The organism is Streptomyces sp. NPDC047061, from assembly GCF_040643955.1.
In the GTDB taxonomy this organism is placed as follows: domain Bacteria; phylum Actinomycetota; class Actinomycetes; order Streptomycetales; family Streptomycetaceae; genus Streptomyces.
Map to the genome: position 1 here is coordinate 240,015 of NZ_JBEYVI010000004.1, position 115,343 is coordinate 355,357.

The 115,343-nt window shown below is 70.5% G+C and carries 98 protein-coding genes and 3 tRNA genes (2 of these 101 cut by a window edge); 65 read left to right on the forward strand and 36 right to left on the reverse strand.

The window, feature by feature from the left end:
- On the forward strand, positions 1-147 hold the end of the coding sequence (locus tag ABZ887_RS09625) for an MFS transporter (RefSeq protein ID WP_361285233.1). The gene continues 1,149 nt to the left of window position 1, outside the view; 147 of the gene's 1,296 nt are visible here — the last part of the coding sequence; its start codon lies off the left edge, out of view; its stop codon occupies positions 145-147.
- 98 nt (positions 148-245) lie between these two features.
- Here ABZ887_RS09625 and ABZ887_RS09630 read toward each other — a convergent pair whose 3' ends face one another.
- Positions 246-1,712, reverse strand: a complete 1,467-nt coding sequence (locus ABZ887_RS09630; protein WP_361285236.1) for a CCA tRNA nucleotidyltransferase — start codon at positions 1,710-1,712, stop codon at positions 246-248.
- 285 nt (positions 1,713-1,997) lie between these two features.
- On the opposite strand from ABZ887_RS09630, the gene ABZ887_RS09635 reads away from it, so the two are divergent.
- The 7 genes from ABZ887_RS09635 (at position 1,998) to trxA (ending at position 11,846) form a co-directional block, all read left to right on the forward strand.
- Positions 1,998-4,433 (forward strand): DUF6049 family protein, encoded by a 2,436-nt coding sequence (locus ABZ887_RS09635; RefSeq protein WP_361285239.1) that lies wholly within the window; start codon positions 1,998-2,000, stop codon positions 4,431-4,433.
- A 46-nt stretch (positions 4,434-4,479) separates the two neighbouring features.
- Positions 4,480-6,807, forward strand: coding sequence for a murein biosynthesis integral membrane protein MurJ (murJ, locus tag ABZ887_RS09640; protein WP_361285242.1), 2,328 nt, complete (start codon positions 4,480-4,482; stop codon positions 6,805-6,807).
- Positions 6,808-6,926: 119 nt separating this feature from the next.
- Positions 6,927-8,651, forward strand: coding sequence for a protein kinase family protein (locus ABZ887_RS09645; RefSeq protein ID WP_361285245.1), 1,725 nt, complete (start codon positions 6,927-6,929; stop codon positions 8,649-8,651).
- A 35-nt stretch (positions 8,652-8,686) separates the two neighbouring features.
- The gene (gene sigM, locus ABZ887_RS09650) at positions 8,687-9,412 is read left to right on the forward strand and encodes an RNA polymerase sigma factor SigM (protein WP_361285248.1); all 726 of its coding nucleotides are present in this window, start codon (positions 8,687-8,689) and stop codon (positions 9,410-9,412) included.
- On the forward strand, positions 9,409-10,305 hold the full coding sequence (locus ABZ887_RS09655; RefSeq protein ID WP_361285251.1) for a hypothetical protein: 897 nt from the start codon (positions 9,409-9,411) through the stop codon (positions 10,303-10,305). The genes sigM and ABZ887_RS09655 overlap by 4 nt, the downstream gene beginning before the upstream one ends.
- A 193-nt stretch (positions 10,306-10,498) precedes the next feature.
- Complete coding sequence (trxB, locus tag ABZ887_RS09660) at positions 10,499-11,467, forward strand: thioredoxin-disulfide reductase (RefSeq protein WP_361285254.1); 969 nt, start codon at positions 10,499-10,501, stop codon at positions 11,465-11,467.
- Between the two features lie 46 nt (positions 11,468-11,513).
- Positions 11,514-11,846, forward strand: a complete 333-nt coding sequence (gene trxA, locus ABZ887_RS09665) for a thioredoxin (RefSeq protein ID WP_089100462.1) — start codon at positions 11,514-11,516, stop codon at positions 11,844-11,846.
- 61 nt (positions 11,847-11,907) lie between these two features.
- Here trxA and ABZ887_RS09670 read toward each other — a convergent pair whose 3' ends face one another.
- The 9 genes from ABZ887_RS09670 to rpmH all read right to left on the reverse strand — a co-directional run bounded on the left by ABZ887_RS09670 (position 11,908) and on the right by rpmH (position 18,930).
- Complete coding sequence (locus tag ABZ887_RS09670; protein WP_361285257.1) at positions 11,908-12,525, reverse strand: GNAT family N-acetyltransferase; 618 nt, start codon at positions 12,523-12,525, stop codon at positions 11,908-11,910.
- A 339-nt stretch (positions 12,526-12,864) separates the two neighbouring features.
- Positions 12,865-13,992 carry a ParB/RepB/Spo0J family partition protein gene (locus ABZ887_RS09675; RefSeq protein ID WP_361285260.1) on the reverse strand — a complete coding sequence of 376 codons (1,128 nt, stop codon included), beginning with the start codon at positions 13,990-13,992 and terminating at the stop codon, positions 12,865-12,867.
- Positions 13,989-15,062, reverse strand: coding sequence for a ParA family protein (locus tag ABZ887_RS09680; protein ID WP_361285776.1), 1,074 nt, complete (start codon positions 15,060-15,062; stop codon positions 13,989-13,991). Before ABZ887_RS09680 ends, ABZ887_RS09675 begins: the two co-directional genes overlap by 4 nt.
- 298 nt (positions 15,063-15,360) lie before the next feature.
- On the reverse strand, positions 15,361-16,077 hold the full coding sequence (gene rsmG / locus ABZ887_RS09685) for a 16S rRNA (guanine(527)-N(7))-methyltransferase RsmG (protein WP_361285263.1): 717 nt from the start codon (positions 16,075-16,077) through the stop codon (positions 15,361-15,363).
- 118 nt (positions 16,078-16,195) lie between these two features.
- Positions 16,196-16,708, reverse strand: a complete 513-nt coding sequence (locus ABZ887_RS09690) for a R3H domain-containing nucleic acid-binding protein (protein WP_294009301.1) — start codon at positions 16,706-16,708, stop codon at positions 16,196-16,198.
- A gap of 15 nt (positions 16,709-16,723) precedes the next feature.
- Positions 16,724-18,034: a membrane protein insertase YidC gene (gene yidC, locus ABZ887_RS09695; RefSeq protein ID WP_361285266.1), complete on the reverse strand. Its 1,311-nt coding sequence runs from the start codon at positions 18,032-18,034 to the stop codon at positions 16,724-16,726.
- A 3-nt stretch (positions 18,035-18,037) separates the two neighbouring features.
- On the reverse strand, positions 18,038-18,403 hold the full coding sequence (gene yidD / locus ABZ887_RS09700; RefSeq protein ID WP_361285269.1) for a membrane protein insertion efficiency factor YidD: 366 nt from the start codon (positions 18,401-18,403) through the stop codon (positions 18,038-18,040).
- Positions 18,400-18,771, reverse strand: coding sequence for a ribonuclease P protein component (gene rnpA, locus ABZ887_RS09705; protein ID WP_089100455.1), 372 nt, complete (start codon positions 18,769-18,771; stop codon positions 18,400-18,402). The genes yidD and rnpA overlap by 4 nt, the downstream gene beginning before the upstream one ends.
- Before the next feature lie 21 nt (positions 18,772-18,792).
- Positions 18,793-18,930 (reverse strand): 50S ribosomal protein L34, encoded by a 138-nt coding sequence (gene rpmH / locus ABZ887_RS09710; protein ID WP_015659252.1) that lies wholly within the window; start codon positions 18,928-18,930, stop codon positions 18,793-18,795.
- Between the two features lie 374 nt (positions 18,931-19,304).
- Between rpmH and dnaA the strand changes: the two genes are divergently transcribed.
- From dnaA to ABZ887_RS09755, 9 genes are all read left to right on the forward strand, one after another.
- A complete protein-coding gene (dnaA, locus tag ABZ887_RS09715) occupies positions 19,305-21,239 on the forward strand; it encodes a chromosomal replication initiator protein DnaA (protein ID WP_361285272.1) in 1,935 nt (644 codons plus the stop codon).
- Between the two features lie 1,000 nt (positions 21,240-22,239).
- The gene (gene dnaN, locus ABZ887_RS09720) at positions 22,240-23,370 is read left to right on the forward strand and encodes a DNA polymerase III subunit beta (protein WP_189262851.1); all 1,131 of its coding nucleotides are present in this window, start codon (positions 22,240-22,242) and stop codon (positions 23,368-23,370) included.
- Positions 23,371-23,582: 212 nt separating this feature from the next.
- Positions 23,583-24,458 (forward strand): phosphogluconate dehydrogenase (NAD(+)-dependent, decarboxylating), encoded by an 876-nt coding sequence (gnd, locus tag ABZ887_RS09725; RefSeq protein WP_361285277.1) that lies wholly within the window; start codon positions 23,583-23,585, stop codon positions 24,456-24,458.
- Between the two features lie 86 nt (positions 24,459-24,544).
- Positions 24,545-25,666, forward strand: a complete 1,122-nt coding sequence (gene recF, locus ABZ887_RS09730) for a DNA replication/repair protein RecF (RefSeq protein WP_361285280.1) — start codon at positions 24,545-24,547, stop codon at positions 25,664-25,666.
- Complete coding sequence (locus tag ABZ887_RS09735) at positions 25,663-26,190, forward strand: DciA family protein (protein ID WP_361285283.1); 528 nt, start codon at positions 25,663-25,665, stop codon at positions 26,188-26,190. Before recF ends, ABZ887_RS09735 begins: the two co-directional genes overlap by 4 nt.
- Positions 26,191-26,564: 374 nt before the next feature.
- Entirely contained in the window at positions 26,565-28,628 is a 2,064-nt protein-coding gene (gene gyrB / locus ABZ887_RS09740) for a DNA topoisomerase (ATP-hydrolyzing) subunit B (protein ID WP_361285286.1), read from the forward strand.
- A gap of 42 nt (positions 28,629-28,670) precedes the next feature.
- The gene (gyrA, locus tag ABZ887_RS09745) at positions 28,671-31,265 is read left to right on the forward strand and encodes a DNA gyrase subunit A (protein ID WP_361285289.1); all 2,595 of its coding nucleotides are present in this window, start codon (positions 28,671-28,673) and stop codon (positions 31,263-31,265) included.
- Positions 31,266-31,284: 19 nt separating this feature from the next.
- Positions 31,285-32,079 (forward strand): DUF3566 domain-containing protein, encoded by a 795-nt coding sequence (locus ABZ887_RS09750; RefSeq protein WP_361285292.1) that lies wholly within the window; start codon positions 31,285-31,287, stop codon positions 32,077-32,079.
- A 111-nt stretch (positions 32,080-32,190) separates the two neighbouring features.
- Positions 32,191-32,267 (forward strand) — tRNA-Ile (locus tag ABZ887_RS09755).
- 198 nt (positions 32,268-32,465) lie between these two features.
- Here the strand turns inward: ABZ887_RS09755 and ABZ887_RS09760 are convergent.
- The 3 genes from ABZ887_RS09760 to ABZ887_RS09770 all read right to left on the reverse strand — a co-directional run bounded on the left by ABZ887_RS09760 (position 32,466) and on the right by ABZ887_RS09770 (position 38,057).
- Positions 32,466-36,590, reverse strand: a complete 4,125-nt coding sequence (locus ABZ887_RS09760) for an AAA family ATPase (protein WP_361285779.1) — start codon at positions 36,588-36,590, stop codon at positions 32,466-32,468.
- Between the two features lie 349 nt (positions 36,591-36,939).
- Positions 36,940-37,455 (reverse strand): hypothetical protein, encoded by a 516-nt coding sequence (locus ABZ887_RS09765; protein ID WP_361285295.1) that lies wholly within the window; start codon positions 37,453-37,455, stop codon positions 36,940-36,942.
- A 152-nt stretch (positions 37,456-37,607) separates the two neighbouring features.
- The gene (locus tag ABZ887_RS09770; protein ID WP_361285298.1) at positions 37,608-38,057 is read right to left on the reverse strand and encodes a DoxX family membrane protein; all 450 of its coding nucleotides are present in this window, start codon (positions 38,055-38,057) and stop codon (positions 37,608-37,610) included.
- Between the two features lie 235 nt (positions 38,058-38,292).
- Here ABZ887_RS09770 and ABZ887_RS09775 point away from each other — a divergent pair, with 235 nt between their 5' ends.
- The 3 genes from ABZ887_RS09775 to ABZ887_RS09785 are packed head-to-tail and all read left to right on the forward strand — an operon-like array spanning position 38,293 to position 40,742.
- Positions 38,293-39,504 (forward strand): amidohydrolase family protein, encoded by a 1,212-nt coding sequence (locus ABZ887_RS09775; protein WP_361285301.1) that lies wholly within the window; start codon positions 38,293-38,295, stop codon positions 39,502-39,504.
- Between the two features lie 38 nt (positions 39,505-39,542).
- Positions 39,543-39,749 (forward strand): ferredoxin, encoded by a 207-nt coding sequence (locus ABZ887_RS09780; RefSeq protein WP_089100442.1) that lies wholly within the window; start codon positions 39,543-39,545, stop codon positions 39,747-39,749.
- Positions 39,750-39,752: 3 nt separating this feature from the next.
- Positions 39,753-40,742: an FkbM family methyltransferase gene (locus ABZ887_RS09785; RefSeq protein WP_361285304.1), complete on the forward strand. Its 990-nt coding sequence runs from the start codon at positions 39,753-39,755 to the stop codon at positions 40,740-40,742.
- Positions 40,743-40,750: 8 nt separating this feature from the next.
- On the opposite strand, the gene ABZ887_RS09790 is transcribed toward ABZ887_RS09785, so the two are convergent.
- The 3 genes from ABZ887_RS09790 to ABZ887_RS09800 form a co-directional block, all read right to left on the reverse strand.
- Positions 40,751-41,515 (reverse strand): glycosyltransferase, encoded by a 765-nt coding sequence (locus ABZ887_RS09790; protein ID WP_361285782.1) that lies wholly within the window; start codon positions 41,513-41,515, stop codon positions 40,751-40,753.
- 8 nt (positions 41,516-41,523) lie between these two features.
- Positions 41,524-42,312 carry a GntR family transcriptional regulator gene (locus tag ABZ887_RS09795; RefSeq protein WP_361285307.1) on the reverse strand — a complete coding sequence of 263 codons (789 nt, stop codon included), beginning with the start codon at positions 42,310-42,312 and terminating at the stop codon, positions 41,524-41,526.
- Positions 42,313-42,498: 186 nt separating this feature from the next.
- Positions 42,499-42,840, reverse strand: coding sequence for a DUF6344 domain-containing protein (locus ABZ887_RS09800; RefSeq protein ID WP_361285310.1), 342 nt, complete (start codon positions 42,838-42,840; stop codon positions 42,499-42,501).
- Between the two features lie 350 nt (positions 42,841-43,190).
- On the opposite strand from ABZ887_RS09800, the gene ABZ887_RS09805 reads away from it, so the two are divergent.
- Complete coding sequence (locus ABZ887_RS09805; protein ID WP_003999697.1) at positions 43,191-43,319, forward strand: DLW-39 family protein; 129 nt, start codon at positions 43,191-43,193, stop codon at positions 43,317-43,319.
- A gap of 253 nt (positions 43,320-43,572) precedes the next feature.
- Positions 43,573-44,877 (forward strand): hypothetical protein, encoded by a 1,305-nt coding sequence (locus ABZ887_RS09810; protein ID WP_361285313.1) that lies wholly within the window; start codon positions 43,573-43,575, stop codon positions 44,875-44,877.
- On the opposite strand, the gene ABZ887_RS09815 is transcribed toward ABZ887_RS09810, so the two are convergent.
- Together ABZ887_RS09815 and ABZ887_RS09820 are read right to left on the reverse strand one after the other, a co-directional pair.
- The gene (locus tag ABZ887_RS09815; RefSeq protein ID WP_361285316.1) at positions 44,841-46,472 is read right to left on the reverse strand and encodes a serine/threonine-protein kinase; all 1,632 of its coding nucleotides are present in this window, start codon (positions 46,470-46,472) and stop codon (positions 44,841-44,843) included. The genes ABZ887_RS09810 and ABZ887_RS09815 overlap by 37 nt on opposite strands.
- Before the next feature lie 162 nt (positions 46,473-46,634).
- Positions 46,635-47,183: a DNA-binding protein gene (locus tag ABZ887_RS09820; RefSeq protein WP_089100435.1), complete on the reverse strand. Its 549-nt coding sequence runs from the start codon at positions 47,181-47,183 to the stop codon at positions 46,635-46,637.
- Between the two features lie 185 nt (positions 47,184-47,368).
- Between ABZ887_RS09820 and ABZ887_RS09825 the strand changes: the two genes are divergently transcribed.
- A tRNA-Ala gene (locus ABZ887_RS09825) sits at positions 47,369-47,441 on the forward strand.
- A gap of 301 nt (positions 47,442-47,742) precedes the next feature.
- On the opposite strand, the gene ABZ887_RS09830 is transcribed toward ABZ887_RS09825, so the two are convergent.
- Positions 47,743-48,444: a DUF5324 family protein gene (locus tag ABZ887_RS09830; RefSeq protein ID WP_361285319.1), complete on the reverse strand. Its 702-nt coding sequence runs from the start codon at positions 48,442-48,444 to the stop codon at positions 47,743-47,745.
- Between the two features lie 290 nt (positions 48,445-48,734).
- On the opposite strand from ABZ887_RS09830, the gene ABZ887_RS09835 reads away from it, so the two are divergent.
- On the forward strand, positions 48,735-49,268 hold the full coding sequence (locus ABZ887_RS09835; protein ID WP_361285322.1) for a peptidylprolyl isomerase: 534 nt from the start codon (positions 48,735-48,737) through the stop codon (positions 49,266-49,268).
- A gap of 98 nt (positions 49,269-49,366) precedes the next feature.
- Positions 49,367-50,266, forward strand: a complete 900-nt coding sequence (locus ABZ887_RS09840) for a rhomboid family intramembrane serine protease (RefSeq protein WP_361285325.1) — start codon at positions 49,367-49,369, stop codon at positions 50,264-50,266.
- Between the two features lie 298 nt (positions 50,267-50,564).
- Here ABZ887_RS09840 and crgA read toward each other — a convergent pair whose 3' ends face one another.
- Positions 50,565-50,819, reverse strand: coding sequence for a cell division protein CrgA (crgA, locus tag ABZ887_RS09845; protein WP_361285328.1), 255 nt, complete (start codon positions 50,817-50,819; stop codon positions 50,565-50,567).
- Positions 50,820-50,971: 152 nt separating this feature from the next.
- Between crgA and ABZ887_RS09850 the strand changes: the two genes are divergently transcribed.
- From ABZ887_RS09850 to ABZ887_RS09875, 6 genes are read left to right on the forward strand one after another with little or no spacing between them, the layout of a single operon-like run.
- Positions 50,972-51,760, forward strand: coding sequence for a DUF881 domain-containing protein (locus ABZ887_RS09850; RefSeq protein ID WP_361285331.1), 789 nt, complete (start codon positions 50,972-50,974; stop codon positions 51,758-51,760).
- 27 nt (positions 51,761-51,787) lie between these two features.
- Positions 51,788-52,471 carry a class E sortase gene (locus ABZ887_RS09855; RefSeq protein ID WP_361285334.1) on the forward strand — a complete coding sequence of 228 codons (684 nt, stop codon included), beginning with the start codon at positions 51,788-51,790 and terminating at the stop codon, positions 52,469-52,471.
- A 52-nt stretch (positions 52,472-52,523) separates the two neighbouring features.
- Complete coding sequence (locus tag ABZ887_RS09860) at positions 52,524-52,685, forward strand: hypothetical protein (RefSeq protein ID WP_030939017.1); 162 nt, start codon at positions 52,524-52,526, stop codon at positions 52,683-52,685.
- On the forward strand, positions 52,682-53,320 hold the full coding sequence (locus ABZ887_RS09865) for an aminodeoxychorismate/anthranilate synthase component II (RefSeq protein WP_361285337.1): 639 nt from the start codon (positions 52,682-52,684) through the stop codon (positions 53,318-53,320). Before ABZ887_RS09860 ends, ABZ887_RS09865 begins: the two co-directional genes overlap by 4 nt.
- Positions 53,317-54,351, forward strand: a complete 1,035-nt coding sequence (locus ABZ887_RS09870) for a class E sortase (protein WP_361285340.1) — start codon at positions 53,317-53,319, stop codon at positions 54,349-54,351. The genes ABZ887_RS09865 and ABZ887_RS09870 overlap by 4 nt, the downstream gene beginning before the upstream one ends.
- Before the next feature lie 19 nt (positions 54,352-54,370).
- A complete protein-coding gene (locus ABZ887_RS09875; RefSeq protein WP_361285343.1) occupies positions 54,371-55,120 on the forward strand; it encodes a class E sortase in 750 nt (249 codons plus the stop codon).
- Positions 55,121-55,148: 28 nt separating this feature from the next.
- Here ABZ887_RS09875 and ABZ887_RS09880 read toward each other — a convergent pair whose 3' ends face one another.
- From ABZ887_RS09880 to ABZ887_RS09910, 7 genes are all read right to left on the reverse strand, one after another.
- Positions 55,149-56,192 (reverse strand): restriction endonuclease, encoded by a 1,044-nt coding sequence (locus ABZ887_RS09880; RefSeq protein WP_361285346.1) that lies wholly within the window; start codon positions 56,190-56,192, stop codon positions 55,149-55,151.
- Between the two features lie 297 nt (positions 56,193-56,489).
- Entirely contained in the window at positions 56,490-58,475 is a 1,986-nt protein-coding gene (gene pknB, locus ABZ887_RS09885; RefSeq protein WP_361285349.1) for a Stk1 family PASTA domain-containing Ser/Thr kinase, read from the reverse strand.
- 169 nt (positions 58,476-58,644) lie between these two features.
- Positions 58,645-60,129, reverse strand: coding sequence for a penicillin-binding protein 2 (locus ABZ887_RS09890; protein ID WP_361285352.1), 1,485 nt, complete (start codon positions 60,127-60,129; stop codon positions 58,645-58,647).
- Positions 60,126-61,565, reverse strand: a complete 1,440-nt coding sequence (locus ABZ887_RS09895) for an FtsW/RodA/SpoVE family cell cycle protein (RefSeq protein WP_361285355.1) — start codon at positions 61,563-61,565, stop codon at positions 60,126-60,128. Before ABZ887_RS09895 ends, ABZ887_RS09890 begins: the two co-directional genes overlap by 4 nt.
- A 27-nt stretch (positions 61,566-61,592) precedes the next feature.
- A complete protein-coding gene (locus tag ABZ887_RS09900; RefSeq protein ID WP_361285785.1) occupies positions 61,593-63,158 on the reverse strand; it encodes a Stp1/IreP family PP2C-type Ser/Thr phosphatase in 1,566 nt (521 codons plus the stop codon).
- Positions 63,159-63,256: 98 nt separating this feature from the next.
- The gene (locus tag ABZ887_RS09905) at positions 63,257-63,781 is read right to left on the reverse strand and encodes an FHA domain-containing protein (RefSeq protein WP_361285358.1); all 525 of its coding nucleotides are present in this window, start codon (positions 63,779-63,781) and stop codon (positions 63,257-63,259) included.
- 10 nt (positions 63,782-63,791) lie between these two features.
- Positions 63,792-64,667 (reverse strand): DUF3662 and FHA domain-containing protein, encoded by an 876-nt coding sequence (locus ABZ887_RS09910; protein WP_361285361.1) that lies wholly within the window; start codon positions 64,665-64,667, stop codon positions 63,792-63,794.
- 409 nt (positions 64,668-65,076) lie between these two features.
- Between ABZ887_RS09910 and ABZ887_RS09915 the strand changes: the two genes are divergently transcribed.
- Both ABZ887_RS09915 and ABZ887_RS09920 read left to right on the forward strand, forming a co-directional pair.
- Positions 65,077-65,160 (forward strand) — tRNA-Leu (locus tag ABZ887_RS09915).
- A gap of 285 nt (positions 65,161-65,445) precedes the next feature.
- Positions 65,446-66,375 (forward strand): NAD(P)H-binding protein, encoded by a 930-nt coding sequence (locus tag ABZ887_RS09920; RefSeq protein WP_361285364.1) that lies wholly within the window; start codon positions 65,446-65,448, stop codon positions 66,373-66,375.
- Positions 66,376-66,460: 85 nt separating this feature from the next.
- Here ABZ887_RS09920 and ABZ887_RS09925 read toward each other — a convergent pair whose 3' ends face one another.
- From ABZ887_RS09925 to ABZ887_RS09940, 4 genes are all read right to left on the reverse strand, one after another.
- Positions 66,461-67,042 carry a TetR/AcrR family transcriptional regulator gene (locus ABZ887_RS09925; protein WP_361285366.1) on the reverse strand — a complete coding sequence of 194 codons (582 nt, stop codon included), beginning with the start codon at positions 67,040-67,042 and terminating at the stop codon, positions 66,461-66,463.
- A gap of 234 nt (positions 67,043-67,276) precedes the next feature.
- Complete coding sequence (locus ABZ887_RS09930) at positions 67,277-67,888, reverse strand: isochorismatase family cysteine hydrolase (RefSeq protein ID WP_361285369.1); 612 nt, start codon at positions 67,886-67,888, stop codon at positions 67,277-67,279.
- Between the two features lie 101 nt (positions 67,889-67,989).
- Positions 67,990-68,721, reverse strand: coding sequence for a hypothetical protein (locus tag ABZ887_RS09935; RefSeq protein ID WP_361285372.1), 732 nt, complete (start codon positions 68,719-68,721; stop codon positions 67,990-67,992).
- A gap of 950 nt (positions 68,722-69,671) precedes the next feature.
- Positions 69,672-70,670: a LuxR C-terminal-related transcriptional regulator gene (locus ABZ887_RS09940; RefSeq protein WP_361285375.1), complete on the reverse strand. Its 999-nt coding sequence runs from the start codon at positions 70,668-70,670 to the stop codon at positions 69,672-69,674.
- A gap of 200 nt (positions 70,671-70,870) precedes the next feature.
- On the opposite strand from ABZ887_RS09940, the gene ABZ887_RS09945 reads away from it, so the two are divergent.
- The 3 genes from ABZ887_RS09945 to ABZ887_RS09955 all read left to right on the forward strand — a co-directional run bounded on the left by ABZ887_RS09945 (position 70,871) and on the right by ABZ887_RS09955 (position 72,773).
- Complete coding sequence (locus tag ABZ887_RS09945; RefSeq protein ID WP_361285378.1) at positions 70,871-71,170, forward strand: hypothetical protein; 300 nt, start codon at positions 70,871-70,873, stop codon at positions 71,168-71,170.
- A gap of 363 nt (positions 71,171-71,533) precedes the next feature.
- The gene (locus ABZ887_RS09950) at positions 71,534-71,695 is read left to right on the forward strand and encodes a hypothetical protein (protein WP_361285381.1); all 162 of its coding nucleotides are present in this window, start codon (positions 71,534-71,536) and stop codon (positions 71,693-71,695) included.
- Between the two features lie 40 nt (positions 71,696-71,735).
- Complete coding sequence (locus ABZ887_RS09955; RefSeq protein ID WP_361285384.1) at positions 71,736-72,773, forward strand: transcriptional regulator; 1,038 nt, start codon at positions 71,736-71,738, stop codon at positions 72,771-72,773.
- Between the two features lie 20 nt (positions 72,774-72,793).
- Here ABZ887_RS09955 and ABZ887_RS09960 read toward each other — a convergent pair whose 3' ends face one another.
- The gene (locus tag ABZ887_RS09960) at positions 72,794-72,964 is read right to left on the reverse strand and encodes a hypothetical protein (protein WP_361285387.1); all 171 of its coding nucleotides are present in this window, start codon (positions 72,962-72,964) and stop codon (positions 72,794-72,796) included.
- Positions 72,965-73,015: 51 nt separating this feature from the next.
- Between ABZ887_RS09960 and ABZ887_RS09965 the strand changes: the two genes are divergently transcribed.
- The 23 genes from ABZ887_RS09965 (at position 73,016) to ddaH (ending at position 104,876) form a co-directional block, all read left to right on the forward strand.
- On the forward strand, positions 73,016-73,234 hold the full coding sequence (locus tag ABZ887_RS09965; RefSeq protein WP_361285390.1) for a phosphopantetheine-binding protein: 219 nt from the start codon (positions 73,016-73,018) through the stop codon (positions 73,232-73,234).
- 2 nt (positions 73,235-73,236) lie between these two features.
- The gene (locus tag ABZ887_RS09970) at positions 73,237-73,980 is read left to right on the forward strand and encodes an alpha/beta fold hydrolase (protein ID WP_361285393.1); all 744 of its coding nucleotides are present in this window, start codon (positions 73,237-73,239) and stop codon (positions 73,978-73,980) included.
- Positions 73,977-74,747, forward strand: a complete 771-nt coding sequence (locus ABZ887_RS09975; RefSeq protein WP_361285396.1) for a hypothetical protein — start codon at positions 73,977-73,979, stop codon at positions 74,745-74,747. The genes ABZ887_RS09970 and ABZ887_RS09975 overlap by 4 nt, the downstream gene beginning before the upstream one ends.
- The gene (locus ABZ887_RS09980; protein ID WP_361285399.1) at positions 74,744-76,522 is read left to right on the forward strand and encodes a non-ribosomal peptide synthetase; all 1,779 of its coding nucleotides are present in this window, start codon (positions 74,744-74,746) and stop codon (positions 76,520-76,522) included. Before ABZ887_RS09975 ends, ABZ887_RS09980 begins: the two co-directional genes overlap by 4 nt.
- 2 nt (positions 76,523-76,524) lie before the next feature.
- Positions 76,525-77,745: a cytochrome P450 gene (locus ABZ887_RS09985; RefSeq protein WP_361285402.1), complete on the forward strand. Its 1,221-nt coding sequence runs from the start codon at positions 76,525-76,527 to the stop codon at positions 77,743-77,745.
- 64 nt (positions 77,746-77,809) lie between these two features.
- Entirely contained in the window at positions 77,810-81,499 is a 3,690-nt protein-coding gene (locus ABZ887_RS09990) for an amino acid adenylation domain-containing protein (protein WP_361285405.1), read from the forward strand.
- Positions 81,500-81,567: 68 nt separating this feature from the next.
- A complete protein-coding gene (locus ABZ887_RS09995; RefSeq protein ID WP_361285408.1) occupies positions 81,568-87,549 on the forward strand; it encodes an amino acid adenylation domain-containing protein in 5,982 nt (1,993 codons plus the stop codon).
- Positions 87,550-87,572: 23 nt separating this feature from the next.
- Positions 87,573-88,640, forward strand: a complete 1,068-nt coding sequence (gene proB, locus ABZ887_RS10000) for a glutamate 5-kinase (protein ID WP_361285411.1) — start codon at positions 87,573-87,575, stop codon at positions 88,638-88,640.
- Positions 88,640-89,890, forward strand: coding sequence for a glutamate-5-semialdehyde dehydrogenase (locus ABZ887_RS10005; RefSeq protein ID WP_361285414.1), 1,251 nt, complete (start codon positions 88,640-88,642; stop codon positions 89,888-89,890). The genes proB and ABZ887_RS10005 overlap by 1 nt, the downstream gene beginning before the upstream one ends.
- Positions 89,891-89,943: 53 nt before the next feature.
- A complete protein-coding gene (locus tag ABZ887_RS10010) occupies positions 89,944-91,113 on the forward strand; it encodes a pyridoxal phosphate-dependent aminotransferase (RefSeq protein WP_361285417.1) in 1,170 nt (389 codons plus the stop codon).
- Complete coding sequence (locus ABZ887_RS10015) at positions 91,110-91,970, forward strand: pyrroline-5-carboxylate reductase dimerization domain-containing protein (RefSeq protein WP_361285420.1); 861 nt, start codon at positions 91,110-91,112, stop codon at positions 91,968-91,970. Before ABZ887_RS10010 ends, ABZ887_RS10015 begins: the two co-directional genes overlap by 4 nt.
- Positions 91,971-92,074: 104 nt before the next feature.
- The gene (locus ABZ887_RS10020; RefSeq protein ID WP_361285423.1) at positions 92,075-93,382 is read left to right on the forward strand and encodes an MFS transporter; all 1,308 of its coding nucleotides are present in this window, start codon (positions 92,075-92,077) and stop codon (positions 93,380-93,382) included.
- A gap of 83 nt (positions 93,383-93,465) precedes the next feature.
- Positions 93,466-94,305 carry a methyltransferase domain-containing protein gene (locus ABZ887_RS10025; RefSeq protein WP_361285426.1) on the forward strand — a complete coding sequence of 280 codons (840 nt, stop codon included), beginning with the start codon at positions 93,466-93,468 and terminating at the stop codon, positions 94,303-94,305.
- A gap of 124 nt (positions 94,306-94,429) precedes the next feature.
- Complete coding sequence (locus tag ABZ887_RS10030) at positions 94,430-94,618, forward strand: MbtH family NRPS accessory protein (protein ID WP_361285429.1); 189 nt, start codon at positions 94,430-94,432, stop codon at positions 94,616-94,618.
- Positions 94,615-95,997: an amino acid adenylation domain-containing protein gene (locus ABZ887_RS10035; protein WP_361285432.1), complete on the forward strand. Its 1,383-nt coding sequence runs from the start codon at positions 94,615-94,617 to the stop codon at positions 95,995-95,997. Before ABZ887_RS10030 ends, ABZ887_RS10035 begins: the two co-directional genes overlap by 4 nt.
- 77 nt (positions 95,998-96,074) lie before the next feature.
- Positions 96,075-96,362, forward strand: coding sequence for an acyl carrier protein (locus ABZ887_RS10040; protein ID WP_361285435.1), 288 nt, complete (start codon positions 96,075-96,077; stop codon positions 96,360-96,362).
- A 21-nt stretch (positions 96,363-96,383) separates the two neighbouring features.
- A complete protein-coding gene (locus tag ABZ887_RS10045; RefSeq protein WP_361285438.1) occupies positions 96,384-97,748 on the forward strand; it encodes a TrpB-like pyridoxal phosphate-dependent enzyme in 1,365 nt (454 codons plus the stop codon).
- A gap of 10 nt (positions 97,749-97,758) precedes the next feature.
- Positions 97,759-98,871 (forward strand): acyl-CoA dehydrogenase family protein, encoded by a 1,113-nt coding sequence (locus ABZ887_RS10050; RefSeq protein ID WP_361285441.1) that lies wholly within the window; start codon positions 97,759-97,761, stop codon positions 98,869-98,871.
- 2 nt (positions 98,872-98,873) lie between these two features.
- Positions 98,874-100,484, forward strand: coding sequence for an amino acid adenylation domain-containing protein (locus tag ABZ887_RS10055; RefSeq protein WP_361285444.1), 1,611 nt, complete (start codon positions 98,874-98,876; stop codon positions 100,482-100,484).
- Positions 100,485-100,487: 3 nt separating this feature from the next.
- Positions 100,488-101,321, forward strand: coding sequence for an alpha/beta fold hydrolase (locus ABZ887_RS10060; protein ID WP_361285446.1), 834 nt, complete (start codon positions 100,488-100,490; stop codon positions 101,319-101,321).
- 2 nt (positions 101,322-101,323) lie between these two features.
- Positions 101,324-103,153 (forward strand): asparagine synthase (glutamine-hydrolyzing), encoded by a 1,830-nt coding sequence (asnB, locus tag ABZ887_RS10065; protein ID WP_361285449.1) that lies wholly within the window; start codon positions 101,324-101,326, stop codon positions 103,151-103,153.
- Positions 103,154-103,255: 102 nt separating this feature from the next.
- Positions 103,256-103,927 (forward strand): 4'-phosphopantetheinyl transferase superfamily protein, encoded by a 672-nt coding sequence (locus ABZ887_RS10070; RefSeq protein WP_361285452.1) that lies wholly within the window; start codon positions 103,256-103,258, stop codon positions 103,925-103,927.
- Positions 103,928-104,009: 82 nt separating this feature from the next.
- The gene (ddaH, locus tag ABZ887_RS10075) at positions 104,010-104,876 is read left to right on the forward strand and encodes a dimethylargininase (protein WP_361285455.1); all 867 of its coding nucleotides are present in this window, start codon (positions 104,010-104,012) and stop codon (positions 104,874-104,876) included.
- Positions 104,877-104,964: 88 nt separating this feature from the next.
- On the opposite strand, the gene ABZ887_RS10080 is transcribed toward ddaH, so the two are convergent.
- From ABZ887_RS10080 to ABZ887_RS10090, 3 genes are read right to left on the reverse strand one after another with little or no spacing between them, the layout of a single operon-like run.
- Positions 104,965-107,469 carry an ABC transporter permease gene (locus ABZ887_RS10080; protein ID WP_361285458.1) on the reverse strand — a complete coding sequence of 835 codons (2,505 nt, stop codon included), beginning with the start codon at positions 107,467-107,469 and terminating at the stop codon, positions 104,965-104,967.
- Positions 107,463-108,239, reverse strand: coding sequence for an ABC transporter ATP-binding protein (locus tag ABZ887_RS10085; protein ID WP_361285461.1), 777 nt, complete (start codon positions 108,237-108,239; stop codon positions 107,463-107,465). Before ABZ887_RS10085 ends, ABZ887_RS10080 begins: the two co-directional genes overlap by 7 nt.
- Entirely contained in the window at positions 108,236-108,421 is a 186-nt protein-coding gene (locus ABZ887_RS10090; protein WP_361285464.1) for a hypothetical protein, read from the reverse strand. The genes ABZ887_RS10085 and ABZ887_RS10090 overlap by 4 nt, the downstream gene beginning before the upstream one ends.
- Positions 108,422-108,516: 95 nt before the next feature.
- Here ABZ887_RS10090 and ABZ887_RS10095 point away from each other — a divergent pair, with 95 nt between their 5' ends.
- From ABZ887_RS10095 to ABZ887_RS10115, 5 genes are all read left to right on the forward strand, one after another.
- Complete coding sequence (locus ABZ887_RS10095; protein WP_361285788.1) at positions 108,517-109,779, forward strand: sensor domain-containing protein; 1,263 nt, start codon at positions 108,517-108,519, stop codon at positions 109,777-109,779.
- A complete protein-coding gene (locus ABZ887_RS10100) occupies positions 109,752-110,411 on the forward strand; it encodes a response regulator transcription factor (protein ID WP_361285467.1) in 660 nt (219 codons plus the stop codon). The genes ABZ887_RS10095 and ABZ887_RS10100 overlap by 28 nt, the downstream gene beginning before the upstream one ends.
- A 270-nt stretch (positions 110,412-110,681) precedes the next feature.
- Positions 110,682-112,145 carry a DUF2252 domain-containing protein gene (locus ABZ887_RS10105; RefSeq protein WP_361285470.1) on the forward strand — a complete coding sequence of 488 codons (1,464 nt, stop codon included), beginning with the start codon at positions 110,682-110,684 and terminating at the stop codon, positions 112,143-112,145.
- A 91-nt stretch (positions 112,146-112,236) separates the two neighbouring features.
- Positions 112,237-113,049 (forward strand): hypothetical protein, encoded by an 813-nt coding sequence (locus tag ABZ887_RS10110; RefSeq protein WP_361285473.1) that lies wholly within the window; start codon positions 112,237-112,239, stop codon positions 113,047-113,049.
- A gap of 49 nt (positions 113,050-113,098) precedes the next feature.
- A complete protein-coding gene (locus ABZ887_RS10115) occupies positions 113,099-113,428 on the forward strand; it encodes a rhodanese-like domain-containing protein (protein ID WP_361285791.1) in 330 nt (109 codons plus the stop codon).
- A gap of 183 nt (positions 113,429-113,611) precedes the next feature.
- On the opposite strand, the gene ABZ887_RS10120 is transcribed toward ABZ887_RS10115, so the two are convergent.
- Positions 113,612-114,802: an acyl-CoA dehydrogenase family protein gene (locus tag ABZ887_RS10120; protein ID WP_361285476.1), complete on the reverse strand. Its 1,191-nt coding sequence runs from the start codon at positions 114,800-114,802 to the stop codon at positions 113,612-113,614.
- 160 nt (positions 114,803-114,962) lie between these two features.
- Between ABZ887_RS10120 and pepN the strand changes: the two genes are divergently transcribed.
- Positions 114,963-115,343, forward strand: the 5' end (the start) of a protein-coding gene (gene pepN, locus ABZ887_RS10125) for an aminopeptidase N (RefSeq protein ID WP_361285479.1). The gene runs 2,055 nt beyond the window's last position; 381 of the gene's 2,436 nt are visible here — the first part of the coding sequence; the start codon lies at positions 114,963-114,965; its stop codon lies off the right edge, out of view.

Consider the following 115,343-nt stretch of genomic DNA (forward strand, 5'->3'; position numbering starts at 1 on the left):
GCCGTGGCCGCGCTGATGCTCCCGCCGGACGGCCGCTCAGCGACCCTCGTCATCACGGTCGCCTTCGTCTACGCGGCGGTCGCCGTGACCATGGCCCGCTTCGAACGCAGCCGACAGCCAGAGCAGAATCACGCACGCCCCCAGTGAGGTGATGGCGAGGGGCGATGTTTCACGTGAAACATCGCCCCTCGTTGGCGTCCCGGCAGGGTCATGTTTCACGTGAAACATGACCCTGCCGCGCATCCTCAGACCTGCTCGACCCACCACTCCTTGAGGGCGGCCACCGCTGCGTCGTGCTCCATCGGCCCGTTCTCCAGCCTCAGCTCCAGCATGTGCTTGTAGGCCTGGCCGACCTCCGGACCGGGGCGGATACCCAGAATCTCCATGATCTGGTTGCCGTCGAGGTCAGGGCGGATCGCATCAAGCTCCTCCTTCTCCTGAAGCTCGGCGATGCGCTGCTCCAGGCCGTCGTAGGCCCGGGAGAGCGCGGCGGCCTTCCGCTTGTTGCGGGTCGTGCAGTCGGACCGGGTCAGCTTGTGCAGTCGGTCGAGCAGCGGGCCCGCGTCGCGGACGTAGCGGCGGACCGCCGAGTCCGTCCACTCCCCGGTGCCGTAGCCATGGAAGCGCAGGTGGAGTTCGACCAGCTGCGAGACGTCCTTCACCAGTTCGTTGGAGTACTTCAGCGCCGTCATGCGCTTCTTGGTCATCTTCGCTCCGACCACCTCGTGGTGGTGGAACGAGACCCGGCCGTCCTTCTCGAAGCGGCGGGTACGCGGCTTGCCGATGTCGTGGAGCAGCGCGGCAAGACGGAGGGTGAGGTCGGGACCGTTCTCCTCCAGCGCCATGGCCTGTTCCAGGACGATCAGCGTGTGGTCGTAGACGTCCTTGTGCCGGTGGTGCTCGTCGCTCTCCAGCCGAAGGGCGGGCAGCTCGGGCAGAACATGGTCGGCGAGGCCGGTGTCGACGAGCAGGGTCAGCCCCTTGCGCGGGTGGGCCGAGAGGATCAGCTTGTTCAGCTCGTCCCGGACCCGCTCGGCCGAGACGATCTCCAGACGGCCGGCCATGTCCTTCATCGCAGCGACGACCTCGGGGGCCACCTCGAAGTCGAGCTGCGCCGCGAAACGGGCGGCGCGCATCATCCGCAGCGGATCGTCCGAGAAGGATTCCTCGGGCGTCCCCGGGGTGCGCAGCACGCGCTTCGCCAGGTCTTCTCGACCGCCGTACGGGTCGATGAACTCCTTCTCCGGCAGCGCCACCGCCATCGCGTTGACCGTGAAGTCGCGGCGGACGAGGTCCTCCTCGATGGAGTCGCCGTACGACACCTCGGGCTTGCGAGAGGTGCGGTCGTAGGCCTCGGACCGGTAGGTGGTCACCTCGATCTGAAAAGGCCTGACAGTGTCCCCGACGCGGGCATCCTTCTGTGCGCCGACGGTACCGAAGGCGATCCCGACCTCCCAGACGGCGTCCGCCCACGGCCGGACGATCTTCAGTACGTCCTCGGGGCGGGCGTCGGTCGTGAAGTCCAGGTCGTTGCCGAGCCGGCCCAGCAGCGCGTCCCGGACCGAGCCGCCCACCAGGGCAAGCGAGAACCCGGCTTCCTGGAATCGGCGGGCGAGGTCGTCGGCGACGGGCGCCACCCGCAGCAGTTCGCTCACCGCGCGCTGCTGCGCCTGGCTCAGGGCAGAGGGATTGTCTTCATTGGCGTTCGGCACAACAGAACAGACTACGTGCCCCAGACGGTCCGAAGCGCCTCCGTATTCCGGCAGCACCCCATGCAAAGCTTCCCTGTGGGGAGGGTGGGACATCTCACTCGATACCCCAATAAGCAGAGCGCTCGTCGCCTAACCGAGTATCCCGACGATACTGGATATAGGGGACAGCCCGATCTCATCTACCGATCTTGTAAAGCAGACCGCGGCACTTCCGTTCAGCGCACCTCGTTACCATGCGTGGACGCACATTCCGACGACCACTGACGACGAGGGACGGACGAGCGCGTGGCCGAGGCGGCAGACTTCCAGGGGACGCCCTCACCTGCCCGCCGCTGGCTGCGGCGCACCGGGGCACTACTTGCGGGTGCGCCCCTGCTGGCCGGACTGATGCAGCTGCCCACGGCGGCGCCGGCGCAGGCGGCCGGCTCGGACACCGTGTCCGTCGCCCTGGACTCGCTGAGCCCCAGCGCCCCCAGCGACGGGGACACGCTCACGGTCGCGGGCACGGTGACCAACAACGGCAAGCAAGCCGTCACGGACGCGCACGTGGACCTGCGCATGGGCTCCCTGCTCGGCACGCGCTCCGAGATCGACACGGCCGCCCAGCACTCCGACGACCTCCAGTCGAGCCTCGGCACCGAGGTCGGCAGCAAGTACACCGAGGACTTCGACTCGCTCGGCCCGGGGGTCGCCGAGCACTTCAGCATCTCCGTGCCGGTCGACAAGCTCGACCTCGGGCAGGACGGCGTGTACCAGTTCGGCGTCTCGCTGTCCGGCAAGACATCGGCTCAGCAGTGGGACCAGGTCCTCGGCATCCAGCGGACGTTCCTGCCGTGGCAGTCCTCCGAGGCCGACACGAAGACGAAGACGACGTATCTGTGGCCGCTGATCTCCACCGTCCACGTGACGGCGAAAACGGGTGCGGGCGAGCTCCAGACGCCCGTCTTCCAGAACGACGACCTCGCCAAGGAGATCTCGCCCGGCGGCCGGCTGGCCCAGATGCTGGCGCTCGGCAAGGATCTCGACGTCACCTGGGTGATCGACCCGGATCTGCTGGCCTCCGTGGACGCCATGACCCGCAGCTACCGGATCCAGGGCGCCGACGGCACCACCACGGCCGGCACCCATCAGGCGGTGGCCAAGCAGTTCCTGGTCGACCTGCAGGACGCGGTGACGGACCGGGAAGTGGTGGCCCTCCCCTTCGCCGACCCGGACCTGGCCTCCCTCGCCCACAACGGCACCAGCGTGACCGGCTCGCTGAGCCACCTCAAGGACGCCACCGACGTGGCCGCCACGACCGTGAAGACCGTGCTCCATGTCACGCCGAGCACCGACTTCGCATGGCCCGTGAACGGCGCCGTCGACCCCTCGATCATCAAGGTCGCCACCTCTGCGGGTGCCGACAAGGTGATCGCCCGTAGCGACAGCCTCCAGGAGACCGGCGGGCTGACCTACACGCCCTCGGCGGCACGTCCGATCGGCGGCGGCACGACGGCGGTGGTCGCCGACGCGCGGCTGTCCACGGCATTCGGGGGCGATCTGACGCATGCCGACTCGTCGACCCTCGCCGTGCAGCAGTTCCTCGCTCAGAGCCTGGCGCTGAACACCCAGACCGACAAGCAGCGCAGTATCGTCGTCGCCCCGCAGCGGATGCCGTCGGCAAGCCAGGCCCAGGCGATGGCGACGGCGATCACCGCACTGCAGAACAGCAACTGGTCGGAGTCCCAGGATCTCGCGGCGGCTGCCAAGGCCAAGCCCGACCCCGGCGCGACCACGAAGATCCCTTCGTCGTCCGCGTACCCGTCCTCGCTGCGCAAGCAGGAACTGCCCCGGACGGCCTTCGAGCAGATCGCCCGCACCCAGGACAAGCTCGACAACTTCCAGGTGATCCTCACCGACCAGTCCCGGGTGGTGACCCCCTTCGGGCGGGCCATAAACCGGGAGATGTCCACGTCCTGGCGGGGCAGCGGCAGTGAGGCGGACAGTTTCCGCACGAGCGTGGAGTCCTGGCTCGACGACCTCATCAGCCAGGTCAAGCTGATCGACAAGTCCGAGACCAAACTCTCGGGCCGCAGCGCCACCATCCCGGTCACGGTCCAGAACAACCTGGTCCAGGGCGTCAGCCACCTCGTCCTGCGGCTCACCTCGAGCATGCCCACCCGGCTGGAGATCGGCGGCAATCCCTACTACGAGCAGCCCGTCGAGGTCTCCGGCGGCCACAGCCAGTCCGTGAAGTTCTCCACCGCGGCCAACGCCAACGGCCGGGTGGAGGTCACCGCCCAGCTCTACACCGAGGACGGCCAGAAGTACGGCGCGCCCGTCAGTTTCGACGTGAAGGTCACCGAGGTCACACCGACGGTGATGCTGGTCATCGGCGGCGGTGTGCTGCTGCTGGTGCTCGCCGGCTTCCGGATGTACACCCAGCGCAAGCGGGCGGCCGCCCGGCGGGCCGACGAGGACGACGGCCCCGACGAGGCGGGCGAGGACACCTCGGACACTCCGGGTGCCCCGGAGACTCCCGACGGCTCGGCAGCCGAGAGCTCAGGGGGCACCGGGGACGCCGACGGGCCCGGGAACCCCGCCACGCATGGGGATCGTCTCCCGGAAGAATCCGTTGCACGGTCCGGGGCGGACGACCCGGAGCAGCCGAGTGACCCGACGCCGGACACCGCACCGGAAAGCGCCGACCCGTCCGAGACGGGTGAGAGAGTGGACCGTTGAGCGATGTCGTGGCCGGTGGGCCCGGGACGATGAGGTAGGGGTAACCATGAACGCGCCGTACGACGGTGAAAGCGGCCAGGGCGCGGCCGGTTCGGGCTACCCCGAGCCGCCGCCGGAGCCCGGCCAGGTCCCGCCGCAGCACGCGGCTGACATGTACCTCCAGGACGCCTACGACCAGGACCCCTATCGGGCCCGGGACCTCTCCGCCCAGGACCCGGTGGCCGAGGCGCTCTACGACCGTGCCGCTCACCCCCCGCCGGCTCCGGGCACCTACCCGCAGCAGCCGCTGTACGGGCAGCCCGCCCAGTCGCCGTACGCCCCCGACCCGCATGTGTGGGCCCAGACCCCGGCGCCGGAGCCAGACGGCGCGAGCCAGTACCTGCCGTACGGCGACGACCCGCGCACGACCCAGTTCGTGGGCGTGGACGACCTGGTCTCGCACTCCGGTGAGGAGCGCCACGAGCCGGACGCCTTCGCCCATCTCTTCCGCGACCAGCAGCAGAGCGGCTACCGGGATCCGCAGCAGGGCGGCGGTCGGCTGCCCTCGGAGCCTCCTTCGGTGCCCGGTCCGGCAGCCTCCCCGGGAGGGCCGGTGCAGGTGCCGCAGTACCAGGCACCGGCCGCACCGGCCGCACCGACCGCCCCGGCTCCTCCCGATCCCGCGGCCGACCAGACGCTGAACCTCGGTGCCGTGCCCGCCGCGGCCGCGGGACCCGCACCCGCACCCGCACCCGCGAAGAAGGGCGGGAAAGCCACAGGCCTGCTCAAGTCGAGCGCCGTGATGGCGGCGGGCACGATGGTCTCCCGCCTCACCGGCTTCGTCCGCTCCGCGCTGATCGTCTCCGCGCTGGGCGTGGGCCTGCTCGGCGACACCTTCCAGGTCGCCTACCAGCTGCCGACGATGATCTACATCCTGACCGTCGGCGGCGGCCTCAACTCGGTCTTCGTGCCGCAGCTGGTGCGCGCCATGAAGGAGGACGAGGACGGCGGCGAGGCCTTCGCCAACCGCCTGCTGACCCTCGTCATGGTGGCCCTGGGCCTCCTCACCGCGGCCACCATCGCGGCCGCGCCCTTCCTTATCCGCCTGCTGTCCGACTCGGTCGCCAGCGACCCGGCGGCCAACGAGGTCGGCATCACCTTCGTCCGCTACTTCCTGCCCTCGATCTTCTTCATGGGCATCCACGTGGTGATGGGCCAGATCCTCAACGCGCGGGGCAAGTTCGGCGCGATGATGTGGACCCCGGTCCTCAACAACATCGTCATCATCGTCACCCTCGGCCTCTTCATCTGGGTGTACGGCACCGCCGCCCACTCCGGCATGAAGGTCACCACCATCCCGCCGGAGGGCCAGCGACTGCTCGGCCTCGGCGTGCTGCTCGGCCTCGCGGTCCAGTCCCTGGCGATGATCCCCTACCTGCGCGAGACCGGGTTCCGGCTGCGGCTGCGCTTCGACTGGAAGGGCCACGGCCTCGGCAAGGCCGCCACGCTCGCCAAGTGGACCGTACTCTTCGTCCTCGCCAACCAGGCGGGCGCGCTCGTGGTCTCCCAGCTGTCGACCTCGGCCGGCAAGAGCTCCCCGGTCGACGGCACCGGCTTCGCCGCCTACGCCAACGCCCAGCTGATCTGGGGCCTGCCGCAGGCCATCATCACGGTCTCCCTGATGGCCGCCCTGCTGCCGCGGATCTCCCGCTCGGCCGCCGAGAACGACGCGGGTGCCGTCCGCGACGACATCTCCCAGGGCCTCAGGACGACCGCCGTCGCGATCGTTCCCATCGCCTTCGGGTTCCTGGCCCTCGGTATCCCGATGTGCACCCTGATCTTCGGTTCCTCGGGCACCAGCGAGGCCACCAACATGGGGTACATGCTGATGGCCTTCGCCCTCGGCCTGATCCCCTACTCGGTGCAGTACGTCGTCCTGCGCGCGTTCTACGCCTACGAGGACACGCGCACGCCGTTCTACAACACGGTCATCGTCGCCGCGGTCAACGCGGGTGCCTCGGTCGCCTGTTACATGCTGCTCCCGGCCCGCTGGGCGGTGGCCGGCATGGCCGCCTCCTACGGCCTCGCCTACGCGATCGGCGTGGGTGTCGCCTGGCGGCGGCTGCGCAAGCGGCTCGGCGGCGACCTGGACGGTTCCCGGGTCACCCGTACCTATGCCAGGCTCTGCATCGCCTCCGTACCGGCGGCACTGCTCAGTGGTGCGGCCTGCTACGGCATCGGCCACACTCTGGGGCAGGGCGTGATCGGTTCCTTCGCCGCACTGCTGGTCGGCGGGGCGGTCCTGCTCGGCGTCTTCTACGTCGCCGCGCGCCGCATGCGCATCGAGGAGCTCAACTCCCTCGTGGGTATGGTGCGCGGGCGCCTGGGTCGTTGAGGCAGGGGTAAGCGCACAACCATCGTTCGCCGCCGCGTGTCGTGCATAGCGGAGGACTGTGGGCACAATTGGTTTCGGCGTCGGACAGCGTGCAACGGATGGGGAGGCAGGGAACGACGGTGGCGGAACGGAGCACGGCTGCCGTCGACGTGGCAGACAACAGCGGTGACAAGCCGCTGACCGCCAAGGCGGAGCAGTCCACGGCCGACGGGGTGGCCCAGAACCCGGAGCGGGACACGGACAGCGACAAGGCACAGGAAAGCGGCCCAGCCGCGGATGCTGAGAAGAAGACCGCACCCCCGGAACTGCACAGCGGACACAAACTGGCCAGACGCTACCGCCTTGAGGAGTGCGTCACCCGTCTGGACGGATTCAGCAGTTGGCGTGCGGTCGACGAGAAACTCCGGCGTGCCGTCGGGGTGCACATCCTGCCCGCCGACCATGCGCGCACCCGGGCGGTGCTGGCCGCAGCCCGCTCCGCCGCGCTGCTCGGCGATCCCCGGTTCGTACAGGTGCTGGACGCCGTCGAGGAGAACGACCTCGTCTACGTCGTGCACGAGTGGCTCCCGGACGCCACCGAGCTGACCGCGCTGCTCGCGGCCGGACCGCTGGAACCCCACGACGCCTACCAGATGGTCAGTCAGATCGCCTCCGCCATGGCGGCCGCGCACCGTGAGGGGCTGGCGCATCTGCGCCTCAACCCGAACGCCGTGCTGCGCACCTCCACCGGCCAGTGGCGCATCCGCGGCCTCGCGGTGAACGCGGCGCTGCGCGGCATCAGTTCCGACACCCCGCAGCGCGCCGACACCGAGGCGATCGGCGCCCTGCTGTACGCGGCGCTGACCCAGCGCTGGCCGTACGAGAGCGACGCCTACGGTCTGGCCGGTCTACCCAAGGACGTCGGCCTGATCGCCCCGGACCAGGTACGTGCCGGGGTCCACCGCGGCCTCTCCGAGCTCACCATGCGCGCTCTGGTCAACGACGGCGCGACCGCCTCCCGCCACGAGTCCGCCTGCACCACGCCGGAGGAACTGGTGAAGGCGATCGGCGAGATGCCCCGCATCCGTCCGCCGGAGCCGGCGTTCACGGCACCGCCCGAGTACCAGCGCACCACGTACCAGCAGGGCACCTACGGCCGTCCCACGCCGCCCGGCGTGACACAGCCGCTCCAGGCTCCGCCGCCCCCGCTGCAGAGCCGCACCGGCAGGGCGCTGAAGTGGGCCGTCTCGGCCCTCCTCATCGCCGCCCTGGGCCTGGGCAGCTGGCAGCTCGCGGACGCCCTGATGGAACAGGGCGACAAGTCCGGCGGTGACACCACCACGCAGCCGACGGACGACGGCGACAAGAACAGCGCCAGCCCCACGACGGCCGCCGCCGCGATAAAGATCCAGGATGCCCAGGAGTACGTCACCGACGGCGGGTCCCAGCACCCCGGCGACGTCAAGCTGACCTACGACGGCAGCACCTCGACCTACTGGCGGACGAAGACCTTCAACGAGGGTCCCGAGCTGGCGCCGTACAAGGCCGGTGTGGGCATCGTGTACGACCTCGGCTCCGCCAGGGAACTGGCCACGGCGGACATCGGGCTTCGCTACGCTGGCGATCACACGACGGTCGAGCTGTACGCGGCCGACTCGCTGGCGCCCGCGTCGCTGAGTTCGATGACGCAGATCGGCAAGGTGACGACCACCGGGAACAGCGCCGCGGTGAAGGTCGGCAAGAAGGTGAAGAGCCAGTACGTGCTCGTGTGGATCACCGCCGTACCGAAGTCGGGGGCAGACCCAGCCGCGTACTCGGGAGCCGGCTACAAGCAGGCCATCACCGAAGTGAAGTTCACAGGCTGACGTCTCACCGGCGGCACCGAAGGCGGAGGGGGCAGATGGCGGAAGGCGCCGGATACGGCGGAGCGAGCGACCAGGATCTGCTCGCCCGCCACGTGGAGGGCGACCCCGATGCCTTCGGTGAGATCGTACGGCGACACCGGGACCGGCTCTGGGCGGTCGCCCTGCGGACCCTGGGGGACCGCGAGGAAGCCGCTGACGCCGTCCAGGACGCCCTGGTCTCCGCCTACCGGGCCGCCCACACCTTCCGGGGCCAGTCGGCCGTCACAACGTGGCTGCACCGGATCACGGTGAACGCCTGCCTCGACCGTGCCCGTAAGGCGGCCTCCCGCAAGACCGCCCCCGTCGATGACACAGAGCGGCTGGAGCAACTGCTGGAGCCGCATGAATCGGCCTCCGCTCCGGCCGAGCGGAACGACCTGCACCGCCAGCTCCTGGAAGCCCTCGGCACCCTGCCCCACGATCAGCGGGCCGCCCTCGTCCTGGTCGACATGCAGGGCTACCCGGTCGCCGAGGCGGCCCGGATCCTCGATGTGCCCACAGGGACGGTGAAGAGCCGCTGCGCTCGTGGCAGAGCCAGACTCCTCCCGCTGCTCACCCACCTACGGCCGGAAAACACCGGTGACGAAAATGACCCGGACCCGGCACGGAACCGGGCGGAGGGGACATCCGTCCCACCCGCAGCGGGGCCTCGGAGCAGGGGCCCACAGGACACCGGGCCGAGTGATTCAGCCGCAGTGAAGGGCGGAGGTGGGCGAGCGTGACTTCGACGACAGACACGACCGGGCACCCGGACGTCGCGGAGATCTCCGACCTCACCGAGGGCCTGCTCCCCCCTGCCCGGACCACGGAAGTACGACAGCACCTGGACACGTGCGAACTCTGTGCCGATGTCCATGCCTCGCTGGAGGAGATCCGGGGCCTGCTCGGCGCGGTGCCGGGCCCGGCACGTATGCCGGCCGATGTCGTGGGCCGGATCGACGCGACCCTCGCCGCAGAGGCACTCCTGAACGCCGTGGCACCCGAGGCGCATGTTTCACGTGAAACATCGCCCCGCCAAGCCTCCGTCCCGGAGGACCGTCCCGTCGGGCGGCCGAGCGCCTCGACCGGTCCGGGCCGCAAGGACCACAAGGACCGTGGACGCGGTCGCCGCCGGCGGACCGTCGTCCTGGGCACTGTCTTCACCGCCGCCGTCCTGGGTGCCGGTTCGTTCTTCCTCCAGTCGCTCGGAGGAGACGGAACGACGACCGCGCAGGGCAAGCCGACAAGCTCCGCCGGAACCTTCTCCAAGAGCACCCTGCAGAGCCAGGTGAAGGATCTCCTCGACACGAAGAAGAACCTGCAGCGAGGTTCTCAGAAGCCCTTCGGTGTCGAGTCGCAGCCCTCGGAAGCGGGCTCCACGGAAACCCCGTTCACCACCCGGATCTCGCCCTCGGCGTCGGTACCGACGTGTGTCCGCAGCGGCATCAGCCAGACCGGCGATGTCATCGGCGCGAAGGAGGGGACATACGAGGGGAAGGACGCCTTCCTGGTCGTCCTCCCCGACTCCTCCGACGCCTCCCGGGTGACGGCCTTCATCGTCGACGCCGCCTGTGACGGCAAGGCTTCCGCTGCTCCCGGCAAGGTCATGCTGTCGGAGTCCCTGGCCCGTCCCTGAGCGTCCTCCGGCACGGCTCAGGGACGGAGACGCATCTCTTGTCCCAGCGTGGAAATCCGTACGGTGTGGGATCCCCGTGTGCCCGGACACACCGGGAATGCGCGCCCCGTAGGATCCGTTGGGTGGGGTGAGAGGTTCCGAGGGGAAACTCCCACCGGTCGAATGACGTAGACCAGAGACGAGGAATCAAGCCGTGAGCGACGTCCGTAACGTGATCATCATCGGCTCCGGGCCCGCCGGCTACACGGCGGCGCTCTACACCGCGCGCGCGTCGCTGAAGCCTCTGGTGTTCGAGGGGGCCGTCACTGCGGGCGGTGCCCTGATGAACACCACCGAGGTGGAGAACTTCCCGGGTTTCCGGGACGGCATCATGGGCCCCGACCTCATGGACAACATGCGCGCCCAGGCCGAGCGCTTCGGTGCCGAGCTGGTTCCGGACGACGTCGTCTCCGTCGACCTGACCGGTGAGATCAAGACCGTCACCGACACCGCCGGCACGGTCCACAAGGCGAAGGCCGTCATCGTCACCACCGGCTCGCAGCACCGCAAGCTCGGTCTTCCGAACGAGGACGCCCTCTCCGGACGTGGCGTCTCCTGGTGTGCCACCTGTGACGGGTTCTTCTTCAAGGACCAGGACATCGCCGTGATCGGTGGCGGCGACACCGCGATGGAGGAGGCGACCTTCCTCTCCCGGTTCGCCAAGTCCGTGACGATCGTCCACCGCCGCGACACCCTGCGCGCCTCCAAGGCGATGCAGGAGCGTGCCTTCGCCGACCCGAAGATCAAGTTCGCCTGGGACAGCGAGATCGCCGAAGTCCAGGGTGAGCAGAAGCTGGCCGGCCTCAAGCTGCGCAACGTCAAGACCGGCGAGCTCTCGGACCTGCCGGTGACCGGCCTGTTCATCGCGATCGGCCATGACCCGCGCACCGAGCTCTTCAAGGGCCAGCTGGATCTCGACGAGGAGGGCTACCTCAAGGTGGCTTCCCCCTCGACGCACACCAACGTGACCGGTGTCTTCGCCGCCGGCGACGTGGTCGACCACACCTACCGCCAGGCGATCACCGCAGCCGGCACCGGCTGCTCCGCCGCTCTCGACGCCGAGCGTTTCCTCTCCGCCCTCGCGGACGAGGAGAAAGCCGAGCCCGAGACGACCTCCGTCTGACCTACCCCCTTCCGCCCCACCGCACGATCAAGTAAAGGAGCCCGCCGTGGCCGGCACTCTGAAGCATGTGACCGACGCCGACTTCGAAGAGGTCGTCCTCAAGAGCGACAAGCCCGTCCTGGTGGACTTCTGGGCCGAGTGGTGCGGCCCGTGCCGCCAGATCGCCCCGTCGCTTGAGGCGATCGCCGCCGAGCACGGCGAGAAGATCGAGATCGTCAAGCTGAACATCGACGAGAACCCGAACACGGCGGCCAAGTACGGCGTCATGTCGATCCCGACCCTGAACGTCTACCAGGGTGGCGAGGTCGCCAAGACCATCGTCGGCGCCAAGCCCAAGGCCGCGCTCGTCCGCGACCTCGAGGACTTCATCGCCGAGTGATGTTTCACGTGAAACACGAATGGGCCAACCCCCACGGGTTGGCCCATTCGCTTTGCGGCACTCACAGCGGCCGAAGCGCTGGTTCCTTCTGTACGGCCCCCAGAAGCCGGTCGAGCGCCAACTCCACGTCTTCCTTCCAGGAGAGCGTCGTCCGTAGCTCCAGCCGCAGCCTGGGGTGCAAGGGATGCTGCCGGACCGTCTTGAAGCCCACGGCCAACAGATGCTCGGCAGGCAGCAGACAGGCCGGCTCCTTGTAGCGGACGTCGCCGAACGCCTCGATGGCCTTGAAGCCCCGTCGCAGCAGATCCTTGGCAACCGTCTGCACCATCACGCGTCCGAGCCCCTGCCCCTGATAGCCGGGCATGATGAAGCCGGTCATGAGCTGCACGGCGTCCGATGACACCGGGCTCGTGGGGAACGCCGTGGAACGGGGAACGTAGGCGGGCGGAGCGTAGAGCACAAAGCCCACTGGTACGTCGTCGACATAGACCACCCGGCCGCACGATCCCCAGTCGAGCAGGACGGCGGAGATCCAGGATTCCTTCTCCAGCGCGGATGTACCCGCCCTTACCGCTGCTTCGCCGCTGACGGGATCCAGTTCCCAGAAGACACACGAGCGACAGCGCTGGGGAAGGTCCTGAAGGTTGTCCAGCGTGAGCGGTACGAGCCGACGCCCCATGAAGGCTGTTCCTCGCTTCCTTCGCCCGCGACGTCGCGAGCGGCTGTCAGAGCGCTGCGTTCCCTGAGCAGACTGCCGAAGAATCCGACGGTCGCGCCCAGTCCCAGACCTGCGCTCACCAGTCCGGTGCGGCTCATCGATCGCATGGCCCCCGCCTCTCTCAGAGGTGCTGCCAGCTGTCAGGTGGATGCGCCATACCGTTCGCATCGTATCCACACAGCGATTCCACCGATACCGCCTGAAAGCAAAGAGCGGACCGCGTTCCGATACACACCGGACAAGGTCCGCTCTCTGAGCGACAAGGCACTGACCGGACAGGAAACGTCCGGTCCCTGGCGGTCAGCCCTCGAACTCCTCGGACTCCGCGGCGGCCGAGGAGTCGCCGTCGTGGAGCCCCTGGTGCAGGACCGGCCCCTCGCCCGGGGCGAGCGTGCCGAGGATCCGCTCAAGGTCTTCCATCGAGGCGAACTCGACGGTGATCTTGCCCTTCTTCTGCCCCAGGTCGACCTTCACCCGTGTCTCGAAGCGGTCCGAGAGCCGGGTCGCGAGGTCGCTCAGCGCCGGGGAGACCCGAGCGCCCGCCCGCGGCCCCTTGGCCCGCGTCGTCGTCTGGGGACGCGAGCCCATGAGGGTCACGATCTCCTCGACGGCCCGCACCGACAGTCCCTCGGCAACGATCCGGTGGGCCAGCCGGTCCTGCTCCTCCGAGTCGTCGACGGAGAGCAGCGCCCGGGCGTGCCCGGCCGACAGGACCCCCGCGGCGACCCGGCGCTGGACCGCCGGAGAGAGCTTCAGCAGCCGCAGGGTGTTGGAGACCTGCGGGCGGGAGCGCCCGATGCGGTCGGCCAGCTGGTCGTGCGTGCAGTTGAAGTCCTTCAGCAGCTGGTCGTAGGCGGCAGCCTCTTCCAGCGGGTTCAGCTGGGCGCGGTGCAGGTTCTCCAGCAAGGCGTCCAGAAGGAGCTTCTCGTCGTCCGTCGCCCGGACGATCGCCGGGATCGCCTCCAGGCCGGCCTCACGGCAGGCCCGCCAGCGCCGCTCGCCCATGATGAGCTCGTAGCGGGAGGGACCCAATTGCCGTACGACGACGGGCTGGAGAAGACCGACCTCCTGGATGGAGGTGACCAGCTCCTGGAGCGCGTCCTCGTCGAAGACCTCACGCGGCTGACGCGGGTTCGGCACGATGTCGTCGAGAGGGATCTCCGCGAAGTGCGCGCCCATCGGAGGTGCAGGCGTCTCCACGCCTCCTCCGACTCCGAACACCGACGGCTCCTCGGCTTCATATGAAGCAGCCGGCAGAGTCGTTACCTTCGCCGCGGCGACCCCACGGTCGGTCGTCAGCACCGGAACCGCGGCGGGGGACGGCGCTACCGCTCCCCCCACGCCCGTCTGGGCCGGGTTCATCTCGGTCGGGGCAGCTGGGATCAGTGCACCGAGCCCACGACCCAGCCCCCTCCGTCGCTCGCTCACTGGATCCCCTCCACCATGTTCGGGTTGGTCTGAGCGCCGATATGGGCCTGCGTCGGGTCGTAGTTGACCCCGATGCCCCTCAGCGCGATTTCTCGGGCCGCCTCAAGGTAGGAGAGGGCACCGCTCGATCCAGGATCGTAGGTCAGTACCGTCTGCCCATAGCTCGGCGCCTCCGAGATGCGGACCGAGCGGGGAATGCTCGTCCGCAGCACCTCGTCGCCGAAGTGGCTGCGCACCTCGTCCGCGACCTGGGAGGCGAGACGCGTCCGGCCGTCGTACATGGTGAGCAGGATGGTCGACACGTGCAGGTCGGGGTTGAGGTGCCCCCGCACCAGGTCGACGTTGCGCAGCAGCTGGCCGAGGCCCTCCAGCGCGTAGTACTCGCACTGGATCGGGATGAGTACCTCGGCACCCGCGACCAGCGCGTTGACCGTCAGCAGGCCGAGCGAGGGCGGGCAGTCGATGAGGATGTAGTCCAGCGGCTGCTCGTACGCCTGGATCGCCCGCTGCAGCCGGCTCTCCCGCGCCACCAGGGACACCAGCTCGATCTCCGCACCGGCGAGATCGATCGTGGCGGGGGCGCAGAAGAGGCCTTCGACGTCCACCACCGGCTGGACGACCTCGGCCAGTGGCTTGCTCTCGACCAACACGTCGTAGATGGACGGAACTTCGGCGTGATGGTCGATACCCAGCGCAGTGGACGCATTGCCCTGTGGGTCGAGGTCGATCACCAGAACACGGCCGCCGTGCAGGGCCAGGGACGCGGCAAGGTTGACTGTCGTGGTCGTCTTGCCGACACCGCCCTTCTGATTGGCAACCACCATGACTCTGGTCTGCTCCGGACGTGGCAGACCTTCGCCGGCGCGGCCCAGAGCCTCCACAGCGAGTTGGGCAGCACGACCGATGGGAGTGTCGTCCATCGGAGGCGGTGTTTCACGTGAAACATCCACCCCCATCGACTCGGTACGGGGACCGGGGACCGGATCGGTCATCGGTCCCGCGATGTTGGCGTCGGACCGCAAGGATTCACTCTCCTCGACTTCAGGCTCGCAATGAACAGAGCCTCCCATGCCTTCGGGGTCGTGAACCAGTGAGGCCTGGTGTTCTGTGGAGAAATCCACCTCTGTGGACAACTCCGCGCCCCGCAGGGAGGACGGAGTGTCACCAGACGCCCCCTCTCTGAGAGAACCGAGGGGCTTTCGGTCGCGAGGTTCGGCCGCGGCGCGACCCCGGCCGATGATGCCGTGTAGCAGTGAGCGACGTTTCACGTGAAACACGATGCACAGCGAGCAGGACCGAAAAGCCGCGACACTCCGTCATGCGTAGGTTTGGCAGCTTGTGTGGAGTACGTCTGGTCGTCAGGACGGATCAGCGGCGCCTACGTGCCCTCCCCGTACGAGCCGCCTTCGCCCGCTTGGCCGCGAAGCGCACGCCGCCAGGGCTCTCCCCGACCTCCACACGGACGACGGTCGACAGCGGATCCACCACGCCCTCACCCACATGCAGGATCGACGTGGACACCGCACCGAGCTTGGTCAGTGCGGTGGACGCGGCCTTGAGCTCCTCCTCCGCCGTGTCTCCCTTGAGGGCGAGCATCTCACCGTAGGGACGCAGCAGCGGGATGCCCCAGGTGGCCAGCCGGTCCAGCGGGGCCACGGCACGAGCCGTCACCACATGCACCGGAGGCAGGTTGCCCATGACCTCCTCGGCGCGGCCCCGCACCACGGTCACATGGTCCAGGCCGAGCAGCTCGACGACCTCGGTCAGGAAGTTGGTGCGCCGGAGAAGTGGCTCCAGCAGGGTGATGTTGAGGTCCTCCCGGACCAGCGCCAGCGGAATGCCCGGCAGCCCCGCTCCGGAACCCACGTCGCACACCGTCACCCCCTGGGGGACGGCCTCCGAGAGCACGGCGCAGTTCAGCAGGTGGCGCTCCCACAGGCGGGGGACTTCCCGTGGGCCGATCAGACCACGCTGCACGCCTGCCTCGGCGAGCAGCTCCGCGTAGCGGACCGCATCGGCGAAGCGCTCACCGAACACTTCCCGCGCCTGCTCGGGCGCCGGGGGGAGCTCCGCAGCCTCCGTCACGGGGAACCGTCCTTCCGTACAGCGCCGGCGCTCCGCGCACCGGCCACCAGAACTACCAGGCTGACAAAGTTCGGCCCCGCCTGCTCAACAGACGGGGCCGGTGCAACAGGGGGACCGCTCAGGCGGGCAGTACGACGACGAACCGCTGCGGCTCCTCGCCCTCCGACTCGCTGCGCAGACCGGCGGACTTGACCGCGTCGTGCACGACCTTGCGCTCGAACGGGGTCATCGGCTTGAGCTTCACGGGCTCGCCGGTGCTCTTCACCTCGGCGGCAGCCTTGGCGCCCAGCTCGGAGAGCTCGGCACGCTTCTTGGCGCGGTAACCCGCGATGTCGAGCATCAGCCGGCTGCGGTCACCGGTCTCCCGGTGCACGGCCAGGCGGGTCAGCTCCTGGAGCGCCTCCAGCACCTCGCCGTCGCGGCCGACCAGCTTCTGCAGGTCACGGCCGCCCGAGTCGCTGATGATCGACACGGAGGCGCGATCGGCCTCCACATCCATGTCGATGTCGCCGTCGAGGTCGGCGATGTCCAGCAGACCCTCAAGGTAGTCCGCCGCGATCTCGCCCTCCTGCTCCAGGCGGGTCAGGGTGTCTGCACCCTCGGCAGCGGCGGAGGTGGTGCCTTCCGTCACGGGATGGGCTCCTTCTTACTTCTTGGACGGGGACTTGGGGCGCTGCGGACCGCCCTTGCGCTGACCGGACTGGGCCCTGCTGCGGCCGTTGGAGCCGCCCTTCGGGGCCTGCTGGGCAGCCGGCTTGGCGTCCTGCGGCTCGTCGGACTTCTCCAGCGACGTCGTCGCGTCCGCCGAATCATCCGAGACCGACGAGTCCGAAGAAGCCGATGTGGAGTCACCGGGCGCCTTCGTGCTTCCGGACTGCCGCTGAGCCTTGCTCTGGCGCTTGGGCTGCTGCCGCTTGGCGGCGGCGGTGGCCGTGACGCCGTCCTCGGTCTGCGCGACGGCCTGGGCCTCGCCCTTCGCCACGGTGCCGTCGGCCTGGGCCACGAGGCCCGCCTTGGTCAGCGCGTTGATGAACGTGCGCTCGAACTCGTTGCGGTCCCGGCCCTTGGCGACGATCGCCTTGACGATGGTCTTCTCGCTGCGCCGACGGGTCTTGCCGTGGTGCGTGACGTGCTTGGTGAGGCGCTCCAGGTAGGCAGCCTGGGCCTTGGAACCCGGGGTCGGGTTGTTGCGGATGACGTACATCTGCTGGCCCATGGTCCACACGTTGGTGGTGAGCCAGTAGACGAGGACACCGACCGGGAAGTTGATACCGAAGACGGCGAACATGACCGGGAAGACGTACATCAGCATCTTCTGCTGCTGCATGAACGGCGTCTTCACCGTGGTGTCGACGTTCTTCGTCATCAGCTGGCGCTGCGTGTAGAACTGCGACGCCGACATCAGGACGATCATGATCGCGGTGACGACCCGGACGTCCGTCAGGGAGGCACCGAGCGCCTCCACCTTCGCGGAACCGTCCGTGAACTTCGCGGCGAGCGGTGCCCCGAAGATGTGGGCATTACGGGCACTGGCCAGCAGCGACTCGTTGATGACGCCGATCGTCGAGCCCGTCGCGATGCCGTTGAGCACGTGGTAGAGGGCGAAGAAGAACGGGGACTGCGCCAGGATGGGAAGGCACGAGGAGAGCGGGTTGGTGCCCGACTCCTTGTACAGCTTCATCATCTCTTCGGACTGGCGCTGCTTGTCGTTCTTGTAGCGCTCCTGGATCTTCTTCATCTCGGGCTGCAGCGTCTGCATGGCCCGGGTCGCCTTGATCTGCTTCACGAAGAGCGGGATCAGGCAGATGCGGATCAGGATCACCAGGGACACGATGGACAAGCCCCAGGCCCAGCCCGTGTCGGGACCGAAGATCTTCCCGTACACCGAGTGGAACTGGACGATGACCCATGAGACGGGTGTCGTGATGAAGCTGAACAAGCTGGCAATCGTGTCCACTAATCATGCTCCTTGGGCATGGGACGAAGTCTCTGCGGCCGGGCTCGAAGGAAGCTCGGAAGGAGGCTTCTCCTCGGTGGCCGGTTCGGCGGCGGAGGACCCGCCCCTGCGTGCACGCCAGGCGTCACGCAGCATTTCGTGCCACCGCGGGCGCTTGCGCGGCGGGACATGGTCCACACCGCCGAGCGACCACGGATTGCACCGCAGGATGCGCCAGGCCGTGAGTGCCGTGCCCTTGATCGCACCGTGCCGGTCGATGGCCGTGTAGCCGTAGTGGGAGCACGACGGGTAGTACTTGCACACGGGCCCCAGCAGCGGACTGATCGTCCACTGGTACAGCTTGATCAGAGCCAGCAGCGGGTACTTCATCGCGCGCCCCCTCCCAGCAGCCGCTCGATGGCGGCATCCAGGTCTCGGGCCAGCTGTGCATGGTCGGCGTCGCCCGCTCCGGGCAGCGCTCGTACGACTACCAGGCTACCGGGGGGAAACAGGGCGACTCGCTCACGCATCAGATGACGCAGTCTGCGCTTCACTGTGTTGCGCACAACGGCACCACCCACGGCCTTGCTCACGACGAAACCCGCACGCGTCGGGGGAGCGCTCTCCCCAGGCGCGTGCGGGTCCGTGGCACCGCTACGAAGGTGGACGACGAGGGACGGGCGGCCGGCCCGGCGCCCCCGTCGTACCGCGGTCGCGAAGTCCTCGCGCCGCCTCAGCCGATGCTCGGTAGGCAGCACGACGTCATGACCTGATCGGGATCAGGCGGACAGGCTGGCGCGACCCTTGGCACGACGGTTCGCGAGAATCGCGCGGCCGGCACGGGTGCGCATCCGCAGGCGGAAGCCGTGGGTCTTCGCGCGACGACGGTTGTTCGGCTGGAAGGTGCGCTTGCTCACTCGGGGGCTCCAGAAATCAAATCGGGTGTGGCGGGTGCCGTCCTGGCTGTCACCGTGCGCCCACGAGTAGCTCGCATCACGCCCGAGTGCACCGCTTCCCGATCACCTTCAGCGATCTGTGCCCATCGGAGGCAGGCGGCAGCAGCCATCGACAACTCGACCTGGTTACGGTACGCGGGGCTACGCCATTCGGTCAAACCAGCAGTGACGGAGAGACACTATCCACAGGCTGGGGACAACAACTTGAACCGCACCCGCCACGCTGACTACCGTGGCTGAACTCCGATTCGTTCCTTTATCCCCGCCCGACCTGATATTCATCCCGACCCGTCCTCGAACCACACGTTCGTGGGACCTGTGAGAGAGCGTGCCCTGTGGCTGACGTACCTGCCGATCTTGCCGCAGTGTGGCCACGAGTACTGGAGCAGCTCCTCGGTGAGGGCCGCGGTCAGGGTGTGGAGACCAAGGACGAACACTGGATCCGGCGCTGCCAGCCGCTCGCGCTGGTGGCGGACACCGCCCTGCTGGCCGTGCCGAACGAATTCGCGAAGAACGTACTGGAGGGCCGTCTCGCACCGATCGTCAGCGAGACCCTGAGCCGTGAGTGCGGGCGGCCGATCCGGATCGCGATCACCGTCGACGAGTCCGCCGGCGAGCCCCCGGCCCCGCCGGCGCCCCCCATGAAGACACAGCGTTACGAGGAGCCCGAGCTCCCGTCGTCGCAGTACGACGGCGGGTACGGCCGGCACCGCGCCGACCAGCTGCCGGACCAGGGCGGCCGCGACCAGCTCCCCACCGCCCGCCCCGCCTACCCCTCCGAGTACCAGCGCCCCGAGCCCGGCGCCTGGCCGCGCCCCGGACAGGACGAGTACGGCTGGCAGCAGCCGCGCCTCGGCTTCCCCGAGCGCGACCCTTACGCCTCGCCGCCCCAGGACCCGTACCGCTCGGACGGCTACGGCGGCCAGGACTCGTACGCCCAGGAGTACCGCCCGCAGCCGCCCCTGGACCGGCCGCCGTACGAGCAGCAGCGCGCGGAGTACGAACCGCCCCGCCCCGACTACGACAGGTCCGACTACGAGCGACCGGAGTACGACAGGTCCGACTACGACCGGGACTCCGGGCGCCGTGAGCTGCCCGAGCCCCCGGGCGGACCGGGCCAGGGGCACCGGGGCGGTCCGGGACGGCCGGACCTGCCGGGTCACCAGGCCATGCCGAGCGCCGGCGGGCCCGGGCCACTGGGCTCGAAGCCCGCGCCGGCCGGCGGCCCCGCCGAGCCGACCGCCCGCCTGAACCCGAAGTACCTCTTCGACACGTTCGTCATCGGCGCGTCCAACCGCTTCGCGCACGCGGCCGCGGTCGCCGTCGCCGAGGCACCCGCCAAGGCCTACAACCCCCTTTTCATCTACGGGGAGTCGGGCCTCGGCAAGACGCACCTGCTGCACGCGATCGGGCACTACGCGCGGAGCCTCTACCCGGGCACGCGCGTGCGGTACGTGAGCTCGGAGGAGTTCACCAACGAGTTCATCAACTCCATCCGCGACGGCAAGGGCGACAGCTTCCGCAAGCGCTACCGCGAGATGGACATCCTGCTCGTCGACGACATCCAGTTCCTCGCGGACAAGGAGTCGACGCAGGAGGAGTTCTTCCACACCTTCAACACGCTCCACAACGCGAACAAGCAGATCGTGCTCTCCAGCGACCGGCCGCCCAAGCAGCTGGTCACGCTGGAGGACCGGCTGCGGAACCGGTTCGAGTGGGGTCTGATCACCGACGTCCAACCGCCGGAGCTGGAGACGCGGATCGCGATCCTCCGCAAGAAGGCCGTGCAGGAGCAGCTGAACGCGCCGCCGGAGGTCCTGGAGTTCATCGCCTCCCGCATCTCGCGCAACATCCGTGAGCTGGAGGGCGCGCTGATCCGGGTGACGGCGTTCGCGTCGCTCAACCGGCAGCCGGTCGATCTCGGGCTGACCGAGATCGTGCTGAAGGACCTGATCCCCGGGGGGCAGGACTCCACGCCGGAGATCAGCGCCACGGCGATCATGGCGGCGACCGCGGACTACTTCGGGCTCACCGTCGAGGACCTGTGCGGCAGCTCGCGCGGCCGGCAGCTGGTCACGGCGCGGCAGATCGCCATGTACCTGTGCCGGGAGCTGACGGACCTCTCGCTGCCGAAGATCGGGGCACAGTTCGGGAACCGGGACCACACGACCGTGATGCACGCCGACCGGAAGATCCGGGCGCTGATGGCGGAGCGGCGGTCGATCTACAACCAGGTGACGGAGCTGACCAACCGCATCAAGAACGGATAGCGGTCGGCGGGTCGGCCGACGGTTCTACGGCGTTCAGGGCGCCCTTGGGAGAGATCCCGGGGGCGCCTTTTGGCGTCCAGGGGCGGTTCGGGGAGTGGTCCGGTGCGGGTCCGGTGGGGGCTGGTCGCGCCCACGCGGCGGAGCCGCATATCGACACAGCCCCGCGCCCCTGACGGGGCGCGTGTCCTGAACGGGGCCGCGGGCAGACACCCCTGCTGTTCGATTACCTGCCTGGTTACGGGCGTCCTCCACAGATTTGCCGACTTTCTTGCGTCCACACCCTGGGGACTGTGAAGTTGTCCCGAGCTTCGTCCACAGGCTGGGGGTTGAAAGCGCGTCAGGCCAGCTCAGGTGGCTGTGGAATCGTGGACGACGGATCTCCACAGACTGTGGACGAAGACGGGATCCACAGACTGTGGATGAAGTTGTCCACCGGTAGCCCACAGGCTGAGGGGCGGTTGTCCCCAGCGATCCCCAGCTTCTCCACACCGCTGTCCACTGTTCGGCAACGCGACGCGCCTCCTCACCGAGTCGAGTGAAAGGCGTCACACGAAGCTGCCAGGTTGGGCTGTGGGAAAGGTGGGTAAAGCTGGGGACGGTGTTGGGGAGAACTCCCCTCGGGCTGTGCATGGCGTGTGCAGAACTTTCTGTTCTCCACAGCGACGCCCACTTTTCCACCGGTGCCACCCACAGGGGCAGTGGACAAAATCTCCGCTCTGAGCTGGGCAAACGAGGTTATCCACGGTATCCACAGCCCCTACTACTACTGACAACTAGAGAGAGCTGGGAATCCGTTTCGAAGAGGGCCCTGTGCACAACTTGCTCTCCGGCCCCTGACCGCGCCTCGTCACGACTTGACCCCGAGAGGCACCAGCTGTCAGTGCGGTGCGTCAGACTGGTCCCCGGTGTTCTTCCCCACCCCGGGGCCGACGACACCGAGACAGACGACGAAGACGCAGCAGGGCGAGAAGCCCCGGCAACAGCAGGAGGCGGGCTTACGGTGAAGATCCGGGTGGAACGCGACGTACTCGCGGAGGCAGTGGCCTGGGCGGCACGCAGCCTCCCGGCCCGTCCGCCGGCGCCGGTCCTCGCCGGCCTGCTCCTGAAGGCCGAGGACGGCCAGCTGAGCCTGTCCAGCTTCGACTACGAGGTCTCCGCGCGGGTCAGCGTCGAGACCGAGGTCGAGGAGGAGGGCACGGTCCTGGTCTCCGGCCGGCTGCTCGCCGACATCTGCCGCGCGCTCCCCAACCGGCCGGTGGAGATTTCCACAGACGGTGTACGGGCGACGGTGGTCTGTGGATCGTCCCGGTTCACGCTGCACACCCTGCCGGTGGAGGAGTACCCGTCCCTGCCGCAGATGCCGAACGCGACGGGCACGGTCCCCGGCGAGGTCTTCGCCTCCGCGGTCTCCCAGGTGGCCATCGCCGCCGGGCGTGACGACACGCTGCCGGTGCTGACCGGTGTGCGCATCGAGATCGAGGGCGACACCGTCACCCTGGCCTCCACCGACCGCTACCGCTTCGCGGTCCGCGAGTTCCTGTGGAAGCCGGAGAACCCGGAGGCCTCCGCGGTCGCCCTGGTGCCCGCCAAGACGCTCCTGGACACCGCCAAGGCCCTCACGAGCGGCGACAGCGTCATCCTGGCCCTCTCCGGCTCCGGCGCGGGCGAGGGGCTCATCGGTTTCGAGGGCGCCGGTCGGCGGACGACCACGCGGCTCCTCGAAGGCGACCTGCCGAAGTACCGCACGCTGTTCCCGACCGAGTTCAACTCCGTCGCGGTGATCGAGACCGCCCCGTTCGTGGAGGCCGTCAAGCGTGTGGCCCTGGTCGCCGAGCGGAACACCCCGGTGCGGCTCAGCTTCGAGCAGGGCGTGCTGATCCTGGAGGCCGGTTCCAGCGACGACGCACAGGCTGTGGAAAGGGTCGACGCGCAGCTGGAGGGCGACGACATCTCGATCGCCTTCAACCCGACGTTCCTGCTGGACGGCCTGAGCGCGATCGACTCGCCGGTGGCCCAGCTGTCGTTCACGACGTCCACCAAGCCGGCGCTGCTGAGCGGCAAGCCCGCGGTGGATGCCGAGGCGGACGAGGCGTACAAGTACCTGATCATGCCGGTGCGGCTGAGCGGCTGAGTCCGTCCACGGCTGTCCCGCAGCTGTCCACAGCTGTGGACGGTGCCGGGTGCCCCCTGTGGGTGTCCGGCACCGGGGCCCGGTGCCGAGGCCCGGTGGGTTTCCCCAGGTGAGCGGCTATGCCCACAACTGTGCACAAAGGGTCGCGATTAGGCTCGGACGCGGGCACGAACGTGCCTCTCCTGCCACACCGCAACCTAAGGAACCTACTGATGGAGCTCGGTCTCGTCGGCCTCGGCAAGATGGGCGGCAACATGCGCGAGCGGATCCGCCGCGCCGGCCACACCGTCGTCGGATACGACCGCACCCCGGACCTCGCCGATGTCCACAGCCTGGAAGAGCTTGTGGGCAAGCTCAGCGGGCCGCGCGTGGTCTGGGTGATGGTCCCGGCCGGGGCGCCGACCCAGTCCACGATCGACGAGCTGGCCGAGCTCCTGGAGCCCGGTGACGTGGTCGTCGACGGCGGCAACTCCCGCTGGACGGACGACGAGCGGCACGCCGAGGAGCTGGCCGCCAAGGGCATCGGCTTCGTCGACTGCGGGGTCTCCGGCGGCGTCTGGGGCCTGGAGAACGGCTACGCGCTGATGTACGGCGGCGACGCCGAGCACGTCGAGAAGGTCCGGCCGGTCTTCGACGCGCTGAAGCCCGAGGGCGACTTCGGTTCGGTGCACGCCGGCAGGGTCGGCGCGGGGCACTTCGCGAAGATGGTCCACAACGGCATCGAGTACGCGATGATGCAGGCCTACGCTGAGGGCTGGGAGCTGCTGGAGAAGGTCGACTCCGTCACGGACGTGCGCGAGGTCTTCCGCTCCTGGCAGGAAGGGACGGTCATCCGTTCCTGGCTGCTCGACCTCGCGGTGAACGCCCTCGACGGGGACGAGCACCTGGACCGGCTGAAGGGTCATGCACAGGATTCCGGCGAGGGCCGGTGGACTGTGGAGGCCGCGATAGACAACGCGGTGCCGCTGCCCGCGATCACCGCCTCGCTGTTCGCGCGGTTCGCCTCCCGGCAGGAGGACTCGCCGCAGATGAAGATGATCGCCGCGCTGCGCAACCAGTTCGGCGGCCACGCCGTAGAGGCGAAGTAGCACCGGCAGAAGCAGCACCCGGAAGCACAGAAGCAGTACCAGGCACAGACGAAGTAGCAGGTCACGGGGAGGTCGGCGAAACACCCATGCACGTCACGCATCTGTCGCTGGCCGACTTCCGTTCCTACGCCCGGGTCGAGGTCCCGCTCGATCCGGGCGTCACCGCCTTCGTCGGCCCCAACGGCCAGGGCAAGACCAACCTCGTCGAGGCCGTCGGCTATCTCGCCACCCTCGGCAGCCACCGGGTGGCGACCGACGCCCCGCTGGTCCGCATGGGCGCCGACCGGGCGGTCATCCGGGCCCAGGTCCGGCAGGGCGACCGGCAGCAGCTGATCGAGCTCGAGCTCACCCCCGGCAAGGCCAACCGCGCCCGCATCAACAGGTCCTCGCAGGTCAGGCCGCGTGACGTGCTGGGAATCGTACGGACCGTGCTGTTCGCGCCCGAGGACCTCGCCCTGGTGAAGGGCGATCCCGGCGAGCGGCGCCGCTTCCTGGACGAGCTGATCACCGCGCGGTCGCCGCGGATGGCCGGCGTGCGGTCCGACTACGAGCGGGTGCTGAAGCAGCGGAACACCCTGCTGAAGACCGCGGCCCTCGCCCGGCGGCACGGCGGCCGCTCCATGGACCTGTCCACGCTCGACGTGTGGGACCAGCACCTCGCGCGCGCGGGCGCCGAGCTGCTCGCCCAGCGGCTGGACCTGGTCGCCGCGATCCAGCCCCTCGCGGACAAGGCGTACGAGCAGCTGGCGCCGGGCGGCGGTCCCGTCGCGCTGGAGTACAAGCCGTCGGCGCCCGGTGCGGCCCAGACGCGCGAGGACCTGTACACCCAGCTGATGGCGGCCCTGGCGGACGCCCGCAAGCAGGAGATCGAGCGGGGCGTGACACTGGTCGGCCCGCACCGTGACGACCTGCTGCTCAAGCTGGGGCAGCTGCCCGCGAAGGGGTACGCCTCGCACGGCGAGTCCTGGTCGTACGCGCTGGCGCTGCGCCTCGCCTCGTACGACCTGCTGCGCGCCGAGGGGAACGAGCCGGTGCTGGTGCTCGACGACGTGTTCGCCGAGCTGGACGCCCGGCGCCGGGAGCGGCTGGCGGAGCTGGTCGCGCCCGGGGAGCAGGTGCTGGTCACCGCCGCGGTGGACGACGACGTACCGCACGTCCTGGCCGGTGCGCGGTACGCGGTGGCCGACGGGACGGTGGAGCGCGCATGACGACCGACGGACCCGCGCCCAAGGACGAGCCCTCCGGTGTCGACCTCGCGCGCGTGGCGCTCAGGGCGGCCAAGGAGGCGGCACGCGCGCGTGGCGACGCGGCGCAGCAGAAGAAGCAGGCGCGGCGCGGCGGCCTGCGCTCCGGCGCGCGCGCCGACGGCCGCGATCCCATGGCGCTCGGCTCTGCGATCAACCGGCTGATCACCGAGCGCGGCTGGGAGACACCGGCCGCCGTGGGCGGGGTGATGGGCCGCTGGCCGGAGATCGTCGGCGAGGATCTGGCCAACCACTGTGTGCCGCAGCGCTACGACGAGGACGAGCGCGTGCTGGTCGTGCAGTGCGACTCGACGGCCTGGGCGACCCAACTGCGCCATCTGGCCCCCGCGCTGGTCGCCCGCCTGAACGCGGACCTGGGGCACGGCTCCGTACGCATGATCAAGGTGCTCAATCCGGGCGGTCCGGCCCGGCGCTACGGCCCGTTGCGCGCCCCCGGGAGCACCGGCCCCGGCGATACCTACGGGTGACTTACGTCACGCCATGAGCCGGGTGCGGAGCCGTCGTACGACCGCCCCGGCTGGTCTGCGTACCACCGCACGCGGTTGCGAATCGCGACCTGACCCCGGAGTAGCCAAGGGTTGACAGTCGGAAGCGCTGAGTGCCTCCGTGAGCCTCTTGGAGCCCCCATCCACATATCGGGAGTCGGCGGAGGCGGGTTCAGGGCGGCACATGCGGACTCAGGTACCGGCAAACCCCCATCACTGTCGGCGCTACCGGTAGACTGGAAGCCAATCCCGCCCCGAACGTGGGGACCGCCCGGGAAAAGCTGAGCAACGCTGATCAAGGCTTACCAACGCAACATGCCGCAGCCGCTCCGGCAACCCGCCGACGAGCCTGGCTCGTGCTGTGCCAGAAAGGGCGCTTCGTGGCCGATTCCGGCAACCCCAACGAGAACATCCCGTCCACCGACGCCGGCGCGAACGGTGAGGTCACCGCCTCTTACGACGCCAGCGCCATCACCGTCCTCGAAGGGCTGGACGCGGTCCGCAAGCGACCCGGTATGTACATCGGCTCCACCGGCGAGCGCGGCCTGCACCACCTCGTGTACGAGGTTGTGGACAACTCCGTCGACGAGGCTCTGGCGGGCCACGCGGACACCATCGACGTGACGATCCTGGCCGACGGCGGCGTGCGCGTCGTCGACAACGGCCGTGGCATCCCCGTCGGCATCGTGGCGTCCGAGGGCAAGCCGGCCGTCGAGGTCGTACTGACCGTGCTGCACGCGGGCGGCAAGTTCGGCGGCGGGGGCTACGCGGTCTCCGGCGGTCTGCACGGTGTCGGTGTGTCCGTCGTGAACGCGCTGTCGTCCAGGGTGTCCGTCGAGATCAGGACCGACGGCGCCCGCTGGACGCAGGACTACAAGCTGGGCGTTCCGACGGCTCCGCTGGCCGAGCACGAGGAGACCGACGAGACCGGTACCTCGGTCACGTTCTGGGCGGACCCGGACATCTTCGAGACCACCGAGTACTCCTTCGAGACGCTGTCGCGGCGCTTCCAGGAGATGGCGTTCCTCAACAAGGGCCTGACGATCAAGCTCACCGACGAGCGCGAGTCGGCGAAGGCGGTGGCCGGGGCGGACGAGGCCGGCGCCGACGAGAAGGCCGAGGTCAAGACCGTCACGTACCACTACGAGGGCGGCATCGTCGACTTCGTGAAGTACCTCAACTCCCGCAAGGGCGACGCGGTGCACCCGACGGTGATCGACCTGGAGGCCGAGGACAAGGACAAGAGCCTGTCCCTCGAGGTCGCCATGCAGTGGAACAGCGGCTACAGCGAGGGTGTGTACTCGTTCGCCAACATCATCCACACGCACGAGGGCGGCACCCACGAGGAGGGCTTCCGCGCGGCGCTGACCTCGCTGATCAACAAGTACGCGCGCGACAAGAAGCTGCTCCGCGAGAAGGACGACAACCTCACCGGTGACGACATCCGCGAGGGTCTGACCGCGATCATCTCGGTCAAGCTCAGCGAGCCGCAGTTCGAGGGCCAGACGAAGACCAAGCTGGGCAACACGGAGGCCAAGACCTTCGTGCAGAAGGCGGTCTACGAGCACCTGAACGACTGGCTGGACCGCAACCCGGTCGAGGCCGCGGACATCATCCGCAAGGGCATCCAGGCGGCCACCGCGCGCGTGGCGGCCCGCAAGGCCCGCGACCTGACCCGCCGCAAGGGTCTGCTGGAGTCCGCGTCCCTGCCGGGCAAGCTCTCCGACTGCCAGTCGAACGACCCCACCAAGTGCGAGATCTTCATCGTCGAGGGTGACTCCGCCGGCGGCTCGGCCAAGTCCGGCCGCAACCCGCAGTACCAGGCGATCCTCCCGATCCGCGGCAAGATCCTCAACGTCGAGAAGGCGCGGATCGACAAGATCCTGCAGAACCAGGAGATCCAGGCGCTGATCTCCGCCTTCGGCACGGGTGTGCACGAGGACTTCGACATCGAGAAGCTCCGCTATCACAAGATCATCCTGATGGCGGACGCCGACGTCGACGGCCAGCACATCTCCACCCTGCTGCTGACCTTCCTGTTCCGCTTCATGCGGCCGCTGGTCGAGGCCGGGCACGTGTATCTCTCCCGCCCGCCGCTCTACAAGATCAAGTGGGGCCGGGACGACACGGAGTACGCGTACTCGGACCGCGAGCGCGACGCGCTCATCGAGATGGGGCGCCAGCGCGGCAAGCGCGTCCGTGAGGACTCGATCCAGCGCTTCAAGGGTCTCGGCGAGATGAACGCCGAGGAGCTGCGCATCACCACGATGGACCAGGAGCACCGGGTCCTCGGCCAGGTCACCCTGGACGACGCGGCCCAGGCCGACGACCTGTTCTCGGTCCTGATGGGCGAGGACGTCGAGGCCCGTCGCGCGTTCATCCAGCGCAACGCCAAGGACGTCCGCTTCCTCGACATCTGAGTCGGTCTCAGCTGACCGCACCAGGAAGGATCTTGACCAGCCATGACCGACGAGAACACTCCCGTCACCCCTGAAGAGGGCGGCGAGCTCGCGATGCGCGTCGAGCCCGTCGGGCTCGAGACGGAGATGCAGCGCTCGTACCTGGACTACGCGATGTCCGTCATCGTGTCCCGTGCGCTGCCCGACGTCCGTGACGGCCTCAAGCCCGTGCACCGCCGCGTCCTGTACGCGATGTACGACGGCGGCTACCGCCCCGAGCGCGGCTTCTACAAGTGCGCCCGTGTCGTCGGCGACGTCATGGGCAACTACCACCCGCACGGCGACTCATCCATCTACGACGCCCTGGTGCGCCTCGCCCAGCCGTGGTCGATGCGGATGCCGCTGGTGGACTCCAACGGCAACTTCGGCTCCCCGGGCAACGACCCGGCCGCCGCCATGCGGTACACCGAGTGCAAGCTCGCGCCGCTGTCGATGGAGATGGTCCGCGACATCGACGAGGAGACCGTCGACTTCACGGACAACTACGACGGCCGCTCCCAGGAGCCGACCGTCCTGCCGGCCCGCTTCCCGAACCTGCTGATCAACGGCTCCGCCGGCATCGCGGTCGGCATGGCGACCAACATCCCGCCGCACAACCTGCGCGAGGTCGCCTCCGGTGCCCAGTGGTACCTGGAGAACCCGGAGGCCTCGCACGAGGAGCTCCTGGACGCGCTGATCGAGCGCATCAAGGGCCCCGACTTCCCGACCGGCGCCCTGGTCGTCGGCCGCAAGGGCATCGAGGAGGCCTACCGCACGGGCCGCGGCTCCATCACCATGCGCGCGGTCGTCGAGGTCGAGGAGATCCAGAACCGCCAGTGCCTGGTGGTCACGGAGCTGCCGTACCAGACCAACCCCGACAACCTCGCGCAGAAGATCGCCGACCTGGTGAAGGACGGCAAGGTCGGCGGCATCGCCGACGTCCGCGACGAGACCTCCTCGCGCACCGGCCAGCGGCTGGTCATCGTGCTGAAGCGGGACGCGGTCGCCAAGGTCGTCCTGAACAACCTCTACAAGCACACGGACCTGCAGTCGAACTTCGGCGCCAACATGCTGGCCCTGGTCGACGGCGTCCCGCGCACCCTCTCGCTGGACGCGTTCATCCGGCACTGGGTGACGCACCAGATCGAGGTCATCGTCCGCCGTACGCGCTTCCGGCTGCGCAAGGCCGAGGAGCGGGCGCACATCCTGCGCGGTCTGCTGAAGGCGCTGGACGCGATCGACGAGGTCATCGCGCTGATCCGGGCCAGTGACACGGTCGACATCGCGCGTACGGGCCTGATGGACCTCCTGGAGATCGACGAGATCCAGGCCAACGCCATCCTCGAGATGCAGCTGCGGCGACTGGCCGCCCTGGAGCGCCAGAAGATCATCCAGGAGCACGACGAACTCCAGGCGAAGATCACCGAGTACAACGAGATCCTCGCCTCGCCGGTCCGGCAGCGCGGCATCGTCAGCGCCGAGCTCGCCGCGATCGTGGAGAAGTTCGGCGACGACCGCAAGACCATGCTGGTGCCCTACGACGGTGACATGTCCATCGAGGACCTGATCGCCGAGGAGGACATCGTCGTCACGGTCTCGCGCGGCGGCTACGTCAAGCGGACCAAGACCGTCGACTACCGGGCGCAGAAGCGCGGCGGCAAGGGCGTGCGCGGTACGAAGCTGAAGGAAGACGACATCGTCGACCACTTCTTCGTCTCGACCACGCACCACTGGCTGCTGTTCTTCACGAACAAGGGCCGGGTGTACCGGGCGAAGGCGTACGAGCTGCCGGACGCCGGCCGGGACGCGCGCGGTCAGCACGTGGCGAACCTGCTGGCCTTCCAGCCGGACGAGGCGATCGCCGAGATCCTCGCGATCCGCGACTACGACGCGGCGGACTACCTGGTGCTGGCCACCAAGGCCGGTCTGGTCAAGAAGACGCCTCTGAAGGATTACGATTCGCCCCGCTCCGGCGGCGTCATCGCGATCAACCTGCGGGAGCGCGAGGACGGTTCCGACGACGAACTGATCGGTGCCGAGCTGGTTTCGGCGGACGATGATCTGCTTCTGATCAGCAAGAAGGCACAGTCGATCAGGTTCACCGCCTCCGACGACACTCTGCGCCCCATGGGCCGGGCCACCTCCGGTGTCAAGGGCATGAGTTTCCGTGCGGACGATGAACTTCTGTCGATGAATGTTGTTCGACCCGGTACGTTCGTGTTCACTGCCACCGACGGGGGGTACGCGAAGCGGACCCGTGTCGACGAGTACCGCGTCCAGGGCCGCGGCGGCCTCGGTATCAAGGCCGCCAAGATCGTGGAGGACCGCGGTTCGCTGGTCGGCGCGCTGATCGTCGAGGAGAACGACGAGATCCTCGCCATCACCCTGTCCGGCGGTGTGATTCGCACGCGAGTCAGCGGGGTCAGGGAGACGGGCCGTGACACCATGGGCGTCCAACTGATCAACCTGGGCAAGCGCGATGCCGTCGTCGGTATCGCACGCAACGCCGAGGCCGGCAGCGAGGCGGAGGAAGTCGACGGCGAGGACGCCGTGGACGAGACCGCCGAGGGTGTCGAGACCAGCGGTACGGACGAGGGTGAGGCGCCCTCGGCCGAGTAGGCACGAGGAGTGAGTCATCGTGAGCGGAGCCACGGGCGCCGGATCGGCCGGTACCTCGACGGGTACGGATGCGGACGGCGGCGGCCGTGGCTCCGCCGCGTCCGACGGGGGCGGTGCGGCGACGCAGCAGGCGGACACGCACACGACCCAGCTGAAGGCGATCAAGGCGCCCGTGAAGGCGCCCGCGCCGGAGGCACAGGGATCGCAGGGGGGATCTGTGACCGACACCCGAGGGCCGGCCGCGCCGGGCGAGCGGCCGGCGCCCGCGCAGCCGCAGCAGCAGGGCGCGTCCCCGCTGCCGGGGGAACGGCGGGCCGAGCAGCGCGCCGAGCCCTACCACCCGCCGCAGGCCTACCCGGCGGCACAGCCCGCGCAGCCCGCACAGGCGTCGGCGGGGGCCGTACGACGGCCGCGCCCCGGCGCCGGAACGCGCACCGCCCCGCGCACCCGCAAGGCCCGGCTGCGGGTCGCCAAGGCCGACCCCTGGTCGGTGATGAAGGTCAGCTTCCTGCTCTCCATCGCGCTGGGCATCTGCTCGATCGTGGCGGCGGCGGTGCTGTGGATGGTCCTGGACGCGATGGGCGTGTTCTCGACGGTCGGCGGCACGATCTCGGAGGCGACCGGCTCGAACGAGTCGAACGGCTTCGACCTCCAGTCGTTCCTCTCCCTCCCGCACGTCCTGACGTTCACGGCGATCATCGCGGTCATCGACGTCGTCCTCGCGACGGCGCTGGCGACCCTCGGCGCGTTCATCTACAACCTCTCCGCGGGCTTCGTCGGCGGCATCGAGCTGACCTTGGCCGAGGACGAGTAACCGGGGTTCAAACCTCTCCTGACGCTCCCCCGACAACCGATTTTGGGACTGCCCCGGTCGTGCGCTAATCTTCAGGAGTCAGCGCGCGGGACACACACCGCAGAGCGCGGCGGGGCTATAGCTCAGTTGGTTAGAGCGCATCCCTGATAAGGATGAGGCCACAGGTTCAAATCCTGTTAGCCCCACCAGCACGAAGGCCCCCGGTCCGGATGGATCGGGGGCCTTTGGCGTTTCCGGAGCCGGTCAGGGCATGAAAAGGCCCGATCGCTGGCGACGGGGGATGCACCAGCGACCGGGCTGCGACCAGCCTAACAAGGCGGCCTGTGCGGTGGGAGTCAACTTCTCGGCCGTCATGAGCAGTTGTGATCGGGATCACTCAAAGGTGGTCAGGTGTCGCAGGGCGGGTCGTAGGTGAGGCGGGGGAGGTACTCGCGCCACTTGGCGGGCGTCAGGACGTCGCGGGTCACCGCGCAGATACGGGTGACCGCCTGGTCGACGTCCAGGCTCCACAGCCGGACCGTGTCGGCGCCGCTGGAGACGCCCAGCATGTTGCTCCGCGGGCTGAAGGAGAGGAAGTTGCCCGTCTTGGCGTTGGGACTCATGGACTGCCCGATGGGGTGGGCCGAGGACGGGGACGACACGTTCCAGAGGCGGACCGTGTTGTCGTTGCCGCCGCTGGCCAGGGTCCTGCCGTCCCGGCTGAAGGTCAGGGAGACGACCGCCTCGGTGTGGCCGGTGAGGGCCGGGCCGAGGCGGGTCGCGCGGCCGGGGTCGGAGACGTTCCAGAGGCGGACCGTGTCGTCGTCACTGCCGCTGGCCAGGGTGCGCCCGTCGGGGCTGTAGGCGAGGGTGTTGACCGGGCCCAGGTGGCCCTTGAGGGGGCTGCCCAGGAGCCTGGCACGGGTCCGGTCGGAGACGTTCCAGAGGCGGACGGTGCCGTCCGCGCTGCCGCTGGCCAGGGTCCTGCCGTCGGGGCTGAAGACGAGCGCGTTGACGTAACCGGTGTGGCCCTTGAGGAGCTCGCCGAGGCGCTTGGGGTGCGCCGGGTCGCTGATGTCCAGGAGCTGGATCGTGCGGTCGTCGTAGTCGGCGGCCACGGTGCGCCCGTCGGGGCTCAGTGCCAGCGCCTCGGAGCCCGCGTACCGGGTGTTCAACCGGACCGGCGCACCGTACTGGGCGGGGTGCGCGGGGTCGGAGACGTTCCACAGCTGCACCCAGCTGAGGTTGTCCTCGCTGGTCAGGATGATCAGGGTGCGGCCGTCCCGGGTGAACACCATCGAGCGCAGGTCCCGCGACCCGGTCGTGAACGGTTCGCCGAGCACGGTGGGCCGGGCCGGGTTCGTGATGTCGAACAGCCGCATCCTGCTGTCCCCGCCGCCGGTGGCCAGGACGCGTCCGTCCGGGCTGAACGCCCCCGCCGCGCCGATCATGTCCGAACCCGGGATCGACCACAGCCGCACCTTGCCGTCACCGCTGCCGGTGACGAGGGTCCGCCCGTCGGGGCTCCAGCCGACGGCGTACATCTCACCGCTGCTGCCCGCGAGCGGCTCGCCCACCTGGGAGGGGAAGGCCGGGTTGTCCACGTTCCACAGGCTGGCCGTGGAGTCCGCGCTGCCCGCGGCGAGCATGGAACCGTCGGGGCTGAAGGCCACCGACCAGACGGGCCCGGTATGGCCGGTGAGCGGCGCACCGAGGGCCTTGGGACGCTTCCGGTCCGAGACGTCCCACAGCCGTACGGTGTCGTCCTTGCTGCCGCTGGCGAGGGTGCGGCCGTCCGGGCTGAAGGCCACCGAGTGCACGGTCGCGGTGTGCCCGGTCAGCGGGGCGCCGACGCGCTCGGGGCGCCGCGGGTCGGAGACGTCGTACAGGAGGATCGTGTTGTCGTCGCTGCCGGCCGCGAGGGTGCGGCCGTCGGGGCTGAACGCGAGGGAGCGTACGGCCTCGGTGTGGCCGGTGAGGGTGCCCAGTGAGGCCGGGTGACGCGGGTCGTGCACGTCCCACAGGCGGACGGTGTGGTCCTCGTCGGCGGTGGCCAGCGTACGGCCGTCCGGGCTGAAGGCGACCAGGTAGACGGTGCCGTCGTGGCCGGCCAGCGGGGAACCCAGGGAGGTGGGGTGCTTCGGGTCGGAGACGTCCCACAGCCGTACGGTGCCGTCGTCCCCGGCACTGGCCAGGGTCCTGCCGTCCGGGCTGAAGACCGCGCTGGAGACCCAGCTCGTGTGGCCGAACAGGGGCTTGCCCAGGGCCTTCGGCCGGGTCGGGTCGCTCACGTCCCACAGCCGGACCGTGCGGTCGTAGGCGGCGGTGGCCAGGACCTTGCCGTCGGGGCTGAAGGTGGTGAGGTAGACGGCGCCGGTGTGGCCGAGCAGCGGGGTGGCCAGCGGGGCGTTGACGATGGATATCAGGCGGTTGTTGGCGCCCTCGTCGTCCGGACGCAGGTCGTGGGCGACCAGGTCGAGCTGGGCGGACAGCGAGGGGTCCGAGTACTGGAAGCGGTCGGCCTCCGCGACCACCTGCTCGAACACCGCGTCGTCCCGCTGCTGCCGGGCGATCACGGCGGAACCGGCGGCCAGTACCGCGAGCACGACCAGCGCCGACACGGCGGCCCGGCTGAGCCACACCGTGCGCCGGCGCAGCCGTACCGAGGCCGCCAGGAACTCCACCGCGCTGCGGGTCAGGTAGGTGTCGCCGGCCGACTTCGCCCAGGTGTGGGCCTGTTCGAGCCGTGAACCGCGGTAGAGCAGGGAGGAGTCGTGGCTCGACTCCTCCCAGGCCCGGCCGTCCTCCTCCAGACGCTGCCGCAGCAGATTGCCGTTGCGGTCCTCGTCGAGCCACTCGCGCAGCCGGGGCCAGGCGTGCAGCAACGCCTCGTGGGTGATCTCCACGGTGTCGGCGTCGAGAGTCACCAGCCGGGCCCGGACCAGGGCTTCGAGCGACTCCTCCGTCTTGTTCGGGTCGGTGGACTCCGCGGCCAGCTGGCGCCGGGTGCCGCGTCTGCGGGTCGCCTGGGTGTCCTCGCCGAGCCGCACCAGGCGGAGCAGGAGCAGCCGGGCGGCGGTGCGGGCGGCCGGGTCCAGGCTGGACCAGGCGCGTTCCGCGGTCGCGGCGACGGCGCCCTGGATGCCGCCGGCGGCCCGGTAGCCGGCCAACGTCAGCCGGCCCGCCTTGCGGCGCTGCCAGGTGGCGAGCAGGGCGTGGGAGAGGAGCGGGAGCACACCGGTGTCATGGGCGCCCCGCGGGCCGTCCGCGCTCACCTCCCGGACGATCAGCTCGGCGAGACCGGGTTCCAGCTCCAGGCCCACGGCCTTGACGGGAGCGGTCACCGCCTCACGCAGCTCGGCGGTGGTCAGCGGGCCGAGCACCATGTGCCGGTGCTGGAGCGCGTCGGCCAGCTCCGGGTAGCCGAGGCACTGCTCGTAGAAGTCGGCACGGATACCGAGGACGACCAGGGCGGGGGCCCGTTCGCCTGGGGCGGCGGGGGTGCTGGCCGAGTGCAGGAACTGGACGAAGGTACGCCGGTCCGCCTCGTCGGCGCAGAGGGCGAAGGTCTCCTCGAACTGGTCGACGATGAGGACCGGACGGGCGGCTGGATCGTGCTCTGAGGGGCGCCATGTTTCACGTGAAACATCGACGGCCCGGGATTTGACGGCCTCGGACTCGACGGCCTCGGACTCGACGGCCTGGGATTTGACGGCCTCGGATTCGCGTCGGGTCCAGGCCGTGACCGCTTGTCGTACGGCGTCCGGATCGTCGGGGCCTGCCAGTTCGGCCAGTTCGGGTATGCGGCGGATCAGCTCCTTCACGGGGTCCGCACCCGGGACCAGTTGAAGGACGTGGTGCGGGACGTGGTGCGGGCGGCCCCCAGCGCCGGCCAGGGCGCCGCTCTGCAGCGCGGTGACCAGTCCGGCGTTCAGCAGCGAGGACTTTCCCGCCCCCGAGGCGCCGACCAGCATCACCAGACCGCCGTCCGCCTCCGCGGAACGGAGCTGGGCGACCAGCGCGTCGGTGCTGCGCTCCCGGCCGAAGAACCAACGGGCGTCCTCACGGCGGTAGGAGGCCAGACCCCGGTAAGGGCAGACGCTGTCGACCGGCGGCGGCTGGTCCGCCTCCTCGGCCGCCTCCGGTGCGGACAGCTCGCCGACCGGATCGGCCAGGGCCCGCTCCCACAGCTTCTGCCACTGGGTCATGTCGTAGAGCCCGCTGGACACCGGCGTCGGCTGGGCGCGGCGAGCCTGCGGGATCAGGACCTGCAGGACGGCGGAGAGGGCGACGAACTGGGCGGGCACGTTCTTCGCGCGCCGCCAGTCACTGATCCGCTGCGCGGAGACCCGCACCGGCCGGCCTCGCTCGTCGACGCGATGAAGCCGGTCGACCGCTTCGGCGACGCGTTTGAGCGGAGGATTACCGGCCTCCTTGTACAGCAACGCGAGACGTTCCGCGAAGGCTGTGCGTGCCCCTGCGTCGGGACCCAAGGCTCTCCACCCCTTACTACTTCCCCCGCTGCTGCCCATCCGGACCGGAAAACCCACTTTATACGGCTGACCTGCGGCGAAGCCCCGGACCGGACGTCCTGCCCTCCTCAGACGGGCCCCTCGGCTGGCAGGATTTCGCCACAGCAACGCGGTGATCGGGCGTCGTCCCGACCGGCCGACCAGCTCAGCATTCGCAGAGACAGCTCACGGCACCGCACGTTCTCGGTCACCTTCGACCGGCGGCCTTCCGCCGGAGTGGCCGTACGACACGAGCTGCTCCCGCGCGCTGAACGAGGCATCCGGTCCCAGTGCGCGGTCCGACACCACCCGCGCCGTTCGGCACCGGTCCCCACGTGGGGAGGGACCGGTGCCGAACGGCACGGGATCATCACATCCAGCCCGCCGTGCGTGCCGCCTCGACCGCGCGTTCCTCCGCGTCGTCGGCCTTCGCGTTGAGGGTCCCGTTCTGTCCCGCCGCCGTGCCGCCGGCCGCCGTCGCGGCCGCCTGGGATGCGGTGAGGGCGGCGCGCAGGGCTGCCGCCGTCTCGGTGTGCTCGTCCGGGGAGCCGGGCACCTGCACGTCCGCTTGCGCCGCCACCTGCGCGGCCAGCGCCGCGGTGGCAGCGGCGTTGCGGGCGCAGCGGGCGTCCGCGGCCGGGTCGGGTGCGGTGCCGGGCAGGGCGGCGAGCGACCGGGCCGACAGTCGGAGCGCGTTCGCGGCCCGACCCACCGGGCTCGTCGGCACGGTCTGCGCTGCTTCGGGGGTGATCCCCGCGTGGCGGCAGGCGGCGACCGCGCGCTCGTAGGCGCTGTGGGCGCGGGCCGAGTGCAGCTTTCTCAGAGTGTCCGCCGAGGGGCTGTCCGAGGGACTGTCCGAGGGGGACTTCGAGGGGTCGGTCGTCATCTGCGCCTCCTCGCCACGAGTGCCACGAGTGCCGTGACGGGGGTGACTGGGGTGATGGGGACGGAGGGTCGCTGCGGCACCGTTGTGGCTGGTCGCGCAGTTCCCCGCGCCCCCAGATCGGCGGCTGCGCCGCCGATCTGGGGGCGCATCGGCTAGCCGAACAGGCCCAGTGCCGCGTCCACCGACCAGCTCTGCCAGCTGACGGCGAACAGGCCGACCACGGAGATCAGGGCCATCATCAGGTTCTGTCCCTGTTCCGCCCAGTCGTGGATCATGAGAACCAGGTAGATCAGGTTGAGCAGGAACCCGGCCGCCAGCGCGATCGGTGTGAGGAAGCCGGAGACCAGGCCGAGGCCCAGGGCGAGCTCCGCGTACGCGACGACGTAGGCCATCAGCCGGGGGCGCGGCGCGACGACGGTGTCGAAGCCCTGCCGGACCACCGGCCAGCGGTGCTTCTCCGCGACACCGGCCGCCCACCGGATGCCTCCGCCGCCGAACCACTGCTTCTTGTCCTTGTGTCGCCAGCTCTCCAGCCACCACAGACCGAGCCCGATGCGGAGCACCGCGAACCATTCGGCACCGCTCAGCAAGGCTGATCGCATCCCGCACCCTCCCCGGATCCCCACAGCCATACATCTGACGGTTCGTCAGTTCAGCGGAAGGCGGCGTGCGTCGCAAGAGGGAGGGCGGGACGAACTCCGGAAGTTCCGGCGGGAGGGGGGTGCGGGGTGTGGTGGCCCTTGCTGGTGCAGGCTCCTGGGCCTAGCCTGAATGCCGACGGCTTATCTGATGGACCGTCAGATAAATTCGGAACTCCGCAGGCAGCAGGGGGTAGGCATGGCAGAGAACGCGACCGGCACCCAGGATCTGCCCAGGGTGATCAGCGTGGACGACCACGTGATCGAGCCCGCTCACCTCTTCGAGCGGTGGCTGCCGGGCAAGTACCGCGACAAGGGGCCCAAGCCCTTCACCGCCGGCATCGGCGAACTCGCCTACGTCGGCGGCAAGTACCGGTTCACCACCGACCCCGAGGGCCAGATCACCGACTGGTGGGAGTACGAGGGCCTGCTCTTCCCGTACAAGCGCATCATCGCCGCCGTCGGCTTCTCCCGGGACGAGATGACGCTCGACGGCATCACCAGGGAGCAGATGCGGCGCGGCTGCTGGGACCCCAAGGCCCGCCTGGAGGACATGGACATGAACCATGTCGAGGCCTCCCTCTGCTTCCCGACCTTCCCCCGCTTCTGCGGGCAGACCTTCGCCGAGGCCAAGGACAAGGAGGTCGCGCTGGCCTGCGTCCGGGCCTACAACGACTGGATGGTCGAGGAGTGGTGCGGGGACAGCGGCGGCCGGCTGATCCCGCTGTGCCTGATCCCGCTGTGGGACATCGACCTGGCCGTCGCCGAGATCCGGCGCAACGCCGAGCGGGGCGTCCGGGCGGTCACCTTCAGCGAGATCCCGACCTATCTGGGCCTGCCGTCCATCCACTCCGGCTACTGGGACCCGTTCTTCGCGGCCTGCGAGGAGACCGGGACGGTGGTCAACATGCACATCGGGTCGAGTTCCCAGATGCCGGCCGCCTCCCCGGACGCCCCGCCCGCCGTCCAGGCCTCGCTCAGCTTCAACAACGCCATGGCCTCGATGATGGACTTCCTCTTCTCCGGGGTCCTGGTGAAGTTCCCCCGGCTGAAACTCGCGTACAGCGAGGGCCAGATGGGCTGGATCCCGTACGCGCTGGAGCGCGCCGACGATGTCTGGGAGGAGCACCGGGCCTGGGGCGGGGTGAAGGACCTGATCCCCGAGCCGCCCTCGACGTACTACTACCGGCAGATCTTCTGCTGCTTCTTCCGCGACCGGCACGGCATCGAGGCGATCGAGACGATCGGCGTGGACAACGCGACGTTCGAGACGGACTACCCGCACGTCGACTCGACCTGGCCGGAGACCAAGCGGGTGGCCCAGGAACACGTCGGCGGACTGGCCCCGGAGGTGGCCTACAAACTGCTGCGCGGGAACGCGATCCGGATGCTCCAGCTGCCCTTCGACTAGCCGGTTCAGCGGGTCGCCCGGTGGGCAGGGGACCGGGCATGAAGGTCTCCGTCGACGCCGACGTCTGTTATGGGTCGGGCGAGTGTGCCTTCCGGGCACCCGCTGTGTTCGGGTTCGAGGACGGGTACGGTTTCGTCCTGCCCGGACGGGAGGAGTCCGGGGACGACGACGAACTGATCCGGGACATCGCCGAGCGCTGCCCGTCGCAGGCGATCCGGATCGACGGCCGAAGGGTCACCGACTAGCGGATGAGCACCCCCCGCAACCCTCGCACCTCCAGTGCCTCCAGTGCCTTCAGCACCTCGCGCACCCCGCGCACCGAACTCGCCGAACTCGTGGCCACCCTCGGCCGCCGCTACGTCCGCGACTTCCCGGGCCCCTGGGGCAAGACCCTCGCGGCCCGCGCGCTCAACCCCTACCTGCGCGACCACCCCCGGCGGCGCGTCGTCGAGACGCTCTCGGGCGACCGGTTCGCGGTCGACACCCAGGACCTCATCCAGCGCTACCTCTACCTCTTCGGGGTGTGGGAACCGCACATGACCCGCTGGCTGCGCGGCCGGCTGGCGCCCGGGGACTGCTTCGTCGACGTCGGCGCCAACATCGGCGTCTTCAGCGTCCTCGCCTCCCGGCTGGTCGGGGAGCAGGGCCGGGTCGTGGCCGTCGAGGCCTCCCCCGCCTTCCACCGCCGCCTCGAACAGCAGAGCGCGCTCAACGGCTGCCGGAACATCCGCGCGGTCAACGCCGCCGTCTCCGACGCCCACCGCACCCTGACCTTCGTGCTCGCCAGCTCCCGCAACATGGGCGCCAACAGCATCGTCCCGTGGGACGGCCCGGCCGAGTCCAGCTTCGACATCGAGGCCGTGCCGCTGCCCGAACTGCTCCGGCCGGAGGAGATCGAGACCGCGCGGGTCGTCAAGATCGACGTGGAGGGCGCCGAGGGCGCGGTGGTGCGCGGGCTCGCCCCCCTGCTGGAGAAGCTGCGCCCGGACGCCGAGATCACCGTCGAGGTCACCCCCGACCGGATGGCCCAGCTGGGCGACTCCGCGGACGACCTGCTGCGCACCATGACCGACGCCGGCTACCACGTCTACCGGCTCGCCAACAGCTACGCGGCCGACAGCTACCCCCGCGCCCTGTACGGCGAACCCGTGGTTCCGGTCCGCTGGGACCGCCCGGTCACCGAGGAGAGCGACCTGGTGTTCTCGCGGGTGGACGCGGCGACGCTGGGCCCGGCCTGACAGGTCGGTCAGCCGTACCGCCAGCCGAGCTCCGCCAGGGCCCGTGCCCGGGCCGCCACGACCGTCATGCGGGCCTCCCGTTCCACCGGGTCGGTGTGTGCGGGACGGCCGGTGACCTGGCCCTCCCACTTGCGGTAGAGCAGCCCGGCCTCCGCCGAGAACCAGCCCCGGCTCACGGCGTCGAGGGCGAGCAGCAGCCCGGTGTCCTCGGAGGCGGGCAGCGCCATCCAGCCGCCGAGGGCGAGCAGCAGCTCGCGCCGGACGAAGAGGGTGGCCGGATGGACCTGGGCGCGGAAGTCGTGCGCGGTCCAGTGGCCGAGCACCGTCCCGCGCTCGATCGGGCCCTCCTCAGGGTCGCCCGGGAAACCGGCAGTGGAGCCGTCCGGCAGCAGGTCCAGGGCTCGTGAGGTGGCCCAGCCGATGTCCGGGCGGCCCTCCAGCGCGGCCAGGTCACGGCCCAGCGCACCTGGCGTGAGCTGGTCGTCGGCGTCGAGGACCTTGACGTACGAGCCCTCCGCCCGGGCCAGCGCGAGGGTGCGCGCGACCCCGGGGCCACCGGCCCGGCCCCGCCGGAACGACACCCGCGCGTCGTCGGGGACGTAGGCACGGACCTCGCCGGAATCCTCCCCCTCCCCGTCCCCGTCCTCCTGGATAAGCCACTGCCACTCCCACCCATCAGGCAGTCGCTGCTCGCACAGCGACGCGTAGGCCTCGGGCAGGAAGCGGGCCGACGGCGCGTGGACCGCGGTGACGACGGTGACGCGCCGGGTCACGGCAGCGCTCACCACCTTTCCAGGTGTGTGGTGAAGAGCAGTTCGGTGCGGTCGCCGGGGAGGGTGACGGCGGTGATGTCCACGATGCGGTCGTGGATGTCGTACGACGTCTTGCGCAGCAGGATCACCGAGGTGCCGGCCGGCAGGTCCAGCTCGCGGGCCTCCTCGGGCGTCGGCGGGCGGGCGGTGAAGCGCTCCTCGACGCGGTCGACCTCGATGCCGACGGTGTGGAGCTGGTTCTGGGTGCCGCCCGGCCAGGGTTCGTTGGTCTCGTCCAGGAGATCCGGGTTGGCCGCGATCATGTCGCGGACCAGGTAGGAGGTGACCAGGCTGAAAGGGGCGGTCTCGGCGGAGTGCCGGGTCCGGTAGGTGCGCTCTAGGAGCACGGTGCCCTCCGGTACCCCGAACGCGTCGGCGAGGTCGCTGGGCGCGGTCAGCTCGCGGTAGCGGGCGAAGAAGACCAGGTCGCCGATGACCAGGCCGGTCTCGCGCTCGGTCGCGCCGGTCTCGGCCCGGGTGGCCTCCGGCATCCGGGCGCGGTCCTTCTCCCACTGGTGCCGTTCGTTGTCGCGGACCGCGCGGGTGCGGGGGCGGCGCACGAAGGTGCCGCTGCCGTGCCGCTTGTCGATCAGTCCCTCCGCGCTCAGCAGCCGCAGCGCGTTCTGGATCGTGGGCACGCTACGGCCGTGCCGCCGGGCCAGCTCCGCCTCGGAGGGCAGCCGGGCACCGGGCTTCAGCTCGCCGTTCCGGATGGCGCGGCGGAGGTCGCAGGCGATCTCCTCGTAGGCCTTGGGCACATGATCAGCCTACGACTCCTTAAGAGGAGTTGAGGAGTCGAGCAGTCGAGCTTGTTCCGTCCATGGACGTGCGGAGGCCCGCAGCCGGATCGATCCCGGTCGCGGGCCTGTTGTCGCAGCAGGCGCTGGTACGTACGCAAGTCGCCCTTGCGCCGTGTTGCGTCCGAGCCGTCTGTACCGGCGGGGTCAGCAGTCGAGCGGTGCCGCGGGGGGCTCGGCCGGGTTCTCGGACTCGGTGGTGTCCAGGGGACGCTGGCGGCAGCTGGGGGTCTTGCCGTGGGCCTCGGCCCGGATGCGCTGCTTCATCGTGGGCGGCAGGGACCTGGCGTGGGACCAGAGCCAGTGGCTCTGTGCCGGGATCGTCACCCGGTCCGTGCTGTGGTCCTCGCCGGTGCTGTTGCGCGGGGTCTCGGTCTGCGGTACTGCGGCGGCGGTGGCGGCCGAGACGAATCCGAGCGCCGTGAACAGCGCGAGGAAGGCGGTGACGATGGCGGTCCACAGCTTCATGACCTTGGCGTTCCGGGCCATGGCCCCTCACTTTCGGGTTGGGCGATTTGCGTACTTTCCTCATGATGTGTATGGGGCTCGCGAAGTGGGGGACGTCGAACTGTGGCGCGTCGATGTTCTGATGAACACCACACGGATGGGTGCATGAGGAGGGAAAAATCCCAAGAAAGGCCCGTGAAAGGAGTCGAGAGGGAGCAAAGTAACCGTCCGTGGGAGTGTGATCACCCTCCGATCGGAGCGGCTCGACCTCGGGCAACGCCTTGTGGCGGACCGGAGTTGGGGTCGGATGCCAGGTCACCGATCGATATCGGTCGGTGTGTATAGTCGGGCGCCAGAGGTCCCCTACGTCAAGGAAGAGACGAGGTCGCGCGGTGAAGAAGCTTCTCCTGGTCGCACTGGCCGCCATCGGCGGGCTCCTCGTGTACCGCCAGATCCAGGCGGATCGCGCCGAGCAGGATCTGTGGACGGAGGCGACTGACTCCGTGCCCACGGGTTCGTGAGTACCGACAACAGACGACACTGAGACCCCGGCCGCCCGAGCGGTCGGGGTTTTGCGTTGCCGGGGCGGACGGGCAGGCCAGCGGACGGGCAGACGGCGGGCGGCGGGCAGGCGGCGGGCGGGCCGCCCGGGTGTGATGTGGGCGTTTCGGACGGTCGTGGGGATCCCCGGGTGGCGCGACGGCGCGCGGGGCAGTATGGGGCCCCGACCGGTCCCGGACTTCGGGTCCGGCTCGACGACGGCTGGGGGCGCGCGTGATACGGCGGTGGCGTACGGCGGCGGCATGGCGGGGCATCGGTGCGACGGCAGCCCTCGCACTGACGGCACTGCTGCCGGCCTCCGCCGCCTCGGCGAGCGGTGGTGGCGGATACGCCTTCGCCCCCGGCGACCGCACGGTCACCGGCGCGACGGGCAGCACGGACGCCGTACCGCTGGAGCCCGGTACGGCCTACCGCAGCACCCTCCCGGACAAGGGCGAGCTGTACTTCCGTCTCGAACTCGCCGCCGGTACCACGGCCTACGTCCCCGTCACCGCCGTTCCGCCCTCCGACGCCACCGTCTCCGCCAGCGACGGCATTCAGGTCTCGATCGAGGACGCCAACGGCACCGCCTGCGACTACAGCAGCGCCCGCTTCGGCGCCGGGCTCAGCCCCCGGCCGGTCACGGCGGTGGGGCGTCGGGACGCGGGCAGGACGCTGTGCCAGGACGCGGGCACCTACTACGTGGTCGTCGAGCGGCTCGTGTCCGGCTCGACGACCACCACCCCGGGCAGCTGGGACCTGGAGATCGCCCCCGTCACCGAACCGGCCCTGGCCAGGGCCGGCGCCACCACCGCCCCCGAGACCTGGAACTCCGCGTCGCCCGAGCCGCTCACCGGAGAACCCCGCCGCAGCACCGCGGGCGCCGGTTTCGCCTCGGCCCGCACCCTGGACCAGGGCGTCTGGCGGACCGACATCACGCCCGGCCAGACCCTCTACTACGCCGTCCCGGTCGACTGGGGCCAGCAGCTGCACGCCACCGTCGACCTCGGCAGCACCAGCGCCGCCGCCCACGGCTATGTCAGCGCCGCGCTCAACCTCTCCCTCTACAACCCGGTCCGCGGCTACGTCGACGACGTCTCCGTCGGCTACGACGGCACCCAGAAGTCGTCCTCCCTCGACCCCCTGCCACCCGTGGCGTACGCCAACCGGTACGCCGTCTCCGGCGCGGAGAGCTCCGTCCGCTTCGCCGGCGCCTACTACCTCGTCGTCCACCTCACCGGGCAGACCGCGGACACCTTCGGGAAGGGGCCGTACGGCGTCACGCTCCATGTCCGCGTCGACGGCACCCCGAACTCCGGCCCCGCGTACGCCGGTTCGCCGGTCCCGAAGGGCGTCTTCGACGCGTCCTCGGACCGGGGGAGCCTCGGGACCGCGGCCGGCGGCGACGACAGGGCGATGCGGGCGCTCGCGGCCGGCGGTATCGGCACGGGAACGGCGCTGCTGCTCGTGCTGGGCGTGTGGACCCTGACCGCGCGGCGCGCTCAGATCCGGGCCAACGCCCAGAAACCGACGGCGTAACAGGCCAGCGCGAGAAGAAGGATGGGCACGGCGGCCCTGGCCGGAGGGCCGGGCCTGCGCGCCCGCCGCCGACGCCGGCCGTGGGTGCGGACCGACGGCGGCGGGGCCTGCGGGTCACGCGCGGTGTAGGTGGCCGTGGTGGTGTCCGTGCCCGTGTCCGGCCGGGCCGGGGGGAGTGGCTGCGCGGGCGGCCACGGGGTGTGCGGCTGCGCGACAGGGGCGGCCTGCGGCGCCGGCACCGGCTGCTGCCCGGCGTACGGCGGATACGGCGGCGTCGGCCCGGGCTGCGCGGCAGCGGGCGCCGGAGTGACCGGTGTCAGGGGCGGGGGGAGCCGGAAACTGCCGGTGTCGGACATGGAGACCGGGGCTGAGGGGGGTCCGGGGACGCCGCTGCTGCTGCCGGTGCCGCCGACCCGGCCGGCGTCGGGCGCAGGGACCCCTTCGCCGCTCCCAGCCCTGCTCCCTGCCCCGCCCGGGGCTGCCGCCGAGCCAGAACCCGTACCCGCACCTGCGGCCGCCTCCGAGCCGGTAGCCGCACTCGTACCCGTCCCTGCAGCCCCGGCCGATTCCCCGGCCGTCTCCCGGCCCGGGGAGGCCTCGTCGACCGTTCCCCGCGCTGCCGCGGCAGTGGCTGCCCGAGCCCCCGCTCCCGGCGCACCAGGCCCTGCCGGAGTCCCCGGCACCCCCTGCGCCGCGCCGCCCCCCGAAGGCACCCGTACCGGACCCCCGGGCCCGAACCCCTTCGGCAGCGGCCCCAGTTGGTCGAAGATCTCGATCGAGTCGTCGTGGGCGTCCGTCTCCGGGAGGAGTTCCCTGGCCTGGGCGAGGGCCCTGCGGGCGCCGGTGGCGGTGTGGAAGCGGGCGCGGGGATCCGGCTGGAGGAGGCTGGCGACGACCTGCCAGAGCGGGTCCGGGATGCCCTTGGGCGCTCCCGGGGTGCCGTGTTCGGCGAAGTACTGGACGAGCGCCTTGGCGTCGGGCTTGGCGCCTTCGAGGAGATACAGGGCGACCAGGCCGACGGCGAACAGGTCGGCCGTGAAGTCGGGCTCGGCGCCCAGGAGTTGCTCGGGAGCGATGTAACCCGGCGTGCCGACCACGAGGTTGGTCTCGGTCAGCCGGGCCTCGCCGAGCCGCATGGCGATGCCGAAGTCGGACAGGCGCAGCCGGGGACGGGCGGTGCCGGTCGCTTCCAGCAGGATGTTCGCGGGCTTGATGTCCCGGTGGACCACGTCCTCGGCGTGCACCGCGGCGAGGCCGGAGAGCAGCTGGTCGAGGAGGGTGCAGACGAACAGCGGGGGCAGGGGGCCGTAGTCCCCGACCAGGTGGACCAGCGAGCCGCCGGCGACCAGGTCCATCGTGAAGAGGACCTTGTCGTCGTCGGCGGCCCAGCTGGCCGGAGCCAGGACATGGGGGTGGTCGATGCGCAGTGCCTGCTCCCGCACGAAGCGCAGGAGCGCGTGGGCGTCGCTCTGCTGGAGCACCTTGGCCGCCACATAGCGCCCCCGCCGGTGGTCCCAGGCGCGCCAGACGGCGCCCACTCCGCCATGACCGATCGGGTCGGCCAGTTCGTACCGGCCCGCGAAGACCTCACCCATGACTGCCCGTAGCCCTCCCCCTCTGGTCCCCCTGCCACCCCCTGCCTGCTACCCCCCTTGCTTCCCCCGGATGAGCGATACGACCCCTCTCGCGTGACCCCCTCTGCCAGGGCCTGGCCCCGCCCGGTTCACCGGACCCCCTCCGGTGCGCCGGGCCGTGACTCAGCTCTGGTGCGACTGGTAGTGCGTGACCGCGTCCGACGTGCGGCCGGCACCGTAGACCCGGAGGAACTCCGCGAGTTCCGGGTGGGTCGGAGCGAGCGTGTCGGCCGCGTCGATGATGTCACCGGCGGCGGCCACCGAGCGCAGCAGCGACTGGATTTCACGCACCACGCGCTTGACCGTCGGCGCCCCCGAGCCGCTGGTCGTCTGCGTGGTGTTGCTGAGCACCGAGCCCCCCTGGGACTTCTTGATCTCGTCCATGCGCTCGGTCGCCTCGGCCGCGCTCACGCTGCCGTCCGCGACCTGGGCCGAGAGGTCCTGGAGCAACTGCACCCGCTGGACCACGGCCGGGTTGCCGATCTTCGCCCGCTGCCCGCTCATCAGCTGCGACAGCATGGGTGCGGACAGTCCGAGGACCGCCGCGAGACGTGCCTGGTTGAGCCCCAGGTCGTCGATGAGCTTACGGAAGAGCGCCCCCAACGGCTCTCCGTACCAGTTCCGCTGCAGCTCCCGCGCTCTGGCGGTGGCTTCCTGCTGTGCGGCGTCCATTGCGTCTCCCCATCGCTTCCCCAAAAAAACCACGGTTCGCTACAGCGAACCCCGTCGAGCATCTTACGGAGAGTGGTCATCTGCGGGGACCCCCAATCTTTTTGCGAGGTAAGGGGGGTGACCCGGTACTCTGGTCTGCGGCACCGACCCTGCGGATCTATCGCTTGGCCGGTCGCTTCCCGTACGGGGCCTTAGCTCAGTTGGTAGAGCGCCGTCTTTGCATGGCGGATGTCAGGGGTTCGACTCCCCTAGGCTCCACTCATTGAATGCCCCCTGAACTGCGGAAACGCGGTTCAGGGGGCATTTTTGGTGCGCGCTGGAGGCACGCGAGGGGGTCACCTTGACGGGGGTGCCCGCCCTGCACGGGCCCGAGGGCTGTGAGCCGGTCGTGTCGAGCTGTGCCGAGTGCCTAGCTGTACTGAGTGACCGCAGCCGCGGGGTGCCCCCTGGCCTCACAAAACCTCTCTGGCCTGCGTAAACGCAGGCCAGAGAGGTTGATGTGTGCGCCCTCGCGGTCAGGCGTCTGGTTTCACGTGAAACGGTGTGCGGTCCGCCGGGCTCAGCGGTTCTTGTCGTCCCGGGACCGTGATCCCCGCTCCTCCGCCTCCTTGGCCTGCACCTCCGGGTCGAGGGGAGAGCTGCCGTCCACCGAGCCGAGCCGGCCCGGATCCGGAACCTCCGTCGCGACGGGCGGCTCGACCAGCCAGTCGGGGTTGGCCTGCTTGTCCCACCACTTCCAGGCGGCGAAAGCCGCGCCGGCCACCACGCCGACCACGGCGAACGCCTTGAACGCGCGGCCGCACGACGAGCGCCGCTGGTTCCGGTGCGCCAGCTTCTCGATCTCCTCGGCCGAGACGTTGCCGCGCAATGCGGCCAGCGCGGCGGCACCCCGCGTGGCAGCCTCCTCGCGGACCGGACCGGCCGCCGCCACGGCCTGCTCGATCCTCGGCCGCGAGTAGTCGGCGGCCTGCCGGGCCGCCTTGCGCGTCAGGTCCGCGGCGTCATGCGCGGCCTGGTCCACCTTCGGCGGTACATGGGTAAGGGCCTGCTCCAGGCGCGGCACGAGACGGGCGTCGTACTGGACGCGAGCCTGCTCTGCGGCCTGCGACACCACGGGCGCGAGCCGTACGCGTGCCTCCTGCGCGTAGTACGCGGCACGCTCCTTGGCCGTGTCGGCATAGGGCGCCACCGCTTCCGCGGCGTGCCGCACGCTGTCCTTCGCCGAACTGGTCGCGGCGCGCACGCTGTCTTTGCGGGTCACGGGTTTCCTCCTCCTCGGTGGCGTACGGTATTTCGACTTTCCACCCTTTTACGGATCATGCCTGTCCGCGGGCCGAGTGGCGCGCGAGGACGGGCATACGGGTGCAACCAGAGCTAAGAGGGGCTTGTCGACGACAATGCCACGGATCGGTGCCGCGCGCCCCCGCATCACAGAAGGGGTTCCGCAAGTGATTCGTGAGGATCCAGGTCCGGAAACTCCGGGCGGGCGTCGGACCCGCCGTACCGTGCGAGGATCGTGACACTGAATCCGAGCACAACGGAAGGCGGATCGTGGCCGAGCAGCTCTACGCCACCCTGAAGACCAGCCTCGGCGACATCGAGGTCCGGCTCTTCCCGAACCACGCGCCCACGACGGTCAGGAACTTCGTCGAACTGGCGCAGGGCGAGCGTGAGTGGACCCACCCCGCCACCGGCACCGTCTCCACCGACCCGCTCTACGACGGCACGGTCTTCCACCGGGTGATCAGCGGCTTCATGATCCAGGGCGGCGACCCGCTCGGCACCGGCATCGGCGGCCCCGGGTACAAGTTCGAGGACGAGTTCCACCCCGACCTGCGCTTCGACCGCCCCTACCTGCTGGCCATGGCCAACGCCGGCCCCCGCACCAACGGCTCCCAGTTCTTCATCACGGTCAACCCCGCCCCGCACCTCAACCGCAAGCACACCATCTTCGGCGAGGTCGTCGACCCGGCCGGCCAGAAGGTCGTGGACAACATCGCCGCCGTCCCCGTCAGCGGACCCAACAAGCGGCCGGTGAACGACGTCGTCATCGAGACGGTCGTCGTCGAGAAGCGCGGCGGCTGAGCGGTCCCGAAGCGAAGCACCCGAAGGGAACCAAACGCCCCGCTCGTCCGTAAGGATGGGCGGGGCGGAACACTGCCCACGACGAGCGAGGGGACCCCATGGAGGACCAGGCGACAGGCAGCGCGCGCGACGCCCACAGCCTGCCCAAGTGCTACCGGCACCCGGACCGGGAGACGGGCGTGCGCTGCACCCGCTGCGAGCGCCCCATCTGCCCCGAGTGCATGGTCAGCGCCTCCGTGGGCTTCCAGTGCCCCGAATGCGTCCACGGCACCACCGCCGGCCAGAGCGGCCCGCCCCCGGCCGCCTCCCGGCCCCGCACCCTCGCCGGCGGCACGGTCACCGCCGACCCACGGCTGCTCACCAAGATCCTGATCGGCATCAACATCGCCGTCTTCCTGGTCGAGCTCTCCGTCGGGGACAGCTTCACCAACCGCTTCGACCTGATCGGCCAGGCCTGGTTCCCGCAGTACGGCGACGTCGAGGGCATCGCCCAGGGCCAGTACTACCGGATGCTGACCGCGATGTTCCTGCATGACAGCTCGAGCCCCATGCACATCGTGTTCAACATGCTCAGCCTCTGGTGGATCGGCGGCCCCCTGGAAGCCGCCCTCGGCCGCGCCCGCTACATCACGCTCTACTTCGTCTCCGGCCTGGCCGGCAGCGCCCTCACCTATCTGCTGGCCGCCCAGAACCAGCCCTCGCTCGGCGCCTCCGGCGCGATCTTCGGCCTCTTCGGCGCGACCGCGGTCCTCATCCGCCGGCTCAACTACGACATGCGGCCGATCATCGCCCTGCTGGTGATCAACCTCATCTTCACCTTCAGCGGCGGCATCGCCTGGCAGGCCCACATCGGCGGCCTGGTCGCCGGCGTCATCACCGGCTACGCGATGGTGCACGCCCCGCGCGAGCGGCGGAACCTGATCCAGTACGGCACCTGTGCACTGGTGCTGGTCGTGGCCGTGGTGATCACCGTCGTCCGGACCGCGCAGCTCACCTGAGCCTGCTCCTGCGCCTGATCACGGCGGCTCACCGCACCGATACCGAACCGTTGTCCACAGTCGGTGGCCGATCTTGTGCACAACGTGCGTGCACAACTGCGCCCCCTCCTACTCACCTGCGTTGCCGCAGGTCAGGGAGGGGGCGAGTGGTTTTGCGGAGGGTGTTGTGGTAGTCGTACCGGCGTCAACACCCAACGGGTTATCCACAGATCGTCGTCTTTTCCCCAGGAGGGTGTGGACAGCAGCTCGGGCCTGTGGATAACTCAGCGAACAGCCCTGGGCAGAGCTGTCGGCCGGGTTACTTCCACTGCGTGGAGACGCCGAAGCCGGCCGCGATGAAGCCGAAGCCCACGACGATGTTCCAGTTGTCGAGGCTGTCGATCGGCAGCGAACCGTCGGTCACATAGAAGACGACGATCCAGGCCAGCCCGATGAGGAACATGGCCAGCATCACCGGCGCGACCCAGGCGCGACTGTTGAGCTTGATGGCGGTCGCCTGCTTCGCCTGGGGCGGCGTGTAGTCGGCCTTCTTGCGGATACGTGACTTCGGCACGAGGGTCTCTCCTGTCGATGCGCTGCGTGGCCGCGCAGGTAACTGGGTCGGGCTCGGAGCAGCGTACAAGGGGACAGCAAGGGCACACTGAGCGCTCCCCCGGGCGTCCGTTAGCGTAGTGCTTCCGTGGCGCCGAAGGAGATAAGGGTACGTTGAGCAATTCTGCCGACTCCCAGGGGACCGGATCAACGGGTGCCGGCCCATCCCGCAAGAACGGCTTCCGGCCGGTGCGGATTCTCACCGTGGGCGTCTTCGCCCTCGCCGGTCTGCTCTTCTTCACCAGCTTCAACACGGCCAAGGGCACCGACATCCGTTCGGACGACAACCTGCTCAAGCTCTCCGACCTGATCCAGGAGCACAGCCGCAAGAACAAGGCGCTGGACGAGTCCAACGCGAGCACCCGCGACGAGAACGAGAAGCTCGCCAAGCGCGACGACGGCTCCACCAAGGCCCAGGACGACAAGCTGACCGGTCTGGAGAAGGACGCGGGCACCCAGAAGCTCACCGGCAAGGCGATCACCGTCACCCTCAACGACGCTCCGCCGAACGCCACCGCCAAGCTCCCCGGCTACCCCGAGCCCCAGCCCGACTACCTGGTCATCCACCAGCAGGACCTGCAGGCCGTGGTGAACGCCCTGTGGCAGGGCGGCGCCACCGGCATCAAGGTCATGGACCAGCGGCTGATCTCCACCAGTGCCGTGCGGTGTGTCGGCAACACGCTGATCCTCCAGGGCCGGGTCTACTCGCCGCCGTACAAGATCCAGGCGGTCGGGGACCCGGCGAAGATGCAGAAGGCGCTTGCGGACTCCGAGGCCATCCAGAACTACATGGTGTACGTCAACGTGTACGGCCTCGGGTGGAAAGTGACCGAGGACGGGACGGTGACTCTGCCGGGCTACTCGGGCACAGTGGATCTGCACTACGCGAAGCCCGTGGGGTAAGCAGCTCGTCACTTTCTGGAGCCGCCGGTGCGCGTGATCGTCAGGACCGTCAGCGAGCTCTGCATCACCGTCGGCACGCTCATCGTGCTCTTCGTCGCGTACGTGCTGTTCTGGACCGGGGTGAAGGCCGACAGCGTGATGCACGACCAGATCGACCAGTTACAGCGGCAGTGGTCGGCGAAGGCGGCGGTGCACCCCACGGCGAAGGCGACCGCAGCACCCGCGAAGCCCGCCGCGTACCACTACGGCAGGCCCTTCGCGATCATGTACATCCCCCGGTTCGGTTTCACGTGGAACAAGCCGGTCCTGGAGGGCACCGGCACCGACGTGCTGAAGAAGGGCCTCGCGCACTACGCCCGGACCGCGCAGCTGGGCCAGGTGGGCAACTTCGCGGTCGCCGGCCACCGGCGCACCTACGGCGATCCGTTCCTCGACTTCCCGAAGCTCCGCGAGGGCGATGCGATCGTGCTGACGGACGGGACGACCTGGTTCACGTATCGGATCGACAAAGGCCCCTACAAAACAGTTCCGACGGACGTTGAAGTGATCGACCCTGTGCCACGTAAGTCGGGGTATACGCGTCCGGGGCGCTATCTCACGCTGACCACGTGCGATCCGGAATGGGGGCACAGCCATCGGCTGATCGTCTGGGCGCACTTGGACTCCACACAGCCCGTGGAGTCAGGCAGACCTAAGGCGCTGCGCCGTTAGTCTGGTGCAGTACGGCGGGATTCTGGTGCCGTGGTGGAACGGAAGGGACGGCATGTACGGCTGGATCTGGCGGCATCTGCCGGGGAACGCATGGGTGAGGGCGCTGATCTCACTCCTGCTCGTCCTGGCCGTGGTCTACGTCCTCTTCCAGTACGTCTTCCCCTGGGCCGAACCGCTGCTGCCCTTCAACGATGTGACGGTGGACAACCAGTGAGCGCGCGGATTCTCGTCGTCGACAACTACGACAGCTTCGTCTTCAACCTGGTCCAGTACCTGTACCAGCTGGGCGCCGAGTGCGAGGTGCTGCGCAACGACGAGGTGTCGACGGCGCACGCCCAGGACGGCTTCGACGGTGTTCTCCTCTCGCCCGGGCCCGGGACGCCGGAGGAGGCCGGGGTGTGCGTGGACATGGTCCGGCACTGCGCCGCGACCGGTGTCCCGGTCTTCGGCGTCTGCCTCGGCATGCAGTCGATGCAGGTGGCGTACGGCGGTGTGGTGGACCGGGCGCCCGAGCTGCTGCACGGCAAGACCTCGCTGGTCGAGCACGGCGGCAAGGGGGTCTTCGCGGGCCTGCCGACGCCCTTCACCGCGACCCGGTACCACTCCCTGGCGGCCGAGCCGGCGACGGTCCCGGCCGAGCTGGAGGTGACCGCCCGCACCCACGACGGGATCATCATGGGCCTCAGGCACCGTGAACTCCCGGTGGAGGGTGTGCAGTTCCACCCCGAGTCGGTGCTGACCGAGCACGGGCACCGGATGCTGGCGAACTGGCTGGTGGAGTGCGGTGACCAGGGGGCCGTGGCGAGGTCGGTGGGGCTCGCCCCGGTGGTGGGCAGGGCCACGGCGTGACCGCGCTGCGCCCCGAGCGCGAGACCGGTGCCTCGTACGGGGATCAGCCGTACGGGGCGTCGAGCGCGCTCGGGGAGACGGCGTACCTCGCACCGCTTCCGCCGATCGACGAGGAGACCGTCGCGCTGCGGATCCCCGATCCGCCGCCCGTATCGGCCTCTGCGGGCACAGCAGCCCCTTCCGGCACCGGAACCCCAGGAGGTGGCCGCGCGGCCCGCAGAAAGGCCGCCAGGCGGCGCGGCGGGCGGCACGGGGGCGCACCGGAGGCAGCACCTCAGGAGTCGGCGTCGCCGGGGACCACCGCGCCGGGCCGGCCGCTCTCCCGGGTCGAGGCCCGGCGGCGGGAACGGTTGCGCAAGCCCAGCCCTGCGGTCGTGGCGAGCCGGGCGATAGGCGAGGTGTTCATCACCACCGGCGTGCTGATGCTGCTCTTCGTCACCTACCAGCTGTGGTGGACGAACGTCCGCGCCCACGCGCAGGCCGGCAAGGAGGCCAGCAGCCTCCAGCAGGACTGGGCGAGCGGCAAGCGCGCGCCGGGTGTCTTCGCGCCGGGGCAGGGCTTCGCCATCCTGCACATTCCCAAGCTGGACGTGGTGGCGCCGATCGCCGAGGGCGTCAGCAACAAGAAGGTCCTCGACAAGGGCATGGTCGGGCACTACGGCGAGGGTGCGCTCAAGACCGCGATGCCGCAGGACAAGACCGGCAACTTCGGCCTGGCCGCGCACCGCAACACGCACGGTGAGCCGTTCCGGTACATCAACAAGCTGGTGGCCGGCGACTCGGTGGTGGTCGAGACGCAGGACGAGTACTACGTGTACAAGGTGACGTCGATGCTGCCGGTGACGGCGCCGAGCAACGTGAGCGTGCTGGATGCGATCCCGAAGGGTTCGGGCTTCACCACACCGGGCCGCTACATCACTCTCACCACCTGCACGCCGGAGTTCACCAGCAAGTACCGGTTGATCGTGTGGGGCAAGATGGTCGAGGAACGCCCGCGCAGCAAGGGCAAACCGGACGCGCTCGTCGAGTAAGGGCAGAGGCAGAGGAACAGTGGCAGCGACCGCCGACGACACCGAAGAGCAGACCGACGCACCGGACGCGGCGTCCGGGCCGGGGCGGCGGCCGATCGGCCGGATCGCGACGGCGGTCAGCGTCTTCGGCGAACTTCTCATCACGGCGGGCCTGGTGCTCGGCCTGTTCGTCGTCTACTCGCTGTGGTGGACGAACGTCGTCGCGGACCGCAAGGCCGACCGGGAGGGCGACAAGGTCCGGGACACCTGGGCCCAGCAGGACACCGGCCCGGGCGCGCTGAACACGAAGAACGGCATCGGGTTCCTGCACGTGCCGTCGATGAAGAACGGCGAGGTCCTGGTCGAGAAGGGCACCTCGACGGACGTCCTGAACAACGGCGTGGCCGGCTACTACACGGACCCGGTCAAGGCCACGCTCCCCACCACCGGCAAGACCGGCAACTTCGCGGTCGCCGCCCACCGCGACGGCCACGGCGCCAAGTTCCACAACATCGACAAGATCAAGGTCGGCGACCCGGTCGTCTTCGAGACCCGCGACCACTGGTACGTCTACAAGGTCTACGACATCCTCCCCGAGACCTCGAAGTACAACGTCAAGGTCCTCTCCCAGGTCCCCAAGGAGTCCGGCAGGACCAAGCCGGGCCACTACATCACCCTGACCACGTGTACGCCGGTGTACACGAGCCGCTACCGCTACGTGGTCTGGGGGGAGCTGGTCCGGGTGCAGAAGGTGGACAGCGAGCGGACGCTGCCGAAGGAACTGCGTTAGCGTGACGTCTTGTTCGGGCCCTTTCACGTCACCTCGTTCTCATGACAAGACCTTCAGCGGTTCCCCGGCACTCCAATCCTCCAGTACCCCCCCGGTGTACGGCGGTGATACCGGCTTCGGCAGCGATGTCCAAGGCTTCCGCGGTAAAGGGGCACGTTGCCACGTAGAGCGCCACCTCTGCGCTGTACAGGACCTTCGCGGACCCGATGAACTTCTGGACGTCGGGGCTGGTGATGTTGAGGTAGGGCGCGAACCTCTTGCACTGGACGACGAGGCGCCGCCCATCGGCCGTGAGTCCGATGATGTCGACGCCCCGGTCGCCGTGACCGCCCTGTACGACGATGTTGGTGCATCCGTCGCGGATCAGCAGTTTGGCGATGTGGCGTTCGAAGGTGCGGCCGTTCATGGCGTCCATGGCGGCCATGACTCCGACGGCGGGGCGGTCGTCCCGGATTCCTTCGAGCCTCTTCAGCCGTGTGTGGTGCTGGTGGAGCCGCCGCTCGATGCGCTGGACTCCTGTGCGCAGGGCGATCAGCTCCTGGCGATGCTCGCCTGATGTTTCGATCAGGGCGTTGAACATTGGCACGACCGTCTTGCCAAGGATGTGGGTTATGCATTGGTCGATACGGTCGTCAAGGGAGACGTCCTCGGTGGGGACAGGGTTATCCACAGGCTGCGTACGTGCCAGATACTCCATGTCCAGGAGGTACACGCGCACCTGACGTGCGACTTCGCTGTCTCGGAGGAGCATGGCGACGTTGAGGACAGCCCGGCGGGAGAAGAGCGCGAGGGATGCGGTGCGCGACTGAATCCCACTGAGCGCCTTGAAGGCGCTCAGTTCTGAACCTGTCAAAACGTGGTAGCCGTTGGCTTCCAGCTCCGCCCTGTGGTCGATCACCAGAGAGCGGATGGCTTTGACGCGCACTTGGAAGTACGTCGCCACCATCGCCGTGGTCACATGCATTCCGTCCGGCAGCAGTGACAGCGCCTTCACCTTGTCGAGTACGTCGGTGCGGTCCGGCACGCTGCCGCGCAGGCTCTGCGATTCCAGCAGCGCCGATTCGTTGATCACGCTCTGCCCTTTCGACCGTGATGTGGCCGTCCGGCCAGGGCAGAGCTGCGAGTCCCCACCCGATCTGATCAACGACTTGTTGAGTGGGAAGACGCGATCGGTACCAGAGCAGATGTTCACCCAAGCCGCCTTTGGCGTGACGATGCCGACCGAGACGGGCGATCTCCGTGAACCGGTCAGACTCCCTAGGAAGCACTCGGCCCCGCCGAGCCGAAGCTCGGCGGGGCCGAGGAGAGCCTGCCTGGGACTGGCCAGAGCGTCGCCCTGGCAAGCTCTTTGGTCGCTGCGTGCGGAACGTCAGCCGCTGGTACCGCCGAAGAAGTTGGTACCGCCGTTGTTCCCGCCGTTGTTGTTGCCGACGCTCACCGTGGTGAGGGTGATCTGCGTGTTGCCGGGGTCGTCGACGCCGGTGTTGGCCTGCGGGTCCTGGTTGGTGACCAGGGCGTTGTCGCTGGAGTCGCCGTTGAACTGGATGTTGGTGAAGCCGGACGCCTGCAGGGTCTGCTTGGCCTGGCTCACGGTCTGGCCGATCACGGTCGGTACGGCCGTCTGCTGCTTGGCCTTGCCGATCTGGATGTTCACCGAGGAGTTCTTGTCGACCTGCGTGCCCGCCTGCGGGTCGGTCGAGACGACCTTGCCGACCAGGCTGGAGTCGTCGGTCTCCACCTCGGTGCAGTTGCCGGTCAGGTTGTTGGCCGTCATCTGTGCCTTGGCCGCGTCGCAGGTCTGCCCGGTGACGTCGGGGACCGTGGACTTCTCCTCGGCCTTGGCGACGGTGAGGGTGATCGTGGAGCCCTTCTGGACTTCCGCACCGAGGGCGGGATCCTGGTCCAGGACGGTACCCGGGTCCTCACCGGAGGTCTGCTGCTTCGTTTTGACGACGAAGTTGTACTTGTCGCCCTCAAGCGTGGTCTTGGCGTCGTCGATGTTCTGACCGACGACGCTCGGTACGACCACCTTCGGCGCACCCGTCGAGACGACCAGGTTGACCGTGGAGTCCTTCTTGACGTCGGTCCCCTGCTTGGGGTCCTGGCTGCAGATACTGCCCTTGGGCTGGTCGTCGCAGGTCTTCTGGGTGAAGGCCAGCTTCAGACCGACGTTGTCGGCCATCTGCGTGGCCGTCGCCTTGGTCTGGCCGACGAACGTCGGCGTGCTGACCGTGTCGTTCCCGCCCCCGCCCCCGCTGACCACCCATTTCCCGATCAGGATCGAGCCCACCAGCACCAGGATGCCCGCGACCACGAGGAGGATCGTGGACGTGTTGCTCTTCTTCTGCTGGCGGCGGCGGTCCGGGCGTTCGTCGTAGCCGTAGCCGCCGTCGTCCGGGTTCATCGGGGGGAGCATGGTGGTGGCGCCGGCGTCGGAGCGCAGGGCCGTGGTCGGCATGTCGTCCGGGTAGCCGCCGTAGCCGACGGAGCCCATCGCCGCGGTGGCCGCGACCGGCTGGCCGTCCAGGCACGCCTCGATGTCGGCGCGCATCTCGTCGGCCGACTGGTACCGGTAGTTCGGGTCCTTGACCAGGGCCTTCAGGACGATGGCGTCCATCTCGGGCGTGATCTCGGGGTCGAAGACCGACGGGGGCTGGGGCTCCTCGCGGACGTGCTGGTAGGCGACCGCGACCGGGCTGTCGCCCACGAACGGCGGCCGTACCGTCAGCAGCTCGTAGAGCAGGCAGCCCGTCGAGTACAGGTCCGAGCGGGCGTCGACCTGCTCGCCCTTCGCCTGCTCCGGGGAGAGGTACTGGGCGGTGCCGATCACGGCGGCCGTCTGGGTCATGGTCATGCCGGAGTCGCCCATGGCGCGGGCGATGCCGAAGTCCATGACCTTGACCTGGCCGTTGCGCGTCAGCATGACGTTCGCCGGCTTGATGTCCCGGTGCACGATGCCGCTGCGGTGCGCGTACTCCAGGCCCTGGAGGATGCCGATGGTCATCTCCATGGCGCGCTCGGGCAGGAGCTTGCGGCCCGAGTGCAGGAGTTCGCGGAGCGTCGAGCCGTCCACGTACTCCATGACGATGTACGGGATCGAGACCCCGTCGATGTAGTCCTCGCCCGTGTCGTAGACCGCGACGATCGCGGGATGGTTGAGCGAGGCGGCCGACTGGGCCTCCCGGCGGAACCGGGCCTGGAAGGACGGGTCGCGCGCGAGGTCCGCGCGCAGCGTCTTCACCGCCACCGTGCGGCCGAGCCGCGTGTCATGGGCGAGGTAGACCTCCGCCATGCCACCACGGCCGAGCACGTGGCCCAGCTCGTACCGGCCGCCGAGGCGACGCGGCTCTTCCATAGTTCCCTACCAGCCCTCTCCGTCGGTCCCGACCGGCACGGGTGTGCGGTCGGAGGCTGCCGTCCGGGCCTACCGTACCCGGCTGTGTTTGTGTGACCTGGCCAAGCCCGTAACCCGATACAGGACCGGTATGTCAACGTGCACCGATGCGAAGGGGACGTGAGCGGGGTCACTTCTTGGAGTTGATGACCGCCTCCATCACGCTCTTCGCGATCGGGGCCGCGAGGCCGCCGCCGGAGATGTCGTCACGGTTGGCCTGGTCGTCCTCGATGACCACGGCGACCGCGACCGGCTTGCTGCCGTCGGGGAGCTTGGCGTAGGAGATGAACCACGCGTAGGGGTTCTCGCTGTTCTCCACACCGTGCTGGGCGGTACCGGTCTTGCCGCCGACGGTGACGCCGTTGATCTGGGCGTTCGTACCGGTGCCCTCCTTGACGACCGTCTCCATCATGGACTGGAGGACCTGGGCGTTGGAGGAGGAGAGAGGCTGGCTCATCTCCTCGGGCTCGGTCTGGGAGATGGTGTCGAGGTTCGACGACTGCAGCTTGTCGATCATGTACGGCTTCATCAGCTTGCCGTCGTTGGCGACCGCGGAGGCGACCATGGCCATCTGCAGCGGGGTCGCGGCGGTGTTGTACTGGCCGATCGAGGACAGCGCGGTCTGCGACTGGTTCATGTTGTCGGAGAAGACCGAGGCGCTGGAGCGGACCGGGGTGAACTGCTCGGAGTCGAAGCCGAACTTCTTCGCCTCGGCGAGCATCTTGTCGTTGCCGAGGTCGGCGCCGATCTTGCCGAAGACGGTGTTGCAGGAGTAGCGCAGCGCGACGCGCATGGTCGCGTTCTTGCAGGGGATGCTGCCCTCGTTCTTCAGCTCGGTGGTGGTGCCGGGCATGACGTACGGCAGCGGCGACTTGGTGGCCTCGTCCGCGGAGGTGTACAGCCCGTTCTCCAGGGCGGCCGAGGCGGTGACGACCTTGAAGGTGGAGCCCGGCGGGTAGGTCTCGCGCAGCGCCCGGTTCAGCATCGGGTCGTTCGGGTTGTACTTCTTCTGCAGCTTCTTCCAGGCCGCGGCGTCGGTGTCCGAGGTGCCCGCGAAGGCCGAGGGGTCGTACGACGGGTAGGAGGCGAGGGCCAGGATCTTGCCCGTGGAGGGGTCCAGGGCGACGACCGCACCCTTGCCGCCCTGCTTCTTCAGCCCGTTGTAGGCGGCGCTCTGGGCGGCCGCGTTCAGGGTGGTGACGACGTTGCCGCCGGACTTCTGCTTGCCCGTGATCATGTCGAGGGTGTTGCGGAAGAAGAGCCGGTCGTCGTTGCCGGTGAGGATGCCGTCCTCGAGGCTCTCCAGCTGGTTGGCGCCGAAGGCCTGGGAGGCGTACCCGGTGACCGGGGCCCACATGGGGCCGTTCTTGTACGTGCGCTTGTACTTCAGGTCGTTGAGACCGGAGGAGCTGGACGCCGTGGAGCCGGTGACCGGGTTGCCGTCGACGATTATGTCGCCGCGCGCGGTGGAGTAGCGGGCGATCGTGACGCGGCGGTTGGCGGGGTCCTCGCGGAGGGTGTCGGCCTTGACGTACTGGAGCCAGTTGTCGCGCAGCAGCAGGGTGAGGACCAGGAGGCCGCAGAAGATCGCGATCCGGCGCAGGGGCTTGTTCATGAGGGGCGGACCACCTGGGTCATCTCGGCGTCGGGGTTGGCGGCGGGGGCCGGGGCCGGGCGGCGGGCGGTGTCGCTGATGCGGATCAGCACGCCGATGAGCGCCCAGTTGGCGATCACGGAGGAACCGCCGTACGCGAGGAACGGCATCGTCATACCGGTCAGCGGGATGAGGCCCATCACACCGCCGGCGACGACGAACACCTGGAGCGCGAAGGCGCCGGAGAGGCCGACGGCGAGCAGCTTGCCGAACGGGTCGCGGGCGGCGAGCGAGGTGCGCACGCCGCGCTCCACGATCAGGCCGTAGATGAGCAGGATCGCCATGATGCCGGCGAGGCCGAGCTCCTCGCCGAAGGTGGCGAGGATGAAGTCGGAGTTGGCGGCGAACCGGATCAGCTCGGAGTGGCCCTGGCCGAGGCCGGTGCCGAGGGTGCCGCCGGAGCCGAACGCCCACAGGGCCTGCATCGCCTGCTCGGAGTGGCCTGCGACGCCCTCCCGGGAGAGCGTGTACTCCTTCATCGGGTCGAGCCAGGCCTGGACACGCTGCTGGACGTGCGGTTCGAAGCTGGCCACGCCGACCGCGCCGGCCGCCGACATCAGCAGACCGAAGACGATCCAGCTGGTCCGCTCGGTGGCGACGTACAGCATGATGATGAACATTCCGAAGAACAGCAGCGAGGTACCGAGGTCGGTCTCGAACACCAGGATGAGGATCGAGATGAACCAGACGACCAGGATCGGGCCCAGGTCGCGGCCGCGCGGCAGGTAGAGCCCCATGAAGCGGCGGCTGGCCAGGGCCAGCGCGTCCCGCTTGACCATCAGGTAGCCGGCGAAGAAGACCGCGAGGACGATCTTCGCGAACTCACCGGGCTGGATGGTGAAGCCGCCGACGGAGATCCAGATCTTGGCGCCGTAGACGTTCAGGCCGAGGCCCGGGACCAGGGGGAGCAGGAGGAGGAAGAGCGCCGCCACCATCGAGATGTAGGTGTAGCGCTGGAGTGCTCTGTGGTCCTTGAGGAAGATCAGGACGACGATGAACAGCGCGATGCCCATCGCGGTGTACAGCAGCTGGTTGGTGGCCTTGCCGCCCGAGACGTGGATCGACTGGAGCAGCTTGGACTGGTCGAGTCTCCAGATGACGACCAGGCCGAGGCCGTTGAGCAGGGTGGCCAGCGGCAGCAGCAGCGGGTCCGCGTACGGGGCGAACTTGCGGACGACGAGGTGGGCGACGCCGGCCAGGAGGCCGAGGCCCAGTCCGTAGCTCAGCAGTCCGGCGGGGACCTTGTCGTTGATGGCCAGGCCCACGTTGGCGTAGGCGAACACCGGGATGGCGACGGCGAACACCAGGAGCGCGAGCTCGGTGTTGCGCCGGCTCGGCGTGCCGATGGAGCCGATCGTGGACGTGTGGTTCGTCGACGTGTTGGTAGTACTGCTCATCGTGTGACGGGGCCTCTCACGGCTTGCCTATTGCTTACCGCACAGCGAGACGACCTTCTGCTCATCCTCCGAGAGGGTGGGGCCGGGGCTGGGGGTCGCTGAGGGGGACGGGGACGGTGACGCCGTGGAGGACGCCGAGTTCGAGGGGCTTGGCGAGGCCTTGGACGTGAGAGAGGTCTTGGTGGTTCCCGTGGTGCCGCCGGCCTCGCCCTGGCCGGTCTTGGAGTTGGCGGTGGACTCGGCGGCGGTGCGCTCCGACTCCTTCTTGCAGGCGGAGGCCTGCACGGCCAGCTCCTGGACCTTCGACTGGGCGTCCTTGAGACCGCCCTCCGCGATGGTGGCCTTGACCTGCTTCTGCTGGTACGGCGGCAGGTACTTGAGTTCGATCTCGGGGTGGTCCGTCTCCACCTTCGACAGCGACACCCAGGCGAGGTCCTGGCTGATGCCCTGGTACAGCGCGACGTGCGTGCCGTTGGCGCCGACGTAGTACTGCGTCTGCGTCCAGCGGTAGCCGCCGTACAGGCCTCCGCCGATCACGGCGAGGGCGAGCACGCTGAAGAAGGATCTCTTCAGCCACCTGCGGCCGCGGCGGGGCTTGACGAAGTCGTCGTCGGTGTAGTCGCCGAAGCTGTCGGTGGGGACGTAGCCGGTGGTGTCGCCGGAGCCGGGCGGGCCGAACTCGCCGCCGCCCCCGTGCCGGGGACCCTGGCGGCCGAGGCTGGCGGCGCGGCCGGCCGGGGTCTGCATGAAGCCGTTGTCGTGCAGGTGCTGCTGGTTCTCGGCGACGGCGCCGACCACGACCGGGGTGTCGGAGAGCTGCCCCGCGAGGGTGTCGCCGGTGTCCAGGTCGAGGACGTCCGCGATGATGACCGTGATGTTGTCGGGGCCGCCGCCGCGCAGTGCGAGCTGGATCAGCTCCTGCACGGTCTCCTGCGGGCCCTGGTAGCTGGCGAGGGTCTCCTCCAGGGTCTGGTGGGAGACCACCCCGGAGAGTCCGTCGGAGCAGATCAGGTACCTGTCCCCGGCGCGGACCTCGCGGATCGACAGGTCGGGCTCGACGTGGTCGCCGCTGCCGAGCGCGCGCATCAGCAGCGAGCGCTGCGGGTGGGTGGTGGCCTCTTCCTCGGTGATCCGGCCCTCGTCGACGAGCCGCTGCACCCAGGTGTGGTCCTGGGTGATCTGCGTGAGCACGCCGTCCCGGAGGAGGTACGCACGGGAGTCGCCGACGTGCACGAGGCCGAGCCGCTGCCCGGTCCACAGCAGGGCGGTGAGGGTGGTCCCCATGCCCTCCAGCTGCGGGTCCTCCTCGACCATGGCGCGCAGCTGGTCGTTGGCGCGCTGCACGGCGTGGCCGAGGGAGGTGAGGATGTCGGAGCCGGGCACGTCGTCGTCGAGCGTGACCAGGGTGGAGATCACCTCGGAGGAGGCGACCTCGCCGGCGGCCTGGCCGCCCATGCCGTCGGCGATGGCGAGCAGGCGGGGGCCGGCGTAACCGGAGTCCTCGTTGCCCTCCCGGATCATGCCTTTGTGCGATCCGGCGGCGAAGCGCAGTGACAGACTCATGCGCACCTCGCCCGTCGGCTCCGGGTACATCCGCACGGTGCCCACCCTCCGGTCGGGAGCGCGCGAAGGACCGGCGTCCGGTCCGCCGCCGCGTGCTCGCTCCGCTCGCGCCTACTCATGATGTAGCACTACTTCCGCAGCTCGATGACGGTTTTGCCGATGCGGATCGGCGCGCCCAGCGGGATCGGTGTGGGGGTCGTCAGCCGGGACCGGTCCAGGTAGGTGCCGTTGGTCGAACCGAGGTCCTCGACGATCCACTGGCCGTCACGGTCCGGGTAGATCCTGGCATGACGGCTGGAGGCGTAGTCGTCGTCCAGCACGATCGTCGAGTCGTGGGCGCGGCCGAGGGTGATGGTCTGGCCCTGGAGCGCGACCGTCGTACCGGTGAGGGTGCCTTCGGAGACGACCAGCTTGGAAGGGGCGTTACGGCGCTGGCGACCGCCGGCCGCCGGCTGCTGGGCGCGCTGCTGCGGAGGCGCGGCCTGCTGCCGGGCGGCGGGCTGCTGCCGGCGCCCTTCTTCCCTACGCGATCCGCGCTGGGTGACGCGCGTACCGAACAGGTCGCTGCGGATGACCTGCACGGCCACGATCACGAACAGCCACAGTACGGCCAGGAAACCCAGCCGCATGACCGTGAGGGTCAGCTCTGACATTGCCCCCGCTTCACCCTTCGGCTTGCCGGTAAATGATGGTGGTGCTGCCCACGACGATCCGCGAGCCGTCGCGGAGCGTAGCGCGGGTGGTGTGCTGCCCGTCCACCACGATGCCGTTGGTGGACCCGAGATCCTGGATCGTCGAGGGCGTTCCGGTCCGGATCTCGCAGTGCCGGCGGGAGACGCCGGGGTCGTCGATCCGCACGTCGGCCTCGGTGCTGCGGCCCAGCACCAGAGTCGCGCGGGAGATCTGATGGCGGGTGCCGTTGATCTCGATCCAGTAGCGGGTGCGGGAGCCGGGCGCCGAGGCGCCGACGGGACCCGAGGGCGGCCGCTGGGCGGCCGGCTGGGTGGGCTGCGGATAGCCGTAGCCGCCGGGGCGGGCGCCGGGCGGCGGGGCGCTCGGCATCGGCGGAGCGGCGCCGCCGCCCTGCGGGTAGCCGTAGCCGCCCGGACGCTGCGGGGCGCCGGGGCCGCCGGCGGGAGCGCGCTCGGGAGCCTGCTGGTTGCTGGAGGAGGCGAGGGTGCGGCTGCGCACCCGGTACAGACCGGTGTCGAGGTCGTCGGCCTTCTCCAGGTTGACCTTGATCGGCCCCATGAAGGTGTAGCGCTGCTGCTTGGCGTAGTCGCGGACCATCCCGGCGAGCTCGTCGCCGAGCTGCCCGGAGTAGGGGCTGAGCCGCTCGAAGTCGGGCGCGCTCAGCTCCACGATGAAGTCATTGGGTACGACGGTCCGGTCCCGGTTCCAGATGGTCGCGTTGTTGTCGCACTCGCGCTGCAGCGCGCCGGCGATCTCCACGGGCTGGACCTCGGACTTGAACACCTTGGCGAAGGTGCCGTTGACCAGACCTTCGAGACGCTGCTCGAACTTCTTCAGGACTCCCACAGGGCACCTCCTCTGTCGCCTTGCCCGTACTGCCTGCCGTTGCCGCTACTGCTCACTGATCGTATCTACGCGCCCGGCAATCAGCCGGTTCCCCGAGGGGCCCCCGTTCGAACTCCTCGGCGTGCTTCTCCTGTCAAGGATCGGCGCTTCTTCTGCCATGGATCGTAGAGGTGGCCCACGACCAGTGTCCCGCACCTGACTGTGCACCCGATCCGTCTCCTGGACAGATGGCCCTGACCGGTACGAGGTTGATACGTGACGGCCGACTGCTCGGTACGTGATCGTCAGGTGGGCGCTGCCCCGGGATAAGGGATGTGAACCCACCCTGTCCCACGTGCTAGTGTTCTGGATGTCGGAAGGGCCCAACCCGAAGGAAACAACGGGGTCGGAGCCGGAAGACACACCCAATGCGCGGGTGGCGGAATAGGCAGACGCGCTGGATTCAGGTTCCAGTGCCCGCAAGGGCGTGGGGGTTCAACTCCCCCCTCGCGCACAGAGAGAGACCGGGTCTCTGCTGGTGACGGAAGTCACCGCAGGGGCCCGGTTCTCGTTGTCCGGTGATCGTCCGGCGGCTGTGACCGGCTGTGAGGCATCGCACGGCCTCGCCCCGGCAGGCGGAGGGCCTCGCTCGTGAGCTATATCACGGGTGGCTGGGGAGGCGGCGGCAGGTCACGACGGGCGGCAACCGGAGGTCGGCGTCACCGGGAGCCCGGACCCGGGGGCCGGGGGCCGGAGCACCCCGGTTGCGCCCGGGTCGTGCGGACCGCAGGCTGCCTCCATGGACTACAGCCCGGAAGCAGGCGTGCGGCCCATTCTGGTGACCGGTGCCGCGGGCAGCGTCGGGGCCGTCGGCAGGACGGTGGTCCAAGGTCTTCGGCGCCGGGGATTCCAGGTCCGCGCTCTGGTGCGCCGGGACGACGACCGTGCCCGGGCGCTGCGCGCGACGGGCGCCGGGGTCGTGGTCGGAGATCTGACACGGGCCCGTGACGTCGCCAACGCCCTCGACGGCTGCGGACGGATGTACTTCGGCATGGCCGTGTCGGAGCAGTATCTGCTGGCCGCCGTGACCACGGCGGCGGTCGCGCGCGCCTACGGGGAGCTGGAGGCGTTCGTGAACATGTCGCAGCTGACCGTCTCCGAGATGGACGCCACCAGCGGCTCCGAGTCGCACCAGCATCGTCAGCAGTGGCTGGTCGAGCAGGTCCTCGACTGGTCGGGCCTGCCCGTGGTCGAGGTCAGGCCCACCGTCTTCATGGAGAACCCGCTCTTCCGGGCCGTGTTCTCCTCGGTCGCCGAGGACGGCGCCGTCAGGTGGCCCTTCGGCGAGGCGAGGACCTCCCCGATCGCGGCCGACGACGTCGCCGCGGTCGTCGAGGAGATCCTGGCCGATCCGGCCCGGCACATCGGCCGGATCCACGAGCTGACCGGCCCCCGGTCACAGGACGGCGCCGCCACGGCCGCGGAGATCTCCGACGCCCTGCACCGCACGGTCGGCCACACCGACGTTCCGCTGCAGGAATGGCTCGACAACGATCTCGGGGCACTGGGACTGCCGGACCATGTCTTCCAGCACATCTCCACCATGGCTCGCATGCACGTGGCCGGACGCTACGACCGCCAGGCCGACGGCATGGCAGAGGTCACCGGGCGGCCCGCCGCGGGAGTGGCCGACTACGTCCGCAGGAACCCCGAGCTGTTCACGCGCTGAAGCCGCCCGCGGAACTGCGATGCCCCGGCGGCCGTCGGCGGCCGTTGCGCCGTGGTGGTGCCGCGGTGTTCGGGGGCCGGACCGGTCAACGAGGCTCCGGGAGCTCCTTGAGCGCTGCGGCCGTCTCGATGAGGATCTCGGTCGACAGCTCCGGGTCGCCGACGGCCCGCGCCATGGCGATCGCCCCGACCATGGCGCTGAGTGCCAGGAACGCCTGCCGGCGGTCGGCCGCGGGATCGTCGCCCGACGCGAGGCCCGCCAGGATGCTCAGGTAGCTCTCGACCTGCCGGCCGTACGCGGCCCGCGTTCTGTCATCGGCCCGTGAGACGTCCTGCGGCAGGGCGGCGACCGCGCACCCGTCCTGTGGTGCGTCCCGGTGGGCGGTGCTGAGGTAGTCGTCGACGATCGTCGTGAACGCCTGCTGTCCGCCACGGGCGGCCGCGGTCAGGAACCACTGGTTTCCCTGCTCCAAAGCGTGTTCGACCGCCTCGGCGACGAGATCGTCCCGGGAGGCGAAATGCCGGTAGAAGCCGCCGTGGGTCAGACCGGCCTCCTTCATCAACTCGGCCACCCCGACCCCGTTCACGCCGTCGCGACGGAAACGTGCCGCGGCCCTGTCGACGATCCGGGCATGACTCGCCGCCTTGTCCGCCTGCGAACTCACCATGATCGAACCTCCGGCCCACGGGGCCGTCCTCGGCCCGCGACAAATGAAGATTATAGGCATCATCCTGGGGTGATGCGGGCTGGGGGCTGCGGGCTGGAGGCCGGGACCGTTGCCGCGGAAAGCCGCCGCGGTCACCGCGTACGGCCGCTCTCGCCGCTCTCGCCGCTCTTGCAGCTCCCGCGGCTCTCGCAGCTCCGGCAGCTCCCGGCGCGTGGCCGGGAGCCGCCGCCGGCGTCACCCCAGCTGCGCGAGCAGCTCCTCGGTCGTGACGATGGCGTGGGCGAAGGTCGGCCCGTTGAGCGTGTGGGCGTAGTGCATCGCCTCCTGGCTGAAGGCGGCGGTCGCGTCCTTGACCAGGGTGACGTGGTACCCGAGCTCCATGCCGAAGCGGCCGGTCGCCTCGATGCACGTGTTGGCGATCATGCCGATCAGAATGATGCGGCGGATGCCGTGCTGCTTGAGCCGCAGATCGAGATCCGTGTTGGCGAAGCCGCTCGATCCCCAGTGCTCGTGGGCCACGACGTCTCCGGGCTGGGGCTGGAAGTCGTCGCTGAAGGTGCCGCCCCACGTGTCCTTGGCGAAGACCTCGGCCTTGGCGGAGTTGAGCTGGTAGGGCGTGGGAAAGTCGAAGGAGACGTAGTCGCCGGGCTCCCAGCGGTGGTGCGGAACGAAGATGATCTTCAGCCCCCGGGCGCGTGCGGCCGCGACCACCTCTCGCAGGTGATCGAGCAGGTTCACCTCCTCGGCGACCGCCTTCACCCGGGGCCAGATCTTGCCGCCCTCGCCGAGGAAGTCGTTGTAGGGGTCGACCAGCAGAACGGCGGTGGTCGAGGCGTCGTAGCTCATGACAATCTCCTGTCCGGTTTGGATTTGGCCTTGGGTTTTGGTTCAGGGCTGGGTTTCGGTTCGGGTCCGGCTCGGCCGGTCCGTTCGGCCGGGGATCTGCGTCATCCCCAGCGACTGGCGCGTGCCTTGCGCTCTATGTCCCTGGCGAAGAGCGGAGTCTCCTCGGCGTTGTGGGCACTCAACGCCTTCTGTGCGGCTTCACTCGCCACGGCGAAAGGCACGCCGCGTTCCTCCAGCGCTTCCAGATAGCCGGGAGCCGTCCGGACCTCGACCTTGTTGATGAAGTTCGTCATGCCCGCGTCGATGGCTTCGGCGCTGAATTCCCAGATCACGACGAGCTTGACGCGGGCACCGATTTCCGGACCGATCGAATCCGACAGCGACACGAGGCGGCAGTGGTTTCGCTCGGCGACGTCCTCGACGTAGTGCTGCACCATCAGATTGCCGACGTGCTCCACGTTGATGGACGTGCGCTTTCCCTCGGGCGTGAGTGTCGTCGCCCCGGCGATGTGATTCTTCGAACAGGCCTGATATTCGCTGTCGGTCAGGGTGAAGACCCACTCTGTCAGGTCGATCGCCGTCAGCGGCGCCTGGATGGTGGATTCGGAAACCGATTCGGCGATGATGCGGTCGGTCATTTGCTGATCTCCTGTTCTCGGGTCGAACCGGCCGAGCCGTCCTTCACCAGCGCGACCTCGTGGCAGGGCTCCGCTGCGAAGCGGGCGGGCGGTGGATTCGGGGCAGGTGCAGGTGCGCATGCCGGTCGCGAGGAATTTACGGAGGCCGTGCTTCTTGATGTGGAGGTGGAGGACGAGATCCGTGCCGGCGAGCACGAAATCAGGGTGAACGCTTCCGCCCTGTGCGGTGACCGCTCGGATCGCTTTTCCGTCGGCGACGGTGCGGGGCGATGAAAACCTGCACATCCCAACCGTCCGAGCGGTGGTCAGGACCTGCCGCGCTCCGAAAGGAGGTAATTGCAGGGATCGACGAAAGGCAATCCCGTGAGCTCGGGTTCCCAGGTCTGCTCAGGTATCGACATGCCTCCTCCAGCGACTCGCACACAATGAAGATTACGCACATCATCTTCAGAGTCAAGCGCGGGCATCGCGCGTCACTTCGCGGTGGGTGAGGGCGTTCTGTGTGACGCGCAGGACATGTCCATGGGCCGGATCGACTCGTCGGTCGCCACGGTCGCGTGTGCCCTGCGGTGCCGTCGTGGGGCAGGGGCAGGGGCAGGGGCAGGGCTGGGCCGGCGTCGGCCCAGCCCTGGATCGGTGAGCGTCAGCCGAGTCGTGTGGCGACGAGGATGAGCGGTTCGCTGCTGCGCCGTGCGGCCTCGGCGGGCGTCAGGCCTCAAGCTCCACGGCGACCGCGACAACCCCCGCACCCTGTGGCACTCCGCCCGTACCGCCGTCGCCAAGCGGGTGCAGAACCTTCCACCTGCATCCTGGGAAATGATCCGGGCGAGCCCGGGACCGTGTCCTGCGCAGGCTGCGGTGGTCGGCGTGGGGCGGTTGCAAGGCGAGCGGGATCGTCTGCGTGGCGATGCCGCGGATGTGCCCCGGGCCCACGGCCCGGGGCACATCTCTCGCCGGCAGCGCTCGGGGGCGGCTTGCTGTTTCCGCATGCGGCGGTATCCACGGCGGGCGGCGATCGGCCGGAGCGGTCTCTCGCGTTGTGACGAGCCTGTCAGGTCGTCAGCCGTGGCCGCCACTGCTCGGAACGGATCCGCGAGCGGGCTCAAGTGCGCGTGGCACGCGGTTGGGCGGCGATGCCCGGTTGCTCACTGCATCGTTTGCGGAAGATAGCCGCGTTGCACCGCGTGGACCCCCGCCTGGAAGCGGCTGCGGGCGTCCAGGCTGGTGATCACGCCGCTGGTCAGCCGGCGGGCGGTGCGTACGGACACGCCAAGGCTGTGCGCGATGCTCTCGTCGGTGCGGCCCTGAGCCATCAGCCGCAATGTCTCCTGCTGGGCGCGGGTCAGCCCGCTCTCGGCCGGCTGATGGACCTCGCCCAGGGGGGAGGCCTCCGCCCAGACGTACTCGAACAGGCTGGTCAGCATGGTGAGCAGGCCGGGGCCGCTGACGATGTACGCGCCGGCGCCGGTGTCGTCCGCCTGCGCGGCTACCAGGGCCACCCGCCGATCGAAGATGATCATTCTGTTGGGCAGGCCGGGTACAGTGCGGACGCCCGCGCCGTGATCTTCCAGCCAGCGGGCGTGTCCCATCGTCGGTGCGTCCCTGCGGATGCTGTCGACGTAGATCGTGCGCATCCGCACCCCGCGTTCCAGCAGGCGGAGGTTCAACGGCTTGGAAGCCTTCATGTTCGCCGGTGTCTGCGGACCACCGGGGGCGAACGTCAGGAACTCCTCCTCCACCTGGCTGTTGAACATTTCCAGGTGGTCGCGGATGGACTCGACCCCTTCCACGTACTGGAGACCCAGACCCGGGGCAACGTCCTGGAGATGCGCATAGTCGGCGATCAACTCGGTAGCGGCCGCACGGGTCGCCTCCAGCCGCTGCCGTTGCGCGGCGACCTCCGCCTCCTGGCGCGCGAGGAGGATTTGCATGGCGAGGAGAGGGCTCACGGCCCGGGCTCGCGCACTGTCCTCGGCACTGTTGCGCACCAGGGTCAGCTCCGTCAGGGCGTCCAGCGCCGCGCGGATGTCCTCGACCGTCATTCCGAGACGTTCGGCTGTTTCGACAATGCTGTCGTCGGGTCGTGCCAGCATCGATCGGTAGACGGCTTCCACGACGGGATCCAGACCCAGTTGGCCGGACATTGAAGCGCCCTCCCCCTTGAGCAGTTCCGCTGAAAACCGGGGCGCGGAATACTGGTCCCCATCAGTCGCCCCGGTTGGACCTCGCATCAGTGTATCCAGGCGCACAACCCCTGGAGCTGGGCCAAGACGAGGTGCGCGCTGAGGGGGGTATGGGCGAAAACGCCACCTCGTTCTCGACAAGGGTCCGCTAGGCAGTCCTCATGTATTTGGTACATACCGAATTGCAGCATTCCGGCAGCGCGTTGCTCACGGCAGCGGCAGCCCACGCAGTCGCTCAGGTGGACGGGGTGGAGCACGCCAGTGTCCATCCCGATGCGCGGCCGTATCCGGTGTTGGCTCTCTACGCACGGGCCCGTTCGGTCACCGAGGCCGCCGGTCTCGCGGCGCAGGCGTGGCACACGGCTGCCGCGCGCGAGGGACTCGGGGGCTGGAGCATCGTGCGCATCCGCGCGTACCGGATCGGATCGCCGGGCGACCAGGAGGAGGTCGATCGGGGCTGATCCGTTCCCTTCGGTTCGATCTCATGCCGCTGGGAATTCCCAGGCGTTCACATGCGGTCGCGAAACGGTGGGTGCGGGCGGCGGTCCGGTGACGGTCCGGGTGCCCACTCCGTGCCGAGGGCGGCCCGCGGCCCGGACGGCGGCCACCCCGGGGACGTCCATCGGAGCACGTTCAACACCCGCGGAATCGGGCTGACTTGGGGTATTTCCCCGGCCGTTCCGGGTGCGTCGCACCCTGGACCGTCCCGCACTGGCCACTTCGGCCAAGGCCACTTTGCCCGCCTCGCCTCCTCTTCAGCCGTGCTGTCGTGCGGATGCAGGATCTTCAACGACAGGCCAACGAACGGCACAAGGAGGAACATCATGCGCATTGCCAAGGCTCTCGCTCTGACTCTGGCCGGCTCCGCTGCTGCTCTCGTCCTCGCTCTCTCCGGGACCGGTCAGGGAGCGTTCGCCGACGCCGGTCCGGCCACGGACGGCGTCCAACTCGTGGCGACCCCCCTGGGCGACTCCGGCTGGCAGTGACCGGTCCTGTCATCACCTCCGGCTTTCAGGAGCAGCAGACGTGAGCTTCGGTGACACCCGGTCCCTCGTGACGGGAGACGCCCAACAGCTGATCCGACTGCGCGACGAGATCCTGGCGACCGCCCCCGTCCACAGCGTTCCCGTCGCCCGCCTCGTGGTCGCGGACAGTCCGCGGCTGGCCGGCGAGGATCCCGCCCATGTACGAGCCCTGGCCGAGGTCGAGGGCTCGCTGCCACCGCTGGTCGTGCACCGCGGGACGATGCGGGTGATCGACGGGATCGCGCGGCTGCGGGCCGCGACGGGCAAGGGGCAGTCGGTCGTCGCGGTCCGGTATTTCGACGGAACCCAGCAGGAGGCGGCCCTGCTCGCGGTCGCCATGAACATCACACACGGGCGGCCGCTGACACTGGAAGACCGTACCGCCGCGGCGCTACGCATCTTCGTGTCACATCAGCACTGGTCGGACCGGGCGGTGGCACTCCTGGCCGGGCTGTCGGCCACCAAGGTCGCCGCCCTGCGCCGGGACGGGGCGGGAGCCCAGGGCGGGCGGCGGATCGGCAGGGACGGACGGGCTCGACCGGTCGACGCGGCCGCGGGCCGCGAGCGTGCCCGGCAGCTGCTGGAGCAGAACCCGAGTGCCTCGCTGCGCCAGATCGCCCGCGAGGCGGGCATCTCGGCCGCGACCGTGGCGGACGTACGGGACCGGCTGCGGCGCGGCGAGAGCGCGGTACCGGTGCGACGTGCGGTTGTGACGGCGGATCGGCAGGTGACGCGGCGGGTCGTCGCAGCGGTGCCGCGGCGGCCGCCGAAGACGGCCGACGAGCTCACCAGGACGGTCCGGGCTCTGCACCGGGATCCCTCCCTGCGGCAGAGCGAGGAAGGGCGCTCGCTGCTGCGCATGCTGAGCGTGTGCGGGGTGTTCGCCCGGGACCGTGAGAGCATCGCCGCGGCGCTGCCGTGGCACTGCCGTTCGCAGCTGGCGGAGCTGCTGATGGACTACGCCCAGGTGTGCCAGGACTTCGCGGGCGAACTGAATGCCGAGCCGGGGCGTGCTCAACTGCACGCGGTGGGCAGTTGAGCGGACGAGTTCCGCCGAATTCACTGCCGCAGGTGCTCGCTCTCGCTTGATTGACGAAAAAGCTGCACGTCGACAAAACTCGTCACGCTGGTTTCGCCGCTGCCTTCCCTATTCTTTTTCGCTGAGGGGTTCCTGTGTCTCGTCCTGCTGAAATTCGGCCCGAAAAGCGGGCGGATGGAAATGATGGCCACGCCCCTCAGGGTGGCGAGCGGAAGGCGCCTGACGCCTCGGTCGAGGAACTGGTGCAGCTGATCGCCGATGTTTTCGGACGGCGCCTCGACGGTGCTTCCGTCGATCCCGACGATGATTTCTTCCAACGTGGCGGATCTTCGTTCCTGGCGGCCCTCTGCACGGCGGAGCTGCGCAAGCAGGGAATCGTCCTGGCGATACAGGACATTTTCGTGGCCCCCACTCCACGGTCGCTGGCGCTCCGGATACAGCCGCTGCAGAAGGCCCAGTGAGAATGTTCGACAAACTTCTGTCCACGCCGCTTGTCACCGCTGCCGCGGCCTCCTTGGATCTGGTCGCCTTTCCCTGTGCCGGATCGGGCTCCGCCGGCCTGCGTGGCTGGCGGGAGATCCTGCCGGCCGACTGGCGCTTCACCATCGCCTGCCTGCCGGGACGCGAGACCAGCTACGGACAGCCCTTCGCACGGGACATGGCCCGCCTGGCCGACGACATCGCACAGGAGCTGCGAGGCCGCCGCGCGCAGCACCCGGACCTTCCCCTGGTGCTGTTCGGCCACAGCATGGGCGGTCTGCTGGCACAGCTCGTGGCGCACCGCGTCCCGGCCGACGCCCTCGTGGTGGCCGCCTGCCCGCCGCCCGGCCGGCGCGACGCCGAGGACGACGGCAGGCCCCTCGACCACGACGAGCTGCGACGCGAAGTGGCGGGGATGCTCCAGGCCGTGTCGCCGATCGAGCCGGGTCTGCTGGACGAGCTGGTCGGGCTCACCGCCCCCGTCCTGGCCGCCGACATCGAGCTGCTCGCCACCTACCGGGCGCCCACCACCCCCCTGAGCTGCGGCATCTGGGCGCTCTACGGCGACGGCGACCCCATCGAACCGCTGCCGTGGGCGGCCGAGACAACCGCTGCCGCCGAGTGCCGTGTGCTGTCCGGGTCCCACTTCTTCGTCCAGGAGTCGCCGCGGGCCGTCGTCGCCGAGCTGCGTCGCTGTCTGACACCGGTCCGGGGAGGGAAGGCATGACCGCCCCGGTGCTGCTGGTGTTCGACTACCCCGGCCGGCGCCCGGAAGCACGCGTGTCGGACCTGCGCCTGGAGGACGCCGGGTACGACGTGCGTCAGCTCATGTGCCCCCCGCTGCCCAGGGCGTGCTCAGCGGCCACGTACGCGGAGCACGCCCTGGGCACGGCCGGGATTCCCGCCGACGCCGTGCACGCGGTGCTGGCGTACTGCATGGCCGCTCCGCTCGCGCAGGAGACGGCCGCGCGCACGGGCTGCCCGCGGCTGCTGCTGTTCGACGGGGAGCCGTCCACGCTCAAGGCCGTCGAGACGGAGTACCGCGCGCTGCTGACCTCGGTGGGCGCGCCGTCGGCACTTCCGCCCTGGTGGAGCGGAGAGCTGGTCGAGGAGCGTTCGAACGCCTTCCTGACGTACTCGCAACGTCACCTGACGGAGTCGATCCGCCGCTCGCTGGCGGATGAGGCGGACCCCGACTACGCCGACGACGAGGCCTTCGCCCCGCTGGTGGGCGGCTTCCTGGACTGGCTGGCCTACCTGGTCGCGGCCCATCGCACCGACCACCCGGCCTGGGACGGCACGGTCGTCAACTTCCTGTCGCGGCAGCAGCCCGAGATCCCCGCCTGGCCGGGAGCCGGCCGCACCCGGTCGGTCCGGGTCGACACGGCACGCGAGGACCTGCTGGCCGGCACCACCACCCGCCGCCTCGTTCTGGAGGCTCTGGAGGCTCCGAGCCGAGACGGGCACGGAATCAGTGAGGAAGGAGCGCAATGACGCACAGCAAGCCGTCGCAGCCGACGGCTGCCACGCTCACCGAGGTCTGGGCGGCCGCCGTCGCCCTGCAGCCCGGGGCACCGGCCGTACGAGACGACCGGGAGGCACTCAGCTACAGCGAGCTCGACGCCTACTCCGACGCCGTCGCCCATGCCCTGACCGAGGCCGGGATACGGCCGGAGGACCGGGTCGCGCTCAGCCTCCGGCGTGGGGTCGGTGTCTTCGCCGCGCTCCTAGGCGTGCTCAAGGCGGGCGGCGCCTACGTCGCCGTCGATCCGCGTTACCCCGCCGCACGCCGCGACATGATGATCGAGGCCAGCGGTGCCTCCCTGGTGCTCGCCGACCCCGAGTGGCTCGCGGACGTACCCGCCGAACGCGTGCTGCCCCTCCCGGAGTTCGACAGGGCGGCCGTGGTCCCGCGCCCGGCCGTCCGGGTGCGCCCCCGGAACGCGGCGTGCGTGCTGTTCACCTCCGGCTCCTCCGGCCGGCCCAAGGCGACCGTCCTGGAGCACCGCAGTGTCGTCGGGTTCGCCCGCAACAGCACGCTGCCGGAGCTGACCGGACAGGACCGCGTCGGGCAGATATCCAGTCTGTCCTTCGACGCCTTCCACTTCGAGACCTGGTGCTCCCTGGCCCAGGGCGCCGAAGTCGTCGTCCTGCCGGCCCTGCCCGACCTGCTCGCCTCCGACCTGCAGCGCACCCTGCGGCGGCTGCGCATCACCGCGATGCTCGTGCCGACCATGGCGGTCAACCACGTGGTCCGCGAGGACCGCGACGCGTTCGCGCCGCTGCGGATCCTGCACACCGGCGGCGACGCCATCCTCGCCGACACCTGCCGTGACCTGCTCGCCGGGGACTTCACCGGCCGGCTGTTCAACCTCTACGGGCCCACCGAGGCCACCACCGCGTGTTCCGCCTTCGAGGTGCGCGACCTGCCTGCGGACGCCGACAGCGTGCCCATCGGCCGGGCGGTCGACGGTGCTCATCTGTACGTGCTCGACGAGGAGTTGCGGCCGGTCGGCGCAGGCGAGGTCGGCCAGCTGTTCGTCGGCGGGTACGGCGTGGCCCGGGGCTACTTCGGCGACCCGGCGCTGACAGCGGAGAAGTTCCTGCCCGATCCCTTCCGGGCCGACGGCACCCGCATGTACGCCACCGGTGACCTGGTGCGCCAACAGCCGGACGGGCAGCTGGACTTCGTCGGGCGTGCCGACCACCAGGTGAAGATCCGCGGCTACCGGGTCGAGCCCGGGGAGGTCGAGCGCCTGCTGTCCCGGCACCCGCAGGTGCGTGAGGCGGCCGTTCTCCCGGTCGGCCGGGACCAGGACCGCACCCTGGTCGCCTTCGTCGTCCGGCGCGGGCCACTGCAGCCGGAGGAGATACGGGAGTTCACCGAACTGACGCTGCCCGACCACATGGTCCCCAGCAAGATCCTGGTCGTCCCGAGGATCCCGGCCACCGACAACGGCAAGCGCGACCGCGCCGCCCTCCTCGACATCCTCGAATCCGACGAGGCCCGGGCCCGCGGCTACGAGGCGCCGTCCACGCAGAGCGAGCGGATCCTGGCCGGCATCTGGTCCGATCTGCTGGCGGTGGAGCAGGTCGGCGCGAGCGACGACTTCTTCGCCCTCGGCGGCAACTCCATGCTCGCCTTCCGCGTCCGCCAGAAGGTCAAGCGGGAGACCGGCGCCGCCCTGGACTTCCGCGAGATCCTGGAGAAGCCGGTGCTGCGCGACATCGCGCTCTCGCTGGAGCCCCAGCTGCCGGCGGCGGTGTGACGATGCCCGCCACCACCGTCATCGACCTGACCGACGTCGGCCTGTTCGCGGCGAACCGGCACCACGAGACCCTCCGCCACCTGCGCGGACACGCGCCGGTGTACCGGAACCCGCTGCCGGACGGCACCGGGTTCTGGGCGCTGACCCGCTACGACGACGTGCTGGCCGCCTATCGCGATCACGAGACCTTCAGCTCCGCGCACGGCGCCATCCTCGGCGGCTCCTTCCGCGCGGGCGGCGACACGGCCTCCGGTGACATGCTCGTCGCCTCCGACCCGCCCCGGCACCGGATGCTGCGCCGGGCCATGCACCCCCCGTTCAGTCCCGGCATGGTCGACCGTGTCACGGCCCAGGTCCGCACCCTGCTGCGCGAGGCCGTCGAACGGATCCGGCACGAGGGCGGCTGCGACGTCGCGCTCGACTTCGCCCCGCTGCTGCCCGTCGGCGCGCTGATGGCACTGTTCGGCGTCGGACTCGACGACGCCCGCCACATCGTGAGCCTCACCCGCAGGATGGTCGGCTACCGTGACCCCGCACTGTGCGAGCAGACCGGTGACGAGCGGATCCGGCTCGCGCATGCCCAGAGCGAGATCTTCGAGTACTTCGCCGACCTGCTCGACGAGCGCCGCGACGACCCGGGGCGGGACGACGTCATCGGCATGCTGCTGCGCGCCGAGCTCAACGGGCAGGCCCTGGACGACGCGCAGATCCTCTACAACTGTATGAACATCGCCGTCGGCGGCAACGAGACCTCCTCGTACACCACCTGCGCGGGATTCCTCGCGCTGCTGGAGAACCCCGGCGAGTGGCAGCGGCTGCGCGCGGATCCCGCCCTGCTGCCCTCCGCGCTGGAGGAGATCCTGCGGTGGAGCTCCACCAACGCCTACGTGCAGCGCGTCGCGGTCCGTGACACCCGGGTCCGCGGGGTGGACATCACCGCCGGAGACATCGTCACGCTGTGGAACGTCTCCGCGAACCGGGACGGCGACCAGTTCACGGATCCGGACCGGTTCGACATCACCCGCAACCCCAACCGGCACCTCTCCTTCGGCAGCGGCATCCACCGCTGCGTCGGGGCGCCCGCCGGGAACGCGGAGCTGGCCGAGGCGTTCGCCGCCCTGATCGGCAGCGGCCTGGAGTTCCGGCCTGCCGGCGACCCGGTCCGGCTCCGCTCCAACTTCATCCTCGGTTTCACGTCGCTGCCCGTCGAGACCGTCGCCTGACGACGGGTCCGCCGTACGTCCGCCCCCGCGCCGTCGACGGGGGGCCCACCCCCAGGGAACACACGTGTCTCAGCAACCTTCGCACCGTCCGCAGGAAGTGCCCCGCGATCCCGTCGTGCCGCGGGACTGGCCGCGGGAGTTGAAGCGGTACGCCGCCGAGAGACTCCCGGCCTACCTGGTGCCCGACGTGGTCATGGTCCTCGACGACCTGCCGATGACGCCCAACGGAAAGATCGACCGGAAGGCGCTCGCCGCCACCGAGGTACCGGTCGCCCCCGTGGGGCGGGCTCCGCGGACCCCGGCGGAGAAGGAGCTGTGTGCCCTGTTCGCGGAGGTGCTCCAGCTGCCGGGCGTCGGTGTCGACACCGACTTCTTCGCCGTGGGCGGCAACTCGCTGCTGGCGATGCGGCTGGTATGGCGGGTCCGCTCGCGGCTGGGCTACGAGCTCGGCGTGCGCGAGGTGTTCGACGCGCCCACCGTGGCGGCGCTCGCCCCCCGGCTCACCGTCAGCAGCGTGCCCGCCCCGTCGCTGGAGCGCCGGGCGGACGACGGACCCGTGCCGCTCTCCCCGGCCCAGCGACGGCTGTGGTTCCTCAACCGGCTGGAGGACGGCACGGCGACCTACAACATCCCGTTGCCGCTGCGGCTGCGCGGCCGGCTCGACCACGACGCGCTGTGGGCCGCACTGGCCGCCCTGGTGGCACGTCACGAAGCCCTGCGCACCGTCTTCCCCGAAACCGCCGGCGAGCCCCGTCAGCTGGTGCTGGACCCGGCCCGGGCCCGGCCCGAGCCCAGCCTGGTCGCGCTCGGCCCGGAGGAACTGGCAGTGCACCAGGCGGAGTTCGAACGCCGGGGCTTCGACCTGCGGGTCGATCCGCCGCTGCGCGCGCAGCTGGTCGCCCTCGGTGAGGAGGAGCACGTACTGCTGCTCGTCGTCCACCACATCGCCTGCGACGGGTGGTCCCTGGCTCCGCTCGCCCGGGACCTCGCCACCGCCTACGCCGCCCACGAGCGCGGCGGCACGGCCCAGCCGCCCCCGCTCGCGGTGCAGTACCGGGACTTCACCCTCTGGCAGCGGGACGTGCTCGGCTCCGTCGAGGAACCCGGGAGCCTCATGTCCCGGCAGCTCGCGTTCTGGACCGAGGCGCTCAAGGGCGTCCCGGACCAGCTCGCCCTGCCCACCGACCGGCCGCGCCCCGCCCATGCCGGCCATCGGGGCGCCGTCGTCGACTTCGCCCTCGGCCCCGGACTCACCGGCGCTGTCGACCGGTTCGCGGCCGAGACGGGCGCCAGCGCGTTCATGGTCGTCCAGGCCGCGCTCGCCGCGACCCTGACCAGGCTGGGAGCCGGGCACGACATCCCCGTCGGCACCCCGGTGGCCGGACGCGCCGACGAGGCCCTCGACGACCTGGTCGGGTTCTTCGCCAACACGCTCGTCCTGCGCACGGACACCTCGGGCGACCCCAGCTTCCGGGAACTGCTGGGCCGCGTCCGGGAGTTCGCCTTCCAGGCGTTCTCCCACCAGGACCTGCCCTTCGACGTCCTGGTCGAAGCCCTCAATCCGCGTCGCTCCCCGGCCCACCACCCGCTGTTCCAGGTCATGCTCGTGTTCGAGAACAACGCAGGCGCGCCGGTCCGGCTGCCCGGCATCGAGGTGACCGAGGAACGTTCCCTGCTCGACGTGGCCCGCTTCGACCTGGTGTTCAACATGACGCCTCCGGCCGTTCCCGGGGAGGGCGGCACCGAGTGCTTCGTGGAGTACTCGACCGACCTGTTCGACCGCGGCACGGCCGAGCGGATCGCCGACTACCTGGTGGCGACGCTGGAGCAGGCCCTGGCCGACCCCGACAGCCCCATCGGGCGGCTCGACATACGCTCACCGGGCGAGCGGGACCTGGTGCGGGCCTGGAACAGCACCGGGCGACCAGTGGAACCCGCCTCCCTCCCTCGGCTCTTCGAAGCGCAGGTGGCCCGGACTCCGGACCGCACGGCGGTCGTCCACGAAGCCGAGACGGCGACGTTCGCGCAGCTCAACGCCCGCGCCAATCAGCTCGCCCGGCACCTTGCGCGGCTCGGGGCCGGACCTGAGCGGACCGTCGCGCTGGCGATGCCCCGCTCCCTCGACATGGTCGTGGCCCTGTGGGCGGTGCTCAAGGCCGGCGCGGCCTACCTGCCGGTGGACCTCGACCACCCGGCCGCCCGCGTCCGGGCGATGCTGGAGGACGCCACCCCGCTGCTGGTGCTGACCACCGTGGACGCCGCGGAGCGGCTGCCGGCCGGCGTGGCTCCCCTCTGCGTGGACGACCCCGTTCTGCGGGAACGGCTCGCCGAGCTGGGCACGGCGGACCTGACCGACGCCGAGCGCCCGGTACCGCTGCGTTCCGAGCACCCCCTGTATGTCATCTACACCTCGGGCTCGACCGGCCGGCCCAAGGGTGTCGTCATGCCGGCCGCCCCGATCGTCAACCTGCTGGCCTGGCACGCCGCCGTCATGCCGGCCGGACCCGACTCGGTCACCGCACAGTTCGCGTCGCTGAGCTTCGACCCCGCGGCCCAGGAGATCCTCTCCGCGGGGACCAGCGGCAAGACGCTCGCGGTGCCCACCGACGAGATCCGGCGCAGCCCCGCCGACCTGGCCCACTGGCTGGAGCGGCACCAGGTGACGGAACTGTTCGCCCCCACCGCCCTGATCGAGCTGCTGTGCCGGGAAGCGCTGCGCCTGGGCCTGGACCTGCCGAAGCTGCGGCAGGTGGCGCAGGGCGGCGAGGCCCTGATCCTCAGTGACGCGGTGCGCGCTTTCTTCGACGCCGTTCCCGGCAGGCGCCTGCACAACTACTACGGGCCCACCGAGACCCACGCGGCCACGAGCCACACGGTGGAGCGGCCCGTGGCCGGGCAGCCGTCCCAGGTGCCCATCGGTTCGCCGATCTGGAACACCCGTGTCCATCTGGTCGACGAGAACCTGCGCCCGGTGCCCCTGGGCGTGCCCGGTGAGGTCTGCGTCGCGGGCGCGGCGGTGGCGCGCGGCTATCTCTACCGGCCCGCCGAGACGGCCCAGCGGTTCATACCGGACCCGTACGGCCCTCCTGGCAGCCGCATGTACCGCACCGGTGATCTGGCCCGGTGGCGGTCCGACGGACGACTGGAGTTCCTCGGGCGCAACGACTTCCAGGTCAAGATCAGGGGCTTCCGGATCGAGTTGGGCGAGGTCGAGGAGGCACTGCGTGCCGACCCGGCCGTGGCGCAGGCCGTGGTGACGGCGGACGACGCCGACCGGGCGGGGAAGCGTCTGATCGCGTACGTCGTCGCCCCGCCCGGGCAGACGCCCGACCCGGCGCGGATCAGGGCGTCCGTCGCCGCGCAGCTGCCCGGATACATGGTCCCGGCCGCGGTGGTGGTCCTGGACCGGCTGCCCGTCAACCCCAACGGCAAGGTGGACCGGCTCGCACTGCCCGCCCCCGCCGCGTCGGCCGCGCCGGCCGGGCGGGTGCCCGCGACCGAGCGTGAGCGGCGGCTGTGCGCGCTCGTCGCCGACCTGCTGGGACTGCCGGCCGTCGGTGCGACCGACAACTTCTTCGAGATCGGCGGGCATTCCCTGCTCGTCACCCGGCTCATCGACGACATCCGCTCGGCCCTCGGCCTGGAACTTCCCGTCCGCGCCTTCTTCGACGAGCCCACCGTCGAAGGCCTGGCGCAACGCCTCACGCCCGTGGCGCGGTCGCGGCCCGCGCTGCGCCGCAGGGCCGACCGCTAGACCCGGCACCGGCCGTCCACGGTTCGGGCTCCATCACTTCGACCAACCGCTCACGAAGGGTTTTCGACATGGCAGAACAGCGGTATGCGGCCGCGTCCGCGCAGCAGCGGCTGTGGCTGCTCCAAGCCCTGGAGCCGGAGGGAACCGCCTATCACCTGACCGAGGCGTTCCGAGTGACGGGACCGCTGGACAGCGAGGCCCTGGCACGTGCCGCGCGGGAGCTGTGCGATCGGCACGAGGCGCTGCGCACCCGGTTCGAGCAGGTCGACGGAACGATCCTCCAGGTTGTCGCCGAACCGGGCACCGGCCCGGCCCGGCCCGCCTTCCGCCACAGCCGGCTCGACGCCGCCGACGGGCCCGCGCGCGAAGCGGCCCTGGCACGCTTCCACCGGGCCGTGCTGGACGAACCCTTCGACCTGCGCACCGGGCCCCTGCTGCGGGTGCACGTCGCCGACGCCGGCCCGGACGAGCACGTCGTGGCCGTCACCGCGCACCACATCGTGTGCGACGGCTGGTCGATGCACCTGTTGCTGGACGAACTGGCCGCCCTGTACCGCGGCTTCGTACTCGGCGATCCCGCACGGCTGCCCGAGCCGGAACTGCAGTACACGGACTACGCGCTCTGGGAGCGGGAGTGGCTCGACGAGGAGCGCACCGAGGAGTGCCTGCGGTACTGGCGCGAGCACCTGGCCGGCGCTCCCACGGTGCTGCCGCTCCCGGGCGACCGGCCCCGGTGTGCCACCGGTTTCCCCGCGTCCGGGGTGCACGAGGTCCCGTTGCCCCAGGACGTCACCGACCGCGTCCGCGAGCTGGCCCGTACCAGCAGGTCCAGTCCGTCCGTGGTGCTGCTGGCCGCCTTCCACGCCTTCCTGGCGCGCATCACGGGAGAGTACGACGTCCTCGTCGGTCATCCCGTGAGCGGACGCACCCGGGCGGGTACCGAGTCGCTGGTCGGCATGCTGGTCAACACGCTTCCGCTGCGCGGTGACATGCGCGACGATCCGTCCTTCGAGGAGCTGCTCCAGCGGGTGCGCACGAGCATGCTGGACGGCCAGGAGTACGGGGAGCTGCCGTTCGAGCGCATGGTCGAGGAGGTCAACCCGGACCGGGCCCAGGGGCTCAACCCGCTCGTACAGGTGATGTTCCAGCTGCTGGACGAGGACTTCACCGGTGGCATGCGGCTCGAGGGCGCCGCCGTCCGGCCGTTGCCCGCGGCCCAGCCGACCACGTTCTTCGACCTGGCCCTGGACATGCACTGGCGGGGCGGGACCCTGCACGCCTCCTTCAACTACAGCCGGGACCTGTTCGACCCGGAGACCGTGGCACATCTCGCCGACTGCTTCACGGTCCTGCTCACGGCGGCCACCGAGGGGCCGGACACCCGGGTGTCTGCGCTGGCCCTGCTCGGCGAGGCCGAGCAGACCCGGATCCTGTGGGAGCTGGGCCGCGGCCCCCGGGTCGGCGTACCCGCCGCCGCGACGGTCCTGACCGCGCTGGTGGAGCGGATCGCGGACCGGCCCGACTCCGTCGCCGTCACCGACGGGCATCGGCAGCTGACGTACCGGCAGCTGGGCGACGCGGTCGACGCGGTCGCCGCCGACCTCGCTGCGCGCGGTGTCGCCCGGGGTGACCGGGTGGGCCTCATGGTCACCCGGTCGGCGCTGCTGCCCGTGGGGGTCTTCGGCGTACTGCGCGCCGGGGCGGTGCTGGTTCCGCTGGATCCCGCCAACCCGCCGGAGCGGCTGCGTGCGATGACCGACGAGGCCGCGCTGCGCCTGGTCGTCACCGACGAGGCCGTCCGGTCACGGGCGGAGCTGCTGGGCCGGCCCCTGCTGGACCTGAACTCGCTCCCGGAACATCCCGGTGCCGCGCCGCCGCCCGCACCGGGCGCGGACGACCCGGCCTACGTCGTCTTCACCTCCGGCTCGACCTCGACCCCCAAGGGCGTCCTGGTCCGGCACGGCTCGCTGGCGAACCTCTACCACTCCCACCGAGCCTCGCACTACGCGGCCATGGCGCGCACCGTGCCCGGCCGCCGGCTGCGCGTCGCCTACACCATGTCGGTGGCCTTCGACGCGAGCTGGGACCAGCTGCTGTGGATGGTCGACGGCCATGTGCTCGACGTCGTCGACGACGACACCGCCCGCGACGCGGGGCAGTTGCTCACCGTGCTGCGCGAGCGGGAGATCGACGTACTGGAGGCGACGCCGTCGTTCCTGGAGCAGCTCGTCGGACTGGGACTGCTGGACGACGACGGGCCCGGTCCGCGGCTGTTCGTGCTGGGCGGCGAGGCCATGCGCCCGTCGTTGTGGTCCCGCCTGGCCGCCGAGCCGGGAGTGAGCGCGGTCAACATGTACGGCCCGACCGAGTTCACCGTGGACGCCCTGGTCGCACCGGTCGAGGGGGACGCGGGGCCGCTGATCGGCCGGCCGCTGGCGAACTGCGCGGTCGCGGTGCTGGATCCGGGCGGGCGGCCGGTCCCGGTCGGCGTGGTCGGCGAGATCTGTCTGGCCGGACCACAGCTGGCCGTCGGCTACCTGAACGACCCGGAGCGCACCGCACAGCGGTTCGTGTCCGACCCCTTCGCGGTGGTGCCGGGCGGGCGGCTGTACCGCACCGGCGATCTGGGCCGGCTGCGCGCCGACGGACAGGTGGAGTTCCTCGGGCGGCTCGACGGCCAGCTGAAGATCCGTGGCTACCGGGTCGACCCCGGTGAGGTCGAGTCGGCGCTGCTGGCGCACCCCGGGATCCGGGACGCGGCTGTGGTGGCCAGGCCGGACGCGCACGGCCACGCCCGCCTGGTCGGCTACGTGGTACCGCGGGACGCGGTGGACGTACCGGGGCTGCGCGAGCACCTCGCGCGTCGCCTGCCCGAGTACATGGTCCCGTCCGCCGTGGTGGAACTGGCGGAGATCCCCCGCAACGTCAGCGGCAAGGTCGCGCCCGCCCGGCTTCCCGAGCCCGACGCCTCCTCGCTCGGGGTGGGACGGTACGCGGCCCCGCTGCCGGGGACCGAACTGGACCTCGCGCGCATGTTCGCCGAGGTGCTCGGCCTGGACGCGGTGGGTCGGCACGACGACTTCTTCCGGCTCGGCGGCCACTCGCTCAGCGCCGTACAGCTCATCTCGCGGATACGTGCCCGGCTCGGCGTCCGGCTCTCCCTGCGGGCCCTGTTCGAACAGCCCACCGTGGCCGGGCTCGCCGCGGCGCTGGGCGGCGACGACGGACGCGAGCAGCTGATCCCGGCCCTCGGCCGTGGCGAGCGTGCGGTCGCGTCCACCGCTCAGCAGCGGCTGTGGTTCCTGCAGCAGGTCGCTCCGCACAGCACCGGCTACAACATGGTCGAGGCGGTGCGCCTGCACGGCAGGCTGGACGTGCCGGCACTGGCGCGGGCCGTCGCCGTCATGGTGGAGCGGCACGACGTGCTGCGCAGCCGCTACACGCTGGGTGACCAGCAGCTGCTGGTCACCGTCGACCGGGACTGGGGCCGGGAGACGACCTGCCTGGATCTGTCGGACCTGCCGGCCGAGGAGGCCTGGCGGCGCGCGGCCGGCCACGTCCAGGAAGTCGGCCGTCGACCCTACGACCTGGAGAAGGGACCGCTGTTCGAGGCGGCCGTCCTCACCCTGGGCCCCGACGACCACCTGCTGGTGTTCGGCGCGCACCACATCGTGTGCGACGGCTGGTCGGTGAAGGTCGTACTGGCCGAGATCTCGGCCCACTACCGCGACCTGACCGCCCGTCGGGCACCCGGTCTGCCCGCGCCCGACCTGCAGTACCAGGACTTCGCCGCCTGGGAGCGAGGACCCGGGCACGAGGCGCGGCTGGCCGCGGACCTGGCCTACTGGCGGGACCAGCTGGCCGGCGCCCCCACCGAACTGGCCCTGCCCTGCGACGGGGAGCGGCCGGAGGTCAACGGCGGGCGTGGCGACACCGTCCGCTTCCAGGTGCCGGCGGAGGTCACCGCCGCGCTGACGGAGCTGGCGCGCCGCCACCGGACCACGCTGTTCACGGCGCTGCTCGCGTCCTTCCACGCGGTCCTGGCGCGCTGGACCGGGCGGCGGGACCTGCTGGTGGGGGTACCCGTCGCGGGACGTACCCGGGCCGAACTGGAAGGACTGATCGGTCTGTTCGTCAACATCCTGCCGATCCGCGCGGATCTGGACGCGGACCCTGCCTTCGTGGAACTGCTCCAGCAGGTCCGCGACACCACCCTGTCCGGTTACGCCCACCAGGCGGCCCCTTTCGAGCGGATCGTGGAACTCGTCAACCCCAGCCGCGACCTGGGCCTGAACCCCGTGGTCCAGGCGACCTGCCAGCTGTTCGAGGACGACGGCTCGTCCGCGCTCGAACTCGACGGGGTCACGGCCGAGTCCGTGCCCCTGGACGTGCCGAGCAGCCGCTTCGATCTCTCCCTGGACCTGACCCGCGACGGAGCGGGTCTGTCGGCGGAGCTGTGCTACGACGCCGACCTGTACCAGAGGTCGACCGTGGCCGAACTGGCCGCGATGTACGAGGCGTTCGTGCGCGAGGTGGCCCGCGACCCCGAGGCCCGCGCATGGGACGTCCCGCTGCCGGCCGGCCGGGAGGCGGAGTACGCGCGGCTGGAGCGGGCACTGCGGGAACACCCCCAGATCCAGGACGCCGTGGTGGTGGCCGAGACGCAAACGGACGGGGCCGTCCGGCCGGTCGCCCATCTGGTGCCCGCGGACGGGGTCCGTGCCGAGGACTTCGAGGCGTTCATGGACTCCTGGCGCTTCGTGTTCGAGAGCACCTACGTGCCCGAGGCGGAGGCCACGGCAGACGAGGCGCTGCTGGGCTGGACGGACAGCTTCACGGGCAGCACCATCCCGCCGGGCCAGATGGACGAGTGGGTCGCCGCCACGGTGGACCGGATCCGCACCCTGCGCCCGCGCCGTCTGCTGGAGGTCGGCGCCGGTACCGGTCTGCTGGTCCGCCCGCTGTGCCAGGAGGGCCGGCTGGAGCGGTACGTCGCCACCGACTACGCGGACGCGGCGGTGGAGATGCTGCGTCGCGTCGGCGCCGGGCCGGCGGGATCCGCCGGTGCGCCCACGCTCGTGGTCGCACAGGCCGAGGCGCTGGAGGCGCTGGATGCGGCGCCGGGTCCGTACGACACGGTCGTGCTCAACTCCGTCGTCCAGTACTTCCCGTCCCTCGCCTACCTGCGGCGGGTGGTCGACCGGGCGGTGGCCGGCGTGTCCGACGGGGGACACGTCTTCGTGGGCGACGTGCGCAGCGGCGTACTGCTGGAGGCGTTCCTGAGCCTGCGGGAGCACCTGCGGCAGGGTGCCCGGGCCGATCGGCAGCAGGTCGCCGACGCGATCGACCGGGCGTTGCGCACCGACAGCGAACTCAGCGTGGGCCCAGGGTTCTTCCGGTCGCTGGTCGCCGGCCATGAGCGGATCTCCGCGGTCGAGATCGCGCCCCGGCGCGGAGCCGCCGCGAACGAGATGTCCCTGTTCCGCTACGACGTGATCCTGCACATCGGCTGCTCCGACGAGCCCGACGGCACCGGCTGGGAGCCCGGCCCGCCGGCCGGTCCGGAGGCGATCGAGCGGCGCCTGGCGGACAGCACGGAAGCGTTCGGATACCGGCGTGTTCCCAACGCCCGCCTGACCGAGGCGTTGCGGCTGCGCGACGGCTACGGCTTCGGTCCCGCAGGTGACGCCGGGTCCCGGCAGACCGGGATGCACCCGGAGGAACTGTGGCGGCTGGGCGCACGCCACGGCTGGACGACGCGCGTCGGCTGGGGACACGGGGACGCCGACGGCACCGTCGAGGTCTCCTTCCTGCCTCCGGGAGCGCACTCCCACTACATCCTGAGCGAGCCGTTCACCGCGGCCGGGTCCGACCGGTCCGACCCGGCCGCGGCACAGTCGCCGACCCGGGTGCTGGCCCCGCAGTTGGAGCGCGCGCTGACCGCCTCGCTCGAACACGAGCTGCGGCGCGGCGACCTGCCCGCCGAGCTGATGCCGAGCCGGTTCGTCTACCACGTCGGTCCGCTGGCCCGTCCGTCCCTGCCCGCATAGTCCCGGAAGGTCTGCCTCCGCTCATGCAACCGGAACGTATCGTCGTCAAGATCGGCACGTCGTCACTGGTCACCGACGGCCGCCTGGACCCGGACAAGGCCGACGCCCTCGCGGCGTCCGTCGCGGACCTGACGCACTCGGGTCTGCGCCCGGTGCTCGTCACCTCGGGTGCCATCGCCCAGGGCCGCACCGTGCTGGGCGACGGCGGGGCGGGCGAGGAGGGCCGTCGGCTGGCCGCGGCCGTCGGCCAGGGGCCGCTGTTCGAGGCTTTCCGGGCCGGGCTGGCCCGGCGCGGTCTGACGGCGGCCCAGTTCCTGTTCACACCGCTCGACCTGTGCGACGGCCGGCACCGGGACGGACTGCGGTCCGCACTGGACCACGCCCTGGACCGCGGCGTGGTGCCGGTGGTCAACGAGAACGACGCCGTCCAGGTCGGCAACAACGACATCCTCGCCGCTCTGTCGAGCGTGCTGCTGCGGGCCAGGCTGCTCGTGCTGCTCACCGACGTCCGCGGCCTGTACGGCAGCGATCCGCGCACCGATCCGGGCGCTCGGCTCATCCCCGAGGCCAAGGGGATGACCGTGGAGCTGGAACGGCTCGCGGGATCCTCCGCGGGCGGTCCGGGCACCGGAGGCATGGTCAGCAAGCTGGGCGCCGTGTGGATCGCCACCCTGGCCGGGGTCACCGCGGCCATCGCGGGCGCCCACGAACCGCGGGTCCTGTCGCGGTTGCTCGGCGGAGAGCCGGTGGGCACGCTCGTCCGCCCGCGGGACGCCGTACGCGAGCACGGCCTGGAGCCGCTGTGGCGGGCCTTCTCCGCACCGCCGCGCGGCACAGTGGTCTGCCACCCGTCGGCCCGGCACGCGATGGACGCGGGGCGGCCCGTGCCGCTGCCCCTGGTCGCACGCACCGAGGGGTCGTTCACGGCCGGCGACGTCGTCGACATCGCGGTGGACGGCACCCCGCCGATCGCCCGGGGCCGTACCCGGCTCGGAGCCCTGTCCTTGGCCGAGGCCCTGTCCGCGGACGGCGCGGACGACGCCACGGTTCTTCACCCCAGCGAATACGTGAGTCTTCTGGAGGCCTGCTGATGTCCGTCACCGAAATCTGCCGCACCGCCGCTGCCGCGGCGCGCGTGCTGCGTGAGACACCCACCGTGGTGAAAGACCGGGTCCTGGAGTCGATCGCCGTTGCTCTGGACACCGGACGCGAGCGTCTGAAGGCGGCCAACGCCCTGGACATCGAGGCGGCCCGGGCCGCGGGGACGTCGGCGACCCTGATCGACCGGCTCACCCTGACCGACAAACGCATCACCGGCATGGTCGACGCGATCCGCACCATCATCGGCCTGCCGGACCCCGTGGGGGCCGTCACGGGCGGCCAGACCCGCCCCAACGGCCTGCGTATCGAGCAGGTGCGCGAACCCCTCGGGGTCGTCGCCGTCGTCTACGAGGCCCGGCCCAACGTAACGGCCGACGTCGCCGCCCTGTGCCTGAAGTCCGGCAACGCGGCCGTGCTGCGCGGTTCGTCCATCGCCCTGCACAGCAACACGGCCATCGCCGCCGTGATCCGCGAGGTACTCGACGCACAGGACGAGGTTCCCGCGGCGTCGGTGCAGCTCATCCCCGACACTTCCCGGGAAGGTGTGCTGGAGCTGCTGGCGGCCGAGGAGTACGTGGACCTCGTGGTCCCGCGCGGCGGCCCCAGCCTGATCCAGACGGTCAAGGACAACGCCAGGGTTCCGACCGTGATCGACGGTGACGGCAACTGCCACGTCTACGTCGACGCCTCGGCGGACCCGGCCAGGGCCACGAGCATCGTCGTCAACGCCAAGACCTCCAGGCCGAGCGTGTGCAACGCCCTGGAGACGCTGGTGGTCCACGAGGCGCTGGCGACCAGCTGGCTGCCCGGCTGCCTGGACGAGCTGGCCGCGCTGGGCGTGACCGTGCGGGGAGACGAGCGCACGCGGGAGGTGTGGCCCAAGGCCGAGGCCGCCACCGAGGACGACTGGGCCACCGAGTACCTCGACCTGGTGATGGCGGTGAAGGTGGTCCGCGGACTGGACGAGGCGCTCGACCACATCGACCGGTACGGCACCCGGAACGCCGAGGCCGTCGTCGCCCAGGACATCTCCGTGGCACGGCGGTTCGCCCTGTCGATCGACTCGGGCAGTGTCTTCGTCAACACCTCGACCCGGTTCTCCGACGGCGGCGAGTTCGGCTACGGCGTGGAGATCGGCGTCTCCACGCAGAAGCTGCACGCGCGCGGCCCCATGGGGCTCGAGTCCCTCACCTGCGTGAAGAACGTGGTGTGGGGCGAGGGGCAGATCCGCGTCCTGTGACGGCCGGAGGGCAGCGCCCGTCATCGCATCCGTGCTACGAGAGGAGAGACACGATGGCACCCCTACGTCCTTCGGCCCTGGTGGACAGCATCGGCGAGGCCGCGTCGATCAAACAGAACAACCTGGTCTACGAGTTGCAGGCCGACGGCGCGGACATCATCACCCTCTCCCTCGGGGAGGCCTTCTTCGACGTCCCCGCGCCCTCCTTCGAGGAGTTGACGCCCGCCGCGCACCACTACTCGCACACCCGGGGCGTCCCGCTGCTGCGGCACAAGCTCGCCAAGTACCACGAGAACGGGTCCGGGACACCCGTCGACCCCGACCGCGAGATCATGGTCACCGCCGGTTCCAAGTCGGCGCTGTTCATGACGCTCGCCGCGATCCTGGAACCCGGCGACGAGGTGATCATCCCCGAGCCGCTGTGGGTCAGTTATCCCGATCAGGTGCGGCTGTGCCGCGGGATCCCGGTCGCCCTGCCCTGGCACGCCACGGTCGACGACATCGCCGCCCGGGTCACCGCCCGCACCCGGGCGATCATCGTCAACAACCCGCACAACCCGACCGGACGCCGGCTGTCCGACGACGAACTGCGCACGCTGCACGTCCTGGCCGAGACCCACGGGCTGATCCTGATCGCCGACGAGGTGTACAGCGAGTTCGTGCCGGGCGGCGACCCGTTCGTCTCGGCGAGCGTCTTCGACCCCGACAAGCGGCACACCGTCATCTGCAACTCGATGTCCAAGAACTTCGGCATATCCGGCTGGCGGGTGGGTTACGTCATCGCCCACGAAAGCCTGATCCGGCAGCTGGCCAAGCTTCAACAGCATCTGGTGACCTGCGCCCCGACGATCCTGTGCCACTACCTCGCGGAGAACTTCGAGGGGATTCTGGCGCACACCCGGCCACAGATCCGGGAGGTCGTCGAGCGGCGCAACCGGGTCGCCGAGGCGTTCGCCGCCCGCGGGGTGACCAGCCTGCCCGGCGACTCCACCTTCTACCTGTTCCCCTCGCTGGGTGCCTCCCGGCTGAACTCCACCGAATTCGCCGACGAGTTGCTGCGCCGCCACCGGGTGAGCACGGTCGCCGGAATCTCCTACGGGACGTCCTGCGACCGGTTCGTCCGGGTCTCGGTCGGCGCGGAACCGGAGGATCGTCTCCTGCGTGGCGTCGAGGCGATCTGCGACCTCGTCGAGGAGACCAGCACCGCCGGGGAGACCGCATGACCAGCCGTACGGTGGCCTTCCTCGGCTGCGGGCGCATCACCCGGGCCGTCGCCCAGGGGCTGGTCGCGGTCGACGGGCGGCCCTGGCGGCTGCGCGGTGTGTCGCGGCACGGCCGCAGCGCCCGGGACCTGGCCGCCGACACCGGACTGGTGGCGGCCGGGAACATCGCCGAAGCGGTGGCCGGGGCCGGTCTCGTCGTGGTGGCCGTGCACCCGCACGAAGCCGCGGAGGTACTCGCCGAGACCCGACCTCACCTGACCGACGGCCAGATCCTGGTGTCCCTGGTGGCTTCCTGGCCCGTCGCGGTCGTCGCCGAGGCGGTCCGGCACGCCGTCCCGGTCCTGCGCGCGGTCCCGAACGTGGCCGTGGCCGCACGGGTCGGCGCGACGGTGCTGTCCGCGGCCCCGGCCGTCGAAGCCGCTGAACTGACTCCCGTCCAGGAGCTGTTCGCCGACCTCGGCCCGGTCTTCGTGGTCGACGACCACCACCTGGAGACGGTCAGCGCCCTCTCCGGTGCCGGTCCCGCCCTGCTCGCCCGGTTCGCCCAGAGCCTGGCGGAGGGCGCGGCCGCCCTGGGGCTGCCCCCCGGGCTCGCCGACCACCTCGCACGCCACGCGGTGCGCGGCACGGGCGCCCTGCTCGACGGGGCCGGCACGACGTTCGCCGGCACCATCTCCTCCGTGTCCTCTCCCGGCGGCATGACCGAGCAGGCACTGGACACCCTGGACCACCACGGTCTTCCGGCCGCCACGACCGCCGCCCTCGACGCCGCCGTACGCCTGTCCCTGCGCCGCATGCCGGCGACGGGGACGGCTCGCGTTGCCGGGGCGGAGGGCGGGGCGGCCCGTCTCCCGTAGGTTCCAGCCGACCGCTCCGTCGGTTCCGCCGCCACGCCCCCGGTCTCGTCGTCCTTTCCGGCGGCGCGCGCACCCTGCTCGCCGCAACCCTGCTGGAGTATGTCGTGTCAACCGCGAAAACCGCGTCCTACCTCACCGTTCTGAAGATCCCCCATGCGGCGCGCACCTTCGGCGCCGCGCTCGTCGCCCGGTTCGCCTACGGCATCGTCTTCCTGTCCCTGGTGCTCACCGTCAGCCGGGCGACCGGCTCGTACGCGATGGCCGGCGGTGTCCTGGCGGTCTTCGGGCTCTCCAGCTCCCTGCTGGCGCCCTACCGTGCCCGCCTGATCGACCGGCACGGGGTACGCCGGGCGCTGCTGCCGATGGCGGCCCTGTGCGCGGCGTTGCTCGGACTGATCGCCGCGGTGTCCTGGCAGCCGGGCGCCCCCCGGGCCGCCCTGTGGGTGCTGGGCGCCGCGGCCGGTGCGTTCGCACCTCCGCTGGGTCCGTTCATGCGCACCCTGTGGGGGGTCCTCGTGCCCGACGAGGAGGAACTGCTCCAGCGGGCCTACTCGCTGGACACCGTCGCGGAAGAGCTCCTGTACGTCGTCGGCCCACTGCTGGCCGGTGCGCTCACCGCGCTCGCCGAGCCCGCGCTGGGTGTCGCCCTGAGTGCGGTACTGCTGTTGGGAGGAACGGCGGTCCTGGCGACCTCTCCGGTCGCCGCGTCCTTCCGCGCCGCCGGCGCTGCTCCGGCGCCCCCCAAGGACACCGGGGGCGAGGAGCCGCCCGCCCCGCCCGCGGGGGGCGGCAGGTGGTGGGCCAGGCTGATCGACCCGGTTCTCGTCACCGCGGGTCTCGGGGCCTGCATGGGTGCCTTCAACCTCCTTGCTGTGGCCTTCGCGGACGAGCACGGCTCCGCCGCCTCGGTCTCGTGGGTGTCGGCGACGATGGCGGTCAGCAGTGCGCTGGGCGGCCTGCTGTACGGTGCGGTCGGCTGGAAACTCGCCGCCCGTGCCCGCCTGCCGATCCTGGCCGCATTTCTCGGGATCTGCTGCGCCCTGGCCGGGCAGGCCACCGGAATGATCGGCCTGGTCGCACTGGCTGCAGGCGTCGGTTTCTTCACGTCGCCGACTTTGACGACGTCCTATCTGATCGCCGGTGAGGTCGATTCCGGAGCTCGCAGTACCGAGGCCGGAACCTGGGTCAATACCGCCTTCAATACCGGGAACGCGGCCGGCTCGGCCGGGATCGGTCTGCTGCTGGCTCCCCTCTCCCTGGCCTGGTGCTTTGCAGTGACCGGTGTCGTCGTACTGCTGCCCGCCGCAGTGTCGGCCGTACGAAATTCCGGGCGAATGATGAGCAGGGTCGAGCGGATTGATATTCCTGCCGCAACTGCTAGTCTGAATTCAGGTGAAGGAGAGAAGCCCTAGAGGGAATTTGCTCGGGCTTGCTTTCGGAGAGTTTTTCAACCTCGATTTCCACCGTCATCCAAGAATCCCTGAAGGAGAATTCCATGACCATTCTGGAGAACGCGCCGACCCAGCTTTCCGAGGTGCAGAAGGAGCAGGTCCGCTCGGTGTACCAGGAGATCGCCGCCGAGTACGACGAGCGCATCCCGGGCGAGGGCCCCAGCGACGACGCCTTCACCGCGTCCGAGCACGAGTTCGTCCTGAGCAAGGTGCGTGCCGGCCAGAAGGTCCTCGACATCGGCTGCGGCACCGGCCGCTTCACCGTCCCGATGGCCGCCGCCGGCGCTCAGGTGACCGGCCTGGACATCTCCCGGGCCATGCTCGACGTCACCCAGGGCAAGCTGGCCGAGCGGGGACTGTCGGCGGACCTGTACGAGGGCGACATGGCGAACCTGCCCTTCGAGGACAACTCCTTCGACGTGGTCACCAGCATGCTCGCCCTGATGCACATCCCGCTGGAGGACCGCGAGCGCGTCTTCGCCGAGGTCGGCCGCGTCCTCCGGCCCGGCGGGCGGCTCGTCATCGGCGTGAAGAACAGCCTGTTCGAGCAGTTCTTCAAGGGCGACCGCTTCGCCGCCGTCGACATCACCGACGTCGAGGCGAAGACGCTGCTCTTCACCAAGACGCGCGGCGGCACCGACCTCACCGCTCCCTGGTACAGCTTCAGCCCGCACGAGCTCAAGGCCCTCTTCGCCGCCTCGGGTCTGATCATGACGCACCTGCGTGGCAACTCCACGATCTCCGCCTGGCTGGCCGACGAGGTCCTCGCCGACAGCGGCGTCGCGGGTGTCGTGCGAGCCCTGGAGAAGAACCTGGGCGACGTCCCGCCGTTCAACTACCTCGGCTACCACATCCTCGTCGAGGCCGTGAAGCCGGGCCGCTGACCACCCCGACCGCCCCGCACCCTGCTCCGGTCGCACCGCGTCACCCGGTGCGACCGGAGGGGGCCGTGACCCGCCGCCGGGCGGGACCAGTGCACCGACCGATCCCACGCGCCCGAGGTGTTGCATGGACATGCAGCTTGTCGTCGTCAACGACGAGGAACAGTATTCGATCTGGCCTGCCGACCGCCCGGTACCCGGCGGCTGGCGCGCCGAGGGCTTCACCGGAGACAGGCAGGCGTGCCTGGACCGCATAGCCGAGGTCTGGACCGACATGCGTCCGCTGAGCCTGCGGAGTCCGGAGCCCGCCCGGTGAGCAGCGCGGTACATGCCCTCGCCGGCCGGCCCCGGCCCGACGCCGGCCCCACGCTCCCCGAGTTGTTCGAGCGGGCGGCGGACCGGAACCCGGAGAGCCTCGCCGTCAGCGCCGAGGACGGGGAGCTGACCTACCGGCAGCTCGACGAGGCGGCCAACCACGTCGCCCGGGAACTCGTCGCCGGTGGACTCGGGCCGGGGCAGGCCGTGCTGAGCGCCTTCCCCCGTAGTTCCGCCGCCCTCGTGGCTCAGCTGGCGGTCCTCAAGGCCGGTGCGGTCCATGTGCCGGTCGACCCCGGCGCCCCGGGCGAGCGGCTGCGGTTGCTGGCCGCCCGTACCCGGGCCGCCGCCGTGCTCGCCCCGGCGGACCGGATCGGTGACCTGGCCGGCCTCGCCCGGCTGCAGCGGCCCGTCGGCCTCGGCGACCGCAGCGCCGAGCGGCTCGCTCCGCGGGCCACTGCCGACGACACCGCCTACATCGTCTTCACCTCGGGTTCGACCGGAGAGCCCAAGGGCGTCGTCGTATCCCACCGGGCGATCGTCAGCACCACGCTCGCCCGGTTCCGGCACTACCCCGAACCGGTCCGGCGCTTCCTGATGATCTGGCAGATGACCTTCGACGCCGCGATCGGATGCATCTGGTGGACCCTGGCCTGCGGGGGCACCGTAGAGCTCGCGCCGGCCTCGCTCGACGGCATCATGACCGCCGTCGACGCCATGCTGGTCGGCGAGCGGCGGATCTCGCACACCGCGATGACGCCCTCTCACTACCACGGGGCACTGCAACGGCTGCCCGGCCCCGCCACGGGTCCCGGCAACGTCCTCGTCGCGGGCGAACCCTGCCCGGAACAACTGCTCGCGGACCATTTCCGCCTCCAGCCGGAGACCCGGCTGTGGAACGAGTACGGGCCCACCGAAGCCGCCGTATGGTGCACCGGCACCGAGTTGACGCCTGGTCGGGAGGTCACCGCCGGGCTGCCCGTAGACGGGGCGGAGATCCTCGTACTCGACGAATCGGGGGATCCCGTCCCGGCCGGGGAACTGGGCGAGGTGTACGTGACCGGGGCAGGTCTGGCGGACGGTTACCTGGGCGACCGGGAGCTCACCGCCCGGCGGTTCCCGGAACATCCGTCCGGCCGCCGGTACCGCACCGGCGACGTGGGACGCCTGCTCCCCGACGGCCGGCTGGTCGTCATCGGCCGTACCGACGACCAGCTCAAGATCCGCGGCCACCGCATCGAACCCGGCGAGGTCGAAGCCGTCCTGCAGGCCCACCCGGAGGTCGCCCAGGCCGTGGTGACCGCACGTCAGGGGCGCCTGGTCGCCTTCGTCGTACGTCGCGATGCCGCGCGGCACGCCGACGTCCCCGCCTCGACCTGAGTCCTGGCACACCCGGTCTCAGGCCCCGTCATCCGATCGGCACGGCACGGCATGTGCCGTGCACTGGAGGGACTTCCATGCCCGATTCCATCTCCACGCAGGTCAAACAGGTCCTCGTGGACATCCTCGACCTCGACCTCGGCCCAGGGGACATCGCCGACCACGTCTCGCTCTACTCCACGACCGTCAGCCTGGACTCCCTGACCCTGCTGCGCATCATCACCGAGCTGGAGCGGACGTTCTCCTGCGAGATCGACGACGAGGCCGTGATGACCTCGGAACTCGTCGACGTGGGAAGCCTGGTCGACCTGGTGCGGTCCCAACTGGCACTGGCCGGCGTCGTCCCGGACCCCGCCGGCCGCTGACCCACTCCAAGGAGACGCACCGTGAACACCAGCGTTGACTCCCGCCCAGCCACCGGAGTCCAGGTACCCACCCACTGGTACAACGTCATCGCCGACCTCGCGGGCTACGTTCCGCAGGACCGCCGGCCGGCCCAGCAGCCCGGCCGGCACGGCCTCAAACCGCAGCTGCCGCTCTCCATCTACCGGCAGAGCGTGAGTGACGAGCCCTACATCGAGATCCCGGCCGAGGTCCGGGCCCAGTACGAGAACTGGCGGCCCACCCCCCTGGTCCGGGCCCGCCGGCTGGAGAAGGCCCTCGGCACTCCCGCCCGCATCTACTACAAGTACGAGGCGGCGAGCCCCTCGGGCAGCCACAAACTGAACTCCGCCATCGCCCAGGCCTACTACTACAAGAAGGCCGGGGTGCGCGAGCTCGTCACCGGCACCGGAGCCGGGCAGTGGGGCACGGCCCTGGCGATGGCCTGCACCGTCTACGACCTGGAATGCACCGTCTACATGGTGCGCTGCAGCTACGAGCAGAAGCCGCACCGGCGGGTGATGATGGAGCTCAACGGAGCCCGGGTCATCCCCAGCCCCAGCGTCACCACCGAGGCCGGCAAGTCCATCCTGGCCGACGACCCCGACTGTGCCGGCAGCCTGTCCGTCGCCAGTTCCGAGGCCCACGAGTACGCCAACGAGGGTGACGGCGTGCGCTACTCGGCGGGCAGCGGGGACAACCATGTCCTGCTGCATCAGACCGTGATCGGGCAGGAGGCCCTCGCCCAGATGCGAGAGCTCGGGGAGTATCCCGACACCGTCGTGGCCGCCCTCGGCGCGGGCAGCAACTTCGCCGGCCTCACCATGCCCTTCTACCGCGACGCCGTGAACACCGGCCGCAGCACCCGCCTGGTCGCCGTCGAGCCCAGGTCCTGCCCCAAGCTGACCCGCGGTGTGTACACCTGGGACCACCATGACGCGCTCGGCAACACGCCCATGTCCAAGATGTACACGCTGGGCCACACCTTCATCCCGTCGCCCATCCACGCAGGAGGGCTGCGCTACCACGGGGCCGCACCCGTGATCAGCTGGATGTACCACCAGGGACTGGTCGACGCCGTGGCCTACGGCCAGAGCGAGGTGTTCGAGGCCGGCGTGACGTTCGCGCGCGCGGAGCAGGTCATCCCCGCTCCCGAGTCGGCGCATGCCATCCGGTACGTCGTCGACCGGGCCGTGCGGGCACGGGAGACCGGCACGCCCGAGACGATCCTGTTCAACCTCAGCGGGCACGGACTGATGGACCTGGGCTCGTACGAGAAGTACCTCAACGGGCTGCTCGACGACGACTCCGCGGCCGAGGCCGAGGTGGAACAGGCACTGGCCAGGCTGTCCCAGACGGCGATCCGGTAGGGAGCCGACCGTGGACCTCGCCTGGACACCGGAGCAACTGGAGCTGCACCACCGCCTGCGCGGCCTGGCCGCCGACGCGACCTGGCAGACGCTGGCCGACGCGCAGGTCATGGCCCTGCACATCCCGCGGGAACACGGCGGCCTCGGCCACTCCGCGCTCACCAGCGCCCTCGCCCTCGAAGGCCTGGGGTACGGCTGCCGTGACATCGGACTGCTGATCGCGGCCGGTGCGCACATGTGGGCCGTCGCACTGCCCCTGGCCAGGTTCGGCACTCCCGGGCAGCGGCGGACCTACCTGCCCGGCCTGGCCGCCGGACGGCTGGTGGGCGCCCACGCCATCACCGAGACCGAGTCCGGTTCCGACGCGCTCGCGATGCGGGCCGTCGCCCGCCGCGAGGGCGACAAGTACGTGCTGACCGGCCGAAAGAGGTTCATCACCAACGCGCCTGATGCGGACGTGTTCCTCGTGTACGCGACGCTGGGCAGGCAGCTCGGCTTCACCGGCGTCACCGCCTTTCTCGTCGAACGCGGCCAGGCAGGCGTCCGGGTGGAGACCGAACAGCGGAAGATGGGCCTGGATTCGTGTGCTTGGGGCCAGCTGGTCCTCGACGAGTGCGTCGTGGACGACGGCATGCGGCTCGGGGCCGAGAAGCAGGGCTCGGAGATCTTCGCCACGGTGATGGCCTGGGAGCGCACCCTGCTGCTGGCGCCGCTGCTCGGCGCCATCGAACGGCAGATCGAGGAGTGCGTGGACCGGGCCGGCTCGCGACGCCAGTTCGGCCGGCGCATCGGCGGCTTCCAGTCGGTGGCCAACCGGATCGTGGACATGCGGCTGCGGCTGGAGACCTCGCGCGGCCTGCTGCGTGCCGCGGCCTGGGAGCTGGACCGGCCCACTCCCCGACGCGCCCGGCGTTCCTCCCCGCTCCCGGAACTCGTCAAGCTCCAGGTGAGCGAGTCCGCCGTCGCCACCTTCGAGGACGCCATGCAGATCTTCGGGGGCCACGGCTACACCGAGGACGCCGGGATCGAGGAGCGGCTGCGCGACGCCCTGGGGACCAGGATCTCCTCCGGGACCTCCGACATGCAACGCGACGTCGTCGCCGCCAAGCTTGGATTGAGGTGAACGTGACACAGCAACCCGACGTCCGTGAAAGGACGTTGACCACCTACCTGGAAGCGGCGGTCCGCCGCCACCCCGACGCCGTCGCCGTCAAGGACCAGCAGCGCCGGGTCACCTACGCGGAACTGGACGAGATCAGCAACGGCGTGGCCTCGGCCCTGACCGCTGCGGGTCCCGTCTCCGGCCGGCGTATCGGGATCTGGCTGAACAAGTCGGTGGAGGCCGTTGCCGCGATCCATGCCGTGCTGCGCTCCGGTGCGGCGTATGTGCCGACAGACCCCACGGCACCGCCGCGCCGGGCCGCCGCCGTCCTCGCCGACTGCCAGGCCGCATGGCTGATCACCACACCGGAACGGGCGCGGAGCCTACGTGCCTGCGCACCGGAACTGGCGGAGACACTCTCGTTCCTGTACGTCGGAGCCCACGACGAGGAACTCCCGGCCGGTGCCGGGGCGACCACCTGGGAGGACGCCGTCAGCCGGTACGCGGACGCCGCCCCGCTGAGGGTTCCCGCCGAACCGGACGACGTGGCCTACCTCCTGTACACCTCCGGTTCCACCGGTTCCCCCAAGGGCGTCGTGCTCACCCACGCCAACGCCCGCGCCTTCGTCGACTGGGCCGTCGACGAGTTCTCGCTGACCTCGTCCGACGTCCTGGCCAGCCATGCCCCGCTCCACTTCGACCTGTCGATCCTCGACGTCTTCGGTGCCGCCGCCTGCGCCGGGGCCGTGGCCCTGGTGCCGGAGAGCCGGCAGGGCCTGGGGCCGGCCCTGGTCCGCTTCGCCGCCGACCAGGACGTCTCCGTCTGGTACTCGGTACCCACCGCACTGCGGCGCATGGCCGAAGGGGCGAACGGCGACATGCTGGCCACGACCCGGCTGCGCGTGGTGGCCTTCGCGGGTGAGGAGTACCCGACCAGACATCTTCGGTCGCTGCGGGGAGCGTTGCCCGCGGACAGTGCCCTCTACAACCTGTACGGGCCGACGGAGACGAACGTCTGCACGTTCCACCGTCTCGGTCCGGAGGACCTGGCCGAGCACGCGCCGGCGTCCCCGCCGATCGGACGGCCCTGCCCCTACGCGACGGCCTTCCTGCTGGACGGTGACGGTACGGCGCTGCCGGAGACCGGTGAGACAGCCGGCGAACTGTGCGTCGGCGGCGGGTCGGTCATGCGCGGTTACTGGAACGACCCGGTCAGGACGGCCGCCGCCGGGGTCGAGCACGAAGGCCGACGGTTCCACCGCACCGGAGACCTCGTCCGGCGCCTCGCCGACGGCCGGCTGGTCTTTGTCGGGCGCGAGGACACCATGGTGAAGGTCAGGGGCCACCGCATCGAACTGGGGGAGATCGAGGCCGTTCTGGACACGCGGCCGGACGTCGGGGACGCGGTCTGCCTGGTCGCTCCCGGCCCGGACGGCACCGACCACCTGGTGGCGTTCGTGACCGCCGTGCCCGGCACGGAACCGGACGAGCGGACCCTGAGACGGCACTGCCGGGAGTTCCTGCCCGGCTACATGGTCCCCGGGCACATCGAGGTCGTGACCGCCATGGACTACACGTCCACCGGCAAGGTCGACCGGAGGTCCCTCGCGCGGCGCGTCCACGCGGGGCGGTGAACGGTGCACACGCTGGTGGAGAAACGCCAACTGTCCACGCACACCCTGGAGACGTGGGAGTGGGTCAGTCCGGCCCTCGGCTGTGCCAAGCGTGCCAGCGTGCTGGTGCCCAGGACGTGCACCTCGGCAGGGGCCGAGGTTCCCGTGCTCTTTCTGCTGCACGGTTTCGGTGGCAGCCGCACCACCTGGCTGACCGGAACCCGGCTGGCCGAGCATCTCGCGGAACTCGATCTGCTGGTCGTGCTTCCGGAGAGCGGTCGCCGCTGGTTCATCAATGACGACCGTGGATGTCGGTACGAGGATTATCTCCTTGATGAGCTGGTCCCTTTCGTCGACGCCCGCTACGCCGTGCACGTCCGCCCCGGCACACGGGGCATCGGGGGGTTCTCGATGGGTGGGGCCGCGGCCCTGATGCAGGCGCTGCGCCACCCGGACGTGTTCCGTGTGGCGGTGAGCCACGCCGGCGCGTTCGAAGCCCCGTCGCGGGTCGGCGATCCCTATGCCGACCAGCGACGGAACCGGGACATGGCCATCCCTTCCACGGAGGCGCACGAACGGGTGTGGGGGCCGCCGGGAAGCCCCGTCAGACGGCGCTACGACCTTTCGGCCCTGCTGGACGCGGGGCACTTCCCCGGGTGCCTTTCGGTCTATGCCGACGTGGGCTCCCACGACTATCCAAGAATTATCGAAATGAACCGGAGAACGGTGCGGAAGCTGACCGATTCCGGTATTGATACGGAATTCTTCGAGCGTCCTGGCGGGCACGACCTGGAATTCCTGGACCGGGCGCTTCCGTTTTCCCTCAAATTCGCCGAGCGAAGGCTCAAGAGGAGCTGACGATGTGTGGTATTGCCGGCTGGGTGGACTGGCGGCGCGACCTGACGGAGAGCGGGCCGATCGTCGAGCGCATGACGAAGACGCTCGAGCCCCGGGGGCCCGACGCCCAGGAGGTCTGGCTGTCCCCGCACGCCGCACTCGGGCACAGCCGCCTCGCCGTCATCGACCTCGACGGCGGCAGGCAGCCGATGGTGCGCACCGACCGGAGCGGCGGTCGGGTGGCCCTCACCTTCAGCGGCGAGATATACAACTTCCGGGAGCTCCGCACCGAACTCCGCTCCCACGGCTGGTCGTTCACGACCCGCTCGGACACCGAGGTCCTGCTGACCGCGTATCTGCAGTGGGGCCTCGACTTCGCCCGCCGTCTCGACGGCATGTACGCCTTCGCGATCTGGGACGAGCGCATCCGCCGGCTTGTCCTGGTCCGTGACCGGTTCGGCATCAAACCGCTCTACTACGCCCCGGCCGGCGACGGCCTGCTCTTCGGCTCCGAGCCCAAGGCTCTGCTGGCCCACCCCGGACTGCCGGCCGAACTGGACGCGGAGGGCATCGCCGAGCTCATGGCGGTGCCGCGCGCACGGACTCCCGGGCACGGCACCTTCCGCGGGGTGCGCGAACTGAGACCCGGCCGCCTGCTGGTCGCCACCGACACCGGGGTGCGGGAGGAGCCGTACTGGCGGCTCGAGGCCAGACCGCACCCGCACGACTTCGCCGACACCACCGCGCACGTCCGTTCCCTGCTGGAGGACATCGTCGACCACCAGGTGGTCGCGGACGTGCCCGTCGGGACCCTGCTGTCCGGCGGCATCGACTCAAGCGCCGTCACCGCGCTGGCCGCGCGTGCGCTGAACGGGGGACTGTCGAGCTTCGCGGTCGCCCCGCCCTCGTCCGGCAGCCCGGGCTCCGACGCCTGGCGGCCCAGCCCCGACGGCCCCTTCGCCGCACTGGTGGCCTCCTCGCTCGGGATCGAACACGTCGTCACCGACGTCGGGGTGGACGCCCTCGTCGACCGGTTCGACGTCGGACTGCAGGCGCGGGACCTGCCCGGCTGGGGCGATCTGGACACCTCCATGTACCTGCTGTTCGAGACGATCCGTCGGCACTGCACGGTCGCGCTGTCCGGCGAGGCGGCCGACGAGATGTTCGGCGGCTACCTGTGGCAGCTCGACCCCGGCTACGTCTCCCATCCCTCCTTCCCCTGGATGCACGGCCGCCGCCAGCCCGAGTTCCTGCTCCGCGACGACGTACGCCGCCTCGTCGAACCGGGCCGTTACGAGGCCGATCGCTATCACCAGGCGCTCGCGGAGGTACCGCGCCTGGCAGGCGAGGACGCGGCAAGGCGCCGCGAACGCGAGGTCTTCCATCTGGGCGTCACGCACTGGCTGACGGCTCTGCTGGACCGCCAGGACCGGCTCAGCATGGCGCTGGGCCTGGAGGTCCGGGTCCCGTTCGCCGACCACCGTCTGGCCGAGTACCTCTTCAACGTGCCCATGGAGCTGAAGAGGCACAACGGAACGGCCAAGGCGGTGCTGCGCGAGGCCAGCCGCGGACTGCTGCCGGACGTGATCGTCGACCGGCCCAAGAGCGCGTATCCGGCGAGCCGCAACGACGACTACGTCGAGCGGATGAAGGGCCTGGTGCTGGAACTGCTGGCCGACCCGCACGCCCGGGTCTTCGACCTCGTCGACCGGGACCGGGCCAGGGCGATGGTCACGTCGGAGCTGACCAGCCTGCCGGGCCCCATCACCGCCGTCACCCCCGCCATCAGCCTGTCCTACCTGCTCGAACTGAACCGCTGGCTCGGGCTGTACGACGTGCGCATCACTCTGTGAAGCGGCCTTGGAAGCACCGAACGCCCCTCGACAGCACGGAGCAGCGATGACGTCCCCGGCTCAGCTGAACCGTTTTTTCGCCGATATGCGGCGCGGTGCGTCGTGATCGACGGGATCCTGCCCGCCACGGTGGCCTCCGCGGAGGCGTTCCGCGACCCGCCGCATGTGACGCTCTTCCCCGACGAGGAGGCCGTGACCCGGGGCGCGGTGGAGGCGCGGTGCGTCGAGTTCCGGACCGTGCGCCACTGCGCCCGCAAGGCTCTCGGAGAGCTGGGCATCCCCCCGGTGCCCATCCTGCCCGGACCGCGACGGGAACCGCAGTGGCCCGAGGGCATAGTCGGCAGCATGACCCACTGCGAGGGCTACCGGGCCGCCGCTGTGGCCCGGGCGGGGGACGTCCTCGCCTTGGGGATCGACGCCGAGCCGCACGAGGGGCTTCCCGACGGCATGCTGCCCGCGGTGGCCCGGCCGGACGAGATCGCCCGGCTGATCCGCCTGCAGGCCGGCCGGCCGGAGGTGCACTGGGACCGTCTGACGTTCAGCGCCAAGGAGTCGGTCTACAAGGCGTGGTTCCCGCTTGCCCGCCGCTGGCTCGGTTTCCACGACGCGACCCTCACCCTTCACCCCGACCGCCAGACGTTCGACGTGGAACTGCACCAGACGCATCTGCACGACACGGGACCGTCCCTGACCTCGATGAACGGGCGCTGGGTCGTCGAGGACGGCCTGATCACCACCTCGGTGGTCATCGAAGCGGCGTCCGCCGCGGCCTGAACCGACCACCGCGACCGGCCGCGCCCGCCCCCTCATCTGTGCACCCCCCATCTGCCGACCGTTTATCCGAAGGAGCCTCGCCATGCCCGGAACCGACGTCCTCGACCACCGTCCCGCAGCGAACCTCGCCGCGAGCCCTGCCCGCACCGCCGTACCGTGCCGGCTGCTGATGTGCCGCCCGCAGTTCTTCGAGGTCAGCTACAGCATCAATCCCTGGATGGACCCCGCGAAGCCGGTGGACACCGAACTGGCACTGGTGCAGTGGGAGCGGCTCCGGGAGACCTACCAGTCGCTCGGGCACACAGTGGAGGTCATCGACCCGCTCCCGGGTCTGCCGGACATGGTGTACGCCGCCAACGGCGCCACGGTCTTCGAAGGCAAGGTACTCGGCGCCCGCTTCCGCCACCTGGAGCGAACCGCCGAAGGGCCCGCCTACCTCCAGTGGTTCGCCCGCAACGGCTTCACCGACATTCTGTGGCCCGAACACGTCAACGAGGGCGCGGGCGACTACCTCCGAGCCGGCGGGACGATCCTGGCCGGTACCGGCTTTCGCACCGATCCGCGCTCGCACGCGGAGGCACAGGAGTTCTTCGGCCTCCCGGTGGTCGGTCTCACCCTGACCAACCCGAGGCACTACCACCTGGACACCGCACTGTCCGTCCTGTCGCCGGACGAGATCATGTACTACCCGCAGGCCTTCACTCCCGGCAGCCAGGCGGTGCTGCGGAGCATGTTCCCCGACGCGATCCTGGCGTCGGACCAGGACGCCGCGGTGTTCGGTCTCAACGCTTTTTCCGACGGAAGGAACGTCCTGCTCCCCGAGGCCGCCACCGGGCTCATCGGGCAACTCCTGGACCGCGGCTTCAATCCGCTGGGCATGGACCTGGCCGAACTCCTGAAGGGCGGAGGCAGCGTCAAGTGCTGCACCCTCGAACTCCAGGGCACCTGAGCCCCCGCCGGGCGACCGTGTGAGCCGCGCCGGGACCGGCCGACGGGGAGAACGGCAGCCGGAGTGCGAGGGCGGGCGCTCAGCCTGCTCATGCGCGGACGCCCGCCAGGTCCACCGCGCGGTGGCGCAGGGCCAGGGCCGCCGGGGCGACGGAGGCCAGGACGGCGAGGGCCGCGCAGCCGGCGGTGGTGACGGCCAGGGAGGCCCAGGGCAGGGTGGTCCACGGCAGGGTGAGGGCGGCCGGGACCGACAGCGCGTGCAGGGCCGCCGCGACTCCCGCCAGGTCGAGGGCGGTCACCAGCAGCCCCAGCACCGCCCCGACCGCGACCACCGTGAGCGCCTCGGCCCCGACCAGCCGCAGTACCTGCCGGCGGCCCGCCCCGGCCAGCCGCAGCGCGGCCAGCTCGCGCACCCGGTCCGAGGTGGCCATCACCATGGTGTTGACCAGGGAGATCCCGGTGTAGAGAAGCGCGATGCCGAGGACGAGGAGGAGGCCGAGGCGGGTGGTCCGGTCGGTCTCCGCGGTCTCCGGGTAGGTCTCCGCGATCCACCGGTCCCTGGTGAGGACGTGCGCGCCGGACGCCCTCGCCGCCGCGCGCAGCCCGGCGGCCACCGTGGACGCGTCCGCGCCGGGACGCAGGGCCACGTCGACGCGGTCGACGGCCGCACCGGGCGCGTTGGCCGGCGTCACGTAGGCACCGTTGTCTCCGGTGCCCGTCGGCATCACGGCGGCGATGCGCAGGGTCCTCCGGGTGCCGTCACCGAGCCACACCCGGACCCGTTCGCCCACGGTGTGCTTCTCCCACTCCTCGTTGACGATGATCGAGCCGTCGTCGAGGCCGGTGGTCCGGCCGGAGACGAGCGGGAGGCGCGTGGTGGCCTCCAGCGCGGCGGGATCGGCGGCCCGGGCCGCCGATCTGATCAGGGCGACCCCGTCCTCCAGGACGTACACCGCGCTCGCCGAGGTCGCGGAGAGCTCGGCGCCGGGTACGGAGCGCAGCGCACGGAGCGTCGTCTCCGCGAAGCCGCCCGCCGGGGGCGTGACGACGAAGGCCGCCGTGGTCCGGTCGCGGGTCTCCACGGCCCGGGCCGCGTTCAGGGTCGCGGTGGTGCCGAGCAGCGAGCCCGTGAGGGCCACGGTGACCAGCACGGGCGCGGCGACGGCGGCGGTACGGCGGACTCCGGCGGCCGCGTTCTCGCGCACCAGCATGCCGCCGGCGCCGGGGAGCCGGGCCGGGACCCAGGTGAGCAGCCTGGTCAGCGGGCGGACCAGGACGGGGGCGAGCAGCGCGACCGCGGTGATCAGCAGCATGGGGCGGCTCACGTAGGACTTGCGGTGCAGCAGGCCGCCGGGGTCGTGGAGGAGTGCGAGGAACAGGAGGACGGCCGCGGTCAGCAGCAGGACGCCGCCGGACAGCCGGCGGCCCGCGGTCATCGGCCGGTCGTCGACGGCCGCCTCGCGCAGCGCCTCGGCCGGCCCGGTGCGGCCCGCCCGCCAGGACGCGGCGGCCGCTCCGCAGAGGGCGACCAGCAGTCCGGTCGCGAAGGCCGCGCAGTAGGGCCACCTGTGGCCGTCTCCGTCGCCGATCCGGAACCAGCCCGGAGCGAGTCCGCCGTCGACGCTCCAGCGGGCGAGACCGGGTGCGCCGTACCGGCCGAGCACGCAGCCCACCGCCGAGGCGAGCGCCCCGACCAGCAGGGCCTCGACAGCCACCGTCCGGCGGAGCTGTCCGGGCGTCGCACCGGCGATGCGCAGCAGGCCGAACTCGCGGCGGCGCTGGGCGACCGCGAAGGCGAACGTCGACGCCACCACGAACACCGACACGAACGCGGCCACCCCGCCGGCCGTGCCGAACAGGGCGTTCAGCGCGGTCAGCGCCTCCCGGTCGCGGTCCGGGTCCGGGTCGGCGAAGCGCCGGTCGGCACCGGTGAGGACCTGTACGCCGGGGTTTCCCCGGACCGCGTTCCGTACGGCCGTCGCGGCCGCGGCCACCACCGACTGGGTGCTGTGCGGCGCCAGTCGCGCCGCCCGCGCGTCGGTGTAGAAGACGGCGTGCTCGAAGCCGCGGTCGGCGACCGTGCCGACGACGGTGACGTCGCCGCGATCCGTACCGAGGATGCGGCCGGGCTTCGCCCAGGTCCCGGTGGTGACGACCTCGCGGGCGGTACGCGGTGCGCGGCCCGAGGCGATCTCGTACGGCGCGAACGCGGCGACCGACCAGGGGTGACCGACGAGATCACCGGGCCCGTTCTCCGCGGAGGCGAGGCGCACGGCGAAGGTGCGGTCGGGGGTGACCCTGCCGAGTTTCCGCAACGCGGCGACGGCGGCGGCGGGCACGGCACGCGGCTGGGCGAGCTTCTGGGCGCGGGTTCCGATCGGGGTGGCGACGCGCAGGGTGTCGGCGCCCCTGACGACGACCGGGGCCGCGGCGAACCGTTCCGGGGCGCGCCGCGGGGCGTCCAGGGTGGAGGCGAGCGCCAGGCCCGTCACGGTGAGCAGGCCCACGCCGAGACAGAGGGCGACGAAACTGCCGGCGAAGGTGACCCAGCGGGTGCGCAGGGTGTGCAGGCCGTACCGGGCGACGCTCAGCACGGCAGGGCCTCGAGACCGGTCATGCGGGTGGCGATGGCGTCGGCTTTCACGCCCGTCAGTTCGCCGTCGACCCGGCCGTCGACGAGGAAGACCACGCGGTCGGCGCAGGAGGCGGCGACCGGGTCGTGGGTGACCATGACGATCGTCCGGCCCTCGTCGTCCGCCATGGCGCGCAGCAGTGACAGCACCGTACGGCTCGTCCGGGTGTCCAGGGCGCCGGTCGGCTCGTCGGCGAACAGCACCTCGGGGCGGGTGACCAGGGCGCGGGCCAGCGCCACGCGCTGCTGCTGACCGCCGGACAGCCGGCTCGGCCGGTGCCGGGCGCGGTCGGCGAGCCCGACCCGGTCGAGCACCTCGCGGACCTGGGCCCTCGGGGGACGGCGGCCCGCCAGTTGCAGCGGCAGCGCCACGTTCTGCTCGGCGGTGAGCGAGGGGAGGAGGTTGAACGCCTGGAAGACGAAGCCGACGCGCCGGCGGCGGAGCAGGGTCAGCTCGGTCTCGTTCAGCCCGGTCAGCTCGGTGCCGGCCAGCAGGACCGAACCGGAGGTGGGCCGGTCGAGACCCGCCGCGCACTGCAGGAGCGTCGACTTGCCGGAGCCGGAGGGGCCCATGACGGCGGTGAAGGTGCCTTCCGGAAAGGCGAGGGAGACGTCGTCGAGCGCGGTGACGGCACTGTCTCCGGAACCGTGCCGTCTGCTGACGGAACGCAAGGTGATGGCGGTCCTGGTGATGGCGGTTCTGGTGATGGCGGTTCTGGCGATGGCGGTCATGAAGCCCCGTTCTCCTGCTCGTAGCCGGTCATGTCTCCGGTCTCGTAGCCGGTCCCGTAGCCGGTGCTGTTGCCGGTGTCGTCTCCGGTCCCGTCGTCGATGACGTCGGTGGCTCCACGAAACCGTCCGGGGGCCGGGCGGCGCAGTGCGGCAGGGCGGAGAACTGGGGTAGGGCCAGGCATACCCCGGTCACGGAGGCTGGACGGATGGCCGGGTGCCCCGCCCGCCGCCTACGGTGACCGGCATGCAGCCCCCTCCGCGCAGCGTCTGGCAGGCGATGGCCGCGCCCCGCTACCTGCTCTCCGCCTGGCCCTGGCGTGCCGCCGCCTACCTGGCGACCGGCGCGGTGACCGGTGCCGTACTCCTGGTGGGGCTGGTCGTCGCGGTGGTGGCCGGCGGTGTGCTCGCCGTCGTACTCGTCGGGCTGCCGTTGCTGTTCCTGGCGGCGCTCGCGGGTCTTCCGGTGGCCCGGCTCGAACGGCACCGGCTGCGCATGGTCGACCGGGAGCGGGTGTACGACCCCCACGCGCGGCCGTCCGCCCCGGGGCTGCGGGCCTGGCTCACGACCCGGCTGCGGGAACGGGCGACCTGGCGCGAGCTCGGGCACGCGCTGCTGTTCGCGGGCCTGTTGTGGCCGGTGGACGCGCTCGCCGTGGCGCTCGGTCTGCTCTGCCCGCTGTCGGTGGTCGCCGCCCCGCTGCTGCTGGCCACGGCCGGCGGTGGCCGGGAGACGAAGGTGCTGAAGCTGTGGACCGTCACCGGCTGGCCGACCGCCTTCGGCGTCGCGCTGGCCGGGGTGTTCCTGCTGGCCCTCGGGGGCTATGCGCTGGGCGTGACGGCCGGTGCGCGGGCCGGGCTGACCCGGCTGCTGATCGCGCCGCGCGAGGACGGGTTGGGGGACCGGGTGGTCGAACTGGCGCGGTCCCGGGCGAGGTTGGTGGACGCCTTCGAGGCGGAACGGCGGCGCATCGAGCGCGATCTGCACGACGGCGCCCAACAACGCCTGGTGGCCCTGTCGATGACCCTGGGCCTGGCCCGCCTGGACGCCCCGCCGGGACCGCTCGCCGACCAGCTCGCCAAGGCCCAGCGCGAGGCGGGCGAGGCCCTTGCGGGGCTGCGGGAGATCGTGCACGGGATCCATCCGAAGGTACTGGCCGACCACGGCCTGGAGGCGGCCGTGGCGGACGCGGCGGATCGAACGGCCGTTCCTGTGGACGTCGGTTTCCGGTTGCCCGTGCGGCTGCCGGAGTCGGTCGAGGCGGCCGCGTACTTCGTGGTGCGCGAGGCGCTCGCCAACGTCGACCGGCACAGTGGCGCGGGCCGCGCCGAGGTGACCGGGGGGTACCGGGACGGCCGGTTGCACCTGGAGGTGCGCGACGACGGCCGGGGCGGCGCGGCGGCCGCGGCGGGCAGCGGCCTCACCGGACTGGCGGACCGGGTGTCCGTCCTCGATGGCAGAATCTCCCTGTCCAGCCCGCCGGGCGGACCGACCCTGCTGCGTGTGGAGTTGCCGTGCGAGCCGATCGACCTCTGCGCGTAGTCCTGGCCGAGGACAGCGTCCTGCTGAGGGAGGGGATCGCGGGGCTGCTGAGCCGGTTCGGTCATGCGGTGGTCGCGGCGGTGGGGGACGCGGAGGCGCTGGTCGCGGCGGTCGAGGAGCACGCGCCCGATGTCGTCGTGACGGATGTCCGGATGCCGCCGGGCTTCCAGGACGAGGGGCTGCACGCGGCGGTGCGGCTGCGCGCGGCCCGGCCGACGTTGCCGATCCTGGTGCTCAGCCAGTACGTGCAGCGCAGTTACGTCGCCGAACTCCTCGACTCCGGCGACGGGTCGGGCGTCGGGTACCTGCTCAAGGACCGGGTGGGGCAGGTCGCGGAGTTCGTCGCGGCGCTGGGGGAGGTGGCCGACGGGGGGACCGTCGTCGACCCCGAGGTCGTACGGCAACTGCTGCGCCGGCGCCGGGATCCGCTGGAGCGGCTGTCCCCGCGCGAGCGGGAGGTGCTGGCGCTGGTCGCCGAGGGGAAGTCGAACGGGGCGATCGCGAGAGAGCTGGTGGTCTCGGAGGCGGCGGTCGGCAAGCACATCGGGGGGATCCTGACGAAGCTGGACCTGCCACCGACGGAGGACTCACATCGGCGGGTGCTGGCTGTGCTGGCGTATTTGAGGGCGTGAGTGTTTGCTTCGGGGTGCTGTGGCTTTGCTTCGGGGGCGTTCCGTGGTGTCTTCGGCTGCGGGTGCGCTGTGGTTGCTCGCGCAGTTCCCCGCGCCCCTATTGAGGTGGGACCAGTGGACCCACCTTCTTGGGGGCGCGGGGAACTGCGCGAACAACCCCCACCGGCCCGCGGGTCGACGACGACGTGGACCACCCCGCCCAAACCACCCCGAAGTTATCCACAGGGTCTGACGTGTTTTGGCCCCCGCCTGTACCGTCTCCACGAGTTGATGTTCATGCGTGTGCGTGCGTGGAGTGCGGGGGAGGCGGTCGACGTGACCGGACCGGAAGAGCCGACGAGGGCCGGCGGGCGCAAACTGCCCGCGCCGAAGGGCTTTGCGCAGTGGCCCCTGGCGGGCTCCCCCAAGGAGGCGGGCAAGGCGCTGCGTTCGGCGGTTCCGCGCCGCAGCCACGACGTCCTGGACCCGGACGGCTCCCGTCCCGACGCGGTGAGCGCGGTCGAGGAGTCCAACCAGGACCGCATCCCGGAGCTGATCCCGATAAGGGTCGGCAGGATGGCGGCGAGCCCCTTCGCGTTCCTGCGCGGCTCGGCCGGCCTGATGGCGCACGACCTGGCACGCACCCCGATGACCAGGATCGCCACCCAGATCTGCGGTGACGCCCACGCGGCCAACTTCGGCCTGTACGGCGACCCGCGCGGCGACCTCGTCATCGACCTGAACGACTTCGACGAGACGGTGCTCGGCCCCTGGGAGTGGGACCTCAAGCGGCTCGCCGCCTCCCTGGTGCTGGCCGGCCGGGAGGCGGGCGCCGACGAGGACACGTGCCGCAAGGCCGCGGGCGACGCGGCCGGCGCCTACCGCCGCACCATGCGCCTGCTGGCCAAGCTCCCGGTGCTGGACGCGTGGAACGCCATCGCGGACGAGGAACTGGTCTCCCACTCCGACGCCCACGACATGCTCGGCACCCTGCGCCGGGTCTCGGAGAAGGCCCGCGCCAACACCAGCGGCCGGTTCGCGGCCCGCTCCACCGAGCCCACCGAGGACGGCGGCCGTCGCTTCGTCGACGCCGCACCGGTGCTGCGCCGGGTCCCGGACGCGGAGGCGGAGGCGGTCACCGCGGCCCTGGAGCACTACGTGACCACGCTCTCCGAGGACCGCCACCCGCTGCTCGCCCGGCACAGCCCGCACGACGTCGCCTTCCGGATCGTCGGCACCGGCAGCGTCGGCACCCGGTCCTACGTCGTCCTCCTCCTCGACCACCGCGGCGAGCCGCTGATCCTCCAGGTCAAGGAGGCCCGCCCGTCCGCGCTCGTCCCCCATCTCGCCACGGCCGGCTTCGAGACGCCGGCCGTCGACCACGAGGGACGCCGGGTGGTCCTCGGCCAGAAGCGGATGCAGGTGGTCAGCGACATCCTGCTCGGCTGGACCACGGTGGACGGCCGCCCCTTCCAGGTCCGCCAGTTCCGCAACCGCAAGGGCAGCGTCGACCCGGCCGCCCTGTCCCCCGACCAGATCGACGACTACGGCCGGATGACCGGCGCCCTGCTGGCCCGCGCCCACTCGCACAGCGCCGACCCGCGCCTGATCGCCGGCTACTGCGGCAAGAACGAGGAGCTGGACGAGGCGATCGCCGCGTTCGCGGTGACCTACGCCGACCGCACCGAGGCGGACCACGAGGAACTGGTGACCGCGGTGCGGGCGGGGCGGATAGCGGCGGAACTCGGGGTGTGATCCGGGCGGCACCCTGTCCGTGGCCTGCACCGATCCGGTCGCCGCGTGGGTCCCGGCCACCGCCGACGGCGACAGGCCCTAGGCTGGTCGGGTGACGACCCCGGAAGCTGAGCAGTCCCAGGCACCGCGGCCCGAGGAGCGCCTGGAGCGGGCCGTGCGGGCCGCCGAACAGGCGTTGATCGAGTACGAGATCGCGGTCGAGACCTTCCGCGTCGAGGTCGAGAACTTCTCCCGCCTGCACGAACAGAGACTCGGCCCGCTCTACCTCCGCATCGAGGAGCTGGACGCGCGGATCGCCGAGGCCAGGGCCGCCCGCACCGGCGACCCCGAGGACATCCGCGCCGCCGAGGAGGCCCGGGCCCGGGTCCTGCCCATGCCCGGCGTCGAGGAACTGCTGCACGGCTGGATGGACGGCGACGGCCTGTTCCCGGAGGCCGTCGCGATGCTCACCGAGCAGGAGGTCCGGCCTCCGCAGCGGGTCCGCCCCAGCGAGGAGGCCCGCCGGCTCTACCGCGAGCTGGCCCGCAAGGCCCATCCCGACCTGGTGCAGGACGAGCCCGAGCAGCAGCGGCGCGAGGAGTTCCTCAGCCGGGTCAACGCGGCCTACGCCCGCGGCGACGAGGCCCTGCTGCGGCAGCTGGCCGAGGAGTGGGCGGCCGGCCCGGTCCCGCCGGAGCGCAGGCCGAGCCGGGCCGAGGAGCTGTACGCCCGCCTCGAGTGGCTCTCCGAGCGCAAGGAGCTGCTCGCCCTGGTCGCCAAGGAGCTGGAGAACGGCCCCATCGCCGGCCTGCTCCGGCTGGCCCCGGACGACCCCGACGGCCTCCTCGAGGAGATCGCCGGCCGGCTGCAGAAGGACGTGGCCGAACGCGAGGCGGAACTGGCGGCCCTGCTGACCCAGGAGTAGCGCCCCGTTCCGGTCGGGTAGCGTCGGGGACATGAACTTCGCAGCGCGTGTGCCCACGGTCGAGGTCGCGGACCTCAAGGACGGCGACTTCCTGCTGGACGTCCGCGAGGACGACGAGTGGCAGGCGGGCCACGCCGCCGGCGCCCTGCACATCCCGATCAGCGAGTTCGTGGCCCGCTACGGCGAGCTCACCGAGGCGGCCCCCCAGGACGGTCGCGTCCACGTCATCTGCCGCTCCGGCGGCCGCTCGGCCCAGGTCACGATGTACCTGGTCCAGCAGGGCATCGACGCGGTGAACGTGGACGGCGGCATGCAGGTATGGCAGGCAGCGGGCCGCGACGTCGTCACGGACGGCGGCGACCCGGGCTTCGTCATCTGAGTCACCCCGCGGTGGGGGCGCTGCGGTGGAGGAGCCTTCGCGATGGAGCGCCCCGTACCGACGCGCCCCGAAAGGGGCGCGGGGCTGTATTTGATTTGCGGCTCCGCCGCGTGGGCGCGCCCAGCCCCCACCGGCCCGCAGATCCCGTACGGCCGAGCGCCCGTACCCCGCACTCCGCGTCCCTTACCCCAGTGGATGCGCAGCCAGCAGATCCCCCAGCGCCTCCTCATACCCCCCGGCCCCCCCGAGCGCCAGCTCGATCTGCTTCGCCCACGCGTGGTACCGGTGCAGCACATACTCGGTGTCGGCCCCGAACCCCCCGTGCAGATGCTGCGCGGTCTGCACCACCCGCCGCACCCCCTCCGCCGCCCAGATCTTCGCCACCGCCACATCCCCGGCCGCCGGCAGCGCCCCGGACGCACCCGACGCGATCCGCCACGCCGCCTGCCACAGCGTCGCCTCCATCGCCCGCAGATCGATGTACCGGTCGGCGGCCTGCACGGCCACCGCCTGGAACGTGGCGATCGGATGCCCGAACTGCTCCCGCTTCCCCGCGTAGTCGGCGGTCATCCGCAGCACCCGCTCACCCACCCCGAGCGCCAGCGCACACGTCCCGGTCGTGAGCAGCTCCCGAAGCCACTCCCAGGCCCCCTCCGCCACCACCACATCCCGGTCCGCGACCCGCGCCGAGTCCAGCCGCAGCTCCCCGAACCGTTCCCCGCTGGTCGACACCTGCTCGGCGACCGAGACTCCGGCCGTGCCCCCGGCCGCGCTCCCAGCCCCAGCCTCGGCCCCGGTCCTCTCGCCTCCCGGCGCCACCAGCGCCACCAGCGCCAGCACGCTCCGGTCCGCCTCCGTGCGCGCCGGTACGACGACGAGATCGGCGCCGTACACCCACGGCACCGCCGTCTGCACCCCGTCCAGCACCCACCCGTCGCCGTCCCGCCGCGCGGTCACCGCCAGCTCCGCCGGGTCGTGCCCGGTGCGTCCGCTCGCGGCGACGGTCAGCACCGGCTCGCCCCGCCCCGCCCGCGCCGCCAGCCGGTCCCTCAACTCCGCCGCCCCATACCTCTGTACGGTTGCCAGAGCCGTGCTGTGCTCCAGCAACGGCACCCTGGCCAGCACCTTCGCCGACTCCCGCAGCACCAGGCAGAGCGCGATGGCGTCCAGACCGGCCCCGCCGTACTCCTCGCCCAGCAGCAGGCTCAGCAGATCCGTGCCCGCCAGCCTGTCCCACAGTTCCCGGTCGAAGCCCTCGGCCACGGCACCGGTGGTCAGCGCCGGGCTCGGCACCGCGTCCGGCGCCACCCCGGCGAACACCCCGCGCGCCGCCTCGGCCGCCGCCAACTGCTCCTCGGTGAAGGTGAAGTCCACGGTCCTGTCCTCCCGGCGGGTCTCCGCTGATCTGACGGTCCGTCAAGATAGAACAGGTTCTAGAAGAAGGGAACCTAAAACAGCTGCGATCACCAGCTCTTCCCGTCGTAGGCTGACGGCCGCTGTCCGCCGACGGGGACGGGCACACGAGGGAGGACACATGGGGATCCGCAGCCTGACGCGTACCGAGGCCGAACACCGGGCCGAGCTGATCGCGGTCGAGCGGTACGACGTCGACATCGACCTCACCGCCCTGCCCGACGGACCGGAGATCCGCTGCGTCTCCACGGTGACCTTCACCTGTTCCGAGCCGGGCGCGGAGACCTTCGTCGACTGCGCGGCCGAGGTCCGTGCCGCCACCCTGAACGGCACCCCTCTCGCCCCCTCCGACGACGGCCGGATCCCGCTGCCCGGCCTGGCCGCGCACAACGTGCTGCGCGTCGAGAGCGTCCAGGCCGACACCACGGCCGGCGAGGGCGTGCACAAGGCCGTCGACCCCGCCGACGGCGAGGTGTACGTCTGGACGAGCTTCGAACCCGAC

What these genes read in the sequence shown, in the direction of transcription:
- ABZ887_RS09975 (WP_361285396.1), top strand. Translation starts at nt 73,977, where the DNA reads ATGACCGCCCCGGTGCTGCTGGTGTTCGACTACCCCGGCCGGCGCCCG.
- ABZ887_RS09670 (WP_361285257.1), bottom strand. Translation starts at nt 12,525, where the DNA reads ATGGGGCGTCGGCTCGTACCGCTCACGCTGGACAACCTTCAGGACCTT.
- ABZ887_RS09775 (WP_361285301.1), top strand. Translation starts at nt 38,293, where the DNA reads ATGGCAGAGAACGCGACCGGCACCCAGGATCTGCCCAGGGTGATCAGC.
- ddaH (WP_361285455.1), top strand. Translation starts at nt 104,010, where the DNA reads ATGCCCGGAACCGACGTCCTCGACCACCGTCCCGCAGCGAACCTCGCC.
- ABZ887_RS09890 (WP_361285352.1), bottom strand. Translation starts at nt 60,129, where the DNA reads ATGAACAAGCCCCTGCGCCGGATCGCGATCTTCTGCGGCCTCCTGGTC.
- ABZ887_RS09925 (WP_361285366.1), bottom strand. Translation starts at nt 67,042, where the DNA reads ATGGTGAGTTCGCAGGCGGACAAGGCGGCGAGTCATGCCCGGATCGTC.
- proB (WP_361285411.1), top strand. Translation starts at nt 87,573, where the DNA reads ATGCAACCGGAACGTATCGTCGTCAAGATCGGCACGTCGTCACTGGTC.
- sigM (WP_361285248.1), top strand. Translation starts at nt 8,687, where the DNA reads ATGGCGGAAGGCGCCGGATACGGCGGAGCGAGCGACCAGGATCTGCTC.
- ABZ887_RS09980 (WP_361285399.1), top strand. Translation starts at nt 74,744, where the DNA reads ATGACGCACAGCAAGCCGTCGCAGCCGACGGCTGCCACGCTCACCGAG.
- ABZ887_RS10095 (WP_361285788.1), top strand. Translation starts at nt 108,517, where the DNA reads ATGGCCGCGCCCCGCTACCTGCTCTCCGCCTGGCCCTGGCGTGCCGCC.
- ABZ887_RS09895 (WP_361285355.1), bottom strand. Translation starts at nt 61,565, where the DNA reads ATGAGCAGTACTACCAACACGTCGACGAACCACACGTCCACGATCGGC.
- recF (WP_361285280.1), top strand. Translation starts at nt 24,545, where the DNA reads ATGCACGTCACGCATCTGTCGCTGGCCGACTTCCGTTCCTACGCCCGG.
- ABZ887_RS09735 (WP_361285283.1), top strand. Translation starts at nt 25,663, where the DNA reads ATGACGACCGACGGACCCGCGCCCAAGGACGAGCCCTCCGGTGTCGAC.
- ABZ887_RS09860 (WP_030939017.1), top strand. Translation starts at nt 52,524, where the DNA reads ATGTACGGCTGGATCTGGCGGCATCTGCCGGGGAACGCATGGGTGAGG.
- ABZ887_RS10030 (WP_361285429.1), top strand. Translation starts at nt 94,430, where the DNA reads ATGGACATGCAGCTTGTCGTCGTCAACGACGAGGAACAGTATTCGATC.
- asnB (WP_361285449.1), top strand. Translation starts at nt 101,324, where the DNA reads ATGTGTGGTATTGCCGGCTGGGTGGACTGGCGGCGCGACCTGACGGAG.
- ABZ887_RS09940 (WP_361285375.1), bottom strand. Translation starts at nt 70,670, where the DNA reads ATGTCCGGCCAACTGGGTCTGGATCCCGTCGTGGAAGCCGTCTACCGA.
- ABZ887_RS09920 (WP_361285364.1), top strand. Translation starts at nt 65,446, where the DNA reads ATGGACTACAGCCCGGAAGCAGGCGTGCGGCCCATTCTGGTGACCGGT.
- ABZ887_RS09905 (WP_361285358.1), bottom strand. Translation starts at nt 63,781, where the DNA reads ATGTCAGAGCTGACCCTCACGGTCATGCGGCTGGGTTTCCTGGCCGTA.
- ABZ887_RS09995 (WP_361285408.1), top strand. Translation starts at nt 81,568, where the DNA reads ATGGCAGAACAGCGGTATGCGGCCGCGTCCGCGCAGCAGCGGCTGTGG.
- yidD (WP_361285269.1), bottom strand. Translation starts at nt 18,403, where the DNA reads ATGAAGTACCCGCTGCTGGCTCTGATCAAGCTGTACCAGTGGACGATC.
- ABZ887_RS10090 (WP_361285464.1), bottom strand. Translation starts at nt 108,421, where the DNA reads ATGCCTGGCCCTACCCCAGTTCTCCGCCCTGCCGCACTGCGCCGCCCG.
- ABZ887_RS09950 (WP_361285381.1), top strand. Translation starts at nt 71,534, where the DNA reads ATGCGCATTGCCAAGGCTCTCGCTCTGACTCTGGCCGGCTCCGCTGCT.
- ABZ887_RS09900 (WP_361285785.1), bottom strand. Translation starts at nt 63,158, where the DNA reads ATGTACCCGGAGCCGACGGGCGAGGTGCGCATGAGTCTGTCACTGCGC.
- ABZ887_RS09815 (WP_361285316.1), bottom strand. Translation starts at nt 46,472, where the DNA reads ATGGGTGAGGTCTTCGCGGGCCGGTACGAACTGGCCGACCCGATCGGT.
- ABZ887_RS09770 (WP_361285298.1), bottom strand. Translation starts at nt 38,057, where the DNA reads ATGCGATCAGCCTTGCTGAGCGGTGCCGAATGGTTCGCGGTGCTCCGC.
- ABZ887_RS10105 (WP_361285470.1), top strand. Translation starts at nt 110,682, where the DNA reads ATGTTCATGCGTGTGCGTGCGTGGAGTGCGGGGGAGGCGGTCGACGTG.
- ABZ887_RS09800 (WP_361285310.1), bottom strand. Translation starts at nt 42,840, where the DNA reads ATGGCCCGGAACGCCAAGGTCATGAAGCTGTGGACCGCCATCGTCACC.
- ABZ887_RS09780 (WP_089100442.1), top strand. Translation starts at nt 39,543, where the DNA reads ATGAAGGTCTCCGTCGACGCCGACGTCTGTTATGGGTCGGGCGAGTGT.
- ABZ887_RS10040 (WP_361285435.1), top strand. Translation starts at nt 96,075, where the DNA reads ATGCCCGATTCCATCTCCACGCAGGTCAAACAGGTCCTCGTGGACATC.
- ABZ887_RS09785 (WP_361285304.1), top strand. Translation starts at nt 39,753, where the DNA reads ATGAGCACCCCCCGCAACCCTCGCACCTCCAGTGCCTCCAGTGCCTTC.
- ABZ887_RS09970 (WP_361285393.1), top strand. Translation starts at nt 73,237, where the DNA reads ATGTTCGACAAACTTCTGTCCACGCCGCTTGTCACCGCTGCCGCGGCC.
- ABZ887_RS09840 (WP_361285325.1), top strand. Translation starts at nt 49,367, where the DNA reads ATGGAGGACCAGGCGACAGGCAGCGCGCGCGACGCCCACAGCCTGCCC.
- ABZ887_RS09680 (WP_361285776.1), bottom strand. Translation starts at nt 15,062, where the DNA reads ATGGGAGGCTCTGTTCATTGCGAGCCTGAAGTCGAGGAGAGTGAATCC.
- ABZ887_RS09985 (WP_361285402.1), top strand. Translation starts at nt 76,525, where the DNA reads ATGCCCGCCACCACCGTCATCGACCTGACCGACGTCGGCCTGTTCGCG.
- ABZ887_RS10005 (WP_361285414.1), top strand. Translation starts at nt 88,640, where the DNA reads ATGTCCGTCACCGAAATCTGCCGCACCGCCGCTGCCGCGGCGCGCGTG.
- ABZ887_RS09945 (WP_361285378.1), top strand. Translation starts at nt 70,871, where the DNA reads ATGTATTTGGTACATACCGAATTGCAGCATTCCGGCAGCGCGTTGCTC.
- ABZ887_RS09820 (WP_089100435.1), bottom strand. Translation starts at nt 47,183, where the DNA reads ATGGACGCCGCACAGCAGGAAGCCACCGCCAGAGCGCGGGAGCTGCAG.
- ABZ887_RS10015 (WP_361285420.1), top strand. Translation starts at nt 91,110, where the DNA reads ATGACCAGCCGTACGGTGGCCTTCCTCGGCTGCGGGCGCATCACCCGG.
- ABZ887_RS10085 (WP_361285461.1), bottom strand. Translation starts at nt 108,239, where the DNA reads ATGACCGCCATCGCCAGAACCGCCATCACCAGAACCGCCATCACCAGG.
- ABZ887_RS09930 (WP_361285369.1), bottom strand. Translation starts at nt 67,888, where the DNA reads ATGAGCTACGACGCCTCGACCACCGCCGTTCTGCTGGTCGACCCCTAC.
- ABZ887_RS10025 (WP_361285426.1), top strand. Translation starts at nt 93,466, where the DNA reads ATGACCATTCTGGAGAACGCGCCGACCCAGCTTTCCGAGGTGCAGAAG.
- murJ (WP_361285242.1), top strand. Translation starts at nt 4,480, where the DNA reads ATGAACGCGCCGTACGACGGTGAAAGCGGCCAGGGCGCGGCCGGTTCG.
- ABZ887_RS09760 (WP_361285779.1), bottom strand. Translation starts at nt 36,590, where the DNA reads ATGGGCAGCAGCGGGGGAAGTAGTAAGGGGTGGAGAGCCTTGGGTCCC.
- ABZ887_RS09765 (WP_361285295.1), bottom strand. Translation starts at nt 37,455, where the DNA reads ATGACGACCGACCCCTCGAAGTCCCCCTCGGACAGTCCCTCGGACAGC.
- ABZ887_RS10010 (WP_361285417.1), top strand. Translation starts at nt 89,944, where the DNA reads ATGGCACCCCTACGTCCTTCGGCCCTGGTGGACAGCATCGGCGAGGCC.
- gyrA (WP_361285289.1), top strand. Translation starts at nt 28,671, where the DNA reads ATGACCGACGAGAACACTCCCGTCACCCCTGAAGAGGGCGGCGAGCTC.
- gnd (WP_361285277.1), top strand. Translation starts at nt 23,583, where the DNA reads ATGGAGCTCGGTCTCGTCGGCCTCGGCAAGATGGGCGGCAACATGCGC.
- pknB (WP_361285349.1), bottom strand. Translation starts at nt 58,475, where the DNA reads ATGGAAGAGCCGCGTCGCCTCGGCGGCCGGTACGAGCTGGGCCACGTG.